This is a genomic window from Aquimarina acroporae (assembly GCF_023195925.1).
GTDB classification, from domain to species: Bacteria; Bacteroidota; Bacteroidia; order Flavobacteriales; family Flavobacteriaceae; genus Aquimarina; species Aquimarina acroporae.
In genome coordinates, this window is record NZ_JALPRE010000013.1 from 1 (window position 1) to 115,343 (window position 115,343).

117 protein-coding genes and 1 tRNA gene (1 of these 118 running past the window's edge) are annotated in these 115,343 nt (G+C 34.9%); 62 read left to right on the forward strand and 56 right to left on the reverse strand.

The window, feature by feature from the left end:
* Positions 1 to 385: 385 nt before the first annotated feature.
* The 3 genes from M0D21_RS18350 to M0D21_RS18360 all read left to right on the forward strand — a co-directional run bounded on the left by M0D21_RS18350 (position 386) and on the right by M0D21_RS18360 (position 2,676).
* Positions 386 to 2,122, forward strand: a complete 1,737-nt coding sequence (locus tag M0D21_RS18350) for a helix-turn-helix domain-containing protein (protein ID WP_248332168.1) — start codon at positions 386 to 388, stop codon at positions 2,120 to 2,122.
* Positions 2,123 to 2,253: 131 nt separating this feature from the next.
* Positions 2,254 to 2,439 carry a class I lanthipeptide gene (locus M0D21_RS18355; RefSeq protein ID WP_248332170.1) on the forward strand — a complete coding sequence of 62 codons (186 nt, stop codon included), beginning with the start codon at positions 2,254 to 2,256 and terminating at the stop codon, positions 2,437 to 2,439.
* Between the two features lie 66 nt (positions 2,440 to 2,505).
* Positions 2,506 to 2,676: a class I lanthipeptide gene (locus M0D21_RS18360; RefSeq protein ID WP_248332172.1), complete on the forward strand. Its 171-nt coding sequence runs from the start codon at positions 2,506 to 2,508 to the stop codon at positions 2,674 to 2,676.
* 87 nt (positions 2,677 to 2,763) lie between these two features.
* Here M0D21_RS18360 and M0D21_RS18365 read toward each other — a convergent pair whose 3' ends face one another.
* The gene (locus M0D21_RS18365) at positions 2,764 to 3,102 is read right to left on the reverse strand and encodes a hypothetical protein (protein WP_248332174.1); all 339 of its coding nucleotides are present in this window, start codon (positions 3,100 to 3,102) and stop codon (positions 2,764 to 2,766) included.
* Between the two features lie 416 nt (positions 3,103 to 3,518).
* Between M0D21_RS18365 and M0D21_RS18370 the strand changes: the two genes are divergently transcribed.
* Positions 3,519 to 3,674 (forward strand): hypothetical protein, encoded by a 156-nt coding sequence (locus M0D21_RS18370; RefSeq protein ID WP_248332176.1) that lies wholly within the window; start codon positions 3,519 to 3,521, stop codon positions 3,672 to 3,674.
* 73 nt (positions 3,675 to 3,747) lie between these two features.
* Positions 3,748 to 4,374, forward strand: coding sequence for a hypothetical protein (locus tag M0D21_RS18375; protein ID WP_248332180.1), 627 nt, complete (start codon positions 3,748 to 3,750; stop codon positions 4,372 to 4,374).
* Positions 4,375 to 4,385: 11 nt separating this feature from the next.
* Here the strand turns inward: M0D21_RS18375 and M0D21_RS18380 are convergent, their stop codons facing one another.
* Positions 4,386 to 5,132 carry a hypothetical protein gene (locus M0D21_RS18380; protein WP_248332182.1) on the reverse strand — a complete coding sequence of 249 codons (747 nt, stop codon included), beginning with the start codon at positions 5,130 to 5,132 and terminating at the stop codon, positions 4,386 to 4,388.
* Entirely contained in the window at positions 5,129 to 5,719 is a 591-nt protein-coding gene (locus M0D21_RS18385) for a riboflavin synthase (RefSeq protein WP_248332184.1), read from the reverse strand. The genes M0D21_RS18380 and M0D21_RS18385 overlap by 4 nt, the downstream gene beginning before the upstream one ends.
* 88 nt (positions 5,720 to 5,807) lie before the next feature.
* On the opposite strand from M0D21_RS18385, the gene pdxA reads away from it, so the two are divergent.
* The 11 genes from pdxA to M0D21_RS18440 all read left to right on the forward strand — a co-directional run bounded on the left by pdxA (position 5,808) and on the right by M0D21_RS18440 (position 14,928).
* Positions 5,808 to 6,875, forward strand: coding sequence for a 4-hydroxythreonine-4-phosphate dehydrogenase PdxA (gene pdxA / locus M0D21_RS18390; protein ID WP_248332186.1), 1,068 nt, complete (start codon positions 5,808 to 5,810; stop codon positions 6,873 to 6,875).
* Positions 6,876 to 7,042: 167 nt separating this feature from the next.
* Entirely contained in the window at positions 7,043 to 7,582 is a 540-nt protein-coding gene (locus M0D21_RS18395; protein WP_248332188.1) for a YceD family protein, read from the forward strand.
* 10 nt (positions 7,583 to 7,592) lie between these two features.
* A complete protein-coding gene (rpmF, locus tag M0D21_RS18400; protein ID WP_025743674.1) occupies positions 7,593 to 7,790 on the forward strand; it encodes a 50S ribosomal protein L32 in 198 nt (65 codons plus the stop codon).
* Between the two features lie 270 nt (positions 7,791 to 8,060).
* Positions 8,061 to 9,056: a beta-ketoacyl-ACP synthase III gene (locus M0D21_RS18405; RefSeq protein WP_248332190.1), complete on the forward strand. Its 996-nt coding sequence runs from the start codon at positions 8,061 to 8,063 to the stop codon at positions 9,054 to 9,056.
* Between the two features lie 28 nt (positions 9,057 to 9,084).
* Positions 9,085 to 9,582 carry an acetyl-CoA carboxylase biotin carboxyl carrier protein gene (gene accB / locus M0D21_RS18410; protein ID WP_248332192.1) on the forward strand — a complete coding sequence of 166 codons (498 nt, stop codon included), beginning with the start codon at positions 9,085 to 9,087 and terminating at the stop codon, positions 9,580 to 9,582.
* 97 nt (positions 9,583 to 9,679) lie between these two features.
* Positions 9,680 to 11,032: an acetyl-CoA carboxylase biotin carboxylase subunit gene (gene accC, locus M0D21_RS18415; protein ID WP_248332194.1), complete on the forward strand. Its 1,353-nt coding sequence runs from the start codon at positions 9,680 to 9,682 to the stop codon at positions 11,030 to 11,032.
* Between the two features lie 35 nt (positions 11,033 to 11,067).
* Positions 11,068 to 12,180, forward strand: a complete 1,113-nt coding sequence (locus tag M0D21_RS18420) for an NAD(P)/FAD-dependent oxidoreductase (protein WP_248332195.1) — start codon at positions 11,068 to 11,070, stop codon at positions 12,178 to 12,180.
* A 14-nt stretch (positions 12,181 to 12,194) separates the two neighbouring features.
* Entirely contained in the window at positions 12,195 to 12,896 is a 702-nt protein-coding gene (gene mtgA, locus M0D21_RS18425; protein ID WP_262922138.1) for a monofunctional biosynthetic peptidoglycan transglycosylase, read from the forward strand.
* Complete coding sequence (locus M0D21_RS18430; protein ID WP_248332200.1) at positions 12,877 to 13,335, forward strand: GreA/GreB family elongation factor; 459 nt, start codon at positions 12,877 to 12,879, stop codon at positions 13,333 to 13,335. The genes mtgA and M0D21_RS18430 overlap by 20 nt, the downstream gene beginning before the upstream one ends.
* Before the next feature lie 94 nt (positions 13,336 to 13,429).
* On the forward strand, positions 13,430 to 13,876 hold the full coding sequence (locus M0D21_RS18435) for a DUF2059 domain-containing protein (RefSeq protein WP_248332202.1): 447 nt from the start codon (positions 13,430 to 13,432) through the stop codon (positions 13,874 to 13,876).
* 98 nt (positions 13,877 to 13,974) lie between these two features.
* On the forward strand, positions 13,975 to 14,928 hold the full coding sequence (locus tag M0D21_RS18440; protein ID WP_248332204.1) for an alpha/beta fold hydrolase: 954 nt from the start codon (positions 13,975 to 13,977) through the stop codon (positions 14,926 to 14,928).
* Between the two features lie 11 nt (positions 14,929 to 14,939).
* On the opposite strand, the gene M0D21_RS18445 is transcribed toward M0D21_RS18440, so the two are convergent.
* On the reverse strand, positions 14,940 to 15,293 hold the full coding sequence (locus tag M0D21_RS18445; RefSeq protein ID WP_248332206.1) for a hypothetical protein: 354 nt from the start codon (positions 15,291 to 15,293) through the stop codon (positions 14,940 to 14,942).
* 61 nt (positions 15,294 to 15,354) lie between these two features.
* Positions 15,355 to 17,040: a single-stranded-DNA-specific exonuclease RecJ gene (gene recJ / locus M0D21_RS18450; RefSeq protein WP_248332208.1), complete on the reverse strand. Its 1,686-nt coding sequence runs from the start codon at positions 17,038 to 17,040 to the stop codon at positions 15,355 to 15,357.
* A 127-nt stretch (positions 17,041 to 17,167) separates the two neighbouring features.
* Between recJ and M0D21_RS18455 the strand changes: the two genes are divergently transcribed.
* The gene (locus M0D21_RS18455) at positions 17,168 to 17,758 is read left to right on the forward strand and encodes a carboxymuconolactone decarboxylase family protein (protein ID WP_248332210.1); all 591 of its coding nucleotides are present in this window, start codon (positions 17,168 to 17,170) and stop codon (positions 17,756 to 17,758) included.
* A 52-nt stretch (positions 17,759 to 17,810) separates the two neighbouring features.
* Here the strand turns inward: M0D21_RS18455 and M0D21_RS18460 are convergent, their stop codons facing one another.
* The 6 genes from M0D21_RS18460 to M0D21_RS18485 all read right to left on the reverse strand — a co-directional run bounded on the left by M0D21_RS18460 (position 17,811) and on the right by M0D21_RS18485 (position 21,349).
* Positions 17,811 to 18,512 carry a M50 family metallopeptidase gene (locus M0D21_RS18460; RefSeq protein ID WP_248332212.1) on the reverse strand — a complete coding sequence of 234 codons (702 nt, stop codon included), beginning with the start codon at positions 18,510 to 18,512 and terminating at the stop codon, positions 17,811 to 17,813.
* A gap of 95 nt (positions 18,513 to 18,607) precedes the next feature.
* A complete protein-coding gene (locus tag M0D21_RS18465) occupies positions 18,608 to 18,949 on the reverse strand; it encodes a HopJ type III effector protein (RefSeq protein WP_248332215.1) in 342 nt (113 codons plus the stop codon).
* 20 nt (positions 18,950 to 18,969) lie between these two features.
* Positions 18,970 to 19,542: a uracil-DNA glycosylase family protein gene (locus M0D21_RS18470; RefSeq protein WP_248332217.1), complete on the reverse strand. Its 573-nt coding sequence runs from the start codon at positions 19,540 to 19,542 to the stop codon at positions 18,970 to 18,972.
* Positions 19,542 to 20,216 (reverse strand): 16S rRNA (cytidine(1402)-2'-O)-methyltransferase, encoded by a 675-nt coding sequence (rsmI, locus tag M0D21_RS18475; RefSeq protein ID WP_248332219.1) that lies wholly within the window; start codon positions 20,214 to 20,216, stop codon positions 19,542 to 19,544. Before rsmI ends, M0D21_RS18470 begins: the two co-directional genes overlap by 1 nt.
* The gene (locus M0D21_RS18480; protein ID WP_248332221.1) at positions 20,216 to 20,560 is read right to left on the reverse strand and encodes a DoxX family protein; all 345 of its coding nucleotides are present in this window, start codon (positions 20,558 to 20,560) and stop codon (positions 20,216 to 20,218) included. The genes rsmI and M0D21_RS18480 overlap by 1 nt, the downstream gene beginning before the upstream one ends.
* Positions 20,561 to 20,575: 15 nt before the next feature.
* Complete coding sequence (locus tag M0D21_RS18485; RefSeq protein WP_248332223.1) at positions 20,576 to 21,349, reverse strand: hypothetical protein; 774 nt, start codon at positions 21,347 to 21,349, stop codon at positions 20,576 to 20,578.
* A 106-nt stretch (positions 21,350 to 21,455) separates the two neighbouring features.
* On the opposite strand from M0D21_RS18485, the gene M0D21_RS18490 reads away from it, so the two are divergent.
* The 8 genes from M0D21_RS18490 (at position 21,456) to M0D21_RS18525 (ending at position 30,591) form a co-directional block, all read left to right on the forward strand.
* The gene (locus M0D21_RS18490; RefSeq protein ID WP_248332225.1) at positions 21,456 to 22,103 is read left to right on the forward strand and encodes a thymidine kinase; all 648 of its coding nucleotides are present in this window, start codon (positions 21,456 to 21,458) and stop codon (positions 22,101 to 22,103) included.
* The gene (gene alr, locus M0D21_RS18495) at positions 22,096 to 23,208 is read left to right on the forward strand and encodes an alanine racemase (protein WP_248332227.1); all 1,113 of its coding nucleotides are present in this window, start codon (positions 22,096 to 22,098) and stop codon (positions 23,206 to 23,208) included. The genes M0D21_RS18490 and alr overlap by 8 nt, the downstream gene beginning before the upstream one ends.
* A 101-nt stretch (positions 23,209 to 23,309) precedes the next feature.
* Positions 23,310 to 23,729: a large conductance mechanosensitive channel protein MscL gene (gene mscL, locus M0D21_RS18500; RefSeq protein ID WP_248332229.1), complete on the forward strand. Its 420-nt coding sequence runs from the start codon at positions 23,310 to 23,312 to the stop codon at positions 23,727 to 23,729.
* 248 nt (positions 23,730 to 23,977) lie between these two features.
* Positions 23,978 to 24,970, forward strand: coding sequence for an aspartate-semialdehyde dehydrogenase (locus tag M0D21_RS18505; protein WP_248332231.1), 993 nt, complete (start codon positions 23,978 to 23,980; stop codon positions 24,968 to 24,970).
* 151 nt (positions 24,971 to 25,121) lie between these two features.
* Complete coding sequence (locus M0D21_RS18510; protein ID WP_248332234.1) at positions 25,122 to 25,490, forward strand: DoxX family membrane protein; 369 nt, start codon at positions 25,122 to 25,124, stop codon at positions 25,488 to 25,490.
* Between the two features lie 202 nt (positions 25,491 to 25,692).
* Positions 25,693 to 27,861, forward strand: coding sequence for a prolyl oligopeptidase family serine peptidase (locus tag M0D21_RS18515; protein WP_248332236.1), 2,169 nt, complete (start codon positions 25,693 to 25,695; stop codon positions 27,859 to 27,861).
* 93 nt (positions 27,862 to 27,954) lie between these two features.
* Entirely contained in the window at positions 27,955 to 28,923 is a 969-nt protein-coding gene (locus M0D21_RS18520; RefSeq protein WP_248332237.1) for an ABC transporter ATP-binding protein, read from the forward strand.
* Between the two features lie 162 nt (positions 28,924 to 29,085).
* Positions 29,086 to 30,591, forward strand: a complete 1,506-nt coding sequence (locus M0D21_RS18525) for a T9SS type A sorting domain-containing protein (RefSeq protein WP_248332239.1) — start codon at positions 29,086 to 29,088, stop codon at positions 30,589 to 30,591.
* Positions 30,592 to 30,654: 63 nt separating this feature from the next.
* Here the strand turns inward: M0D21_RS18525 and M0D21_RS18530 are convergent, their stop codons facing one another.
* The 5 genes from M0D21_RS18530 to M0D21_RS18550 all read right to left on the reverse strand — a co-directional run bounded on the left by M0D21_RS18530 (position 30,655) and on the right by M0D21_RS18550 (position 35,400).
* Positions 30,655 to 31,407 (reverse strand): UDP-2,3-diacylglucosamine diphosphatase, encoded by a 753-nt coding sequence (locus M0D21_RS18530; RefSeq protein WP_248332241.1) that lies wholly within the window; start codon positions 31,405 to 31,407, stop codon positions 30,655 to 30,657.
* Positions 31,408 to 31,451: 44 nt separating this feature from the next.
* Entirely contained in the window at positions 31,452 to 31,904 is a 453-nt protein-coding gene (locus M0D21_RS18535; protein ID WP_248332243.1) for a 6-pyruvoyl trahydropterin synthase family protein, read from the reverse strand.
* A 139-nt stretch (positions 31,905 to 32,043) separates the two neighbouring features.
* Positions 32,044 to 32,814, reverse strand: a complete 771-nt coding sequence (locus M0D21_RS18540; protein ID WP_248332245.1) for an enoyl-CoA hydratase/isomerase family protein — start codon at positions 32,812 to 32,814, stop codon at positions 32,044 to 32,046.
* A gap of 760 nt (positions 32,815 to 33,574) precedes the next feature.
* The gene (locus tag M0D21_RS18545) at positions 33,575 to 34,903 is read right to left on the reverse strand and encodes an MATE family efflux transporter (RefSeq protein WP_248332247.1); all 1,329 of its coding nucleotides are present in this window, start codon (positions 34,901 to 34,903) and stop codon (positions 33,575 to 33,577) included.
* Positions 34,900 to 35,400 (reverse strand): GNAT family N-acetyltransferase, encoded by a 501-nt coding sequence (locus tag M0D21_RS18550; RefSeq protein WP_248332249.1) that lies wholly within the window; start codon positions 35,398 to 35,400, stop codon positions 34,900 to 34,902. The genes M0D21_RS18545 and M0D21_RS18550 overlap by 4 nt, the downstream gene beginning before the upstream one ends.
* Positions 35,401 to 35,578: 178 nt before the next feature.
* Between M0D21_RS18550 and M0D21_RS18555 the strand changes: the two genes are divergently transcribed.
* Together M0D21_RS18555 and M0D21_RS18560 are read left to right on the forward strand one after the other, a co-directional pair.
* A complete protein-coding gene (locus M0D21_RS18555) occupies positions 35,579 to 36,379 on the forward strand; it encodes a universal stress protein (RefSeq protein WP_248332251.1) in 801 nt (266 codons plus the stop codon).
* A 7-nt stretch (positions 36,380 to 36,386) separates the two neighbouring features.
* Positions 36,387 to 36,460, forward strand: a tRNA-Ala gene (locus tag M0D21_RS18560).
* 677 nt (positions 36,461 to 37,137) lie between these two features.
* Here the strand turns inward: M0D21_RS18560 and M0D21_RS18565 are convergent.
* The 7 genes from M0D21_RS18565 to M0D21_RS18595 form a co-directional block, all read right to left on the reverse strand.
* Complete coding sequence (locus tag M0D21_RS18565; RefSeq protein ID WP_317250656.1) at positions 37,138 to 37,740, reverse strand: type 1 periplasmic binding fold superfamily protein; 603 nt, start codon at positions 37,738 to 37,740, stop codon at positions 37,138 to 37,140.
* Between the two features lie 9 nt (positions 37,741 to 37,749).
* A complete protein-coding gene (locus M0D21_RS18570; protein ID WP_248332252.1) occupies positions 37,750 to 40,152 on the reverse strand; it encodes a TonB-dependent receptor in 2,403 nt (800 codons plus the stop codon).
* A gap of 66 nt (positions 40,153 to 40,218) precedes the next feature.
* A complete protein-coding gene (locus tag M0D21_RS18575) occupies positions 40,219 to 40,503 on the reverse strand; it encodes a hypothetical protein (RefSeq protein ID WP_248332255.1) in 285 nt (94 codons plus the stop codon).
* Positions 40,504 to 40,560: 57 nt separating this feature from the next.
* Positions 40,561 to 41,409 carry an alpha/beta hydrolase family protein gene (locus M0D21_RS18580; protein WP_248332256.1) on the reverse strand — a complete coding sequence of 283 codons (849 nt, stop codon included), beginning with the start codon at positions 41,407 to 41,409 and terminating at the stop codon, positions 40,561 to 40,563.
* A 1-nt stretch (position 41,410) separates the two neighbouring features.
* Complete coding sequence (locus tag M0D21_RS18585; protein WP_248332258.1) at positions 41,411 to 44,140, reverse strand: PD-(D/E)XK nuclease family protein; 2,730 nt, start codon at positions 44,138 to 44,140, stop codon at positions 41,411 to 41,413.
* Between the two features lie 140 nt (positions 44,141 to 44,280).
* On the reverse strand, positions 44,281 to 45,675 hold the full coding sequence (locus tag M0D21_RS18590) for an OmpA family protein (RefSeq protein WP_248332260.1): 1,395 nt from the start codon (positions 45,673 to 45,675) through the stop codon (positions 44,281 to 44,283).
* A 285-nt stretch (positions 45,676 to 45,960) separates the two neighbouring features.
* Positions 45,961 to 49,113: a UvrD-helicase domain-containing protein gene (locus M0D21_RS18595; protein WP_248332262.1), complete on the reverse strand. Its 3,153-nt coding sequence runs from the start codon at positions 49,111 to 49,113 to the stop codon at positions 45,961 to 45,963.
* Between the two features lie 162 nt (positions 49,114 to 49,275).
* Between M0D21_RS18595 and M0D21_RS18600 the strand changes: the two genes are divergently transcribed.
* Positions 49,276 to 49,884 carry a superoxide dismutase gene (locus M0D21_RS18600; protein ID WP_248332265.1) on the forward strand — a complete coding sequence of 203 codons (609 nt, stop codon included), beginning with the start codon at positions 49,276 to 49,278 and terminating at the stop codon, positions 49,882 to 49,884.
* 262 nt (positions 49,885 to 50,146) lie between these two features.
* On the opposite strand, the gene M0D21_RS18605 is transcribed toward M0D21_RS18600, so the two are convergent.
* From M0D21_RS18605 to M0D21_RS18615, 3 genes are all read right to left on the reverse strand, one after another.
* A complete protein-coding gene (locus tag M0D21_RS18605; RefSeq protein WP_248332267.1) occupies positions 50,147 to 52,045 on the reverse strand; it encodes an amidophosphoribosyltransferase in 1,899 nt (632 codons plus the stop codon).
* A gap of 88 nt (positions 52,046 to 52,133) precedes the next feature.
* Positions 52,134 to 53,063: a PfkB family carbohydrate kinase gene (locus tag M0D21_RS18610; RefSeq protein ID WP_248332269.1), complete on the reverse strand. Its 930-nt coding sequence runs from the start codon at positions 53,061 to 53,063 to the stop codon at positions 52,134 to 52,136.
* Between the two features lie 83 nt (positions 53,064 to 53,146).
* Entirely contained in the window at positions 53,147 to 53,743 is a 597-nt protein-coding gene (locus M0D21_RS18615; protein WP_248332271.1) for an SRPBCC family protein, read from the reverse strand.
* Positions 53,744 to 54,008: 265 nt separating this feature from the next.
* On the opposite strand from M0D21_RS18615, the gene M0D21_RS18620 reads away from it, so the two are divergent.
* On the forward strand, positions 54,009 to 55,079 hold the full coding sequence (locus M0D21_RS18620; RefSeq protein WP_248332273.1) for a matrixin family metalloprotease: 1,071 nt from the start codon (positions 54,009 to 54,011) through the stop codon (positions 55,077 to 55,079).
* A 78-nt stretch (positions 55,080 to 55,157) separates the two neighbouring features.
* Here M0D21_RS18620 and M0D21_RS18625 read toward each other — a convergent pair whose 3' ends face one another.
* Complete coding sequence (locus M0D21_RS18625; RefSeq protein WP_248332275.1) at positions 55,158 to 55,793, reverse strand: ribonuclease H1 domain-containing protein; 636 nt, start codon at positions 55,791 to 55,793, stop codon at positions 55,158 to 55,160.
* A 75-nt stretch (positions 55,794 to 55,868) separates the two neighbouring features.
* A complete protein-coding gene (gene purN, locus M0D21_RS18630) occupies positions 55,869 to 56,447 on the reverse strand; it encodes a phosphoribosylglycinamide formyltransferase (protein WP_248332277.1) in 579 nt (192 codons plus the stop codon).
* A 183-nt stretch (positions 56,448 to 56,630) separates the two neighbouring features.
* On the opposite strand from purN, the gene M0D21_RS18635 reads away from it, so the two are divergent.
* The 5 genes from M0D21_RS18635 to pyk all read left to right on the forward strand — a co-directional run bounded on the left by M0D21_RS18635 (position 56,631) and on the right by pyk (position 60,980).
* Complete coding sequence (locus M0D21_RS18635) at positions 56,631 to 56,864, forward strand: acyl carrier protein (RefSeq protein ID WP_024768509.1); 234 nt, start codon at positions 56,631 to 56,633, stop codon at positions 56,862 to 56,864.
* Positions 56,865 to 56,881: 17 nt separating this feature from the next.
* Positions 56,882 to 58,135, forward strand: a complete 1,254-nt coding sequence (gene fabF, locus M0D21_RS18640; protein WP_248332279.1) for a beta-ketoacyl-ACP synthase II — start codon at positions 56,882 to 56,884, stop codon at positions 58,133 to 58,135.
* A 4-nt stretch (positions 58,136 to 58,139) separates the two neighbouring features.
* On the forward strand, positions 58,140 to 58,877 hold the full coding sequence (rnc, locus tag M0D21_RS18645; RefSeq protein WP_248332281.1) for a ribonuclease III: 738 nt from the start codon (positions 58,140 to 58,142) through the stop codon (positions 58,875 to 58,877).
* Positions 58,878 to 59,061: 184 nt separating this feature from the next.
* On the forward strand, positions 59,062 to 59,553 hold the full coding sequence (locus tag M0D21_RS18650) for an IPExxxVDY family protein (RefSeq protein WP_248332283.1): 492 nt from the start codon (positions 59,062 to 59,064) through the stop codon (positions 59,551 to 59,553).
* The gene (gene pyk / locus M0D21_RS18655; RefSeq protein WP_248332284.1) at positions 59,553 to 60,980 is read left to right on the forward strand and encodes a pyruvate kinase; all 1,428 of its coding nucleotides are present in this window, start codon (positions 59,553 to 59,555) and stop codon (positions 60,978 to 60,980) included. The genes M0D21_RS18650 and pyk overlap by 1 nt, the downstream gene beginning before the upstream one ends.
* Before the next feature lie 50 nt (positions 60,981 to 61,030).
* Here the strand turns inward: pyk and M0D21_RS18660 are convergent, their stop codons facing one another.
* The 13 genes from M0D21_RS18660 to M0D21_RS18720 form a co-directional block, all read right to left on the reverse strand.
* A complete protein-coding gene (locus M0D21_RS18660) occupies positions 61,031 to 61,441 on the reverse strand; it encodes a response regulator (RefSeq protein ID WP_248332285.1) in 411 nt (136 codons plus the stop codon).
* Between the two features lie 27 nt (positions 61,442 to 61,468).
* Complete coding sequence (locus tag M0D21_RS18665) at positions 61,469 to 62,920, reverse strand: sensor histidine kinase (RefSeq protein WP_248332286.1); 1,452 nt, start codon at positions 62,918 to 62,920, stop codon at positions 61,469 to 61,471.
* A 45-nt stretch (positions 62,921 to 62,965) separates the two neighbouring features.
* Positions 62,966 to 63,361: a DUF2721 domain-containing protein gene (locus M0D21_RS18670; protein WP_248332287.1), complete on the reverse strand. Its 396-nt coding sequence runs from the start codon at positions 63,359 to 63,361 to the stop codon at positions 62,966 to 62,968.
* 60 nt (positions 63,362 to 63,421) lie between these two features.
* Entirely contained in the window at positions 63,422 to 64,126 is a 705-nt protein-coding gene (locus M0D21_RS18675; RefSeq protein ID WP_248332288.1) for a hypothetical protein, read from the reverse strand.
* Between the two features lie 44 nt (positions 64,127 to 64,170).
* Entirely contained in the window at positions 64,171 to 64,557 is a 387-nt protein-coding gene (locus M0D21_RS18680; protein WP_248332291.1) for a zinc-ribbon domain-containing protein, read from the reverse strand.
* Positions 64,558 to 64,654: 97 nt separating this feature from the next.
* Entirely contained in the window at positions 64,655 to 65,293 is a 639-nt protein-coding gene (locus M0D21_RS18685; protein WP_248332293.1) for a hypothetical protein, read from the reverse strand.
* 189 nt (positions 65,294 to 65,482) lie between these two features.
* The gene (locus tag M0D21_RS18690) at positions 65,483 to 65,635 is read right to left on the reverse strand and encodes a ComC/BlpC family leader-containing pheromone/bacteriocin (protein WP_248332295.1); all 153 of its coding nucleotides are present in this window, start codon (positions 65,633 to 65,635) and stop codon (positions 65,483 to 65,485) included.
* 108 nt (positions 65,636 to 65,743) lie between these two features.
* Positions 65,744 to 66,280: a peptidoglycan DD-metalloendopeptidase family protein gene (locus tag M0D21_RS18695; protein WP_248332297.1), complete on the reverse strand. Its 537-nt coding sequence runs from the start codon at positions 66,278 to 66,280 to the stop codon at positions 65,744 to 65,746.
* Positions 66,281 to 66,314: 34 nt separating this feature from the next.
* Positions 66,315 to 67,322, reverse strand: coding sequence for a Kelch repeat-containing protein (locus M0D21_RS18700; RefSeq protein WP_248332299.1), 1,008 nt, complete (start codon positions 67,320 to 67,322; stop codon positions 66,315 to 66,317).
* A gap of 105 nt (positions 67,323 to 67,427) precedes the next feature.
* Entirely contained in the window at positions 67,428 to 68,045 is a 618-nt protein-coding gene (locus tag M0D21_RS18705; protein WP_248332301.1) for a hypothetical protein, read from the reverse strand.
* 35 nt (positions 68,046 to 68,080) lie between these two features.
* Positions 68,081 to 68,683, reverse strand: coding sequence for an SIMPL domain-containing protein (locus M0D21_RS18710; RefSeq protein ID WP_248332303.1), 603 nt, complete (start codon positions 68,681 to 68,683; stop codon positions 68,081 to 68,083).
* A 157-nt stretch (positions 68,684 to 68,840) separates the two neighbouring features.
* On the reverse strand, positions 68,841 to 70,442 hold the full coding sequence (locus tag M0D21_RS18715; protein ID WP_248332305.1) for a fibronectin type III domain-containing protein: 1,602 nt from the start codon (positions 70,440 to 70,442) through the stop codon (positions 68,841 to 68,843).
* Positions 70,443 to 70,600: 158 nt separating this feature from the next.
* The gene (locus M0D21_RS18720) at positions 70,601 to 71,800 is read right to left on the reverse strand and encodes a helix-turn-helix domain-containing protein (protein WP_248332307.1); all 1,200 of its coding nucleotides are present in this window, start codon (positions 71,798 to 71,800) and stop codon (positions 70,601 to 70,603) included.
* 211 nt (positions 71,801 to 72,011) lie between these two features.
* Between M0D21_RS18720 and M0D21_RS18725 the strand changes: the two genes are divergently transcribed.
* Both M0D21_RS18725 and M0D21_RS18730 read left to right on the forward strand, forming a co-directional pair.
* Entirely contained in the window at positions 72,012 to 73,745 is a 1,734-nt protein-coding gene (locus tag M0D21_RS18725) for an AraC family transcriptional regulator (RefSeq protein WP_248332309.1), read from the forward strand.
* A 118-nt stretch (positions 73,746 to 73,863) separates the two neighbouring features.
* Positions 73,864 to 74,070, forward strand: coding sequence for a class I lanthipeptide (locus M0D21_RS18730; RefSeq protein WP_248332311.1), 207 nt, complete (start codon positions 73,864 to 73,866; stop codon positions 74,068 to 74,070).
* 71 nt (positions 74,071 to 74,141) lie between these two features.
* Here the strand turns inward: M0D21_RS18730 and M0D21_RS18735 are convergent, their stop codons facing one another.
* From M0D21_RS18735 to M0D21_RS18750, 4 genes are all read right to left on the reverse strand, one after another.
* Entirely contained in the window at positions 74,142 to 76,994 is a 2,853-nt protein-coding gene (locus M0D21_RS18735; protein ID WP_248332313.1) for a VPS10 domain-containing protein, read from the reverse strand.
* Between the two features lie 125 nt (positions 76,995 to 77,119).
* A complete protein-coding gene (locus tag M0D21_RS18740; protein ID WP_248332315.1) occupies positions 77,120 to 78,667 on the reverse strand; it encodes an ABC transporter permease in 1,548 nt (515 codons plus the stop codon).
* A gap of 10 nt (positions 78,668 to 78,677) precedes the next feature.
* Positions 78,678 to 79,538, reverse strand: coding sequence for an ABC transporter ATP-binding protein (locus tag M0D21_RS18745; RefSeq protein ID WP_248332317.1), 861 nt, complete (start codon positions 79,536 to 79,538; stop codon positions 78,678 to 78,680).
* 11 nt (positions 79,539 to 79,549) lie between these two features.
* Entirely contained in the window at positions 79,550 to 80,875 is a 1,326-nt protein-coding gene (locus tag M0D21_RS18750; protein ID WP_248332319.1) for a serine hydrolase domain-containing protein, read from the reverse strand.
* Positions 80,876 to 81,090: 215 nt separating this feature from the next.
* Between M0D21_RS18750 and M0D21_RS18755 the strand changes: the two genes are divergently transcribed.
* From M0D21_RS18755 to M0D21_RS18775, 5 genes are all read left to right on the forward strand, one after another.
* The gene (locus tag M0D21_RS18755; RefSeq protein ID WP_248332321.1) at positions 81,091 to 82,077 is read left to right on the forward strand and encodes a sensor histidine kinase; all 987 of its coding nucleotides are present in this window, start codon (positions 81,091 to 81,093) and stop codon (positions 82,075 to 82,077) included.
* Entirely contained in the window at positions 82,074 to 82,769 is a 696-nt protein-coding gene (locus M0D21_RS18760) for a LytR/AlgR family response regulator transcription factor (RefSeq protein WP_248332323.1), read from the forward strand. Before M0D21_RS18755 ends, M0D21_RS18760 begins: the two co-directional genes overlap by 4 nt.
* A 95-nt stretch (positions 82,770 to 82,864) precedes the next feature.
* Positions 82,865 to 84,160, forward strand: coding sequence for an aminopeptidase P family protein (locus M0D21_RS18765; RefSeq protein ID WP_248332325.1), 1,296 nt, complete (start codon positions 82,865 to 82,867; stop codon positions 84,158 to 84,160).
* A 181-nt stretch (positions 84,161 to 84,341) separates the two neighbouring features.
* The gene (locus tag M0D21_RS18770) at positions 84,342 to 85,838 is read left to right on the forward strand and encodes a serine hydrolase domain-containing protein (RefSeq protein ID WP_248332327.1); all 1,497 of its coding nucleotides are present in this window, start codon (positions 84,342 to 84,344) and stop codon (positions 85,836 to 85,838) included.
* A gap of 93 nt (positions 85,839 to 85,931) precedes the next feature.
* A complete protein-coding gene (locus tag M0D21_RS18775; protein WP_248332329.1) occupies positions 85,932 to 86,315 on the forward strand; it encodes a VOC family protein in 384 nt (127 codons plus the stop codon).
* Positions 86,316 to 86,330: 15 nt separating this feature from the next.
* Here the strand turns inward: M0D21_RS18775 and M0D21_RS18780 are convergent, their stop codons facing one another.
* Complete coding sequence (locus M0D21_RS18780; RefSeq protein ID WP_248332330.1) at positions 86,331 to 87,668, reverse strand: cytochrome-c peroxidase; 1,338 nt, start codon at positions 87,666 to 87,668, stop codon at positions 86,331 to 86,333.
* A gap of 473 nt (positions 87,669 to 88,141) precedes the next feature.
* On the reverse strand, positions 88,142 to 89,434 hold the full coding sequence (gene brnQ, locus M0D21_RS18785) for a branched-chain amino acid transport system II carrier protein (protein ID WP_248332332.1): 1,293 nt from the start codon (positions 89,432 to 89,434) through the stop codon (positions 88,142 to 88,144).
* Between the two features lie 37 nt (positions 89,435 to 89,471).
* Between brnQ and M0D21_RS18790 the strand changes: the two genes are divergently transcribed.
* Positions 89,472 to 90,257 (forward strand): alpha/beta fold hydrolase, encoded by a 786-nt coding sequence (locus M0D21_RS18790; protein ID WP_248332334.1) that lies wholly within the window; start codon positions 89,472 to 89,474, stop codon positions 90,255 to 90,257.
* A 211-nt stretch (positions 90,258 to 90,468) separates the two neighbouring features.
* Positions 90,469 to 90,738, forward strand: coding sequence for a DUF1660 family phage protein (locus M0D21_RS18795; RefSeq protein ID WP_248332336.1), 270 nt, complete (start codon positions 90,469 to 90,471; stop codon positions 90,736 to 90,738).
* 4 nt (positions 90,739 to 90,742) lie between these two features.
* Here the strand turns inward: M0D21_RS18795 and thiL are convergent, their stop codons facing one another.
* The 3 genes from thiL to M0D21_RS18810 form a co-directional block, all read right to left on the reverse strand.
* Positions 90,743 to 91,789 (reverse strand): thiamine-phosphate kinase, encoded by a 1,047-nt coding sequence (gene thiL / locus M0D21_RS18800; RefSeq protein WP_248332338.1) that lies wholly within the window; start codon positions 91,787 to 91,789, stop codon positions 90,743 to 90,745.
* Positions 91,790 to 91,871: 82 nt separating this feature from the next.
* Positions 91,872 to 92,390, reverse strand: coding sequence for a hypothetical protein (locus M0D21_RS18805; protein WP_248332340.1), 519 nt, complete (start codon positions 92,388 to 92,390; stop codon positions 91,872 to 91,874).
* A 44-nt stretch (positions 92,391 to 92,434) separates the two neighbouring features.
* Positions 92,435 to 93,682, reverse strand: coding sequence for a serine hydrolase domain-containing protein (locus M0D21_RS18810; RefSeq protein WP_248332342.1), 1,248 nt, complete (start codon positions 93,680 to 93,682; stop codon positions 92,435 to 92,437).
* 179 nt (positions 93,683 to 93,861) lie between these two features.
* On the opposite strand from M0D21_RS18810, the gene M0D21_RS18815 reads away from it, so the two are divergent.
* From M0D21_RS18815 to sufD, 7 genes are all read left to right on the forward strand, one after another.
* Positions 93,862 to 95,109, forward strand: a complete 1,248-nt coding sequence (locus M0D21_RS18815; protein WP_248332344.1) for a choice-of-anchor B family protein — start codon at positions 93,862 to 93,864, stop codon at positions 95,107 to 95,109.
* A gap of 3 nt (positions 95,110 to 95,112) precedes the next feature.
* Complete coding sequence (locus tag M0D21_RS18820) at positions 95,113 to 96,444, forward strand: hypothetical protein (RefSeq protein ID WP_248332345.1); 1,332 nt, start codon at positions 95,113 to 95,115, stop codon at positions 96,442 to 96,444.
* 157 nt (positions 96,445 to 96,601) lie between these two features.
* Positions 96,602 to 96,931: a HesB/IscA family protein gene (locus M0D21_RS18825; RefSeq protein WP_248332347.1), complete on the forward strand. Its 330-nt coding sequence runs from the start codon at positions 96,602 to 96,604 to the stop codon at positions 96,929 to 96,931.
* Between the two features lie 47 nt (positions 96,932 to 96,978).
* Positions 96,979 to 98,424, forward strand: a complete 1,446-nt coding sequence (gene sufB, locus M0D21_RS18830) for a Fe-S cluster assembly protein SufB (protein WP_248332349.1) — start codon at positions 96,979 to 96,981, stop codon at positions 98,422 to 98,424.
* 25 nt (positions 98,425 to 98,449) lie between these two features.
* Complete coding sequence (locus M0D21_RS18835; protein WP_248332350.1) at positions 98,450 to 98,860, forward strand: hypothetical protein; 411 nt, start codon at positions 98,450 to 98,452, stop codon at positions 98,858 to 98,860.
* A 44-nt stretch (positions 98,861 to 98,904) separates the two neighbouring features.
* Entirely contained in the window at positions 98,905 to 99,657 is a 753-nt protein-coding gene (gene sufC / locus M0D21_RS18840) for a Fe-S cluster assembly ATPase SufC (protein WP_248332352.1), read from the forward strand.
* 3 nt (positions 99,658 to 99,660) lie between these two features.
* Positions 99,661 to 100,974 carry a Fe-S cluster assembly protein SufD gene (gene sufD / locus M0D21_RS18845; RefSeq protein WP_248332355.1) on the forward strand — a complete coding sequence of 438 codons (1,314 nt, stop codon included), beginning with the start codon at positions 99,661 to 99,663 and terminating at the stop codon, positions 100,972 to 100,974.
* Positions 100,975 to 101,028: 54 nt separating this feature from the next.
* Here sufD and M0D21_RS18850 read toward each other — a convergent pair whose 3' ends face one another.
* Positions 101,029 to 102,381, reverse strand: a complete 1,353-nt coding sequence (locus tag M0D21_RS18850; RefSeq protein ID WP_248332357.1) for a serine hydrolase domain-containing protein — start codon at positions 102,379 to 102,381, stop codon at positions 101,029 to 101,031.
* Positions 102,382 to 102,459: 78 nt separating this feature from the next.
* Between M0D21_RS18850 and M0D21_RS18855 the strand changes: the two genes are divergently transcribed.
* The 9 genes from M0D21_RS18855 (at position 102,460) to M0D21_RS18895 (ending at position 109,787) form a co-directional block, all read left to right on the forward strand.
* Positions 102,460 to 103,674 carry an aminotransferase class V-fold PLP-dependent enzyme gene (locus M0D21_RS18855; protein WP_248332475.1) on the forward strand — a complete coding sequence of 405 codons (1,215 nt, stop codon included), beginning with the start codon at positions 102,460 to 102,462 and terminating at the stop codon, positions 103,672 to 103,674.
* Positions 103,675 to 103,990: 316 nt separating this feature from the next.
* Positions 103,991 to 105,127 (forward strand): poly(ethylene terephthalate) hydrolase family protein, encoded by a 1,137-nt coding sequence (locus tag M0D21_RS18860; RefSeq protein WP_248332359.1) that lies wholly within the window; start codon positions 103,991 to 103,993, stop codon positions 105,125 to 105,127.
* Between the two features lie 209 nt (positions 105,128 to 105,336).
* The gene (locus M0D21_RS18865; protein ID WP_248332361.1) at positions 105,337 to 106,359 is read left to right on the forward strand and encodes a zinc metalloprotease; all 1,023 of its coding nucleotides are present in this window, start codon (positions 105,337 to 105,339) and stop codon (positions 106,357 to 106,359) included.
* Position 106,360: 1 nt separating this feature from the next.
* The gene (locus M0D21_RS18870) at positions 106,361 to 106,810 is read left to right on the forward strand and encodes a hypothetical protein (protein ID WP_248332363.1); all 450 of its coding nucleotides are present in this window, start codon (positions 106,361 to 106,363) and stop codon (positions 106,808 to 106,810) included.
* 40 nt (positions 106,811 to 106,850) lie between these two features.
* On the forward strand, positions 106,851 to 107,273 hold the full coding sequence (locus M0D21_RS18875) for a SufE family protein (RefSeq protein WP_248332365.1): 423 nt from the start codon (positions 106,851 to 106,853) through the stop codon (positions 107,271 to 107,273).
* Between the two features lie 44 nt (positions 107,274 to 107,317).
* Positions 107,318 to 107,644 carry an SUF system Fe-S cluster assembly protein gene (locus tag M0D21_RS18880; protein ID WP_248332367.1) on the forward strand — a complete coding sequence of 109 codons (327 nt, stop codon included), beginning with the start codon at positions 107,318 to 107,320 and terminating at the stop codon, positions 107,642 to 107,644.
* Between the two features lie 44 nt (positions 107,645 to 107,688).
* Entirely contained in the window at positions 107,689 to 108,129 is a 441-nt protein-coding gene (locus tag M0D21_RS18885; protein ID WP_248332369.1) for a PaaI family thioesterase, read from the forward strand.
* A complete protein-coding gene (locus M0D21_RS18890; protein ID WP_248332372.1) occupies positions 108,129 to 108,638 on the forward strand; it encodes a DUF2480 family protein in 510 nt (169 codons plus the stop codon). Before M0D21_RS18885 ends, M0D21_RS18890 begins: the two co-directional genes overlap by 1 nt.
* A gap of 225 nt (positions 108,639 to 108,863) precedes the next feature.
* Positions 108,864 to 109,787, forward strand: a complete 924-nt coding sequence (locus M0D21_RS18895; RefSeq protein ID WP_248332374.1) for a DUF3078 domain-containing protein — start codon at positions 108,864 to 108,866, stop codon at positions 109,785 to 109,787.
* Between the two features lie 52 nt (positions 109,788 to 109,839).
* Here the strand turns inward: M0D21_RS18895 and M0D21_RS18900 are convergent, their stop codons facing one another.
* Entirely contained in the window at positions 109,840 to 110,286 is a 447-nt protein-coding gene (locus tag M0D21_RS18900; RefSeq protein WP_248332376.1) for a GNAT family N-acetyltransferase, read from the reverse strand.
* Between the two features lie 116 nt (positions 110,287 to 110,402).
* Between M0D21_RS18900 and M0D21_RS18905 the strand changes: the two genes are divergently transcribed.
* Positions 110,403 to 111,458, forward strand: coding sequence for a DUF3078 domain-containing protein (locus M0D21_RS18905; RefSeq protein WP_248332378.1), 1,056 nt, complete (start codon positions 110,403 to 110,405; stop codon positions 111,456 to 111,458).
* 21 nt (positions 111,459 to 111,479) lie between these two features.
* Here M0D21_RS18905 and M0D21_RS18910 read toward each other — a convergent pair whose 3' ends face one another.
* The 3 genes from M0D21_RS18910 to hflX form a co-directional block, all read right to left on the reverse strand.
* Entirely contained in the window at positions 111,480 to 111,686 is a 207-nt protein-coding gene (locus M0D21_RS18910) for a PLDc N-terminal domain-containing protein (protein ID WP_248332379.1), read from the reverse strand.
* A 59-nt stretch (positions 111,687 to 111,745) separates the two neighbouring features.
* Positions 111,746 to 112,237 carry a hypothetical protein gene (locus M0D21_RS18915; protein WP_248332381.1) on the reverse strand — a complete coding sequence of 164 codons (492 nt, stop codon included), beginning with the start codon at positions 112,235 to 112,237 and terminating at the stop codon, positions 111,746 to 111,748.
* 108 nt (positions 112,238 to 112,345) lie between these two features.
* Positions 112,346 to 113,554 carry a GTPase HflX gene (hflX, locus tag M0D21_RS18920; protein WP_248332383.1) on the reverse strand — a complete coding sequence of 403 codons (1,209 nt, stop codon included), beginning with the start codon at positions 113,552 to 113,554 and terminating at the stop codon, positions 112,346 to 112,348.
* 148 nt (positions 113,555 to 113,702) lie between these two features.
* Here hflX and M0D21_RS18925 point away from each other — a divergent pair, with 148 nt between their 5' ends.
* A complete protein-coding gene (locus M0D21_RS18925; protein ID WP_248332385.1) occupies positions 113,703 to 114,674 on the forward strand; it encodes an endonuclease/exonuclease/phosphatase family protein in 972 nt (323 codons plus the stop codon).
* Between the two features lie 84 nt (positions 114,675 to 114,758).
* On the opposite strand, the gene M0D21_RS18930 is transcribed toward M0D21_RS18925, so the two are convergent.
* Positions 114,759 to 114,974, reverse strand: coding sequence for a hypothetical protein (locus M0D21_RS18930; protein ID WP_248332388.1), 216 nt, complete (start codon positions 114,972 to 114,974; stop codon positions 114,759 to 114,761).
* Positions 114,975 to 115,229: 255 nt separating this feature from the next.
* Here M0D21_RS18930 and M0D21_RS18935 point away from each other — a divergent pair, with 255 nt between their 5' ends.
* Positions 115,230 to 115,343, forward strand: the 5' portion of a protein-coding gene (locus M0D21_RS18935; protein ID WP_248332390.1) for a hypothetical protein. It continues 363 nt past the right edge of the window; the window shows 114 of its 477 coding nt (coding positions 1-114); its start codon is at positions 115,230 to 115,232; its stop codon lies beyond the right edge, outside the window.

Genomic DNA, 115,343 nt, shown 5'->3' on the forward strand with positions numbered 1-115,343 from the left:
AATGAATTGATAAAGAGCAACCGTCATATCAACTACAAAATGTGATAATTTCACAATCAGCATTATCAATACTTTCAACATATTTGTGATTTTTACTTTATCAAAAGTATGGGGCAACATAGGGTGTAAACAAGGAGAGTGTCTTTCGATTTATAAATTTTAATCTTTAAATTTGTAAATTAAGTGTAGTAAAAAATCAAGACTAAAGCATTAATAACTAGATACGCTAAACCCTTATCTAATTTTTGAATTGTATCTTAGCAATTATTTTAGAAGCTTGAATAAAACTTGCTCTAAAAGATATAATTAACCTAACTGAATAAGAATATTTTACCCACTTATTCGTTAAAATATGTTAATGCAAGATTGCGCTAGGAACCGGAACATGAATAGAATTGCACCCAAAATAGTTATTCTCTTAACCTTTTATATTTTCATTACTTCAAACACTTCTGTTATTTCTCAGACTGATCAAAACGTATCCGATAGATTTAAAGAAACTTCTATACACATAGAAAAATCAATCGATACTTTACTTAGAAAAACATATGAAGAACTTGAAAAGGAGTATAATACAAACGAAAAAGATTCTATACTTGCAAAACTGTATGCTAGTGCCTATTTAGAAAAAGCAAAAAAAGAAAATAACAAACTTCAAATAGCTAACGGATACCACTTTTTTTGCTGGCTTTCAGCAAATGATTTTGAAAAGTCCTTAAAATATGCTGATTCTATTATTGAACTTACTAAGAACGATAAATTTAAGAAATACCCAACCAGGGGATATCTCTTTAGAGGGTTCAACCTTTTTGAACTAAACAAATACAACCCAGCTTTACAATCGTATATATCAGGACTTAAGCATGCAGAAATAATGAACGACACTGCAAATGTAATTGCATTAAAACATAATATTGCCCTTTTACGAAACACGTTAGGTGAAAGTAGAGAAGCTTTGAAGGAATATTTTGAGAATTTAAAATTTATCATTAAACAAGATACCTTAGACAAATTTCGACCTCATTATGTTACCACATTATATAAAATTTCTAGTACCTATAATGAGTTGGGAGTAGCAGATTCTGGATACATCTATATAAAAAAAATGATTCGTTCTACCCTGGCCAGTAAAAAACGATATTATTATCCTGAAGCATTACTAATTTCAGGGATGAATAGCTACCTAAGAAAAGATTTTCAGGCCGCAATAGATAGTTTACACAAAGCTGAAGGTATTTTAAATACCAATGGCGTACATTCTAGTAAAGTGATGACTAATTTATGGATTGGCAAAAGTTTATTACAATTAAACAAAAAGGAAAATGCTTTTAACTACCTTAAAAAGGTAGATTCTATGATAGATAAATCGAATTATACCTATAGTTATCGGGACGCCTTCACCTTATTGATTGATCACTACAAAGATGTAGACAACAAAGACAAGCAATTGGAGTTGATGCAAAAACTGATACAATTTGACAGTATTACAAGTGCCAAACACCAAAAATTGAATGTAAATCTGGTCAAAAATTATGACACCGCGAAGTTAATTAAGGAAAAGGATCTTTTAATTCAGGATATTCAAAACCAAAGTCAAAAAACAAAATTCCAATATATTATTATTGGTATTTTGATTCTTCTGATAACATCAATTATTTATTATTCTTTCTACAAAAAGAAGAAACTTGCTTATCTCAGAGAATTCGACGAAAAGCTAAAGCACATTGAAACTAAAAAGATAAAAAAAGCAAAAGACTTAGAAATAGACCCAAAAGTCACCAAAGATATTATTAAAAAATTAGAGCGTTTTGAACAGAATCTAGTCTTTTTAAATACAAACCTTACCCAAACCAAGGTTGCTAAAAGTTTTAAAACCAATTCTACCTATTTATCGAAAATCATTAACACCCACAAAAAGAAAAATTTTGCGAATTATCTAAATGATCTTAGAATAGAATATTGCATCAAACAAATAGAAACCAATCCTAAATTTAGATTGTATTCTGTAAAATCTATAGCTAATGAAGTCGGTTTTAATAGTGTACAATCTTTCTCAAGCGCTTTTCATAAAAAAACAGGCAAACATCCTTCAGAATACATAAAAAACAGGCCTTTACAGTAGTTTATGTATGGTTATGAAGTAAAAAATACGCTTTAAATTTATAAATTTATACATACTGTTACGGTTGTATAGACTACAAATCCTATGATATTATGTACTTTAGCCCCGGTCAAACTAAAAAGTTAATAACAATGAAAAGAAAAAAGCTTACTAAAATTTCACTTCACAAAAGTACTATTACAAAATTGAATGACTTAGAAAAAGCAAAAGTTAAAGCCGGGTCCCAAGAAACAGCAGTGCTATGTGAATTAGAATGGACTAGCAGTATTTTATCTATGAACCCAGATTGTCAGAACGGAACCTCTATTACATGTTAATTCAAAATTATTTATGATTTAGCAAGACGTTTAAAATATGGTATCAACAAATGAAAAGTAAAGAAAATGAAAAGAAAAAATCTAAATAAAATATCACTTAATAAAACCACTATTACAAAGCTTAACGATATTGAAAAAACAAAGATCAAAGGAGGCTTAGGCCCCAATAATACACAAATCTGTATTTGGACCTCAGGTATATTATCTGGTGATGGTTGTACAGAAGCCATTCAATAATAGGTATGCTATTTAGTATATATCTTAAAAAAGTCCCTTCTTTTGTCAGAAGGGACTTTTTTTATGCTTCCAAAGTTCCAAACATTACTAAACCAATTTAATATCTTCTTTAAACAACATATGAATATATTCGGCATGAATTTCTGCACTGTGCTCACTTTCTAAACAGTGAAACAGCAAGTGTATTAAACCATAATCACCCAATGCATCGCGATATTCATGTTTTTCTTTGTTTTTTACCCATAAGATAAACGAACATAAATGTCCAATCTCTCCCAACTTTTGAGGGTCCTTTAAACATTTACGAAAATCTTTCAGCGACATCCTGGCATACTCGTTATATTTTCGTTTACAAAAGTTGTAATCGAAAGTATGTTTATAGGATTGTAACTTCCTGTTCTGTATTTCATAATTAATACCACTCATAGCATAAACATCTTTTTCATTAGGTACTTCTATTTCATAGTCATACGATTTGGTTACTATTAATTTTACAAATGGTATGCCACGACTTTAAAAAAATAACTTAATAAAAAGTAAAAAAGTCTTAAAAATGTTACTGAAAGATTTTTGGAATAATTCCACATCAAAGATACAAAATTTGGAAATATTCCAAAAATGAATTTTAGTGTTTTTTTGCATAAAAACCCATAATCACATGATTAACAATTATTTAATTCGACATCTTGTGAATTGCTGTTAATAAAACCTGATAAGTTTATTTTCAAAAACAAAAATTGCCTTTTACATTTACCACATGAATTTGATCTATTCTGGTATGTTTTTTGGGGAAAGAACTACTGGTATATAAAAATTGGGAAATACAAATCAAATCGTAAATTATGCAGTATAAAGTAATTGATACAAAAAGCCAGTATTTTGGTAAAGTATTGGATTTCCAGTCCTGCTCTAATTTGAATGATCTGGGAGGAGTCCTCTTAAAGATTGGAAGAGACAGAGTTTCACTTTTTAAATTTAACGAAGTAGAATTGATGTAGCATTTATTCTACTTCTTCTTACCCCTATTTTCTCTTTCTTTTTTAAAACCAAAATACCAATATATGTGATTACATGTTAAAAAGATGGTACATATGGGCGTGTCTGTTATTCTGGATAAATAGTAGTTGCCAGAACGATATCGCTATTGATAATATTCAAGATGTTCCTTCGTTCCAGGAAAAAGATAACCGCTACAAAGATGTTTTCGTCATTCTTGATGGCACTTGGAAAGGTGAGTTTTTAATTTATGAAGATTTAAACCCAATCTCAAAAGATGCAATAGACCTTAACAACATCTCTTTATCCCTTTTTAAAGCAAGAAAACTCAAGCAAGTGAACCAAATTGAAGTAACTCAGGTATACACATCAGAAACTCCTTATTTTCAAAGGGTAGAGATTATTGATTTTTACCCAGACACAAAACAAAAAGTGGTGAGTAAAGGAGTTAACAAAATTCAAGATGGTAATATGTGGTGTGTTGTTAAAAAACCCGATGAAACTGTTATTCATAAAGGCACCACCGAGGGAGAAAACACCATTATTTGGCAGCGAAACGAAAGAAACCCTCAGAAAATAGAATATTTCAAAGAAACCGTTTCTCCAAAATTTTATGAAATTATAGGTTGGGGATATTATGAAGGAGATGACACTAATCTTTCTCCTAAACTATGGTTTTATGCCAAATATGAACGACAATAAAGTAGTGTTCATTATTCCTGAATTAGGTCAGACGAGATTACTACATCATCAATCCAAATAGAACGTTTACCTCCTCCAGTTTGATAATCAACCCATCCTATTAATACATTTTCAAAAACTGGAAATTTCCATTTTCCGTTCGTGCCATTATCTACACATCCCTCCCCCTTATCTATTACTGATATAGAAGTTATTTCTTCTTCATTTAACCATAATTTCATAGTATTTTTAGATCCATCAAAATACCATTGTAAAGTGAACCACTCTTGTTCAGGGATCTCAATTTCTGAATGTTGCCAACAATCACTTTTTACTCCATTTGTATCATAATTGGCCATTAATCTCTTGTGGTGTTGCCCCCCATATCTTACTTCAGCATTAAATTCTCCATCATTCACCTTGCCTGAACTTTGAATCATTGTCCAATGAATTCCGTCTGGAGACGCTTCTTCTACATACATCTTCAGTTTTCCGTAATACTTATTTTGAAGAATCGGAAAAATATGATCTATTCCTATAATAGCACGGTTTGTATACCCTTCTCCAGAAACCAAATGAACCGACTGACCCCCACTAAATGACTTTGTATCATCTATCAGAACAGTACCTTCTCCGGTCTTTTCCCAGGGAGCACCTGGAACTTGTCCTACTTTATGATTTTCAAAATCATCTTTGAATAAAATAGTTTCATTTTTACTACATCCACCCAAGAAAAAAACTAAAATATAAAGTATGGTAAGCTCCCTCATTATCTTCATACGCCAAGTTCGGTAATTCGCTTTACATATTTGCCAATGACATCAAACTCCAAATTCACCACAGTACCTACTTCAAAGGCATTAAAATTGGTGTGCTCGTAGGTAAACGGGATTATCGCTACACTAAATTCATTTTTCTTAGAATTTACCACAGTAAGACTTACTCCGTTCACAGTTATCGAACCTTTTTCTATGGTGATATTGCTTAGTTCAGGATCATATTCAAAAGTGAAATACCAGCTACCATCTGCCTCAGAAATACTTTTACAAATAGCAGTTTGATCTACATGACCCTGAACGATATGACCATCAAGACGATCTCCCAACTTCATCCCTCGTTCAAGGTTTACAATAGTGCCTTCTTTCAAATCGTTAAGATTGGTTTTATCCAAAGTTTCTTTTATCGCAGTTACTGTATACTGGTCTCCTTCTATTGACACCACGGTAAGACAAACGCCATTATGTGCTACACTTTGGTCTATTTTTAATTCTGAAGTAAAATTCGCACGTACAGTGATATCCAAATTTTCCTTATCTGCTCTTAAAGATGTTATTGTTCCTAATTCTTCAATGATTCCTGTGAACATAAATGCGAATTATTTAGTTAAATTTGTGACCTTAAAGTTTAAGGTCTCATTTTTAGACCTCAAAAATACTGATTAAGTACTTTATATAATGAAGAAAGAACAAAAAATAAGATTAGGAATTTCAATAGGTGATTTAAACGGAATAGGAAGTGAAGTGATATTTAAAACTTTTGAAGATTCCCGCATGCTTGACTTTTGCACTCCTGTCATTTTTGCATCGGTTAAAGTTCTTTCATTTCTTAAAAAACAATACAAAGTAAATGTAAATCTCCACGGAATTGACAAAGCTTCTCAAATTCTGGATGGTAAAATAAATGTCCTTAATGTATGGAAAGAACCTCTTGATATCAGTTTTGGGAAAGAAGATGAGAAAGTAGGAAGTTACGCTATTAAATCTCTCAAAGCAGCCACTCAAGCGCTAAAGAATAGTGAAATTGATGTTTTGGTTACCGCACCTATAAACAAACACAGTATACAATCTAACGAGTTCAAGTTTCCTGGACATACCGATTATTTAAATCAGGAACTACAAGGCAACAGCCTAATGTTTATGATTACCGATGACCTTAAAGTAGGTTTGCTCACAGATCATGTCGCAGTAAAAGATATTGCCAATACCATTACTCCAGAACTTATTCAGCAAAAAGTAAATACTATACATCTTGCCTTACAACAGGATTTTGGCATTTCTAAACCTAAAATCGCGGTATTGGGCATTAATCCTCATAGTGGAGACAATGGAGTTATAGGAAAAGAGGATGAAGAAATATTAAAACCTACCATTAAAACCATACAAGATACAGGTAAGCTGGTATACGGACCCTATTCTGCTGATAGCTTTTTTGGTTCAGATGCCTACAAAACTTTTGATGCCATTGTGGCTTCTTATCATGATCAGGGATTAATACCATTTAAGACCTTATCTTTTGGAAAGGGAGTAAACTATACAGCTGGTTTGAATAAAGTAAGAACCTCACCAGATCATGGTACCGCTTTTGAAATTGCCGGTAAAAACAAGGCAGATCATAGCTCATTTAAGGAAGCCGTGTTTGCAGCATTGAAAATTTTTAAGAACAGAAATGAATATTCAGAACTCACTAAAAACCCTTTGAAAAAGCAGCCTCGAAAGCCGCAAAACAAGGGAAATTCTCAGTAACAGAAACATGTAAAAAACGACCTACATAGAATGTTCCAAAAGTATGTAGGTATAAAAACACTAACTTTCTGATATAATTTTGTTTACAAAAACACTTTCATATTGAATTTTTATTATCTTTGCACCCGCCTTTACCAGATTGGTGGGCACTCGAAACTGATGATAGAATGAAACAACTAAAAGAGTATACTATTCCTTTTGTTGGACTAAAGCAAGAATTGCACCAGTTTGAGTATCAAATTGACAATACGTTCTTTGAGCATTTTGAGTATGACGAATTTAATGCATCTGCAGTTAATGTCGACCTAGAATTTGACAAAAAATCCACCATGTTGGAGTTACATTTCAAAGCGACAGGAACTGTAAATGTAAATTGTGACCTTACTAATGAACCTTTTGATCTTCCTATAGAAGACGAGTTGTTTTTGGTAATAAAATTTGGTCAAGAATATAATGATGAAAATGAAGAGCTTCTTATTTTACCTCACGGTGAATACGAAGTGAATATTCAACAATATATTTATGAGCTTATTGTTCTTGGAGTTCCTTCAAAAAGAGTACATCCAGGAGTTGAAGATGGCACATTACAATCAGACATACTTGAAAAGCTGGATGAACTAAGTCCAAAGGAAAAAAGTATAGAAAAGGACAATGAGGAAACAGATCCTCGTTGGGATAAATTAAAAAACTTATTAAACGATAAATAATAGCTAAGCAATGGCACATCCTAAGAGAAAAATATCGAAAACTAGAAGAGATAAGAGAAGAACTCATTACAAAGCTACTGTACCTCAAATTGCTACAGATCCAACTACTGGTGAAGCACATTTATACCACAGAGCTCACTGGCATGAAGGTAAATTATATTACCGAGGACAGATAGTTATCGACAATACTGAAGAAGAAGTAGCATAAGGTTACTGTTAAAATTTTATATAAAGCTCTCACTTTTGTGAGAGTTTTTTTGTTTTTAGTTGAATATGTGTCAAAATCAAGTTATTTTGTGCCATATTTGTATAGAATTTAGTAATTTCGACGACTTTTTAGGCATTTTTTATACGATGTCAAGTGAAAAGAACTAAGTAGTTTATTGATGTTAATCCCTGCATTTCAGGACAGTAAAGCAGTAATTAACGAATTGCATTTGAACATAATGTTATGTTCAAATGAAACTAAAATCAAGATATGAGTAAAATCACAGCCGCTATCACAGCTGTAGGCGCCTATGTGCCAGACTATGTGTTAACCAATCAGATTTTGGAGACAATGGTTGATACCAACGATGAATGGATCACCACTCGTACAGGTATTAAAGAACGACGATTATTAAAAGATAAAGATAAAGGAAGTTCCTATTTAGGAATAAAAGCTGCAGAAGATCTTATTGCCAAAAAAAATCTAGATCCAAAAGAGATAGATATGGTAATTTTTGCAACTGCAACTCCTGATCTTCCGGTAGCCGCTACTGCAGCTTATGCCGCTTCAAAAATTGGAGCTGTAAATGCTTTTTCTTACGACTTGCAAGCCGCTTGTTCTAGTTTTTTATATGGAATGTCTACTGCCTCCAGTTATATAGAATCTGGACGATATAAAAAGATTTTACTTATCGGAGCAGATAAAATGTCTTCTATCATAGATTATACAGATAGAGCTACATGTATCATTTTTGGTGATGGTGGAGGAGCTGTTCTTTTTGAACCTAATGAAGAAGGTTTAGGGTTTCAAGATGAGTTTTTGAGAACAGATGGTATTGGTAGAGAGTTCTTAAAAATCGAAGCTGGAGGATCTATTTTACCTCCGTCAGAAGAAACTGTAGCCAAAAGACAGCATTTTGTTCAACAAGACGGAAAAACAGTATTTAAATATGCTGTTTCAAATATGGCCGATGCCAGTACCAAAATCTTAGAAAGAAATAATCTAACAGGTGATGATGTTGACTGGTTGGTTGCTCATCAGGCTAATAAAAGGATTATCGACGCTACCGCCAATAGAATGGGGTTAGACGAGAAAAAAGTTCTTATGAACATTCAGCGATACGGTAATACCACTTCGGCAACTTTACCGTTATTACTACACGATTACGAAAAACAACTCAAAAAAGGAGATAATATAGTATTTGCCTCATTTGGTGGAGGCTTTACTTGGGGTTCTATTTACTTAAAATGGGCCTATAATTCCTAAAACAACTAAACACACAATACCCAATATTATGGATTTAAAAGAAATTCAGAATTTAATTAAGTTCGTAGCCAAATCAGGAGCAAGCGAAGTAAAATTAGAGATGGATGACGTTAAAATCACCATTAGAACAGCTTCAGATGACAGCAAAGAAACAACTATTGTACAGCAAATCCCAGTAGGAAGTGCTGTTGCACAGCCTGCTGTACCCGTACAAGCCGCTCCACCGGCAGCCGCACCTGCGGCAGCTGCTCCAGCTTCAGAAAGCGCTTCTGAAGACAATTCAAAATATATAACTATAAAATCTCCTATTATAGGAACTTTATATAGAAAACCTTCACCAGATAAACCAACATTTGTAGAAGTAGGAGACTCTGTAAAAGAAGGAGATGTACTTTGTATTATTGAAGCAATGAAACTTTTCAATGAGATTGAAAGTGAAGTTTCTGGTACCATAGTAAAAGTTCTTGTTGATGATTCTTCTCCTGTAGAGTTTGATCAACCTCTTTTCTTAATTGACCCATCATAACCTAATTTTAAAATTCCTGCCTAAAAAGTTCCAACTTCAAAACATTGATTTTGGAGACTAGGGTTTGGGATTTGAAATTTCTAATTTCTAAGTAGTTATGTTTAAAAAAATTCTAATTGCAAATAGAGGTGAGATTGCAATGCGTGTAATCAGAACCTGCAAAGAAATGGGTATCAAAACAGTGGCGGTTTATTCTACTGCAGACGCCGAAAGTTTACACGTGCGATTTGCAGATGAAGCAGTTTGTATAGGACCCGCACCCAGTACTGAATCATACCTAAAAATGGCAAATATTATTGCCGCTGCAGAAATTACCAATGCAGATGCCATACACCCAGGATACGGATTCTTATCTGAAAATGCTAAATTTTCAAAAATATGTGAGGAACACCAGATTAAATTTATTGGTGCCAGCGCAGAGATGATTGATAGAATGGGAGACAAAGCCTCTGCCAAATCTACAATGATTGAAGCTGGAGTACCATGTGTTCCAGGAAGTGAAGGGGTTATTCCAGATTTTGAAACTTGCCTTAAAGTAGCCAAGGAAACAGGTTACCCAGTAATGCTAAAAGCTAGTGCCGGAGGTGGAGGAAAAGGAATGCGCGCCGTATGGAAAGAAGAAGACTTACAAGCCGCATGGGAATCTGCACGACAAGAAAGTAAAGCTGCCTTTGGTAACGACGATATGTATATGGAAAAGCTTATCGAAGAGCCAAGACATATCGAGATACAAGTTGTAGGTGATAGTAACGGACGTGCATGTCACTTATCAGAAAGAGATTGTTCTGTACAGCGAAGACACCAAAAACTAACTGAAGAAACACCTTCTCCATTTATGACCGACGAATTGCGTGATAAAATGGGTGCTGCTGCCGTAAAAGCTGCAGAGTTTATTAAATATGAAGGTGCAGGAACAGTGGAGTTTCTTGTAGATAAGCATCGTAACTTCTACTTCATGGAGATGAATACACGTATTCAGGTAGAGCATCCTATTACAGAACAAGTAGTAGATTATGATCTAATACGTGAACAAATATTGGTAGCTGCCGGAGTACCTATTTCTGGTAAGAATTACTACCCGCAATTACATTCTATAGAATGTAGAATTAATGCAGAAGATCCATATAAAGATTTTAGACCTTCTCCTGGTAAAATTACCAATTTACATATCCCAGGGGGGCACGGAGTGCGAGTAGATACACACGTATATAGCGGTTATATTATTCCACCAAACTATGACTCTATGATTGCTAAATTAATTACCACTGCTCAAACCAGAGAAGAGGCAATTAATAAAATGAAAAGAGCATTAGATGAGTTTATCATAGAAGGTATCAAAACAACCGTACCTTTCCATAGACAACTTATGGATGAGCCAGATTATGTTTCTGGTAATTATACCACTAAGTTCATGGAGACTTTTTCAATGAAAGAACCCGAAGAAGATTAATATAAATATAAAGCCTCCTCACAGAGGCTTTTTTTATGAGTTTAAGTTATTGGGAACATAAAACATGGTTAGCAAATATCGATTTCACCGTTGTTGGTAGTGGAATCGTTGGACTTTCTTGCGCCCTCAGGTTACGAGAAAAATTTCCAACCGCCAAAATTCTTATCCTTGAACGAGGAATACTCCCTAATGGTGCCAGTACCAAAAATGCTGGTTTTGCCTGTTTCGGAAGTTTATCAGAAATACTTGACGATCTTAAATCACATTCTGAAGAAGAAGTGCTACAACTAGTACAAAAAAGATATAGTGGTCTACAAGTATTAAGAAGAACTTTAGGAGATCGTAGTATCGATTATAAACCTTATTCAGGATATGAGCTTTTTACAAAGCATGATGTTACATTATTTGAGGAATGTATCTCCAAAAAGGAAGAAATAAATCAACTTCTACATCCTTTGTTTGGGAAAGATGTTTTTACGATTGATGATAACAAATTTAAGTTCAAAAATATTCTTCCGCACTATATTGTAAATCAATTTGAAGGACAGATCGACACCGGAAAAATGATGGAAGCTTTACTAGACAAAGTACAAAATAGCCAGATAAAGATTCTAAATAACTGTGAAGTAACTCATATTGAAGACCTTAACACTTCTGCAAAAATAAAAACCAAACATTTTACGTTTACTACTAACAAAGTGCTTATCGCTACCAATGGTTTTGCATCTCAATTAGGAATAAAAGAAGTAAAACCAGCCAGAGCACAAGTCTTAATTACCAAACCAATCAAAAATTTACATATTAAAGGAACCTTCCATTTGGATAGAGGTTATTATTATTTCAGAAATATAAATGACCGTATTTTATTTGGCGGAGGGAGAAATTTAGATTTCAAAGCCGAAGAAACTACTCGATTGGAACAAACACCTTTGGTACAAAATACATTGGAGCAAATCTTGCAAGATGTTATTTTACCAGATACCGCCATAGAGATCGATCATCGTTGGAGTGGCATTATGGGCGTTGGAGCAAAGAAAAAAGCCATCGTTACACCTCTTTCAGATTCGATATATTGCGGTGTTCGTCTTGGAGGAATGGGGGTTGCCATAGGAAGTGTAATTGGCACAGAATTGGCAGATCTTTTATAAGAATGTGTTGACAGATGAAAAAATTGGTTCGGTTTATAGTAAAAAATATGCTTCTATTTATAGTGATGAGTATACTATGGGTATTGGCATATAAATGGATAGATGTACCCGCTACTCCCTTAATGGGTATTCGCAAGTTACAGTCTGAACAAAATCATACGGTTCGACATAACTGGGTACCCCTGGAGCAAATATCAAAAGATTTACAATTGGCTGTGATTTGCAGTGAGGACCAACACTTCATGCAACATAATGGATTTGATAAAGAAGCTATTGAAAAAGCCATTGCAGAACATAAAGCTGGCAAAAGACTTCGTGGCGCCAGTACTATCTCACAGCAAACAGCCAAAAACGTATTTCTATGGCCTCATCGAAGTTGGATCCGAAAAGGGCTAGAAGTTTATTTTACATACTTAATTGAAACGTTTTGGACCAAAGAACGCATTCTCGAAATTTACCTCAACAGCATTGAAATGGGAAATGGAATATATGGAGCAGAAGCTGCAGCAAAATTTTGGTTCGATACAACAGCCAAAAATTTGAATAAAAGTGAGGCTGCGGCTATTGCAGCAATTTTACCTAATCCTAGAAAATATCTTGCTAATCCGCCCTCTTCCTATACCGAAAAAAGAGCGGCTTGGATTTTTATACAAATGCGTAATTATGGTACCTTAGTGTTTGATAAGCCGCAGCAAAATGAATACCGAGAACATTAAAGAATCATTACATCAATATTGCGTTACCTATGTGAATGAACGATTGCAACGCATTCAAAATACCATTGCCAATATTCAGGAATCTTTAACCTCAGAAACCAAAAGTACTGCCGGTGACAAACATGAAACAGGTCGCGCCATGTTACAACTTGAACGTGAAAAAGCTGGAAAACAGCTTGCCGAAGTGCAAAAACTGCAGCAAATCATAAATAAAATAGAGATTGCCACATCTTCAGATCGTATTAGACTAGGGAGCCTTGTGAAAACTTCAAACGGGAATTACTTCATTAGTATTTCTGTAGGTCAAATAATCATTGAGAATGTTACCTATTTTGCCATTGCCGCCAATACCCCTATTGGCACATTATTATTAGGCAAAAGCGTTGGAGATACCATAAATTTTAATGGAAATGAGATTACCATTCAAAAGATTCATTAATCGAATTTCGTTTTTGCCTCAAAACTATTTTATTGTACTCCATTAGATATAAAGAAATTATAGTTATATCTTATTCTCAATAAAACTAAAAACCATGAAAAAGCTGATACTCCTTTTCGCTATCTCTTTGTTTTACGCTTCCGCATCTTTCGGACAAGTTGATGAAGATTATACAAAAACATTAAGAACCATGTTTGAAATAGCAGGTACTGAAGACACCTACAAAACAGTAATAAACCAAATGTTCATGATGTATAAATCTCAATATCCGAATGTGGAAGAAGAAATTTGGGATGAATTTGAAGATGAATTCATGCAAACCTCTATGAACGATCTTGTTCAAATGCTAGCTCCAGTCTACAGTAAACATCTCACCAAGGAGGAATTATTACAAATTATACAATTTTATAACTCTTCTGTTGGAAAGAAATTAGCGAAAAGCACACCTCTTATTACTCAGGAGTCTATGCAAATTGGACAAGAATGGGGAATCAAAATAGGTGAAAGATTCTCAGAAAAACTAAAACAGAAAGGATATTAAGGTATACCACATACTTTTTTATCGGTATTAAAATTTCATTCCGTTTGGTATACCAAAATGATTTTAAGTAAATTGCCAATCCATAAATCATCATTATCATGCCGAAGTTTTTTGTATTAACCCTTTTGGGGCTATTGCTATTTTCATGTAAACCTTACGAGACTACCAAAACCAGAAAAAATCAGATCACTTATGAAGATTTCAGAGCAGATCAAAGATTATATCCTACAGATGATGGTTTGATAAAATATATAGACAAAGGCAAAGGTCCTTCTACGATTCTATTATTACATGGTGTACCAACTTCGGGCTGGTTATACCGAAAAATGATCGATCCTTTGGTAAAACAGGGGTATCGGGTAATCGTTCCTGATATGTTAGGGTATGGATCTAGTGATTCGCCAGATGGATTTGAAATTTATAACAACGAAAATCACGCAAAACGCCTGCTTGAACTTATGGAATCTCTGGGTATAGAAAGCTGGACGCACGTAATGCACGATGCTGGAGGATTATGGACCTGGGAACTTATAAAACAAGACCCGAACAAAATCGAAAAGCTTATTGTACTCAACACCATCATCTATGAAGAAGGTTTTTATCCTCCGGTTCGTATGAAGCCTGGTGGATTGGCAAAAACGGCAATGTGGGCCTATCGAAACGGAGTTACTACAAACACTCTACTTAAGAAATTATTTAAGGAAGGACTAAAAGAAAATACTTTAAACCCATTGGATATTGAAGGGTATAAAACACCTTTACTAGAAGGAAAAACCAAAGCGATGTACTATTTCTTCAGTCAAACCTGTAATGATTTACCCGACTATTCTGAAGTTTTCGAAAATATAAATGTACCTGTTTCTGTAATTTGGGGGATTCATGATACCATGCTTCAATGGCCTCCTCAACAAACAAGAGCAGCAAATGCTCTTGGCGTTAAAAATGAAGATATTCATTTCGTAGATGAGAAACATTTTGTACAAGAAACCAAAGGGAAAGAAATTGCCTATAAAATCTTAGATTTTCTTAGAAATACTGCAGAAGAAGAATAGTTAACGATTATCTAGTTACGACTTGTAGTGCTGATCCAGTGTCTGAGTTCAACTCTAAAGATAGTACCGTTAATTAACTCCAATATTTGGTGTATTTCTTCTCGACTTACTGCAATATCTATTTTTTCTGAAGGTGTTCTAAGCAATAAAGATCTACAATGCAGAGGATCTTTACACTCACTACAACATTGTGATTCAATGGTATTGATGCATGATTCTGAGAAATCTTTAAGTTCGTTTAGGGTAAGCAAAAACCCAATATCTCTAAATATGAGTTGAACTTTGGGTGTTATCGTACGAATCTCCTTTTTCCAAAAAAAAGAAATTCCTATATCATTATTATAAATTTTATGAATTGGGTCCATTTTGAATCGCAATTTGATTCAAAAATACACATTATTTATAATCAATCTAAATAAAAATAAGTTAATTTATATCTTTCAGCTTCAATTGCAATGACACCGTACCGTTCCATTCATTTTCATCAATTGTAAAAGCCGCTTTAAACCTATTTTGATTTGAGATCATCACCTGTTTAGCTCCCAAGCCAAAACCTATGGCTCCCACGGTAATTCCATTTTTTTGAACAGCACATTTAAGATGTTTGTCGTCTGCTCCAACACATTTTCCGTATCCTGTATCTGCAAGACCTTCTGTCATAAAAACCGGAGTCATATTTCCCGGACCAAAGGGTGCAAACTGCTTCAAAATACGATAAAACTTAGGGGTAATTTCTTCGAGTTCAATTGGTACATCTATAGTAATTTCTGGAGTCAATAATTTTTTATCAATGGTACCTGCTACTACTTCTTCAAATTTTTGCTTAAACGTCTCATATTGCTCTTCGAGCAAGGTAAGACCCGCCGCATATTTATGCCCTCCGAACTGCTCGATATGGTCTGAGCAAGCATCTAAAGCATTGTACACATCAAATCCCTTAACCGATCTTGCAGAGGCAGCAAGCTTCTCACCGCTTTTCGTAAAAACTAATGTTGGGCGGTAATAGGTTTCTGTTAATCTTGAGGCGACTATACCAATCACCCCTTTGTGCCAGTTTTCATCATATACCACCGTAGTAAATTGTTCTTCTTCCTCATTTTTTTTGATTTGCTGCAAAGCCTCTTCAGTAATACTCTTATCTGCGTCTTTGCGATCGCTATTATACACTTCAATTTCAGAAGCAAACTGTAAAGCAGTTTCCAAATTTTCTTCAACCAACAAATTCACAGCATGCAACCCATGCTTCATTCTTCCGGCAGCATTAATTCTTGGTGCGATAATAAATACCACATCGGTTATGGTCAAGGTTGCCTTTTTTACTTGCGAAAGCATTGCCCTAAACCCTACTCTTGGGTTGGCATTAATCACCTTCAATCCATAATAGGCCAATACTCTGTTTTCACCTGTAATGGGTACAATATCTGCTCCAATTGCCGTTGCTACCAGGTCCAAATACGGAAATAATTCTTCTATCGATTGATTACGTACCAAAGCCAAGGCTTGAATCAATTTAAATCCTACTCCACAACCACATAATTCTTTATAAGGGTATGCACAATCTTCTCTTTTCGGATCTAACACCGCAACAGCATCGGGTATTTGATCTCCAGGCCTATGGTGGTCACAAATAATAAAATCTATCCCTTTGTCTTTTGCATAAGCCACCTTTTCGATAGCTTTTACTCCACAATCCAACGCAATAATGAGCGATATATCATTATCATGGGCATAATCGATACCTTTATAAGAGACTCCATATCCTTCATTATATCGATCGGGAATATATGTAGCTATTTGCGACGATAGGGTTTTAAGGTAAGACGACATTAAAGCTACCGAAGTTGTTCCATCTACATCATAGTCCCCATACACCAATACATTCTCACCATTTTGCAATGCAGTATTAATTCTTTCTACCGCAAGCTCCATATCTTTCATTAAAAAAGGATCATGAAGATCATCGATAGAAGGCCTAAAAAACTTTTTAGCTTCTTCAAAAGATGTAATCCCCCTTTGCACCAAAAGAGAAGCTATAATTTCATCTACATTTAGCTGTTCTGATAAGGTTTGTACTGTCGAAAAATCGGGTACTGGTTTAAGTGTCCATCTCATCTATGTGTTATATTCCAAATGATTAAAAAATCCAAAGTACAAAAAACATCTTCACCATGATAGATTTGCCATTAGTTTTGTATTTTGGGGTATTAAAATTTCAAACTTAAACTCAAAAAATACACATATGCCATTAGTAACTCCATTATCTGCAGATCACGATCCAGAAACTAGGGAATTAGCAGAATTTTTTAATGAAACCCTGGGGTTTTGCCCAAATTCGGTATTAACAATGCAAAGAAGGCCAGCCATCTCAAAAGCATTTATTAATCTGAACAAAGCAGTTATGGCCAATGAAGGGCGAGTAACTTCGGCTTTAAAACGAATGATCGCCTGGGTAAGTAGTAATGCCACCGGTTGTAGATATTGTCAGGCTCATGCTATACGTGCTGCAGAGCGATATGGTGCAGAGCAAGAGCAACTAGATAATATTTGGGAATATAAAACACATCCCGCTTTTAGTGATGCAGAGCGTGCCGCACTAGATTTTTCTTTGGCAGCTTCAATGGTTCCAAATGCTGTAGATGCTAAAATTAAAGAAGAATTATATAAACACTGGGACGAAGGAGAGATTGTAGAAATGCTAGGTGTAATCTCTTTATTTGGGTACCTAAACCGATGGAATGATTCTATGGGAACTACGGTTGAAGAAGGTGCTATTGAGTCTGGAGAAAAATACCTCGGCAAACATGGTTGGGAAAAAGGAAAGCATGTTTAGACCAAAATAGAACGATATAAAATCACCCCTGAAATTAGAAAATCTTCGGGGGTTATTTTTTCTTCAAATAGTAAGCATAGCTTTTATACAATAGTAGCAGGGTAAGAATCAGAATAAAAATGGCCCACATCCAATAGGTGCCTGGCAGGTATTCTGCGATCATTTGTGTATCTGAATAAAGTGTTTTCCCATTTCTTTGAAACTGCTTGGTAAACAAATATCCCGTTTGCAGGTAGGTACTCAAAACACATTGCGTCCCTAAAAACAATACTGTAAAAACTTCGAGGTTTCTTACCCTAAGTATTGCTATAAAAAACAGTATCGCAGCAAAAACACTTAGAATCACTAAGGCTAGTAAATCATGAATCCATATACAAAGTGAAAGCACCATTACCGACAATAATATCCAAAGTGCGATTCGAGCTGTTGTGCGATTTCTTGCCGCAGCGATAAGTAATGCTCCAGATATTGCAGGCCCAAACAATCCGCCCGCAGAAGTAAGAGCTCTTGCAATCGAGTAATTAAGATAACTGCCTGTAACACTAGAATATGCAACACCACCACCATTTTCATAAATCTCAAGATAATAGAACTTCCCACCAAGAAATAAGGCCGTAAGCCCATGCCCCATTTCATGAAACCAAGTACCTAATAACAATAATGGATATTGAATAAACCCAAAATAAGGAAGTTGCCAAATCAAAAAGACCAGCAAACTAATCAAAATCACGGTTAATAACGGTTTATAATTCAACACTTTACTCTTTTAGACTACTTCTCTCATAACAACATTAATGCCTATTTAGTATTTCTAGGCTATATAAATAGCAGCGTATCAGAAGTAAAGATCTACTTTGCCACCAAAGGATTTTGATCAAAAGAAACACCGCTCCATCCTGTTTTTATAAAGTTTCTAATGTTTTGATGATCGGTACCTTCTGGAGTACTCAAAACATCTTTATAATACTGCCCAAAACAATGCAAAGTTTCCTCTTTATTTAGTTGTTGGAGATGTGCAAAATATAGGAGTTTACAAGACCCGGAGTTTTCTCCTTCTTTATTCAATACTTCTCCATTTTTGAAAGCACTTGGTGTAAAATCGTAGTTATCATCGATTACACTCATCGTATTTTGGAAAGTTATTTGGTTTGAATCTTCTTTGAGTTTAGATATAAATTGAGCGGTAGTCATTTATTAGGATTAAAAAGTTTTTATGTAATGATTTTCTTTACCATGCTTTGAAGCACCGGCACAACATCGATAGTAAACCAGGGATTTTTGGTAAGCCAAAATCGATTTCTGGGTGATGGATGTGGTAATGTGAAAAACCTTGGAAGATATTCATCAAAAGATCTTACAGTATCTGTAAGTGTGCGCTTAGCAGTGTCTTTTAGATAGTATTTCTGTGCGTATTGCCCAATAAGAATTATGAATTCTAAATTAGGCATATGGTTAAACAGAGATTCGTGCCATAATGGAGCACATTCTGGTCTTGGTGGTAAGTCACCACTTTTCCCTTTTCCCGGATAACAAAACCCCATAGGTACAATCGCAATCTTGGTTTCGTCATAAAATACCTCATCAGAGATATCGAGCCATTTCCTAAGTTGTTTTCCGCTGGCATCATCCCACGGAATACCTGATGCATGCACTTTGGTTCCTGGTGCCTGCCCAATAATTACAATTTTAGCATCTGGGTGGCCTGTTACTACGGGTCTTGGCCCCAAAGGAAGATGCTCTTTACATACATCGCAGGCTTTTATATCAGAAAGCAGCTCGTTCATTATTTCTTTTTTCCTTCAACGATAACCACAATTTCTCCTTTAGGAGGTTTGCCTTCAAAATGTGTAAGCACTTCTTGTGCTGTTCCTCTTATGGTCTCTTCGTGTAGTTTGCTTAATTCTCTAGATACAGAAACCTGACGATCTTCACCAAAATATTCGGTGAAATTACCGAGGGTTTTAATTAATTTATGCGGAGATTCATAAAAAATCATGGTTCTGGTTTCTTCAGCCAGTAATTTTAGTCGGGTTTGTCGCCCTTTCTTTACAGGCAAAAAACCTTCAAAAACAAATTTGTCATTGGGTAAACCACTATTTACCAGGGCAGGCACAAAGGCTGTCGCTCCAGGAAGACATTCTACCGGTATATCATTCTCGACACAAGCTCTGGTAAGTAAAAATCCGGGGTCACTTATCGCTGGAGTTCCCGCATCGCTAATTAATGCAACCTGCTCTCCACTTTTTAACCTCTGCACAATTCTATCTACCGTTTTATGTTCATTATGCATATGATGGCTCTGCATGGGAGTAGCAATTTCAAAATGCTTTAGTAGTTTTCCACTGGTACGAGTATCTTCAGCAAGTATAACATCTACCTCTTGGAGCACTTTTATCGCTCTAAAAGTCATGTCTTCTAGATTACCAATGGGTGTTGGGACAATATATAATTTTGACATTAAGGTCTTACTTTTTTACCTAGTGTATATGATACTATTAAAATGATGATGGCATATACAGATAATCCAACCGGATGATCGGCATAATGATGCGCTAAGCTTGCTAACACCAAGTCGAAAAAGAATCCAGCATAGGCCCATTCTTTTAACCACTTTACTTTATTGGTAAGAATAACAACTACTCCCAATATTTTTGCAATAGCTAATGGAATTACGATATAGGTAGGATAATTAAAACTTTCAAAAAAACCTTTAATCATTTCGGTTTTAAAGAAATACATCTGGGCAGAGTACACCATTATTGCGCAAAGCAAAATGGTTGCAATCCAATAGGCAATTTTCATAATCTAGTATTTTATTTAGTGCTCGTATTTGCTAAGAACAACATCAAAAAATCGTTCTTCATATTCGTCTTTACCTTCCCAGTTATTATAATCTGGCTTTACCATAGAAACTATAAAGTCTTGAGCTTCTTTTTTATCAGAAATAGTATTCAGTTGCGAAAGTACTCTATTATAGTCGGTAGTACTACCTTCGAAAAGGTGTTTTATAAAGGCCAATCGATCATTTAAACCAATATGAATATCTTTTCGCAATTGTTCGTTTAGCGATTTTGGTTTTTCCTCTGTAACGGTACTCTGAAATAATGGAGTTACTTCTTCCATATCATTCTTTTCATACGAAGATTGTACTCCTTCAGAAAAGGAAGGTTGCTCGGTTGTAGTCTCTGAAGCCGGTACAAAAAGATCTTCACTCACTCGAGCATTAATCTCTTCAATAATCAATTCGGGTTTATCATTTACCTCAGTTTTTTCCTCCTTTTTTTCTTCTACCGGAACAGAAGTCGTTGGCACATCTTCGTCTTTGGGTAATTCAGGTTTGGGAGCTATAATGGCTTGTATTTTTTCTTTTACCTTTTTTAGTTCATCAGACTCTTCTTCTTGTAAAGCTTTTTCAACTTGCCCTATAGTAGGTTGCGGTCCTTCAAAATGTGCTTCGGCAAAACTTAAGATTGTTAATTTTTCATATAGCAATCTGGCTTCTTCCTGTAATTGTGGTAATGTAGAGGTGTCTTTGAGTTTTAATATTCTATGAGCAATACTTATCAGTTCCGCTTCCAATTTCTTCTTCATAACTTTCTTATTCGTTTCTAATACTGCTTTTTGTTTTTTAATAAATTTGCCTCATCTTTAAACGTGAGGTAAAGGGGTTTTCTTAATTGATTCTGAAAAATACAAAATGTTTCTCGAAAATACAGTAAATCATAAAGAGCAATTTGGGTGGATAGAGGTAATCTGCGGTTCGATGTTTTCGGGTAAAACAGAAGAATTGATACGCAGATTAAAGCGTGCACAATTTGCAAAGCAAAAAGTCGAAATATTTAAACCGGCAATCGATGTACGGTATGATGATGAGATGGTCGTCTCTCATGATGCCAATGAGATTCGGTCTACTCCGGTTCCGGCGGCAGCTAATATTAGAATTTTAGCCGACACCTGTGATGTTGTAGGTATTGATGAAGCTCAGTTTTTTGACGATGAAATTGTTGCTGTTTGTAATGACCTGGCAAACAAAGGAATTCGGGTGATCGTAGCAGGATTAGATATGGATTTTAAAGGTAATCCGTTTGGTCCAATGCCAGCCCTTATGGCAACAGCAGAGTATGTAACCAAAGTACATGCGGTATGCACTCGTACTGGGAACCTTGCTCAATTTAGTTATAGAAAATCTAGAAAAGACGACTTGGTACTTTTGGGAGAGACCGATGAATATGAACCGCTAAGTCGAGCTGCTTATTATAAAGCGATGCTCAAAGAAAAAGTAAAAAAAATAGACGTTACAGATCCTAAAGAGGTGTCTGAAAATACTAGGAAAACCGATGAGTAGTACAAAAGAAACGGTTTTAGAAATTAATCTCGCTCATCTTGCTCATAATTTTAAGTATCTAAAAAGTAAGGTTGCTCCCCATGTAAAAATGCTAGCTGTAGTAAAAGCCTCGGGATATGGCAGTGATGCAGCTGTTATTGCCAAACACCTTGAAAAATCTGGAGCCAATTATTTTGCGGTAGCCTATGTTTCTGAAGGTGTAGCATTGCGTGAGGCTGGAATCAAAACTCCCATTTTGGTATTGCACCCGCAACCAGTGAATTTTGAAAAACTTATCGCGCATACCTTAGAGCCTAGTATTTATAGCCCAAGAACACTTCAAGAATTTATCAAAGTAGCAGAAGATAAAAACCAAAAAGAATATCCTATACATATTAAGTTTAACACCGGTCTTAACCGTATCGGCTTTTGGGAAAATGATATTGACTTTATTCTGGAGCACTTAAACAAGACCCAAGCTATTAAGATTAAGGCATTACTTTCGCATCTGGCAGCAAGCGAAGATCATGAAGAAAGAGATTTTACACTTGGGCAAATCAATACATTCAAAAATATTGCTCAACGCTTGGGTAAACAATTGGGATATCAACCTATACTGCACCAATCAAATACTTCAGGGATCTTAAATTATCCTGAAGCACATTTTGATATGGTACGAACAGGTATTGGTTTATATGGATATGGGAACGAAGCCAAATTCGACAACCAATTGAAACCTGTAGCTTCTTTAAAATCTATCATTTCTCAAATTCATAAATTAGAACCTGGCGAAAGCGTAGGATATAATCGTGCTTATAAAGCTCCTGGATTTGTAAAAACTGCTACCATTCCTATTGGTCATGCCGATGGTATAAGCAGACAGTACGGAAATCAAAAAGGGTTTGTCACCATCAATGGTGAAAAGGCCTACATCATAGGTAACGTATGTATGGATATGATTATGGTAGACATTACTGCCATAGATTGTAAAGAAGGCGATGAGGTTATCATTTTTGATGCATCATCAAACGCAGCGCAGATAGCCGAACATTCTGGAACGATATCATATGAGCTTCTTACCGCTATCTCGCCACGGGTAAAACGTATTGTTATCGACAAAATGTGATTTTGATCGAAAATCCTGGTTTTTTCCATATTCAACCTATGTAAATTGTAAGCCTTTTTTTGTTAAATTAGACCAATACTAACTACATAAATCTAACAAATATGGGATTTTTCAAAGATTTTAAGTCTTTCTTAATGAAAGGTGATATCGTTAATCTTGCCACTGCTGTTGTAATTGGTGGAGCATTTAATAAAATTGTAGGTTCTGCTGTAGCAGACATTATTATGCCAATTGTAGGTATCATTACAGGAGGAACCGACTTTACTCAAAAATTTATTGCGCTCGACGGTAAAGAGTACGAAACATTAGCTGCTGCGCAAGAAGCGGGAGCTGCAGTAATGACATATGGTAACTTAATTCAAGCTATTATCAATTTTGTAATCGTAGGTTTGTTTATATTTATCGTGCTTAAGGCATACGAGAAGTCTCAGAAAAAAGAAGAGGAAGCTCCTGCACCGCCAGCTGGACCGACTCAAGAAGAGTTATTGGCTGAAATTAGAGATTTACTAAAGAAGGACTAATCTCTATGTAGAATGATCTATCTATAGCTACCGCTATACTACATATTCTAACTAAACCGCTCTGAAAATGGGCGGTTCTTTTTTTACATATTGTTATATATTTAACATTTTATACGAATATTTATATTTTAGATTCAAAGACTTGCCATATTAGAAATAATCTGCACATTTGCTGAAATTTAAAAGAGTTTATACGATTTTTGTATAAGCAAATAAGTATCGAATAATAAAAAAGAAATTATTTTCTTATGAAAGTAGCTGTTGTAGGTGCTACCGGATTGGTAGGAACCGTAATGTTAAAAGTACTGGCGGAAAGAAATTTTCCGGTGACCGAATTAATACCTGTAGCCTCAGAACGATCTGTAGGTAAAAAAGTATCTTATAAAGGAGAGGAATATACCGTGGTAGGTCTTGCTACAGCAATCGATATGAAACCCGATGTAGCATTATTCTCTGCTGGAGGGAGTACCTCATTAGAGTGGGCACCAAAATTTGCAGAAGCCGGTATTACCGTGATCGATAATTCGTCGGCCTGGAGGATGGATCCTACCAAAAAACTTGTAGTTCCAGAAATTAACGCAAAAGCACTTACTGCAGAAGATAAAATTATTGCGAACCCTAACTGCTCTACCATACAAATGGTTATGGCATTAGGTCCTTTGCATGATGCCTATAAAATTAAGCGTGTTGTAGTTTCTACATATCAGTCTATTACTGGTACTGGAGTAAAAGCGGTACAGCAATTAGAAAACGAATACGCTGGTGATAAAGGAGAAATGGCATATCCATATCCAATTCACCGCAACGCGATACCACATTGTGATGTATTTCAGGAAAATGGCTACACCAAAGAAGAAATGAAACTGGTAAATGAAACGCAAAAGATACTTGATGACCGCACCATTGCAGTTACTGCCACTGCTATTCGTATTCCTGTTGTTGGAGGACATAGCGAAAGTGTAAACCTTGAGTTTGACAAAGAATATATAGAAGGTGATGTAAGAACTCTACTAAATGATACTCCTGGAGTTACAGTGCAAGACAACCCAGATACCAACACCTATCCAATGCCTATTTATGCCGAAGGAAAAAATGATGTATTTGTAGGTAGAATACGAAGAGATCACTCACGAGAAAATGCATTGAATATGTGGATCGTTTCTGATAACCTTCGAAAAGGAGCGGCAACCAACGCAGTACAAATTGCAGAGTATCTGTCTGAAAATGAATTAATCGGCTAAATAACCAACCAACACCATTATAAAACCCTTGTTATCCCTTTGATAGCAAGGGTTTTTTGTTTTTTATTGTACTTCATTGATATTGAAGCCTGTAAGGTTTTTAACATTTCTCCCTCTAACTAACCATTATAATCACTAAAAAATAAAAACAATGAACAAGTTAATTATACTATTAAGAATCGTACTGGGAGCAATGTTAATCGTTTTCGGACTTAATAAATTTATAGGCTTTTTACCCGATTTTGAATTTGCCAATCCTGAAGCTGGAATCTTTTTTGGTGCCCTGGCCAGTAGTTATGTTTTAAAAACAGTTGGCCTAGTAGAGGTAATTGTCGGTCTTCTTCTCGTTATAAACAAAGCTGTACCCTTTGCTTTGGTTCTTATGGCTCCAATTTCTGTGAATATTATTTTATTTCATGCTACCCTGGACCCTGCAAACATAGGCCCCGGAGCATTTGTATTTCTTGTGAACAGTTTTTTAATATTTAAATACTGGAACTCCTATAAAACACTTTTCTAAAAGCAAAATTTTTCGTTTCTTACAGAAATTTCTGACTGCTCTCATTCGATTAATCCTACAGGTTACTAAACCCCAAAGTAACGTGGAAGAATTCCCATTTTCTTCATAGATTATTCTTTAGAGCAGTCTTTTTTTATATTTTATTTAGCATATAAAGTCACTCCTTTTGATAGATTTGTGTATTATTCTAACACAATTAGATATGAAAAACACACTCTTTGCGCTATCGTTGCTTACACTCATGGTAGCTTGTAAAAAAGAAACAAAAGAAGAAAACAGTAAAACCAGCATTGCATTGAATTATCCTGAAACCAAAAAAGTAGATACTGTAGATACTTATTTTGGTACCGAAGTAAAAGATCCTTACCGATGGTTAGAAGACGATCGTAGTGAAGAAACCGAAAACTGGGTTGCTACCCAAAACAAAACTACTTTTGGGTATCTAGAAAACATTCCTTTTCGAAAAGACCTAAAAGATAGATTATCTGATTTATGGAACTACGAAAAAGTAGGCTCTCCATTTAAAGAGGGAGAATACACCTATTTTTACAAAAATGATGGATTACAAAATCAATATGTATTGTATCGATTTAAGAATGAAGGTGACGAACCAGAGGTTTTCTTAGATCCTAATACGTTTAGTACTGACGGCACAACTTCTTTAGGAGGTCTAAACTTCTCTAAAAACGGGAAAATCGCAGCCTATTCTATTTCTGAAGGAGGAAGTGATTGGAGAAAAATTATCGTTAAAGATGTAGAAACCAAAGAAATTATTGAAGATACACTTATCGATGTAAAATTTTCGGGTATCTCCTGGAAAGGAAATGAAGGGTTCTACTATTCTAGCTATGACAAACCTGAAGGTAGTGAGCTTTCTGCTAAGACAGATCAACACAAAGTATATTATCATAAGTTAGGCACTAAGCAAAAAGAAGATGCACTTATTTTTGGTGGTACTCCCGAAGAAAAACATAGATATATTGGCGCATCAGTAACCGAAGATGATAAATATTTAATTATTTCAGCAAGTATCTCTACTTCAGGAAATAAATTATTCATTAAAGATCTTACAAAACCAAATAGCAAACTAGTGACTATCTTAGATCATACCGATAGTGATACATATGTTATCGAAAATGTAGGTTCAACACTATATTTGGTTACAAATTTAAATGCACCAAATAAAAAAATCGTTTCTGTAGACGCGTCTAATCCTTCTCCAGAAAACTGGAAAGATTTTATTCCTGAAACCGAAAATGTACTAAGTCCAAACACCGGAGGTGGATATTTCTTTACTTCATATATGGTTGATGCCGTATCTAAAGTACTTCAATATGATTATGATGGTAAATTGGTGAGAGAAGTTGAACTTCCTGGTGTGGGAAGCGCTTATGGTTTTGGCTCTAAAAAAGAAGAAAAAGAACTTTATTACTCCTTTACCAATTATAAAACTCCTTCTAGTATTTATAAATATAATATTGCTGAAGGGACTTCAGGGCTGTATCGTAAGCCAAAAATCGATTTTAACCCAGACAATTACGAAAGTAAGCAGGTATTTTATAACTCAAAAAATGGTACCAAAGTACCTATGATTATTACGCATAAAAAAGGAATTGAACTCAATGGTAAAAACCCAACCATACTGTATGGCTATGGTGGTTTTAACATCAGCCTAACGCCAAACTTTAGTATCGCAAACGCAGTATGGATGGAGCAAGGCGGGATTTATGCGGTACCTAACCTAAGAGGTGGTGGTGAATATGGTAAAAAATGGCATATCGCTGGTACCAAAACACAAAAACAAAATGTATTCGACGACTTTATCGCAGCTGCAGAATATCTTATCGAGAATAAGTATACTTCAAAAGATTATCTGGCCATACGTGGTGGGTCTAATGGTGGATTACTAGTAGGAGCTACTATGACACAGCGTCCAGACCTTATGAAAGTTGCTTTACCAGCTGTAGGGGTGCTCGACATGTTACGTTACCATACCTTTACTGCAGGTGCAGGATGGGCCTATGATTATGGTACTGCCGAAGACAACAAAGAAATGTTTGAATACCTAAAAGGATACTCTCCTGTACATAATGTAAAAGAAGGAGTGCAATATCCTGCCACCCTGGTCACTACTGGTGATCATGATGACCGAGTAGTACCCGCACACTCCTTTAAGTTTGCAGCAGAGCTACAAGACAAACAAAGCGGTGTTAACCCAACCCTAATTAGAATTGAAACCAATGCTGGCCATGGGGCAGGAACACCTGTGAGTAAGACGATTGAACAATATGCCGATATTTTTGGGTTCACCCTATATAATATGGGCTATGAAGTGCTTCCTGAAAAAGTAACTAATAAAGTGAAAGGGTAGTTTCATAACCGAAATAAAAAACAAAAATCCGCTTCTTACAAAGAAGCGGATTTTTTTATCCCAAAACCTCATCAAAGTTCAATATATTTGAAGATGCTTACCATAGAGAATGTATCTTTTGCTTACGACAAGCAACTCGTTTTAAAAAATATAAGTTTCAGTATAGAACAAGGGCAACATATTGCGCTTATTGGTGCCAGTGGTTGCGGCAAAAGTACATTGCTCAAAATTATTTACGGTTTACTACATGTAGAGCAAGGCAAATTATTCTGGAACGATACTCAGTTATTGGGGCCTCTCTTTAATTTGGTGCCGGGAGAAGAAAATATGAAATATCTCTCTCAAGGTTTCGAGCTGCAACCGTATCGTTCTGTAGCTGAAAATATTGGGCAGTACCTCTCAAATTTTGAACCCGAAATTAAACAAGGACGTGTTCATGAGCTGCTCGAAATTGTAGAAATGATCGATTTTGCCAATACCAAAGTCGAAAACCTAAGTGGTGGTCAAAAACAACGGGTAGCACTAGCCAAAGCACTGGCCAAAAAACCAGAAATATTGCTGCTCGATGAACCTTTTCATAATATCGATAATTTTAGACGAAGCTCATTACGGCGAAATCTATTTAGGTATCTACATCGTAACAAAATTACAAGTATCACCGCAACTCATGATAAAACCGACATTCTGTCTTTTACCGATGAGACCATCGTGATACAACAAGGAGAAATCATAGCCAAGCAAAATACACAAGAACTTTACCAAAACCCTCCCAATTACTATGTTGCTTCTTTATTTGGCGAAGTAAATACTATTAATCTATCTGCATTCGGATTTGCAGATGATCATGAAATTCTGGTGTATCCAGACGAAATATTACTTACTCCAGATGCTCCTGTAAAAGCCAGAGTAAAGAACTCCTATTTTAACGGAAGTCATTATTTAGTCGAAGCCGTTTTTAATAACACCGTAATATTTTTAAACTCTCCTATTGAGTACAAGGCCCCGCAAATGATTGGTATTCAAATTTCTGAAGAAGCCCTTTCCCGCAGAAACAAAAAATAATTCGTCTATTTTTATAGACATTGATGCTCTTACTAATATAAGGGTATGCTATATGTATTCCTTTTTTCTACTAATGTACCCCTAATGTACTCTTGCCTTATATAATAAACTTCGTTTATATAGGGAGGCTTAACATATTTATTTACTCTAAAACCTAAACTTATGAAACGTAAATTTTACCTTTTTACCGTACTTGCGGTATTCTTAATTTCAAACACCGTAACATCCCAACAATGGAACCCCAGACCAGGATGGAAAGACAGTTTTGAAGCCAACGGATTTTGTTGGTGCGACTCTAACCTAGACCATGGAATTGCCACCAAAACCGTAACGATTAATAACACCGCATACAGTGTTGTAGATATTTGTGATGAACTTAAAAAACACCCCAATTATCGCGCTTACCAAAACGGAGATCCCATTTATAATGATATTCAATGCGGAAATGGTCCTTTTAATGATGCTCCTGACGAACCAGGTTGCCCCGGAAGAGTAGATTTGGGTCCAGATGGGTGTGATCAAATTGGCCCCAAATGGGATATGACATGGCTAGCCAGCAGACCCAGATTTAGCGGCAGTGATGGTGGAAGTGATGGAGGAGACGGAGGTGATGACCTTGGTGAAATCGGAACCGCAGGAAACGGTGGCTCTGGCGCCGGAGAAGGGCCGAAGCTTCGGGTTATTTTTCCTACACTTAACAAACGAATTACCGCTCCGGCTACCTTTACCGTAGAGGCCGAAGCTACAGATGCCGATGGAGTAAAAGAAATTCAATTGATTGTCGATGGACAATTTGTAAGAACTGAACGATTTGCTCCGTATTTATGGAATGATCGAGGGCAAGACAATGCATTAAGCAATCTTCCTGTAAAAAATTACCTTCTAGAAGTAAAAGCCTACGATAACAAAGGTAATGTATCTGTAGTAGATGTATTGGTATATGTTATTGAAGAAAGTACAGGTGGAGGTACCAACAATACCGTAACCATCGAAGGGCAATCGATTGCTAAATATGTAAGTTCTGAAAATGGAACCCGATCGATGCGTGCCAACCGCAATAGTGCTGGTGCCAATGAGACGTTTATTATGGAAGACCTTGGGAACAATATTGTAGCGTTCAAAGGGAATAATGGCAAATATGTAAGCTCTGAAAACGGTAGCAAAGCCATGAACTGTAATCGTAACGCCATTGGTGCTTGGGAGAAATTTACACTAGAACCTCTAGGTAATGATTTGTATGCCCTTAAAGGAAATAACGGGAAGTATGTGAGCCATGAAAACGGAAGAGACATGGGAATATTTTGTAACCGAAACGCTATTGGTTCTTGGGAAAAGTTTATTATTAAAAATGTGAATAGTACAACCGCTTCTCGAGCTCAAGTAGCAATTACACCTGCCCTGGCTAGTACAATAAGCCTTTATCCTAACCCTACAAAACTACAGGATTTGATGCTTCAGGTTACTGTTTCCAAAAACAATATGGGTACTGTTGATGTAATGAATATAAATGGTAAAAAGATTGCTTCAAAAGATTTAGGATCTCTAACAGCCGGAGCTCATAATATTTCCTTACAAGATTTAAAAGGTACAATAAAAACTCAAGGTATCTATTTGGTAAAAGTTACCATTGGTAATGATATCGTGGTAAAACAGATGATCATTAGATAGTATTATAAAAATCAAGAACAAGATTAGGACAAAAGTATATCCTAATCTTGTTTTTTTATACTACTAATATTTTTTAAGTTCAAGTTCATTTCCGTCGAAAACGGCATAGGTATAATGAATAATCCAGTCACCAAGATTGGTATATTTTGATTTTTCATTAAGTTCAATTTCCATAGGAAGATGTCTGTGACCAAACACAAAATGATCTCTATGTTTATCTTCTAGTTTGCGTTTACAATACTGTACCAACCATTCGTTTTCTTCACCTAAAAAAGTTACATCTTCATCTCCAGAAATAAGTTTATTCTTAACTGATAAATATTGTGCTAATCTTACGCCCAAATCTGGATGTAACCATCGGTAAAACCACTTTGCCACGGGATTGGTAAAAACCTTCTTCATTCTTTTGTATCCTTTGTCTCCAGGACCCAAACCGTCTCCATGGCCTATAAAAAAAGTAGTATCGTTGAACGTAAATTCTTTGGGTTTATGATATACGGGAATATTGAGTTCTTCTTCAAAATATCCATTCATCCATAGATCATGATTCCCCACAAAATAATAAATAGGAATTCCTGAATCGGTAATCTCAGCCAATTTCCCCAACGTTCTCGTAAAACCCTTGGGAACAACGGTTTTGTATTCAAACCAAAAATCAAAAAGGTCGCCCAATAAAAAAATAGCCGCCGCATCCTGTTTAACCTCATCTAACCATTGTACAAACTTTTGTTCTCTAGGAAAACTCTGCTCTTTGGTAGGAGCTCCTAAGTGATTGTCACTGGCAAAATAAACTTTTTTCCCTTCAGGAAGGTTCATAGATTTTTGTTTAATGTAAATATAAGAAAAGCATTATAAGGCTTCTATTGGTTGTCTGAAGCATACCACTCTGCATATGCAGTTTCTGTTTCCTGAAGTTTTAAAGAATGTAACTTAATAGTATCGGGAAGTCTCTTTTTTATTCGCTCTGCAAAATCGATTACCATATTCTCACTAGTAGGCTGGTAATCCACCAAAATCACATCATGCCCTCTGGTTTCAAGCTCTCTAGCCAGTTCTATGTGCGGAGTATTTTTATTAAATACAGTAGCATGATCAAAGATATCTTCGATATCTTCTTTTACAATCTTTTTCAGATCTCCAAAATCGATTACCATACCCCACTTTACGTTAGACGAATCTGTAATCGGATTTCCTATCACGGTAACACTTAATTTATAACTATGCCCGTGAATATTTCTACATTTACCATCATAACCATATAAGGCATGTGCCGTCTCAAAAGAAAATTGTTTGGTGATGCGAATCTTACTCATCCTTCTACTTTATAATTTTTTGCAAAGGTACGGAAGATTACCTTCTCTTCCTTCGATTTATAAAGTAAACCACTACCAGGACAATTCCCAAAATTAAAAACAGTCCGTTACCTCCTAAAAAATTTAGTATATCCATCTTTTATTTTTTGAATTTATTTAGTGCTTTTTTGGTGAAGTCTGAAAGTACCAACTCTCCAGATATTTCTGCTCTTTCTAGAAGAAGTTCTCCCCAATGATCAGTGCCTTGCCAAGTAACTTTTTTCATTTGCGCTAAGGCATTTGGGTTATAACTTCCCAGTTTTTCTGCTAATAGTTGTACTTCTTTATCCAGCTCATCTATGGTTTGGAATACTTTTGAATACAATCCTTTTTCTTTGGCCCAATAGGCATTCTTCCATTGAGATGCATCCCATGCCAGCGTTTCAAAAGCTGCCATTCCTATTTTTCGCGAAACTGCAGGTTCTATTACAAATGGTCCTATTCCAACAGTTAACTCACTTAGTTTGATAGAAGCGGCCTCGGTTGCAAGACAATAATTACAAGAAGACGCCAGCCCAACACCTCCACCAACAGTTTTTCCTTGTATTCTTCCTATAATGGGTTTACTACAGGTACGCATCGAATTAATCACATTGGCAAAACCAGAAAAAAACTTTTTACCTTCTTCCAAATTAGAAATAGAAACCAGTTCATCAAAAGAAGCTCCGGCACAAAACGCTCGATCACCTTCAGATTTTAGAATAATAACATGAACAGAGTTATTAACAGACAATTCATCAAACGCTTTTGCTAACCGATCTAATAACTCAGACGGAAATGAATTGCTTGCAGGATGGCCAAACTCTATAGTAGCCACATTACTTTGGGTATGTACATATAAACTTCCGTTTGTTCTTGATGTTGTGCTCATTGTATTATTTTTATCAAAATAGTTAATATCTTAAGGAATGCGTATTTAAATATGTGTATCTGTTCATTTCTTGTTAAAAAGTAATAATAACTACAAAGATAATTCTATGTATTAACTAATGAACTTAATTTATATTTAATGCATGTTAGAACAATTCTTCGAAAAACACAGATTAAAAATAGGGGTAATTCTGATGATTTTCTATACCATTCTTTTTGTATTCGTTTTTGGTATTTAAAACATAATTCTATTCCTTGATTAGTTGCTATAACCATAGATTTCTAGATCTACTGGACAGAGCCTGTATACTCTATTAAAGAATATACTCGCGAAAATATACTTTTCAAACCTGAAAAAAAAAGTGCTGTACACTATTTATACTATGGCAAAAGTATAGTATTCTCTTCTCTATCCTCTTGAGATTCTTTAGCCATAATTCCTTATTCCAATGAGATTTAAAAAAAATCGTCATTTTTCTCAAAAAAAATATGATCAAACTTGGGTAACAAATGTGCTACTTACGACATTAACTTACACATACTATAAATATTTCGAGTATAGTGTAGTTGGGATGCCGGGTAGCCAAGGGGTAGAGCTACCCGGTATTATTCTAAAATACGTAGCTATACGTATTTGAAAATCAACACAATAAGTATATTTTTGATCTATGGTAAGAAAGTATTTTGAAAAATATCGATTAGAAATTTTAATGGGATCTACCTACTTGGTAACACTTTGGATCATTATAAAAGTGCTTACTTCAAACAGATAGTGGAACATATTTCTGTTTAAACTTGATCACCAAGGCAATTCCTCTCACAAACATCCAGACGGAAATAGCTATCCATACACCATGAAGTTGCCATTCAAAATATCTTGCAATTAACAAAGTGGGAATAAAGCCCAGAAAAGTAGATCCTAAAAGCACATTTCTTAAATATCCTGTTTCACCCATTCCTTTAAATAGTCCATCACCAACGAAGGCCAAAGCATTTATAGGCAACATGATTACTACGATATAGAAAAAATCTTTAAAAATCGAAAGCACTGCTTCATCTTTAGAGAATATCATTCCCAATTCTTCTGGAAACAAAAGGGCTATACTTCCGAGCAAACAGGCTACAATAATTCCATAAATAGTTACTTTTTTAGCCATAGCTATCAAGGTTTTATATTCTTTGGCACCAAGTAATCTTCCTCCCAAAATATTTCCTGCTCCTCCATATCCATCAATAAAAAAGGCAAAAAACAACCATAATTGAATTGCTATACTGTGTGCTGCAATATAGTTGGTTCCTAAACGGGTTGCTTCTCTCACCGCAAGCATTAAGGTTATATTTAGAGCGAGAGATCTTATAAAAAGGTTTCCACTCATAATTAAAAAGCGTTTCATCTCCGGATGCCATAATCTTTCTAACCTGAGAGATACATCTGTTTTTTTCAATAGTAGCACCAACGATAATATTGCCATTATAATTTGTGAAACCAAACTTGCCCAGGCAGCTCCGTCGAGATGCATTGGTTCCACAATACCTTTAATACCATATACCAATGCAAAATCAAGCCCTATATTGGCTACCACTCCAATTAAAGCAATGACCATGGGCCAAAACGTATTTTGTAAACCTCTAAAAATCCCAAAAATCGCAAATACAAAAAGAGAAAGTGGAAACCCCCATACCCTTATGCGATAATAAGAAATACAATATTCCAACACTTGACCCTTTGCTTCTAAAACGGTAAATATTTCTTTAATAAAAGGCACTGTAGCAAGAAGAACTATAATACTCAACCCAATATTAAATAGGATTGCCTGAGCCGGTAAAGTTTTTACCTCCTCTAACTTGCCAGCGCCCAGATACTGAGATATAATGGCCGAAATAACCGCTCGGGTTTGTGCCAGCACCCAAATGAGCATCGAGAGAAAGGATCCTACAATGCCTACTGCCGCCAAAGATTCGGTGCCAGTAACCGGAATATTACCTACTACCGCGGTATCGGTGGCAGATAATATAGGTTCTGCAATTCCAGAAATAATTGCAGGAATTGCTAACTTATTTATGTTTTTAAAACTAATAAGTGTACTCATATGATGAGTTCATAACAATAAAAAGGATGTTCACTTTGTTTCGGGAAATAAATGTTTCCTAAACGTTGGTATCCTCGGGTTTCATAAAACTTTTGATTTCGCGAGTTCTGACTAAACGTATCTAATCGAATAGATTGATATTGATGCTCACGCCCATAATTTTCAGCAAAATCCATCAATCGCTGTGCATATCCTTTACCCCAACATTTTGGTGCCGTAGCTAAACGATGAATATAAAGATTGTTGGTATTATTTGTTAACCATTTGACAGGTACATATTCATCATCCATAATTTCGGTTAATACGATCGTCCCAATAATCTCGTCTTCCTCTTCAAAAACATATAGTTCCTCTAGTTCAATATCTTTTTGAAAACGTTCTTTGGTGGGATAATGCTCGTTCCATTGATAAATACCCTTTTCTATCATAGCCTGAGCACATGCTCTTGCCAGGGCTACTATCTTATCTAAATCAGAAATTAATGCCTTACGAATCATACTTTTTTTCAAAGGCCAAAAATACTAACTTTAAGTGGCAGATAATAGCACTGGTAAACTTAACATCTCTTTTTAGTGAAACTTTAAGAAATCAATATGAGTATCTTTCTTTATGAGCACATGCAGATTCGTTTAAAATCGTAATTTTGTTTTCTTAATCACAAATCATTTTTACAAGATGAAAAATATACTTGTTCCTGTAGGCTTATCTGAAAGTTCTGTAACCACTGCTCTACTTCAATATACCATTGATCTGGCCAAAGAGCTTGGTGGGAAAGTCTATGCTGTTCAAGTTTTTAAAGAATTACCGCGTGCCGGAAGTCTTCCTGAAGTAAATAAAACACTTAAGGATATCACTGCTACTGATATTGAAGAAAAATTAGAATCGCTTGATAGAAAAGGAGTTGAGGTAGTGGCATTACCCTTAGAGGGAGATTTACTAGAGTCTATTCCTAAGTTTAATTTAGAACACGCTATAGATCTAATTGTTTTGGGTTCTGAAACAGGTGATTTTAAAGACCCTTATTTTCTTGGAGAAACATCTGGAAGTCTTGTGAAGAAAACCGAAATACCTGTTTTGATTATTCCACCTAGTTACTCTTTCTCTTCTATCAAAAATGTACTTATGGCTGTTAAATCAGGTATTGTAAAAAAGAAAAATGCCTTAGCTCCCATAAAAGAAATTTTAAGTACATTTGATGCTGAAATTAAACTACTTCAAGTAAAAACCGCAGAGTATTTACCTGAAGACTCTGAATTTCAAAATGACCTGGGAGAGATTGTTTCTTCTTATAAGTCTTCAGAAAACGCCACATTATTCCAAGGGGTTTTGGAGCACTTAAATGAGAGTCATCCCGACTTAATTGCAGTATTTAGACGTAAACGAGGCTTTTTTGCCAAATTATGGGAAGAAAATACTGTTCTTAAAAAAGATTTTGAAAGCAGGGTTCCTTTGTTAGTACTTAGAGGAGCCGACTAAAATATATGGGGATGTAGCTCAGCTGGCTAGAGTGCTTGACTGGCAGTCAAGAGGTCGTGGGTTCGAGTCCCATCTTCTCCACTAAAATTCACAAATAGTTTGAATATCAAACAAACACCCAAAGAATTGCTTCTTTGGGTGTTTGTTTTTTATACTTATACCACAGATAAGCTGCAAAAAAGGTTTTATAAAAAAGCAACCCTCAGGTAACTAATCTGAGGGTCTAAATTGAAACGTAGTAGTAGTATTTAACACAAACTCAACTTATACTAATTATGAATGTTTCAATTTTGCTGTTTATACTGTTAGGTTTATATGGCGCGAATATAACTGCAATTCTTCAAATTATATATCAAATTTCAGGTTATAATTAACATTTAACGATGCCGTAATGTCTACATAAAATCATTGCATTTAACATACTGAAAATCAAATTTTACTTCATTATTTCTTTCATTAACATCTGTTTTGTTAGCATATTCTCAAGGGGTTTTAAGCCTTACACCACAATTTTATATTATCATATTGTAAATTCATCAAAATTTATACCATTTTTCTTCCTATTTCACAAAAAAGAACCCTTGTAGTAACTACTCTACAAGGGCTCAAAGATTGAAACAAATCATATGTACTGATTCACAAACTCAACTTATAACATATAATTGCGGTTGTTTCAAATCATATGTGGTAATCTCAACTTACTTAAAGTTTGATAAAACTCTCTCTTCGCTTTGCGGGAGAGAGTCTTTATTATAATGTTATTCTACTGATATATCGAAAGTCCAGTCTACGTCTGGTTCTCCTCCTGCATTGGTAATATCACCATCAGATACTCCTGTTGCGTCTTTATTTGGCTCGTGTCTTAATACTACTCTAAGATTTCCATCTCCAGTTGAAGCAGTAGTTGTTAAAGTGAACGTAATTCCTACAGGGTTCATAGATGTAAATGCATTTCCATTTGCATCCTCATAATTCGATTCATTATCGGTATATGCCGTAGTAATTCCTAAATCATCAGTTACATAAAAGAATTGGTGCTCATCTGCTTCTTCTTCTATCTCTTCATTAACATTTTCTGCCGGATTTTCAGTCTCATTAAGAATACTGATAGATCCATTGTAAGTAGTACTGGCTTTAAAAGCGCCACTAACAGTTGCTGTTGGGGCAGTTGGTCCATCGGCTCCATCTTCATCAAAAAAGCGAAGTGTAACTGTATCTGTACCATCGGTAAGAGTTACCTCCATGGTCGTTATTAATTCTTCATCGTTTACTGGTGTTGAGTCGTCATCATCAGAGCAGGCAGTGAAAACTAGGGTTGCTGCTGCAGAAAACATCGCTAAAAATTTACGTGGGTTCATCATTTTAAAAATTTAATAGTTAATTGATATTCGTAATAAAAAATTTCGCCCTAAATCATCGGCAAAGTATCTTTGCCTATTAAGGTAATTTCTATATGTTGTGTCGGCTATATTGTTAACAGTTAATCCAAGACTCAATTCATTTTTCTTTCCTAACTTAAATTGCATACTTGTATCTAAATTAAGTAGGTGATACGCATCGGGTGGTGTATTTATTTCTAATACCACATCTGCACCAGCATCTGGAGAAAACACTGTGAAATTATTCGGAAACTCATTCTGTTCAAAATAATACTGACTTTCTAAAGAGGCCTTAAAATTGAACCACTCTGGCTTGCTAAATGTAATTTTGTTATTGAAATTGGGAGCTGGTATATTAATAATAGCTTCATCATTATCGATTTCATTTCCTTTTACCAAAGAAAAGCTATGATCTGTTCTCCAGTTATTGTGCCAATTCGAAAACACCTTTGCATCAACTCCCAATAGCCTAGCATCGGTTTGTCTATATTCCCAAACTGGAAAAGCTCCTCGTATCGTTAATTCGGTATCTACAGGTTCGAGAAGGATATAATCATTTATAATGTTAAGGAAAGGTGCTACTTCCCACCCCCATTTCTCTTTGTTCATAGACAAGTTTGCAGATACTTTATGAGAAGTTTCCTGATCGATTCTAAGATCTCCTAATTCTATACGTGCAGCCGAATGGTGCAACCCATCACTAAATAATTCGGCAGGATTAGGTGCTCTTTGTGCTAAAGCATAATTTGCACGTAGTTCATAGTCATCATGAAATGTATATTGAACACCTGCAGTAGCAGAAATATTGTGATATTCAAATACAGGGTTGGTTAAAAACTGAGACCCTATTACATTTCTATCGGTAACAATGTCTGAAAAATCTTGTTCGTAACCTCTTTCTTCCCACCTTGATATCAAATAAAATTTTTGGGCGTCTATTTGATTAAAATCATATCGGATTCCTGCATCAAGTAATACATTTTCGTTAATGTCGTATTCTCCTGTAACAAATATTCCTGCGTCATACTTATCGTAATCGGGAATCAAACGCCTTACTCCCGTTAAAGGGTTAGCAAAATTTTCCTGGTACCTTGCCATGATACCCGTATTAAGTTTGTAGATAGACTTGGCATCGAATTCAAATTCTGAAAGTATCGTATGAGTGGTAAGTTCCAGATCGATACTTGGAATTTTATCTCTTTCTTCGGTTCTTCGAATATCAAATTCTAATCGCTGATTGAGCTGAAAATCGTATTGTGTAGTCCATTTACCCAATTTTTCAAAACGTTTAAAATATCTCAGACGACCCAAGTGATGCGTTACATCTTGTTTTGGGTTATTAATCTCATAGGTAAAATCTCGTATAATGTCTGGTTGACCGCTATTTATAGAACTAATAAGATCGTCTACATTACCGATATGTGACGTTGCCAAAACTCCTATTTCATTATTATAATAGGAGTAAAAGGCATCCCAGCCATATGTAAATTTATTTACACCAAAAGCTATCGATCCTCCTTTTTCAAATACACCAGTGTTTGACAGAACATAGTCTGGCGCTTCAAAATCACCAAAACGTTTTAATGTACCTTGTCCTTTTATAAACCAACCACTTTCATAGCTTTTGATGATTTCTGAACTAACAGAACCTCCTCTACCATTTGATGCCGCTGTTATCGTAGTTTTCCCCATAAGAGTATCCTTTACAGGCGCCTTATTGGGTTCTATAACTACAACTCCTCCAATAGCATCTCCTCCATATTTTAAAGCAGAAGCTCCCTTAATTACCGTAATTTTTCCTGCAGTATTAATATCTATGTTAGGAGCATGTTCATCTCCCCATTCCATATCCTGCATTCTCACACCATTATTCATGATTAGTACCCGGCTTCCGTTAAGTCCTTGAATAACCGGTTTTACAATTGTAGCCCCTGTATTTAAAGATGAAACCCCTGTAATCTCCCGAAGAGCATCTCCCAAAGAAGCACTACCATATTTTTCAATAATATTTTCTCCAATTGTTTCTTCTTGTGCAGAATTGGTTTGATTATCGTTTGCCCCTGAAACTTTGACCTCTTGTAACTCGTTTAAATGATGCTCTAGATAAAAATCCTTTTTAGAAACTCTAGAGATATCAATAGTAACAACCTGAGAATTACAATCCTCATGAGATACCGTAAACGCATACGATATAGGACATAAACCCTTGATCATATAGTTACCTTCCTTATCGGTCATAATAGTTTCGTTGTTAAATGATATTGTAGCTCCTTCTAAAGGTGTGCCGTCATGAAAATCAATTACTTTACCAGTAAGTGTTTTATCACAATCCTGCGCTGATATTACCAATGTGCCTAATGAAAACACCAGAGATAGTAATACTAATTTTTTCATCAATAAAAAATAGAGTGTTCTAGTACTAAATACTAGTTAAATAAGTCAATTAAAAAAAAGTGTAAACTAGGCTGTAGGTGGAGCCTTATTTAAAAGAGAATGATTTACTGTAGAAGTAAAATATTGTTGTTCGTAATTTGATCGAACCACATCGGCTGGAATAATGATAATACTTGGAACCTCAATAATCTCGGTTGGTAGAAAACCATCATCTTGTTTGTCTACAGAAATAAGACAAAGTTGACATTCTGTATCACCATCATCATGACTAAACACATGTAGCTCTGCCAATTGCATAAAACAAAACAGGGCCAAAAAAATAGATGCGACAATGTGTCTATAAGCCTTCATAGTAGCAAATAAACGAAAAAAAATAAGATTTCTTATATATTTTACAGGTTATTGCTGTTAAAGAATTGCAAACTCTATAGACTTTTGCGTAATTATATCAAGATTTTTAGATAATTCTCTACTTTCCCATGGGTGCTTAGCTCCAAAAACATGATCTGCTCCTTCTACCAAAAACAATTCACTATTGGGGTTCCAATTGCTTAACAACTCCGCCTCAAGAGGACTTACTGTAGGATCATTGGTGCCATGAATGATCAAATGTGGTACTTTTATAGTTCTAGTTGCTCTTTCAATAGTAAGTCGTTCTTCATGTTCTATAAAAGAAGTATAAAACTTAAAATAATGTGGCATTTGTTGTTTTGTCCTTCCATTTTCAATGAAGTACACTCCTTTGCTTTTCCATTGATCAAACACTTCCCCTTGTGGAAACCTTGCTTTGTAGTCTGATACCCCTGCCCAACTTATTACTTTTGTCACTCTAGTATCTTCAGCCGCTTTAATAGTTACTATTCCTCCTCCACGCGAATGCCCTATTAATGTAATATTTTCGGCATCTAACTCTTCACTAAAATCAAAATTAGCACTTGTAACCCAATCTAATACCAATTCTAGATCATCTAACTCTATAAGGTAAGTATTATTTCCAAAGGCTTCAAGATCGGGAAAATCTATAGGTTGTTCTATGGTTCCCCCATTATGCGAAAAATTGAATTTTACAAAGAAAAATCCTGCGCTAGCAAAAGCATTTGCAACCAAATCCCAAGCCCCCCAATCCTTAAACCCTTTATACCCATGACAAAAAACAACTATGGGTTTGGGTGATGAATCTTCTTTAAAGAAAACATCGGCCAAAATGGGTTTGTTATGTTTTCCTTCTAAGATGTAATTCTTTTTATTCTTTATCATATTACACTTCCTTTTGTATGAATGGAGTTTCTATCTCAAAGATTTCCAAAATTAACTGCTTCAATTGCATCATAAACTGATCAAAAACATCACTGGTTATTTGATGATCTATTTTACCTCTCACACTTTGTTTTGTCCCAAATTTGAGAAACCCTTCCTGAAGGTTCTTAAATGAAATGATTCCTCCCTCAAAGCTATTAACTACATGCTGTTCTTTATGATACATATAAGCATATGCTAATACCTGTATGGCTTTGCTGTACTTATAATCTTCTGTAATTAACTCCCAATCCATTAAAACAATCTCGTTACGAGTCACTTTTCCTGTTTTATAATCAATGACCCGAACTTGCCCATCTAATTCGTCAATACGATCTACTTTCCCCTTTATATAAATAGGAAAATCTAGTTCTGGGATATCTAATTTTGCCTTTAAAGTGCTTTCAATAGAGAGTATTTTTAGCTTAGCACCATTGTTCAGTAATTTTTCTTCAGATTTTAAAAAATTAAAGATATAGCGCTTTGCTACCTCGAAAATAAGTAGGTTTTTCCCAAAGGTAATATCCAGCTCAGAATACTCTTTCTTAAATTGATATTGTAATTCTGTCTCAATATTCTCAATCATATTTTGAAGCTTCTCTAAAGTAAGAAAAGCACCTTCTAAGGGTTTATAGAAGTTCTCTAAAGCATTGTGAATAACGGTTCCTAGGGTATTTGCAGCAATGGTCTCTTCAACCTGATCCATTTCCTGAACTCCCAATACATATTTATAGTAAAAATCTATAGGGTTTCTAAGATATGACGTGAGTGCAGAAGGAGATAATCCATGAGCCGCAAGAACCTTGAGTTTTGTGATCACATCCTCATTCTTTTTTACTTCAAGAGATGAATCGATATGTTTAGGAATAACTGAAGAAATCAGATAATGTTTCACATTGTGATTCGGTCTTTTATCGATCTCTAACTGTAAGAGAAATCTACTTTTTTCTCCTCCACCAACACCTTCGTCTTCGGTGTTATATAATAAATATACCTTTTTTGCTCTTTGAATTAAGCGATAAAAATGATATGTATAAATCGCATCCTTTTCTTTATATGTAGGTAAATTATACGCTCTTTTTAAATCATAGGGAATAAAAGAATTTGTACTTTTTCCTGAAGGCAAAATACCTTCATTTACCGAAGTTATAATTACTGTATCAAAATCTAAACATCTAGATTCGAGCATTCCCATAAACTGCAGACCTCTAAAAGGTTCTCCAGAAAAATCGAGTGTTTCTGAAGAAAGTATATCCTTATAAAGTGTATGTAAAGATGGTATCGAATTTAAAAATGTATGTTCTTTATAAAGGCCAGATAGCTTATTAAAAATCAAATGAAAATGATAAACGTACTCCAATTCTAATTCGTTTTGCTCATCAACACTATCTTTTAATAATCGAATTATTCTTGAGCAGTTTTCTAACGCAACAGAAACTTCTTTCCAGGGTTCGAAAAACAATGACAAAGCTTCTACTTCTTTACCTATTTCTTTGCTAAGCCAATCTGAAGTTATATATACTATATTTTTACTGGTAATTGATGCTGCTAACTTATGGCCTACCTCTCCCAATATTCTTTTGGCGGGAAGGCTATTAAGAACTTCTAAAACAGATTTAAAATACAAACCCTTCTGACTTGGTTTCTTATGAAGGTTAAACAGTAGTTCAAAAAAACCTGATATAGGAACTGCCCTAAGAGGCAATCCCATAGTAATATTTATCGATGGTATGGTATCGGGTAGAGAATTTAATAACGGTTGTAATAAAGCTTCATCTGCCAATACCAACGCAGTGTTTTCTATATCTGAGGCAGGAATTTTCTTTAACAGCTCTCCTACAGATTTTGCCTGACCAATATTTTTAGGAACGCCGATTAAATCGATCTCTTTATCCTTAGAAAAATTATCATTAATCCATTTAAATGGGTTGTTTTTATAGTACTCCCATTGTTGTTGATAATTTCGCAAAAACAGGGAAGCTTCATGATATTTGTTATCAATAAAAAAACGATCTGCATCCCAATACACTTCTCCCAAACCAGTACTAAGTAGTGTTTGAAAGATAGTTTGCTCTGCGTTATTAAGCGCATTAAAGCCGACCAATATATGTGTTCTGGATTCATTATTTGCATATTCTACAATAGCTTCTGAGGCTTTTCTATATAACAGGCCTTGATACCCAATTTTTTTAGCTGTTAACTGTTCTACATAGGCACTGTAATACTCCTGAAGGCTTTCCCAAAACTTGATATAGTTTTGTACCAAATCGGTCTTTTCTGTTTGTAAATACCAGTGATTGAGGTCTTGTATACCCGACAGATAAGTAAAAAAGCTTTTGTGATCTATACAATACCTATCGATTTCATTGAAATCATAGATTAATGTTTGTGCCCAGTTGCTGAAAGTGTCAAATTCTTCTTTTTCATCATCAGGATTTGTCTTAAGGTATACCTGATAAAATTCGAATAGGGCTTGAATATTATCTATTTGTTGTAAGCCTGATAATCTAGCAATAAATTCTTCTATGCTTATAATTTCTGGAACAAATAGTGTTTGGTCGATTTGTAGTTTTAAAAGCTCTCTTTTAAGAAATAACCCGGCTCTTTTACTAGGGACCAAAAAGATAAGGTCACTTATTTTTTTGTTGGTCTTAATTTGTTCTAGTACTACTTCTTTTAAAAAGCTTTCCAAGTGTGATCTGTTTTGTACAAATTTCTTAATAATAACGCCAACAAAAAAATGAGAATGCCATCTGTGTGTGTTAAACTCTTTAAAATAAAAAACGTCCCGAAATCGGGACGTTTTCTAATATATGATTAAGATATACTTAATTACTTCACTAAGTTAATCTCTACACGTCTGTTTTTAGCTCTACCAGCTCTTGTATTGTTAGTAGCGATAGGTCTGTCTTCTCCGTATCCAACAGCAGATAATCTGAACTGATCAACTCCGTTTTCTACTAAGAAGTTCTTAACAGAATTAGCTCTTGAGTCAGATAATCTTTGGTTACTTTTAGCAGGACCTTGGCTATCTGTGTGTCCTTCTACAGTAAACTTAGCAGTAGGATACTCTTTTAAGATAGCGATGATATCGTTAAGTACTTTAGTAGACTCTTCTTTGATACTAGATTTACCAGAATCAAATAATACTTGAGCAGCATACTCATTAAGAGTTTTCTGAATCTCTTCAGTTACTTCAGGACATCCGTTGTTAGCAACAGTACCTGCAACGTCTGGACAGTTATCATCTTTATCTAATACACCGTCACCGTCTTTATCTTGGTAAGGACATCCGTTGTTAGCAGCTGGACCAGCTTCGTTTGGACAACCGTCTTTAGAGTCAGTGATTCCGTCACCGTCAGCATCAGGACATCCGTTAAGGTTAGCTAAACCAGCAACCGTAGGACACTCATCTTTAGGATCTGCGATTCCGTCACCGTCTGTATCAGGACATCCGTTGAATTCTGCAGTACCAGCAGTATCAGGACACTCATCTTTAGCATCAGTGATTCCGTCACCGTCTGTATCAGGACATCCGTTGAACTCCTCTAAACCAGGAACGTCTGGACACTCATCATCTTTATCGTATACACCGTCACCGTCTGTATCTTTACCTCCAAATGCGAAAGTAAGACCAGCAGCATGTTGGAAATGAGTTGGAGGGTAGTTATTTACTTCGTAATCTTCGAATACGTGCTTGTAAGTTGTTTGAAGGTTGAACGCTAAATTCTCAGTTAACCAGAAGTTAAAACCAAGAGAACCATTTAAAGTTCCAGCACCTACTTCATCAACCCAAGTATATCCACCACCTACACCTAGGTAAGGGTCGAACCAACCAGTGTTCAAAGCGTTTTTAAAACTATAGCTAACTTGAGCGTCTGCAGCATAGTAAGATATGTCATCTACAGAAACATTAGTACCATCAGGAAGTTCTCCAGCGTTTTCTATTTTGTTTACCGATCCCGCTACTGTGAAAGTAAATCCGTCTCCGATATATCTTCCTACAGATAATCTTGAAACAGAAGGTAGGATGTTCCAGTGGTCACTAGCATTAAAAAATTCATCGAAAATTTCTCCCTGAGTAATAAGATCTCCCCCAGTTGGGAAAATGTCAACGGCATTAATACCTATAGAAACCGCCCAAGGATTGTTTTCATCTTGTGCATTCGCCGTACTAAGTCCTAGTACTAATATCGAAGCCACTAAAAATCTGCTAAGATGTTTCATATTCAATAATTTAATTTTTAAGTGTTAATTAGAGCAAATGTAATATGTTAAACATAACTGTCAAAGATAAATCTAATAAATTTTTCTTAACAGGCCAGTAAATATAACCGTTTTCGCGGGTTTATAAGTATTTTCTTACGCCTCTCAGCCCCCAATTTTGGCTTCAATTTTAACCTTTTTAAAGAAAAATTATAGACTCGATCTTTGTAATTATGATACAATTATAAGATAAAAATACCTTTTATCCTTAAATTTCTTTTAGTAATTATGAAAATGCGTTCTTATTTATAGGTATTTTAAAGTAATATTTTCATTAAAATAAATTAGAATTTTACGACCAACATTAAAGCCCATTTTCTGAAGAACATGTGCATACTCTGTTATTTGCTTTGCATGGGTTTCACTGTAAATCCCAGTCTTATAATCTATTATGGTTGCTAAACCATCAGTATCAATAGTTACTCTATCTGGTCGAAACACCTTTCCTTCTGAAATAATATCACGTTCATTGAATACTTTATTATTTGCAGAAAAATATTTCGTTAATTCTGGATGGGTTACAACATTTGTTAACTCATTTAATAGTGTTTTCTTCTGTGAAACTTCAATTTCTCCTCTTATATAAGCCTCTTCGATAACGGTATGGATATCTTCAGAAACATATACTTTTGCCATAAGGTCATGAATTAAGTTTCCTTTGGCAATTGCATCTTCTTGTTTTGTGTCCCAAAGTTTTCCAGAATTGGTTACAATATGAATCTTATATGATTTTGAAGAGTCACTAAAACCAGACAGCTTTATTTTATCAGATTCCTTAGCGATTGGCTTTACAAAGCTACTGGCTCGTTTTGGATACCCAAAGTGATATGTTAATTGGTCCTCATGCCATAGCCCCAACTCCTGAAGATAAGCGATTAACTTTCCAGAGAATTTATTAGGATTACTAACTCCTTTCGCATTTATTTCTTTTTTAGATATTATGTATAATTGCTCCTTGGCTCGTGTAAGCACAACATATAATAAATTAAGGACATCAAGCTCTAGTTGCGCCTGCCGTTTTAACACTATGTTTTCTGCCTCTGTTCCATAATCAATTATTTTTTTACTGTAATCGATAAAAACTTCTTCAAAACCTACATACCGCTCCTTTGGTACCGAAAGCCAGGTCTTTGGCTCTATTTCTCTATAAATGTCTTCGTTGGCATATGGATAAATTACACAAGGAAATTCTAGCCCCTTAGATTTATGAATTGTCATAATCTTTACAGCTTCTTCAGCTTCGGGAGCAACGATACTCAATTTATCTCTTTTATCCTCCCAATACGACAAGAAACCTACTATACCTTCTGTATATTTTTGACTATAATTAAAAACGATATCTAAGAAAAACTGAAGATATGCCGGTGTGTTTGTTGCCAATTGAAAACAACTAATGATGTATTCAACAAGATCATATAGAGGCTTTACATCTAATCGACACATATCAAAATGTATGCCCAGAGATTCTAATTGATTAGAAAAATCCTTTTTCTCTAAAAAGACCATCTTCTGTAAAAAAGAGTGTTTATCCTTAACCTTAGATCGTTCTGCAATAAAGTGCAGTAGATTAATTTTTGCTAATAAATTATTAGGCTCTACATACCACGACATGAGATCGACAACAAAAACTACTTCTGGAGCATTTTGAATTAAAAGTGTTTCTGATGAAATAATAGGAACTTCTTTTTCTGTTAGGTAATCTGCTATAGCGGTTCCTTCTCTAAGCTTTCTAACAATAATACAAACCTCATTTAATGCATATCCTTTTTCCTGTAGTTCCAACACCTGCTCATAGACCCTTTGAGGATAGACCTCATTTTCTTCAGTTACATTTTTAGCTTCAATAAACGATACATTAATAAAACCTTCTTTCTTCGTATTGGTCTCTTGTTTGTTTCCTAGCAGATATAACTCTTCATGTCTTTTATCACTAAAATCTTTTGCCAGAAAACTGAAAAAACTATTATTGAATTTAATTATTTCTTCATGGCTTCGATAATTCTTAGGTAAGTTAAGAACTTGTTTTTCTTTTACTGAAAACGGATTTTCACCTGCCGATAAATCAATAAACTGCTCTGCTTTTCCTCCTCTCCATCTATAAATTGCCTGTTTGGCGTCTCCAACTATTGTAATTTGCCCTCTTTTACCCATAAGGGTTTCGGTAGCCACCGCATTATCTATAAGCGGTATTAAGTTATTCCATTGTAATTCTGAAGTATCCTGAAACTCATCGATAAAATAATCTCGATACCGTTCTCCGAGACGCTCATATATAAAAGGTGCAGGTTGATCCTGAATTGTGGTACTAATAAGCGTATTGAATTCTGATATCAATAAAATTTTTCTTTCTTTTTTGATGGTGTCTAATTCCTTATGAATAGCATTGAGTACTGCAAGAGGGGTTACATTCTTTATCACGTTTTGAAAAAAACTTACTTGAATTACATTGTTTTTGGTTTCCAAAAACGCTTCTTCAATTCTTGAACGTATAGCATCTATTGCTTCTTTTTTTGTCTCCTCAAGTTTTGCTCCATAAAATGAAGCATTTCCAATATCTTGTTTCCAGGCAGCTTTAAAATCTATTCCTTTTTCTTTATTCGCCAATTTCTGAAAGTGAGTTGGTACCGAGCTTCTTGTAAAATCTTCAAATACCAAACCTGACTGTTTAATTAGCTGTAAAATTTCATTCGAGACATGCACTATATCATTCTGAATTTGTGTTATTTCTTTAGAAAGGTAATCTTTTAAGGTTTCGAAATCCTTTAGATCCTTTGTCGATAGCTTTTGCAAATGTTTTCGATCATTTTCGCTAAATAGAAGTCTAGCAGCTTTGCGAAGCTCTATAGTAATATCCCAGCTTTTATCATCTTCTAGTTTCCCAATGGCAAAATCCAAAATCAACTGAGTAAGTTCTTGGTCTACTCCAATTCTTGCAACCAAGGCATCAACAGCCTCTTCTATTAAGACTTCGGTATCCATCTCAATTTCAAAATTGATAGGAATACCTAGATCATGAGCAAAAGTTCGAATTACTCTATGGGTAAATGTATCTATCGTCACTACATCAAATGCAGCATAATTATGAAGAACACTTTTTAATATTCTACTGGCCTTTCTCTTTAGCCGTTCTTCTTCTAGTCCTGTTTCAACTATAAGATCCTTTAGTAACGCTACATATTTTTCTGGTATAGAAGGACCTGATAACGCCACTAGGTTTTCCAGAACCCTGGTTTTCATCTCGGCAACTGCCTTATTGGTAAAAGTAATTGCAAGGATATTCTTATATCCATCTGTATATTCGGCAGTTAGTAAAGTGGTCAAATAGGCCTTGACTAAGGTATAGGTTTTTCCTGCTCCAGCTGCAGCATTATAAACAGTAAAAGCGTGTTGGGAACTCAAGTGTTTTTTTTACTAAAATAATAAATGTAACGTATTAACCTTCCTAATTATCGAAGAACTATTGTGCTTTAATTAATTTATAACAATTATTAATTTTTATTGATCACTCTAATTGTTAAATTTGGTGTCATTTTTCATTTTTATTAATCAAAATAATAACGTATGTCATTCGAATTACCAAAATTAAACTACGCATTTGATGCGTTAGAACCCCATATAGATGCTCGTACCATGGAAATACACCATGATAAACATCATGCCGGATATACGAGCAAATTAAATGCCGCAATCGAAGGTAGCGACCTTGAAGGCAAAACCATTGAAAACATTCTTATTAATCTTGATATGTCTAATACCGCAGTTAGAAATAACGGTGGGGGATATTTTAACCATAATTTGTTCTGGGAAGTAATGTCTCCAAATGGAGGTGGTAAACCTTCTGGAGATTTAGCCGATGCTATAAACGCAGCTTATGGTTCGTTTGAAGCTTTTAAAGATGCATTTGCAAAGGCTGCTGCTACAAGATTTGGTTCTGGATGGGCGTGGTTATGCGTTCAAGAAGGTGGAAAAGTAGAAGTTTGTTCTACAGCAAACCAAGATAATCCTTTAATGCCTGGCGTAGGTTGCGCGGGAACACCTATTCTTGGTTTAGATGTTTGGGAGCATGCCTACTACCTAAATTACCAAAACCGTAGACCAGATTATATTAATGCTTTTTTTAGTGTAATCGATTGGAATGAAGTTTCAAGCAGATATGCTCAAGGAAAATAATTCCTCCTTATAAAAATGTAAAAAGAGTCACAAAAATGTGACTCTTTTTTTATGTAAAATATTACGAATTGTCATAAAATAAAAAAAGGTGGAATATCCACCTTTTTTTGCCCCAAATCTACCATGAACTTAACCTACTTATGCTATGGCTCTGCTAATATAAGACGGAAATTCATTGTGAAAAAATGTTTTAGATGAAAGGTCAAAATACTTGTTGAACTACACAATTTAACCATTTTTAACAAGGAAAATTTTGGATTTTTTAGTAAGCCCTTTCGTTTTTCCCTTCGTAAAAATTTATAAATGCTTTATTTACAACTCTATTCCCTCCAATAGTAGGGTAATCCCCCGTAAAATACCAGTCTCCAAGGTTCTTAGGACAAGCCTTATGAAGGTTATCTACAGTCTGGTATATTATTTTAACCTTAGCATTTACTGTAGTATCACTTAGCAATTCTGCGATCTTATCACTTATTTCTTGATCTGTGAAACCGGCATATATTTCTTTTACAAAATTTTGAACTTCGGCATCAGCTAAATTTTCTTGCGCCTTACATTTATGATATACTTGTTCTACCAAGTCGTAATTACCATTTTCTTTTAAAAGTTCTAGTGAAGCCTGAAATGCAATTAACCCTTCTAGCCTTGCCATATCAATTCCGTAACAATCGGGATATCGAATCTGAGGAGCAGAAGATACAATAACAATCTTTTTAGGCTTCAACCTATCCATCATTTTAATGATACTTTTCTTAAGAGTTGTTCCCCTCACTATACTATCATCAATAATAACAAGATTATCATCAGGCCTTACTACACCATAGGTTACATCATATACGTGCGCCACAAGGTCATCTCTACTACTATCTTCTGTAATAAAGGTTCTAAGTTTTGCATCTTTTATAGCTATCTTCTCTGTTCTAAGTCTGGCCGAAAGAATTTCTGATAAACGTTCGTCGGTTAATGTTTCTTTTTCAGTTAGTATCGTTTCATTCTTTTGCTTATTCAATTCATCCTGAGCAGCCTCCACCATTCCGTAAAAAGATGTTTCTGCCGTATTAGGAATAAAAGAAAACACAGTACTTACTGTATCGTGATCTATTTCTTGTAAGACCTGAGGCATTAGTAATCGGCCTAAGCTCTTTCTTTCTTCATAGATTTCTGCATCACTACCTCTTGAAAAATATATCCTTTCAAAAGAACAGGCTTTACGCTCCAATGGTTCTATTATTTGCTTAACAGAAGTATCCCCATCTTTTTTTACAATAATAGCCTTACCTGGATCAAGCTCAATTACCTTCTCAAAAGGAACGTTGAATACTGTTTGTATTACTGGTCTTTCTGAAGCTACAACAACTACTTCATCATCTTTATAATAATAAGCTGGACGTATTCCTGCTGGATCACGTAATACAAAAGCATCACCGTGACCTAACATTCCAGCCATAGCATACCCTCCATCCCAATCTTTAGAAGACTTTTTAAGGATCTTTGCAATATTAAGACGCTCTACTATTTGTGGAGAGGCATCTATTTTATTAAACCCTTCTTTCTTCAATTTCTTATAGAGTTTCGCCACCTCAGAATCCAGGAAATGACCTATCTTTTCCATTACCGTTACAGTATCTACCTTATCCTTAGGATGCTGACCTAACCTAACCAGATTATCAAACAATACATCATTATTGGTCATGTTGAAGTTTCCTGCTACAATAAGATTACGGTGCATCCAGTTGTTTTGTCTTAAAAACGGATGTACGCTCTCTACACTGTTTTTTCCAAAAGTACCGTATCTTACGTGTCCTAGTAATACTTCTCCTATATAAGGAACATTACTCTTTTGTAATTGCACATCATCTGCATACTCTGGATGTTCTTCAAACTCTTTATTGATCCTTTCATTGATCTGAGAAAAGATATGTTGAATAGGTTGAGATTGACTTGATCGTACTCGACTGATATATCTTTGACCGGGAGGGGTATCAAGTTTTACACTCGCAAATCCGGCTCCATCCTGACCACGATTGTGTTGCTTTTCCATCATTAGGTACATTTTATTTACTCCATAAAATGCACTACCGTATTTTTCTTTATAATACTCTAATGGTTTCAGTAGGCGAATTAATGCTATCCCGCATTCGTGTTTTAATGCATCACTCATTGTATTCCAAAAATTCTAAGTTGTTGTGTTGTTGGGTAAACCATGATTAAAAAGCTCAAAAATTATATCATTTGAAGCTTCATTTATATCAAGATAATTCTATTTCAAATTGAGTTAATTCTTTAAACTGCTGAAGTCTCTTCTGAACTTCTTCTCTACTTAAATTTTCCATTCTTTCTGTTCCAAATTTTTCGACACAGAACGAAGCCAAATTTGAACCATGGATAATCGCATTCTTCATATTCTCAAAAGAGATGTCGTTGGTCTTGGTTAAATATCCTGCAAAACCTCCTGCAAATGTATCGCCAGCTCCTGTTGGATCGAAAACTTCTTCTAGTGGTAGGGCGGGAGCAAAGAAAATCTGACCGTTATGAAATAACAATGCTCCATGCTCTCCTTTTTTAATCACTACATATTTTGGTCCCATTTCCTCTATTACTCGAGCAGCTTTTACCAAAGAATACTCCCCACTAAGCTGTCTGGCCTCCTCATCATTTATAGTGATTACATCAACCTTAGCTATTACTTTACGCAAATCATCGATGAAAGCATCTTCCATCCAAAAATTCATGGTATCTAAAATAGCCAGCTTTGGTTTTACCTCAAATTGCTCTAATACACTAAGTTGTACCGATGGATTTAAATTACCTAACACTACAATTTCTGCGTCTTTATAATTTTCTGGAACTACAGGTTTAAAATCGGCAAGAACATTAAGATGCGTCTCTAGTGTATCTCTGGAGTTTAAATCATTATGATATTTTCCGCTCCAAAAAAATGTCTTCCCTCCTGGAACCACCTCTATTGAAGAAGTATCAACATTTCTTGCTTCCAATGTTTTAAAATAGTCTTGTGGAAAATCCTCACCTACAACAGAAACAATCGCCGAAGGAATATTAAAATTAGATGCGGAAAGTGCAATATAAGGAGCTGCACCCCCCAAAATTTTATCGGTTTTACCAAACGGAGTTTCGATGGCATCAAAGGCTACAGAACCAACGATTAATAATTTGCTCATAAAAATAGCTTATAATTTTTTTGCAAATATACACTTTACTTTTCAAGCAAGTCTATCAAAAATAGAGAGTTCAGAATTATAGATCATGAATCCTGACGTTGAAGCTTGTCTCTAAGCATTAAAAAAGTCTTATACGGCCCTGTTACCAATAAGGAATTGGTAATAAATGGAGGCAATGTTCCTTCGGGATTTATATATAATTGTTGTGTAATTTTAACACCCATAGCATCTTTTTCAAGCAACCAAAATCCTACCAAATCATGGATACGAAGTGTTTTTTCAACCAGCGGGAGTTCGTTGGGAGCAGCTTTTATGAAAAGTTTGATTTTATTACTTGAAATTTTTTCTACACGAATTCTAGAAACTACATCTCTATCCTTGATCGGCCAGGCAAATTCGTTTCTGGCATAAAAAATATGTTCATTATTTTGGTTTACCCCAACCAAATGACTTACTCCCTCTTCGCAATTTTCTACATATTGGGGAGCATGTAATAATTCGTCTACCACTTTATCTATAGACGTAGTAATATAAGTAGTCGCTTTAAATTCTTTGTAGCTACTATTCTGGTAATCTCTTACCCATATCTTGATATCTGCTTTGTCTTTGGCAAGTTTCCAATCTTTCTGGCTAAAACCGATAAATGGAATTACCAGGGTTAATAGATAAACAATTTTCATAGCACTATTGTGTTTGAGGCAATTATAAATTTGACATACTGCTTTAGTGGGCAAAAGAAACCTTATACTTACTTGATTAAAAGTTAAAATATGTTAACTAATGTTTCAACATAAAAAAACCGTTTTAAACCTTAAATTACTGTAAAGGACAAGTTTTCTAATAGCTAAACGACATAATGATCTGTAACATTTTCTCTCAAAAAGTTGAACTTTTATTAAAATTTTGTTAATTTTATGAAAAATTTAACTATAACTCAACATTATTATGAAAAAAAGTAAGTGGGCTAGACTTGGTCTAGCTGTACTAGTTTCGTTTTCTCTAGTAAATTGTGAAAGGGATACAGAAGACGACATTTTTGAAGGGAATCAAATTGATGATGCGAAGAATGCACATGCGTGTATTGCAAAATGGGATGCACCAAATAATGAAAAAGCTACTAGTGTTAAAGCTAAGCAGTGGGAAACAGGGCAAACTATTCGTGTTAAGTTTTTGAATGGAAACAGTTTTGTTCAATCTAAAGTTAGACAATACGCTGTAGAATGGGAGAAATATGCCAATATTAAATTTGAGTGGGTTTCTTCAAGTAGTAGTGCCAATATCAAAATTGGTTTTAGAGAAGGACAATTTGCAGATGTAACAGGTTCATGGTCGTACTTAGGAACAGATTCTAACAGTCATGCTCATAGTATGCATTTTGGATGGTTCAACGACAACACTACAGATACTGAGTTCAGAAGAACTACTATTCATGAGTTCGGACATGCTCTTGGATTAATTCATGAGCACCAGAATCCGGTGGCTGGAATCAATTGGGATAAAGAAGCCGTATATGCTTATTATGCCGGACCACCAAATAACTGGTCAAGAGCACAGGTAGACAATAACCTATTTAGACGTTACGAAGCCAGTATTAGTAATTATAGTGAATATGATCCTTTATCTATCATGCACTATCCTATACCAGCAGAGCACACTTTAGATAGAGTTGCTGTTGGTTCTAATACTCGTTTATCTGACACTGACAAAGCTTTTATCGGTACTATATATCCATTTCCTGACACAGGAGATATATGTGCTGGTGTAGCACCATATAGTGGAAGCAGATCATATGCTGTAGGAGATCAGGTAACTTACCAAGGTTCTTTATACCAAAGAACTTCTAATGGATGGACCAATCTTGGTGAATGTGGCGCTGTAAATAATGACCCTTGTGCTGGTGTAGCAGAATATAATAGTAACAGATCATATTCTGTAGGAGATCAAGTAACTTATAGAGGTACTCTATATCAAAGAACCGCTAGCGGATGGACCAACCTTGGTGCATGTGGAGGTTAAGAAAAATAAACTATCTCATTGACCTTATTGGTCAAAAAAATACCCTGGCGAAAAACCAGGGTATTTTTATTATACTCCTTACTTTCTTCCAAAATCTGCTGGAATTTCACCCCAAGCTTTGGTTTCCCATTTTACGATAGTAGTAGTATATGTGTTTTCTTTAAGCCAAAGTATTGCTCGATCTACCAGATCAAACATTTCCTTATTTTTTGGAGTTCTTTTCAGTTTTGTTTTGCACGTTTTTTGTTTCACCCAGCCAATTGCAATTTTAGAGTCTGAATAAATAATACGATCGCTGTTTTTCTTTTTTAAATATGCCAATCCATGCACCAAAGCCAAAAACTCTCCTATATTATTGGTCCCCTGTTTAAATGGACCTTGATGAAATAATTGCTTTTCGGTTTGTGTATCTACCCCGCGATATTCCATTACCCCAGGATTACCGCTTGATGCTGCATCTACAGCTATAGAATACAAATTAGGCTCCCCTATTTTAGCCAACTGTTCTGCTGTTAATGTTTTTTTAGGTTTGCTTTTTCCTTTATAATCCTCATAATCGCCATTATAAGCTTTCTTGGCAATATCGAAGGATTCAAAAGACTTATATTTGGCGCCTGCATATCCTTTCACTGCAGCTTTACAGTCATCCCACTTCATATAGATACCTGGTCTATGACCTTCCCAAACCACATAAAATTTTTCCTTTTTTGCCATTTCTCTTGAAGATTAGATTGGAGCATTCTTTTTATGAATTGCTATCACAATTACACCAAATTCCTTATCTATAATTTATATTTCGTCTCTTAAACCCAATACTTTTTCTATAACGATAGGAAAGTGTTTATATTCTAACTGATGAATAGCCTGCGCTACATCATTTGCAGTATCTTCAGTATTCACTTTTGTTTTTGCTTGAAAAATAATTGCTCCTTCATCATAATGTTCATTCACATAATGAATGGTAATCCCACTTTCTTTTTCTTTGTTGCGCACTACTGCTTCGTGTACATGGTGCCCATACATACCTTTACCTCCATATTTAGGCAATAAGGCAGGATGAATATTAATGACCTTATCTGGAAAAGCATCTATGATCTTTTTAGGGAATATCCATAAAAACCCAGCCAACACAATAATATCTGGTTGTGCGTCTACTAGAATATTTAGTACTTCATTTGAAGCATAAAATGAATCTCTATCAAAATGTAAGGCTTTTACATCTAGGTCATGAGCACGACGTAAAACTTTGGCACGCTGGTTGTTAGAGAACACATGTGTGACCTCTGCGGTTTGTTGCTTCTGAAAATGCTTAATAATGTTTTCGGCATTGGTACCAGAGCCCGAAGCAAAAATTACTATACGCTTCATAAGTTTCAAAATTGAGGGTTAAATAAAGCACAAAAAAACAATTATTATTAACATAATTGGCGGCAAAAACATAATACTTTCCCTATATTTGATAAAACGCACATACATTTTTACGGGATTATGGGGTTTTAAAATAAAGTTTTTTATTTTTGCCTCCTAAATTAAAAATTAAAATTAAACATTATGTCAGACATTGCATCAAGAGTAAAAGCGATAATCGTTGACAAATTAGGTGTAGACGAAAACGAGGTGGTAAATGAAGCTAGCTTCACAAACGATCTAGGCGCTGATTCGCTAGACACTGTAGAATTGATTATGGAGTTCGAAAAAGAATTCGACATTCAAATTCCAGACGATCAAGCTGAAAACATAGCTACAGTTGGTCAAGCAATATCTTATATTGAAGACGCAAAGTAATAACTTCACAACAAAGTATGAATCTTAAGCGAGTTGTAGTCACAGGATTAGGTGCGTTAACACCTATCGGTAACAATATCGAGGAATATTGGAATGGATTAGTAAACGGAAAGAGCGGTTGCGCTCCTATTACTTATTTCGATACCGAAAACTTCAAGACTAAATTTGCTTGCGAGGTCAAGAATTACAATCCTACGGACTATTTTGACAGAAAAGAAGCACGCAAACTTGATAAATTTGCGCAGTATGCTATTGTTTCTTCAGAAGAAGCGATAAAAGATGCTGCTATTGACCTTGAGAAGGTTGACAAATTTAGAGTTGGTGTAATCTGGGGTGCAGGTATTGGAGGTTTAGAAACATTTCAGGAAGAAGTAATAGGCTATGCTAAAGGCAATGGAACTCCACGTTTTAATCCTTTCTTTATTCCTAAAATGATCGCCGATATTGCTCCTGGTCATATTTCTATTCGAAATGGTTTTATGGGACCCAATTATACTACGGTTTCTGCTTGCGCCTCTTCTGCAAATGCCATGATCGATGCCTTAAACTATATTCGTTTAGGACATTGTGATATCATTGTAACCGGAGGAAGTGAAGCTGCAGTAACCATAGCTGGTATGGGAGGGTTTAATGCAATGCATGCTTTATCTACAAGAAACGAAAGTCCTGAAACGGCTTCAAGACCTTTTGACGCAACCAGAGATGGTTTCGTTCTTGGTGAAGGTGGAGGTGCTTTAATTCTTGAGGAATATGAACACGCAAAAGCACGTGGTGCAAAAATTTATGCCGAAGTAATTGGTGGAGGTATGTCTAGTGATGCTTATCATATGACCGCTCCTCACCCCGATGGAATTGGTGTAGAGCGTGTTATGCTCAATTGTTTAAGAGATGCTGGGGTTACTCCAGAACAGGTAGATGCTATAAACACTCATGGTACTTCCACACCTTTGGGAGATGTCGCAGAATTGAAAGCTATTACCAAAGTATTTGGAGATCATGCCCAGAACATCAATATAAATTCAACAAAATCTATGACAGGACACCTGCTGGGTGCTGCCGGAGCTATTGAAGCGATTGCTTCTATTCTGGCTATGCAAAATAGCATCGTTCCTCCTACCATTAATCACTCGGTGGTTGATGAAAACATAGATGCATCTTTGAATTTAACCTTAAACAAAGCTCAAAAGCGTGATATTACTTATGCAATGAGTAATACTTTTGGTTTCGGAGGTCATAACGCCTGTGTGTTATTCAAAAAATTAGACGAATAATAATATGAATGTTATTCGAAACATATTAAGTTCCCGGTCTGAAAAGAACGGGAATTTTTTTATGAGAATTCAAAAAATTTTGGGGTTTAAGCCCAAAAATATCAGGCCATACGAAAAAGCATTCACCCATAGATCTCTTAATCTAAAAGATAAAAAAGGGAATGCTGTGAATTTTGAAAGGCTTGAATTTCTTGGTGACGCCATGCTTAGTAGCGTCATCGCCGCACATTTATTCAAAGAAGTTCCAGAAGGGAACGAAGGGTATCTTACCAAGATGAGAGCAAAAGTGGTAAGTCGTAAGCATCTTAACGAATTAGGGAAAGATCTAAAGCTTATAGAATTGGTAAGAACCAATATTCCAAAGTCTCAATTTGGTATAAATATTCATGGTAATCTTTTTGAAGCTTTAATAGGCGCTATCTACCTTGATCGAGGGTTTTTATACTGTGAGCGCTTTATAAAAGAAGCCGTTATCGATCCTTATGTTGATATAGAAAGTCTGGAAGGGCAAATTATAAGCTACAAAAGTTTGCTTATCGAATGGTGCCAAAAAGAGAAAAAAGTTTTCAATTATGAAATCTATGAAGATACTGGTCGAGATGAAATGAAACATTTTGCAGTGAAATTATGGATCGATGAAAAGGTAGTTGCAAAAGCTCGAGCAACATCAAAGAAAAAGGCAGAAGAAAAAGCTTCAAAAAGAGCTTATTTTGCCTTCCAAAGTAAAATATCTCCGCAATAAAGGCCAGTACGTTTCTAGTGTAAAACTGCCATTTATTGACTTCTTTGTAAAATAATCGTTATTTTTTTTCATAAAAGATACTAACTCAATCGTTTTCGTATGATATCTTTAAATTGATTTAAAGTTGTTAGGTGAAATTATTTGTATATTTCGCGTTAATTCTGAAAACAAAAAATCAAAAAAATTGGCTATTCAACGGTTAGTATTAGATACCATTACCGACGATGATTATGAACTAATTGCCATTCATTGTTCATTACCTTCGTACCGATTAGCTTTTATACTTAATAAGTATTTGGATTTAAAACTTTTCAGAACCAAAGAGGATATAAATTTCGAATTTGATGATCTTTCAATTGGTTTTCCATTGTACCAGTTTGATGATCAATTTCAATATAACACATACAGTCTTCTGGCCAATAAATTTCGTACGAAAATAGCCTCACAAGACCCCGTTTCGGAAGGGTTGTTTTCGCAAACAGAAGATGCCTATGTGACTAAATATTTGATTCCTGAACTTAAGAATGTAGATTATTTTTTAAAGGTTGAAACCGAATCATCTATGTTTTCAAGTAAAACCTTATTAACCCAATTGCTTACTGTTTCGCAAATTGTAACAGCGTACCAGGTAGAGCATAAAGAACTTAAATCAAAAAACAACTTAATATTTGAATAATGCCAAAACGTAAAAGAACCAAAATAGTTGCTACTCTGGGCCCCGCAACAAGTAGCAAACAGGTATTAAAAGATATGCTCGAAGCTGGTGTAAATGTTTTTAGAATAAACTTTTCTCATGCCGATTATAAAGATGTAAAAGAGCGCATCAAAATTATACGAAAATTAAGCGAAGATCATGGATATAACGCATCAATTTTGGCAGATTTACAGGGTCCAAAATTGAGAGTAGGAGTAATGAAAGGTGATGTAATCGTTAGTGACGGAGATATGATCGATTTTGTCACCGGAAAACCATTTGAAGGCTCCAGACAAAAGGTGTACATGAATTATGAAAGCTTCCCTAAAGATGTAAAGGCTGGAGAAAGAATATTATTGGATGATGGAAAATTAATCTTTGAAGTTGTTTCTTCAAATAGTAAGGATACCGTTACAGCTAAAGTTATTCAAGGTGGACCTCTAAAGTCGAAAAAGGGGGTAAATCTTCCGAATACCAATATTTCTTTACCTGCGTTGACTGAAAAGGATATAAAAGATGCCATTTTTGCCTGCGAGCAAGAGGTAGACTGGATTGCGCTTTCTTTTGTAAGACATGCTCAAGATCTTATAGAGCTTCAAGAGCTTATTAAACAGAATAGTGAGCATAAAATTCCTATTGTTGCCAAAATAGAAAAGCCTGAAGGTGTAGAAAATATCGATAAAATCGTTGCCTATTGTGATGGGTTAATGGTAGCTCGTGGTGATTTGGGTGTTGAAATCCCAGCTCAAGAAGTACCATTAATTCAGAAAAAACTGGTATTAAAAGCTAAAACTGCCAGAATACCAGTTATAATTGCTACTCAAATGATGGAGACTATGATCGATAGTCTTACTCCAACAAGAGCAGAGGTTAACGATGTAGCAAACTCTGTGATGGATGGTGCAGATGCAGTAATGTTATCTGGGGAAACCTCGGTAGGAAAATACCCCGTACAGGTTATTCAAACCATGTCGAAAGTTATACAAAGTGTTGAAAAATCAGATTTAATCTCTGTTCCTCAAAATCCACCACACATACGAACCAATAGATTTATTACTAAATCTATCTGTTATCATGCTGCCCATATGGCAAATGATATTGATGCTAAGGCAATATGCACATTAACCAATAGTGGATATACTGCTTTTCAGATTTCTGCCTGGAGACCAGATGCACATATTTTAGTTTTTACAAGTAACAAAAGAATCCTTTCTCAGCTTAGTCTACTATGGGGAGTAAAAGCCTTTTTTTACGATCGATTTGTAAGCACCGATGAGACTGTAGAGGACATCAATAAAATTGCCGAGGATCGTGGTTTTGTTGTTCAAGGAGATATGCTTATTAATCTTGCGGCTATGCCAATAGCTTCGAAAGGGATGGTAAATACCCTAAGGGTATCGCAAATCTAGAAATCTCATACCAATATATTAAAAAGGACCTCTTTCTAGAGGTCTTTTTTTTATAATACCTGGTTAGAAAAAATAGCTTCTAAATCTTCAATGGTAACAGGTTTTATTAAGTAATCTTTTACCATACTGATTTGTCTTGCCTTTTCAATATCTGTAGGGTTTATAGAAGAGCTAACAATGTATAGTGTAATCGTTTTCCCTAGTTTGTTTTTGATTTTGGTAAAATTATCCAAAAACTCCCACCCGTCCATAATAGGCATATTCAGATCCAAAAAAATAATTTCTGGAATACATTTTTTGTTTAAACTGGTCAATAGTGCTTCAAAATAATCTAAAGCTTCCATACCATTGGGAAAGATCATTAGATTTTTACAAAGTTTCTTGGCTTCAATTATCTTTTTTACAAGATTTACATACATACTATCATCGTCGATGATACAAGCTAATCCTATTTGACTCATTGTGCAAAGGGGGTTATTATACTGTATTTAAAATTCTATTAAAAAAGTTGTCCCTTTATTTACTTCACTATCTACCGAAATAGTACCGTTAAGGGATTCTATCTGATTTTTTGTTAGAAATAAACCTATTCCCACCGCATCTTCGTTATAATGGAACGTTTTATACATCCCAAAAATCTTGTCTTTGAATAGTTTTAAGTCTATACCTACACCATTATCTGAGATTTTTAAAAACTTCTTTCCATCCTTTTCATAAGCCTTAAGTTCAACTGTTGGGTCTCTGTCTGGGTGTTTATACTTTATCGCATTTGTAATTAGATTCAACATAATACTTTCAAGATAGGCAGGTATATAATCTATCTCATCCAAGCCGCTAAAATCTGTTTTAATCTGAGCTTTACTTTGGGCAATCATTTGTCCAATACCATTGGTAACAATCTGTAAGGCATCTTTAAACTTAACGGCTTTCTTCTCCTGATCCTTGTTGGTGTGAATAGCCACTATTTCATTGAGATGTTCAATAGTGGTATTGAGACTATATGAAATTTGTCTGATCTCTTTGATTAACCCTATTTTTTCTTGAGGATCGTCTATATCCTCTATTAACTGAACCAAAAGTGATAAGTTACTTGTATGGGATCTAAGGTTATGAGAAACGATATGAGCAAAATTGAAAAGTCTTGAGTTTTGAGATGCAATAATATCTAGTGACTTCTTTAATCTCAACTCTTTTGTCTTAATTTCATCAATGTCTTGAAAAACCCCTCTAATACCAATAATTTCTTTGTTTTCATTGTAAACAGCTTTTCCTATTGCTCTTACCCAAAAAATTCGATTATTTGCGGTAACCATTTTAATTTCAGTATTAAATGGTGTACCGGCCATGGCACAATTAAAAAAGCAATCTGCTGCTTGTTGTCTACAATCTTCGGCATAGTAGTTTGCCGAATCTTTTAAAGAAGGAATGTAATCATCTGGATATTCCAGAATACGACGTGTTTCGAAATCCCAATAACTCCTTTTCTTTTTAAAATCGACATACCAACTTCCTGTGGCTGTCATTTGAGCCGTTTCCTTGTAGTAAAAGTTGTCTTTTGAGATATCTTGTTCGGGTTCTAATTTGATCTCGAAAAAAAAGACAAGATTAATCTCCGCTTTAATATTTACCGGTAATTCGTCATTGGTAGCACATCTAAATAATTTATACTCCCCGTCTTTGGTTTTAACTTTTATATGTTGCTTGAAGTTTATATTGTTATTACGGTAGTTAAAAAAATTGTCTCTAAAAACTTCAATGTCTTCTTTGTGCAGTAAATCTGTTAGAAAATAATCTAGATTTGGCTCGATCTCATTTTCTTCAAATCCTAAATTTTGGTAGAACTGATCTGACCATACTTCCCGGTCCGGATTGTTATGTAATTCCCAATATCCCGTATTGAAATCTCGTACTACATTGTTAAACAGTTCATTTTTCAGCATCAAAAAGGTTTTATAGAGATATTATACTAACAAGATAAGAATTTATTAGCTATTTTCTTCTATTCTATCCAGCCTGATAGACAGTGCTTTGGTAGAAATCTGAACCTCTATAAAAGATAAAAAAAGCGAAATCATTAGACAGAATAAGCTTATTCCGAATACAATATTAGCCCATGCATTTTTTTCGACATACAACAAAAACATAGTAATAACACTCGTTAGAAAACTTACTATGGCTATGGCTTGCATATTTCTAATAAGCCATAATCGTTTTCTCAGGTTTTTAATTTGAAGCACCGTGTTTTTTGATTGGGTACTCAAATACTCCTTATGTAATTGTCTTATCAAGGCAGCTATTGCTAAATATCTGGCATTATAAGCAAGCATAGTTAACGATATTGCTGGAAATAAAAGAGCCGGGATGCTCATATCTAATGTCATAACCAAATGATTTTAGACACTAAGGTACTTTAATTTGGTTATAGATCACTTAAAAAAACATTAGTCGTTTTCGAAGCCAAATACTCCCATCACATTTTGCACAGTATTATCATGACTCAAACCTGTTCCCCATTGACCACTAAAATCTCCACTAGATGCATACATGTACCCAACCATAACGATTTCCTTTGGAGGGGTATCGTTGGTAGAAAAATTAATCGTTACGATAGGGCCATCGATAGTCCAAGTCCCTAAGCCGTCAAAATCTGAACCATCGGTAGCGATTAGCTCTACATTTCCACCTTCAGATAAGATCAACTGTGTATCATTAATTATTGCTGAATAATCTGGTTCATCGGAAGTATCTGTATTGAATCCTCCAATAAAAAAACCATTCTTAAAAATGTTTCTGAAGGTAATCCTAGCAGTAGCTGTTTCTTCTGTACTCGTAGCGGTGACAACAATTTCATGCGCTCCCAGCGGGACTCTTCTGTCCCAAGAAATGACCCCTGTAGCTTCATCAATAAAAATTACCCTTCCTACCAGATCATCGTCTTCGGGAGAGGTTAAAGTAGTTGCCGAAAAAGCACCTTTTTCTCCCATCCAATTCACCGTTGGCACATTGGTTTGACCTTCTTGTCGGAAAATATTTTCTATCACACTTTGATCATAAGCTACACTTAATGCACCTGAAGAGTCATCATTACTACAACCTAAGGTCATTACTAAAAAAAATAATATTCCCAAATACTTTATTGTCTTCATCCTTTTTCCTTTTTTAAAAATTATTGATGGTTAAATTGTAAATCTTAGCCATTCAACCTAACTGAAATAAATACCCAAATGACCATAACTATAAGTATTGCCAATCCCGTAAATTGCCAAATAGGACCTTTGGCTTTACTTTTTAACATCTCATACTCCCTTTTAATTGGCGTTGGCATTTCTTTGGTATAAAATACCTTTTTACAATGCTCACACTGCGACATTCCTTTTTTACCAATTGGAAATAATGGAATCCAAAAAATATGAGCATGTCTTCTAAATACAAACAGCCGTATTGAACCTTGGGTTCCGCAACTTGGACAAATACAAGTCTTTGATCGTCTAGATGATACATAAACTGCCTTACTACCGTAAATTATCATGATTTCTATTTTTCTTACCCAATCACAAACAGTAAACTTTGTTTCCAAAGCTTACTGTTTTTCATGTGAAAGATCTTAAAACTAATTCTCTAAAATTTATTTGATTCAGCAACATGAATCAGGATCTTTTTTCATTTACATCAAACTACTTGATATTAAAAAGTGTTGCTATTTCTTCGTACGTCATTTTTTCATAATCTAATTTAGATTTACCAAGTCCTATATCATCCGGATTTAAGCTTCCAGATGAAGGAGTTCCTCCTGGTATAACTACATATCGGTATTGCTCTAAAAAACTTCCATCACCTACGCTTGCTCCTGCTTCATTTGCCGATACTGTGATTCTGATTTCGCCTTGAGTAGCCCTGTAATAATATGATTGCTGTCTGGAAGCTCCAAAAGTAATAGGCAATTGATATACAATATTCCCTAAGGTTCCATCTACACGTCTTCCGTATACTAAAACGGTTCCAAAGTTTAAGAGATCAGAATCTAATTCTGGGGCATCTATAGAGAAAGACGAACTTGTCGCAATGATACTATTACTTAATTCGGTATTTACCCAATCTGAATAAATAACATTTGCTGTTCCAGGGTCCCCTTGTTCTCCTTGCTCTCCCTGTTCTCCCTGTTCTCCTTGCTCACCTTGAGCACCCTGTTCCCCTTGTGCTCCTTGTTCCCCCTGAGGCCCAATTGCTCCATCCTCTCCATCAGAACACGAAAAAATTAAACTTGATACAGCTAAGACCATCATGATTTTCATCAAACTTTTTATTGCTTTCATTTTTATAAGATTTAAAAGTTATTTGATGCAAACCTAGTTAGGGTTTCTGTCGAAGATGTCCGAAAAAATTGAAATTCAAAGAATTCGGACATCTTACTTTGTGGAAACATTCCTTTTTTTGGGTTATTCCTATGAACTACCTGATATAAAAAAAGAGAAACCTAAGTTTCTCTTTCTGAAATAATGGTCTTATTGTAACGCTCCTCTTACCATCCACCATGTTATATAACATTGAGGACATAGGCGAAAGGGTATTGGTTCTGGCTGTCTGTTATCTTCTCCTCCTTTGATAACTGACAACTCAGTTCTGTTCAATTTTTTAAACTGTTCTAAATTTTTCATGTATTCTAGTTTTTAATTTTTAGTATAGTCCTAAACTAATTATGTGATCTAAATCGACTGTCCGGAAAGTTTGAATTTCAAAGAAATGGGACATGCAAGCAAAGGGTTTTATGGCACAACAGTTTGTTCAATACACCAACCTGCTGATATGTTATTGTGTTGTGAAATGAAATCGGAAGTGCCAAAGTCTAAAGGGCAATGTGCTATATCTTGATCATTAGCCATAGTATTGATTTGCAACTCAACTCTATGTCCAACACCTGTAGACCCCAGAATTTGACCAGGCATAATCTGATCTCCTATAGCTACTTCTAGTTGTAGTATATGATCATAAATAATTAGCCATTCGGAATTCTCAGAAGTTTTGATCCATACTTCATAATCATCAACATTGGTATTTAATCTTATCTCTGTAATAAATCCTGATGTTACCGAAACAACAGGAGCTTCTTGATTAAGAAAATATTCGATTGCCGGATTTTGTTGAGTCGCACTTAATTCTTCTCCAAATGGAATAAACGAAGATACTTGATCAAGGGGTATTGGTGATTCGGAAAAAATGGGAGGTGTTGGGTCTAAAGAATCATCATCATTACTACAAGCTGTGATTAATAGTAGTAGAAGTATTATTTGGGTAAAGTTCATGTACAGGTTTTCTGTTGTTTTGGTATACCAAACGTTATTCATATGTCCACACATCTTGTAAATAAGGTGTTTCGTTTTCAAGACTAAAGCCATTTATAATCCAAAGTTTATTATCAAAATGTACCGAGCTGTGATATGCTCTTGAAGGAAAACTTTGCTTCTTAATTTTCTGCCAGGCCACCCCATCTTGACTAAACCAGATATCGTCAAAATAATCTTGGTTAGCGTCTACACCAGCTGTTAACCACATCCCTTTTTTGTTTGCAGCAAGCGTGTGATTTCTTCTGGGAGAGAACTGAGCACTAGGTGTAGCGAGAAACCATTGAAATCCATTTGCAGAATACCAAACATCATTAAGGTAGTTTCCATTTTCATCTATACCTCCTATCACCCAAATTCTATTTTTGTAAATAGTGGTTTTATGGCCATATCGTCTTCCAAAAGGGGCGAGGTTTGTGACTAGGTTCCAACTTACCCCATCGGTTACCCAGATATCTCCATTTACTGACCCTGGTGCACTACTTAATCCTCCTATCAAGAACATTCTCCCGTTTAGATTGGTAAATGAGTGAAATCTACGTGGAGAAAAAGGGCCATTTTGTGTAGCTAGCATCCATTCTTTCCCATTTTTACTATACCAAAGATCATTATATAATTGATTGCCTTGCATTCCCCCGGCAATCCACATTTTATCTTTGGTAACTGTCATTGCATGACCGTATCTTTGATTAAAAGAAGCATTTGAGTTTATCTGCGTCCATTTTTCTCCATCCAAACTACACCACACATCATTATAGGTAAACTGATTCTGTACCCCTGCAATCACCCATATTTTATTGTCAAATATACATGAGGTATGACCCGCTCTCCCTCCATAAGGAGTTTCTTTATTCACCAATGCGCTTGAGGAACTTTTATGTTCTTCAATTGAGCTTTCAAAAGTTTTATCTATATCCTGAATATTATCTACCTCACAACTATAGGTGAAAACTAGAAGTGTGATAAGAACTACAATATGTAGTATCCTCAGTTTTGTTTTCATAGCTTACATATTTTTACTATCTCTAACCGAAGATACCTTTAGATATGATGGAAAATGTCCTAGATGTTTGATTTTCAAAGAATTCGGACATATTTTAAGGTTCCTTTACTGCTTCTCTAATATTTCTTTACAGCTTATAATCTGTTTGACATACGATACCAAATCGTATTTCTCCCATAATGCTATGTCTTTTTTTAATACGAATGCATTCTGTTTCGATGCTATATATCTTTTTATGGGCTCGAGTATAGGGTCTTCGTCATTCGTTATTTTCAATACAGATTTAGCTCCAGGAATACTATAATTTCCTTCGTACTCATAACAAAACACGATAACTAGATCTCCTTCTGCAACCTCAATATCTTCAAAGCAATCTGAAACAAAAAAGTGTTGTTTTTCGTATCTATCTTTCTTTATGGCATTTGCAACAAGTACAGAATCAATTTTTATAACACCTTTTTTCGAAATATAATGTAATCTCTCATCCTCTTCTTCAACAGATATGATTGTTCCTAGGAAAACAAAAGCATACCGTTCACCACATTGCCCTATAAAGGGACCCGATTGAGGCCACCAATAGGTATAATTTACCGTTAGTGTATCAGAATGATCTGAAGAAATTTCCACATCACTCTTAATATCTATCTTTTCTTGAGCGCTACCGCGAAAACACATGATCACACATAAATTTAACCCTATAAATACTTGCAATATCGTTTTCATTTTAAATATCTAATTATCAAAGTCTTTTACCTATGTTATTCCAATGCAAAAGTTACTTTTATTTGATGTTTTAGAGGTTCTTTTGCTTTGTTAAAATAGAATCCATTGCGTTTTTGATTTATATCTTCGATATACAAAATTGCTCCTACTCTTTTGTTTATAGTTTTGGCAATTTCTGTGGCTCTATCTTTTGCGTCTGCAATAGCTTTTTGATTTAGCGCTCCAATTTCTGTATTGGTTAGATCTTTTGAGATAATATCTACCCATGTATTTGCCAGTCCTTTCATTTTTTGGGAGATTATTTTTTGAACCTCATCGATAGAACTAGTGGTATAAAAGTAGTATTCTGATTTGTTGTAATAACTAGATGTGATTCTATATAACAAATTTTCCTCAAATTTCTTAAAATCTACACCAATACCTTGCATCATCTCTTGATAAGATTCAACAACTTCTTTTAGACTTCGCGATTCTATATTCTGGTATCCATCGGCTAGAACCTCTTTTAATTCTATATTAATGACATATTCTTTTACTTTTATTTCTTTTACCGTTTCTCCAGCTACTGTTATTGTTGATTCTTTTTGTTGAGCAACGATTGAAGAAATGCACAACAACATGAAAAATAAATGTTTCATAGTTTTATATTTTAGTTATTATTTAAGTCTTAGATACATTTGATATAAGAAAGGATCCCCACTATTTTAGTTTAGATTAGATAATGAGGATCCCTGGGTAATGAAAAGCAATTGGACAAAAAAACTCAATCATTACGTATTACAAACTGTATGCATCCTATTCAAGTTTTATTACCCAATAGTCCCACTGGCCTTTACCCATTCCACTAATATCACCACCGGGTCCTTTTACATAACCTGCGGCTATATACCCATCACTAGACTGTCGAATTGCAGTTGCAAAATCTCCTTCTGGACCTCCGGCACCAAACTCCCAAGAAATTTCTCCAAGAGAATCTAACTTTACGATCCAATAATCTGCAAACCCACCATTATCTGAACTAACATCAAAATCGTCTGTTGCCGAATTACCTGCAATAATATAGCCTTGATCTGAAGTCTGCTGAATAGATTCTGCTATATCACTTTCAGAACTTCCATAATTGCTTTCCCAAACTAATTGCCCCGATGTATTTAGTTTTACTATCCAATAATCTTTTCCTCCATAATTATTACTTACATCGTTGGTTGAAGATTCTGAAAAACCTGCCACAATATAACCGCCATCTGTAGTTTGTTGTATGCCGTTTGCAATTTCATCCTGGTTACCTCCAAAATGTTCTCCCCAAACCAAATTCCCCAATGGATCTAATTTTACTATCCAATAATCTTTTTCTCCATTATTGCCATTGACATCATGATCTGATGACTCAGAATATCCTGCAACTATATACCCGCCATCGGTAGTTTGTTCAACGGCATTTGCAATATCGGTTTCACTTCCTCCAAGGCTAGTTTCCCACTCCAGAACTCCTGATGCATCAATTTTGATAATCCAATAATCAAGTGATCCATTATTTTCACTTACATCATCGCCAGACGCGCCACTAAAACCAGCGACAATATAACCGCCATCGGTGGTTTGTTGTATGTCATTTGCACTGTCGTTTGAACCTCCTCCATAAGTATTTTCCCAAACGATGTTACCAGAAGCATCAAGTTTTATAACCCAAGCATCAAAATTTCCATTTGTATCAAATTGAGAAGAATTAGTAGTTCCTGTAACAATATATCCACCATCTGAAGTTTGTTGTATACTGTCTCCTCTTTCATCTAAAGAACCTCCTAAATTAGTTTCCCACTCTAAATCTCCAGAGCTATTTAATTTAACGACCCAAACATCTCCTCCCAGATAATTATCTGCATCGTTATTACCCCCTACATCACCATCATCAGAATACGATGTTCCTGCTATTATATATCCTCCATCTGTGGTAAGTTCTAACGAATTAGCAATATCAATTCTAGACCCTCCATAAGATTTCTCCCAAACGAGATGTATCTGCGTATCTATTATTTCTTCTCCCGTATCAAACGTAAATGTACTTTCAGAAGTACCATTATTCCCATCGGATGCGATAACCGATCCACTATAACTGGTATTTGGAGCTAGTCCTTCTAAAGCAAATGTTGTACTGATATAGTTGGATACTATTTCATCATTGTCTAAGATAATGGTATATGATAAAGGATCATTGTCTGGGTCGACAGGTGCATCCCATGTAATAGAAGCTGAATTTGTAGTTACTTCATTTACTTCTACAGAGAAATCTCCCGGGTTTTGATTTTCCTCTACCGTTATAATATCGTCGTCATTTTTACAACCTATTACGATTAAACATAAGAGGCCTATAATATTAAGAAAGTGATTGTTTTTCATCGTGTTGCTTTTTATTATGTGATAGTTCGACCCCATATCGGGACATTAGATATCCTTAAATATGGGGCTATCGTAATTGAGGTAATCGTTTGATAAAAGTACGTTGCTGGGTAGGTGTTGGTATCCGGAAAGTTTGAATTTCAAAGAATTCGGACATATTAATTTGTTTTCCGGTAGGTACTGGGAGAAACTCCTGTTACTTTTTTGAAAGCGCTATAAAATGTAGACTTAGAATTGAATCCAGACTCCAACCCAATACTAATAATCGTGTAGTGTATAAAACTTGTGTTTTTCAACTTTTCCTTTGCATCTTCTACTCTAAAGCCATTTATATAATCTGTGAAATTTTTACCCGTTAGTTTATTTACCAATTGTGATAAGTAGTTGCTACTTATTTTAAGTTTTTGAGCCATGCTTTCTAATCCCAGATTAGGGTCTCTATACATTTTGGCTTCTTTCATTAGAAAATCTAGCTCTTTAAAATATATATTATCATTGGTAATGCGTTTCTGGCAGAGATTCTTTGTATAGATATGTTGTAATTTTTTGGATGTTAATTTGGCGATTAAATGGAAAAGAAAAATATGATTTTGTGTAAAAAATCCTTTTTCAGAATGTTCAGAATCTAATACTCCTATCACTTCATTTTCAAGACATATCGGTACCGCCAGCTCAGATCTTCTTGGGAGATCATCTACAATATAATGTAAGTTACCTGAAAGATCATCTACACAATTATAGGTTCCGGTTTCTGCAACATTTCCCACGATACCCGCACCTAATTTTATTTTTATAGGACTTATTACTTTTTTCCCACCATTATTTTTATTCCCAAATGCGGCTTTTTGAAGCAAAGATTTCTCTTTTTTGTCTACCATATAAATTACACAATCTTCCAATTGGAGATGAGCGATGCAATTTTCTACGATATCCCAAAGTACTTCATCTACATTGTTTTTCCCAAATAAAGATGTAGCAAAGTAACTCAATATAGAGATCGTTTCGGTTTGAGCCTCATTAACCATATCTACATCCATTTCTGAAAAAACCTCATCTAACCACGGTTGATTTGAAGTTTTGTCTTTTATGGTTTCCTTTTCAATTTTGGTATTACCTGAATTTTCGTTTCTGTTTAAATAGCTCCATCGAAAACTCTGAAAACTTTTAATTGCAGATTTGTTGAACTCGAAATAGGTTTCAACCTGGGGTAATACTAAAAACATGATATAGCTAATAAGAGCCACAAGAAACGTGATCATCTCAAACTGTAATTTTGTATAAAATACAAGTAAAACTACTAGTGCTATCCCTACCTTAACCCCATCCTTAATATCTGTATTTCTTCTTAAATTTTTCATGATTCGTTTTTTTGTCCAAGTCAAATATATTTTCTAAATCATGTTAAAAACAAAGGGTTTTCATCGAAATTCCCTGAATTTCCAAATACAAAAAACAACTTAAAGATCTGATTTTCAATTATTTAATCTCTTATAAGAAACTTAATCTTTCATTGTAGAAAATACTATCTTTATATGGTCATAAATGCATCAAAAACCCAAATACACTCTTTTGGAACCAAAAGAATTATATCGTTGTATTACTTCCTTTTTGCCAAAGGCAATCTGGGTTTTATTCCTATTTCATGGGAATTTGATCTTTTCTCAAGACCAAAGTTTCGTCGTTCCAGATTCTTTACAACATTTGGGTTATAAAGAACTGTACTCTTCTTATGTTAAAACCTGGCCAGACACTCTGGTTTCAAAAATTTATCTTAATACATATCTAAAAAAAGCGGTTCTAGACAATGACCCCATTAAAAAAGCCAAGGCTTACTGCTTACTTTCTTATTATGCTGTAGAAGAATCAAAAAAAATTGAACTTTTAGATCGTTCTATAGCATTAAGTGCTGGTCTTGGAGATAAAGTTTATCCTATCGAGGCCTATTCTTTTAAGGGGGGATATTATTTAAAAAAAGGAAATATAGCAGCTGCTTTGGATAATTATTTAAAGATTTTACCCATTGCAGAGCAAGTTGACAACCAAGAGTATCTTTATATCACCAGACACAATATTGCTCGTATAAAAACGGAAATAGGAAAACATGATGAGGCACTACCTTTATTTAAAGAAAACTTTATTCATAATAGCTCTAAGCCGAAAATAAACACCACGCGATATTTAAAATCTTCTATTAAACTGGGAGAATCTTATCGATATAACAATAAGCTAGATTCTGCATCTATTATTAACCATAAAGCACTTCAAAAACTAGAAGGATCTGAATATCATTACAACCGGTTTTATGGTAAGATTATGATCAATGAAGGGATTACTCTTTTTTACAAAAAAAATTATATCCAGGCTCAAGATACCATTACCCAAGGTATAAGACAACTTGACAAGCAAAATGATGAAAATAAGAACGTTTATATTCTCGGCGAATTTCATCTTGGAAAACTAGCTCGAATTCAAAATAACTACAAAAAAGCAACGTATCATTTTTTAACTGTAGATTCAATTTTTGAAAAGGAACATAAGGCCCCTTTAGAGGTTAGAGAAGGGTATGAATTTTTACTGAAATTTGCCAAGAATAACAACAATAAAGAAGATCAACTAAAGTATATTAACAAGCTTATCGTTTTTGATAGCATTACTAATAGTGAAGCCTCATTTATATCTTCAAGATTATTTAAAGATTTTGATACTCCCATTCTTTTACAGGAAAAAGAAAAACTTATTAATGAGTTAAAAGGGACCAATAAGAATTTAAATGTTTTGGTGCTTTCTTTGGGTATCATCACTCTTATTATCACTATATTTTTATATAGACAATATCAAAAGAAAAAAACCTACCGAGAAAAGTTTGAGCAATTAATAGCCTCAGAAAATACAAAAGAAACGCAAACCCCTTCGGCTTCTCCACTAGACATTGGCGTTACTGAAGAGATCATATCAGAAATTCTTGATAAGCTCAAATCATTTGAAGAAAAGCAACTTTTCCTTAAAAAAAATATTAGCGTAACTTCTTTGGCCAAAGACATTAAAACCAATACAAAATATTTATCTAAGGTTATTAACCACTACAAACAAAAGAATTTTGCTAATTATATAAATGATCTAAGAATACAATATGCCGTGGAAAAACTCAAAACTGACAAAACTCTTAAACACTATACCATACAGAGTATTGCCGAAGAAATGGGATTTAATACTGCTGAATCTTTTTCATCTGCATTTAAAAAAACTACAGGTATCAAAACCACTTACTTTCTTAAGAAATTAAATGATCTAAACACCGATTAAAATATCGAAATTCCGCGAATTTCGATGAACAACATGTTCATTTTGAGGTTATTTGCTTTTTTTTCGATTATATTTACCCTGGGAAAACAAAAGCATAATTTTTTAATAATCAAACATTATGAAAAAAGCAAAGGGCAAAAAACTGCATCTTAAAAAGGTAGATGTAGCCAAATTAAATGGAAATGATATGCATCTAATCAAGGGAGGTAGAAAAAGTGGAGAACCGACTTGTAATGGTGAAGATGATGTTATTCCTTATTCTAAAGATAGACGTTGTAGAACACAACAAGTAAACTGTACAAGTCCAACTGTTATTGGTTTTTAGAACCTCCTTGTAGATTTAAGTAATAAAAACCTTCAGTGCATAATTGTTCACTGAAGGTTTTTATTTATAATTTATTTTAACTCCAAAACGGTGGTTGCGGTCGTTTTTCCATTCGAAATCTCAACATTATACTGCCCCACTGGAAGATAATATGCTCCGTTTTTTCTTTTAGCTACCCTATCATCAGGAAATTCTTTTTCTAATAAGTCTTTTCCTTTTTCGGTCATCGTAAGGTCATAATCAATATAATTAAGTCCATCGTTTACTTGTGTCGAAAACTCTTGCAGTATTTTACCTCCTATTGATGTAATTTGTATGCGTGCCTTTCCTTCAAATTGTGTGTATATAGGAATGGTAATTGAAGGCTTTTGAGCATCGAACCATTTGCTCCAGGAGACACCCCATCGGTCTGACCATCTCATCTCTGGTAATTCGAACGCATGCAATGGTTTTTTGAGAACATTTTCATCTAGCAGTTGTATAGCACTTACATTGGTTTTATAAATGCTTCTACCATGAGTTCCTAACAACAAATCATTTTCGTCTGGCTGAATGACCATATCATGAATTGCTACATTTGGCAATCCTTTTGAAAAAGCATTCCATGTGGCACCTTGATCCAAAGAAACATATGCTCCGTTATCTGTACCCACATAAAGTACATTTTCATTTTTCGGGTCTTCTATAATAACATTTACCGGCGAGGTCGGTAGATTATCACCAATATTTTTCCAGGTTTGCCCGTAGTTCTCGCTTACAAATACATAAGGTTTAAAATCATCCCAACGATATCCATTTAGTGTAACATATACTCTTTCTTTTTTATGTTCTGATGCTACTACTCGAGATACCCATAAATCTTTGGGGAATGTTGTAGAAACATCTACCCAACTACCTCCAGCGTTTTTGGACACATACACCAAGCCGTCATCGCTTCCGGTATATAATAATCCGAAATGAAATGGTGATTCAGAAACCGTAGTAAGCGTACCATAGGCAACATTTCCTTTCTTCCCACCACCGGTAAGGTCATCAGAAATGGCCGTCCAATCATCCCCTTGATTCATTGATCGCATTAGCTTATTACCTCCCATATATACAATATCTTGATTGTGAGAAGAAAGTAGTATTGGCGTCTGCCAGTTAAATCGATAAGGAGCATCTCCTAACTCATGTTTAGGTTGTATATAGGTCTGCTTATTGTTAGCACGATCCAATCTAAAGTAATTTCCAAACTGAAAACCGGTATACACAATATTTGCATCTCTATTATCTATTTGCACTTGCATACCATCTCCTCCCATAATACTCTCCCATGGGTAATGACCGCTTTGGTGCCATTCAGAATTTTCCTGCGAGGTATTGGCACCAACCCAAACACCATTATCTTGTAAACCTCCGTATACATTGTACGGTGTTTCATGGTCTATATTTATGGCATAAAATTGCCCTACATTGGGTTGATTGGCCTTTATCCAGTGCTCGCCATCATCATAAGAGATATTTATACCTCCGTCATTTCCATTAATTAGATGTTTAGGGTTACTTGGGTTGATCCAAAGTGAATGATGGTCTGCGTGAACATTTTTTCCTTGAATACTTACAAACTCTTTTCCTCCGTCTTTAGATTTCAAAATAGGTACCCCACTGATGTAGATATGTTCTTTGTTTTTTGGGTTTACCTGAATCTGACCAAAGTAATATCCGTAACTATAATATAGATCATCTAGATACTCTTCATGCGTCTTGCGCCATGTTTTACCTCCATCATCACTTCTATATACCTCTGCACCAACTACTGGAGTGTCAAACAGCAAAGAATTGGCATCTTCTAGATACTTTGCAAGATCTTTGGGTTGCGCAGCACCGCTTCTTACCATCTGTTTTACATTGTCGGCTCTATATTTTTCCTGAAAACCATTGGTCTTTAAGAATATGTTTAATTTTTTATTATCAATTTTCAGAAACTCCTCGGCAGACATGGTTTTAAAATCCTCTTTGGTAAGTCTTTTGTCTGTTTTTTCTTTTTGACTCTTTTTTCTTCTGAATTGACTATCATGCACCACATATATCGTATTGGCATCAAAAACTGCAACTCCTATTCTTCCCACTCCATCTCCGGTAGGAAAACCACTGCCTTCTACAGATACTTTGGTCCAAGTAGTACCTGCATCACTACTCTTGTATATGCCAGAGCCAGAACCATTACCTCTAAAGTTCCATGATTTACGATCTTTATCCCAAGCCGAGGCATACATGATATTAAAATTATCTGGGGCATAACTTACATCAATAATTCCCGTTTGATCATTTATAAATAATGTTTTGATCCAGGTAGTACCTCCATCTGTAGTTTTATAAACCCCTCTCTCTTCATTGGCCGAATATAAATGACCAGTCACTCCAACAACGATCTCTTCTGGGTTATTGGGGTTCATTACAATTCTACCTATATGGTGAGAATCTGGCAGCCCTACATTTTTCCAGGTTTTACCTTTATCTGAAGATTTTAAAATTCCAATTCCAGCATAAGATGATCTAGAAGAATTGTTTTCACCTGTTCCTACCCATATGGTCTCATTTTGCCAGTCTACAGCAATATCGCCGATATTAATCGTAGCTGCAGCATCCATTACTGGAGCAAAAGTAGTCCCATTATTATTGGTATACCACAATCCTCCAGAAGCATAGGCAACATAAAATTCTGTCGTATTCTTAGGGTTTACATCTACATCTACGACTCGACCACTCATTACAGAAGGGCCTATATTCTTAAACATTACGTTCTTTACTAACGAGGACGATTCCATTTGTTTTTTCTGGAGCAATCCTTTTAGTACGTCTTCAGGACTTGTTTGTGTTTGCTGAGAAAAAAGAGAGTACGCACTTACAAAAAGAAGTAAGGCAAGAGTTTGTGTTTTCATTTTGGTGGTAATTTATGCTGCTGAAAATAGATATTACCAAAATAAACACAAAATTTTTAGTTCTTGTTTAACTATTCTGGAGCTTAGCACTTAAAAAAGCTTATTTCTCCGTTTTATCAAAACACTTATCTCCTAAGGTCATAATATCTCTTATAAAAACCTGCAATTGCCATCATCACAATAACTGTAAATACGTAAAAAATATGATCTATATTTTGTGATACGCCTCCAAAATAATCAAAAAAAGGAATTTGATTAAGATTCACATATGTTATAAAAAAGAATAGTGCCTCAAATAATTTTTTTTGCTTGGTAAAGATCCCTAAAAATGCAGCTAAAAATAAGACAAATACCCCTCCCACAATAATAAACATAACAACATTAAACTTCATTAGAAAAATGTAGCGAAGCGTTAACGGAAGTGCTAAAAAAAGTACCAATAACAGCCCTGCAAATAATTGAGAAAGAAGAAGTCTGCTTATAGGTCTCAACGATGTAAACGAAAAATAATGAACATCATTTTCTACTTCCTTTGTGGTGAGATCTGACAATCGGTTTACTTGTAAAAACCATAATATCGGTAGTACAAACTTATGGGCAAATTCTATGTTTAGAACCGCAAGCAGTATCATTCCGATGGCATTAAGACCCCATAACCACTTATTGCCTTTTCGCAGCAAAAGGAATACTTCGGTTCGTACCAGAGGCAAAATATTGGTACTCTTCTGGAGTTTTGGTAGTTGAGTTAAATTAATATCTTTTAATTCTGCTTTCGGTAATATCTGTTTTACCGTCTTTTCTGAAGGCAAAATATCTCTCATATTGAACCTGTGAAAAAAAGGTGAAACAAGCCCTACAAGTAAAATACCTATAAACATCCAGGTTAACCTACTTACAAGAAAATACGATGGAAAATCTATCCCTTCAAAACTAAATTTCTTTGCTTTGGTGGTATTTCCTAAAACGTATCCTATGGTCATTTCAGAATCTTCCTCCAGCGGTAAAACCTCTCGAACACTTTGCTCCATGGTATCCAATACAATTTTACTACCAAAAACATCTAGAGCATATCTCATTTCACTTTGGGGAGAAACCGCTAACGAAAATGAAAACATGATGAAAAAAAGTATATTTTGAATAACCGAGTATCTGCCTAGAATCACCTCAAATATCACGGCTATTGCCGAAAGAAAAAACATAGATGGTATTGTAATGATTAGATATGGTTTAATAAATTGAAAAAGCTCAAAACGGAATCCATCATTGTACAAGGTAAAAAGTATTATGCTCATCAAAAAAGTGATAGAAACTATGGTTGTTAATATCAAGAAATTACTAAAAACCTTTGATAGTAAATACGTGGTATTATAAATCCTTGTTGAGGCTATGATCTGGCCAACTTTGGTTTTAATATCCTTTTTAATGCTAGTATTTATAAGATAAAAACCGATTAATGATAAAAAAATACTTGTCATCGTGGCCGTCACATATCCAAACCAGGCAGAATTATAATATCCAACATGATCCCCTATTCTTATGGTAGAATAACTTGCATTTGGTTCTGGTACAAAGGTGTATGAAATGGCCAGTGAAGCACATAGTGTAATCAAAAAAGAATAACTTCTTACACGAGTTAAATAGTCTAGTTTTATAATATTTAAAAATAATCTCATGCGCTATATTTTAGTTGTGAGTTAAGTATAAATAAGCATCTTCGAGGGTCGGTTTTTGTGGTGTCGATTTTTCGATAGGCACTTCAGAAACATATCTAACCGTTGTTTTACCTTGATATCGTGTTGTACTCAAGATTTTTATATGATCACTAAACCTTGGCGACACATCAGTGTCAAATTGGGTTTCAAAGATTTTTCCTTTGACTTGTTCGATAATATTTTGTGTTTTCCCTTTGGTAATTAAAGAGCCTTTTTTCATAATGGCTACCTCATCTGCAATAATGTCGACATCTGAAACGATATGAGACGATAAAATAACAATGCTTTGGGTTGCCAGATCAGAAATTAGATTTCTAAATCGCACCCGCTCTTCTGGATCTAATCCCACTGTTGGTTCATCAAAAATGATAATTCTGGGGTCATTAAGTAACGTTTGAGCGATGCCTATTCTTTGTTTCATTCCACCAGAGTATTTACCAATTGGTTTTGATGCCACATCCAAAAGATTAAGTCCGTCTAGCAGTTTTTCGATTCTTTGTTTTAAACCAACTCCTCCCACTCCTTTTACTGCTGCCATATACTCCAAAAACTCAAATGCATTCAGGTTAGGATAGACTCCAAAATCCTGTGGTAAAAAGCCCATTTGTTGTCGTATATAGTTAACATCTTTAACGATGTTATTTTTATTTAAAAGAATAATACCTTCAGAAGGTTTGTTTACGGTAGCAATCATTTTCATTAGGGTAGATTTACCTGCTCCGTTTGGTCCTAACAGGCCTAAAATTCCTTTTTCTATGGTTAATGAAAAATCTTTCACTCCATATTTCTTTCTCCCGTAACGCTTTGACACGTTTTTGATTTCTAACTTCATGGTTTAAGATATTAGTGATTTGAGCTTATTTTGCTGATCGTAGTTGTAAAACCATTTTGACTAAAAGACAAGCTGTTCGTATCATTCTGAATTTGTGTTAAGATCACTCCAACGGTAGTATCATAAAGAGACTTTTCATTTTGCTGGGTAAGTTCACTCTTTACACCCTGCGCTTCAGAAACTAGGTACATTTTATTGTTTTCCAGCGTTATTTTTAGCGTTAAGTTTGCTTCTTTAAGAAAATAAGTCCCTGTGTATTTTTTGAAATTATCTATATCAATATTTCTAAAACTTTCTATAGGATTATTATTTATGTAAGCTAATACATCATTAGAAATAGAATTTTTAGAAGGAATTGTTCTACTGTTAGAAAACATCAAATACAGGTCTGTGGTGGCTGGATTGTATTGATTTCTAAATGCATATCCTATATTATTTCCCCCATGTCCGTAGTAAGTTGTTCCGTTAATATTAGTTTTAAACAACCCTAAACCATAATGTTGGTTTCCAGATTCCATCATCATTTTCACCGTTTCTTTTTTAAGTAATTGTTCCGTTTCAAAAAGGGAGGTATAGAATATTTCCATATCTGTTAAGGTAGAAGCAATGCTTCCTGCCGCATAGGCAATATTGGCGAAATAACGGTAATCTAAATAGTTAGTTACATCTTTTTCCTCGTAATAAGGTGTTGCTAGGTTTGGTATGTTTTTATGTACATATGGATAGGTATTCCTCATTTTTAAAGGAATAAAAATGCACTCTCTTAGTACATCAAAATAACTTTGACCCGTTACTTTTTCGATAATCCTACCCAAAACAAAATAATTCGTATTACAGTAATCAAAAGAGCCTACCATTTCTGGATTGTTTTTCTCCACTTGATCTAACAAATTGGAATTGTAAATTGCATCGTCCTTTCCATAAAAAATATCCAAAACATTTTTCCCTATTATTTCATCTAAGCCACTTTCATGTGCAAGCAATGTCTCTATGGTTAATGAACTATCTATATTTGGTATAGGAGTCAAAAAGGCGCCTATACTATCGGTTAGTTTTAGGGTTCCTTTTTCATATTCTTGTAAAATGAGTATCGCAGTAAAAGTTTTGGTAGCACTACCAATATTGAAAACACTATTCTGGTCAAGATTAAAATTACCTAAACTTACAGTTTCGGTTTTATCATTTTTTTTGACAAGAATGCTGATTCCTTTATTTTGTTCCTTTAGGATGGAATCATATTTATTAGAGACAGCTGTTAAATCACTTGTTTGCGTATACGCAATGTGTTTTATAAACAGTGCTATAAATAGAAGCAGTAATTGATGTAAAGTTTTCATACGTTTAAGATTTTATACTTGTTCGAATCAAAACTCCATTAATTTATACCGATCCTAAAAAAAGAATGATAAAAGACGCTCAAAACATGATCTTAGAAAAAAAGTCCTTTTATCATTAAAACGAGGTCACTTAGACCAAATATGATATATTACATCATAAAAACATGATCTTTTGACCTTCTAAAGCTACTTTTGAGAGTAATTTTTAAGAAAATATGGTAACCCGATTAGACGCTTTAATTGATAATAAAATTGCACAAAACCTATTTATTTGGTTGTTGTTATTTCTCATTTTATTGGCTACTATACAAGCCGATAACCGTTGGTTGGCAGCATTATTTGTAATTATATTACTAGCTCCTCCCGTATACATCAATAACATATATATTCTTCCGTACATACAGAAAAATCGAAGAATATTTGTCGGGTTATTTCTTGCAAATCTTATTCTTTGGAATACCATTTTGGTATATATTTTAACAAGTGTACTTAAGCAAGAGTATAAATGGACTATGTGGATCAACTTTGTGGGTGTTCTTTTCTTAGCATTGTCTTTTTCATCAACAATTAAACTAGCAAGAGATAGTTTTTATAGAAGGCAACAGGAAAAAGATGCAGAATTAAAACTTCTCAAAGCACAACTCAATCCTCATTTCTTATTTAACACATTGAATAATCTATACGGGTTATCGGTAATAAAATCGAACAAGTTACCTGGACTCATGCTAACACTTTCTGACCTATTGCGCTACAGCCTATATGATACCCAAGAGACTCTTGTTCCGTTAGATAAAGAAATACAGTATATCGAAAATTACGTTTCTTTAGAAAAAATCAGGTTAGAAAGCACTGCCAAAATTCAATTTGATAAAAATGGAGATACTTCTTCTACACAAATTGCTCCCATGCTATTAATTGTGTTTGTTGAAAATGCCTTCAAATACTTAGACTCTTCTACAAATTCAAATAGTAGTGTCTCCATTTCGGTAACAACCACAGAAAATGAAATCAATTTTAAGTGCAGCAACACTTATACCAGTAGCCATTCAAACCTAAAAAAGCTAGAAATAGGAAATAGTGGAATCGGGTTACAAAATGCAAAAAAACGATTAGGTTTGATTTATCCGGATAAGCACAGATTAGAAATTAAATCTAAGGATGAAAAATTTATCGTAGAACTAACCTTACAAGTAAAGTCATGATGAAATGTATACTAGCAGATGATGAACCAATTGCCAGGCAAATTTTGGAAAACTATATCAAAGAGATTCCAAACCTTGAGCTCATCGCCTCTTGCAAAAATGCTTTTGAAGTTATTGAAGTTTTACAAAAACAATCACCAGACATTTTGTTTTTAGACATAAATATGCCCAAATTATCGGGACTAAGTCTTCTTAAAACCTTACAACAAAAGCCTGCGGTTATTATTACCACTGCTTACCCAGAGCATGCCGTTGTGGGATTTGAACTCGCGGTGACAGATTACTTATTAAAACCTTTTTCATTTGAACGTTTTCTTCAGGCAGTATATAAAGTTAATACTAAAAATGAAGCCACTAACACGATCATCAAAGAAGAAAAAGAAACTCCAAAAACAATTTTTGTAAAGAGCGACAAAAAAATTATTAAACTAAATACAGATCATATTTCTCACATCGAAGCATACGGTAATTATATAAAAATCTATACCGACCGCATGATTCTCACCCCGCAAACGCTAACCGAATTTAGTGAAAAGTTACCCGAATGTTTTTTAAGGATTCATAAATCTTTTGTAGTGAACTTCGATAAGCTTAAGTTAATCGACGGCAATCAGTTTGTATTACAAAATGAAGTTAAACTACCTATTGGTAAATCCTATAGAAAACAGGTAATTGATAAAATTGATTACTAATTACAATATCCTTCTTCACAAAATTGTTTGAGTTCCTTTTTTATTAGAACATATAATAACACTATTTTTGAAATACATTTCAAAACAGTCATTTCATGAAATATCACTCTATAAACAAGAATCTATTCATCAAAAACAGAAAAAACTTTGCTGCTAAGATGCAACCTAACAGTATTGCTGTTTTTAATAGTAACGATATCTACCCAATAAGCGCAGATAGTATGATGCCTTTTGAGCAACACCGAGATATTTTTTATCTAAGTGGGGTAGACCAAGAAGAAAGTATATTACTATTGTTTCCTGATGCTCCCAAAGAAAAACATAGAGAAATCTTATTTTTAAGAGAAACCAACGAGCATATTGCTATTTGGGAAGGTGAAAAACTAACAAAAGAAAAAGCCTTTGAAACTTCAGGAATAAAGACCGTGTACTGGTTACAAGATTTTGAAAAAGTTTTTTTTGAAGTGATGACCCAGTGTGATACAGTTTATGTAAACACCAATGAACATTACAGATCTAGTGTAGAGACAGAAACACGAGAGGATCGTTTCATCAAATGGTGGAAAGCCAAATATCCTGCTCATAGTGTGGCCAAAAGCAATCCCATTTTACAAAGATTAAGATCTGTAAAAGACCCTATAGAAATAGATCTTATGCAAACTGCTTGTAATATCACCGAAAAAGGGTTTAGACGACTCCTGAGTTTTGTTAAGCCAGGGGTTTGGGAATACAATATTGAAGCAGAATTGTTACATGAATTCATAAATAACAGATCTAAAGGTTTTGCTTATACTCCAATTGTTGCCAGCGGTAATAATGCCAACGTATTACATTATATAGAGAATAATCAACAATGTAAAGAGGGAGACTTGATCCTTATGGATGTAGCTGCAGAATACGCAAATTACTCTAGTGACTTATCACGTACAATTCCTGTTTCTGGAAAATATACCAAAAGACAACGTGATGTTTATAATGCTGTATTACGAGTTAAAAACGAAGCAACTAAGCTATTGGTACCTGGCGCAATTTGGGCAGATTATCATGTAGAAGTGGGTAAGATTATGACATCAGAATTATTAGGTTTAGGGCTCTTAGATAAAGCCGATGTGCAAAATGAGAATCCAGAATGGCCAGCTTATAAAAAATATTTTATGCATGGTACTTCGCATCATATCGGATTAGATACTCACGACTATGGAATCCTAACCGAACCTATGCAAGCTAATATGGTATTTACGGTAGAACCAGGAATTTATATTCCCGATGAAGGATTCGGAATTCGATTAGAAGATGATGTGGTAATTCAGGAAAAAGGAGAACCTTTTAACTTAATGGGAAATATCCCAATAGAAGCAGAAGAAATTGAAGAGTTAATGAATAAATCATAAAGTTAACCAGAGGTTATTTTTACCTTAATCTATTGGTTTTCAGATTTCATGGAATAATTTTTGATCAACTGTTTTTTACTAACATAGCTTTTCCCTTCTCCAATTACGAGTAAATCATCATGTTTGATAACCTCAGGAAGGTAAGATATGTTCTTATTTCACCTTATCAAAAATTAAACTCATGATGAAATCAAAAAGTGTAATTACCAAACTGAAGGTTGTAACTATATTACTATTATTCACTCTATTCTGCCATTCGCAACAAACTGATAATGTAAAGTTTAAGGATATTACCAATCTCCCTGAAGGAAAACTAGGTCAAGTTGTTAACGAACTTATTGATGTTTTTAATGCGAATGATGCAGACAGGATAGGTGAATTTATATCAAAACATGACGATAAAGAAATCCTTAAAAAATTTTCTTTAGAAGATTTCCGAGGATACCTATTAGATAATGTAAGAAAAACTGGAGGGGTTAATTTCTATGCTACAAGGACATATACCCCTTCTCTTTTGGATAAAACAGTAGTTATTGTTAAAGGTAACAATTTTGATTTTTGGTATGCTTTTACCTTAAGTTTTACCAATAACACAGATTATGTGCTGGATAGTTTATGGTTTTCTTCTGTAGAAGCTCCTTCAGACATAGCAGCACAAACAATTTCTGAGACTGAACTTGTAGAAAAAACCAAGTCATTGTTGGATAAGCTATACAAAAAAGACTTTTTCTCGGGAACAGTGCTGGTGGCTCAAAAGGATAAAGTTTTATTTGAGAATGCCTACGGTGAAGCCTCTAAAAGATTTCATGTGCCAAACACCATAAACACCAAATTCAATCTTGGGTCAATGAACAAAATGTTTACAGCTATAGCAATTATGCAACTTGTAGAAAAAAATAAAATTGCTCTAGACGATGTTGTAAGTAATTATATAGACCAAGATTGGTTACCAAAAGAAATTACCGATAAGATTACAATTCATCACTTGTTATCCCATACTAGTGGATTAGGTAGTTATTTTAATAAAACGTATCGCAATTCATCTCGAGAGTTATTTAGGTCTTTAGAAGATTTTAAACCTTTGGTCAAAGACAATACTCTTGCTTTTCAACCTGGAGAAAAATATAGATATAGTAATACTGGTATGTTACTTTTGGGAGTTATTATCGAAAAATCTACGGGACAGGATTACTTTGAATACATCAGAGAAAATATTTATACCCCCGCAAAAATGACCAATTCTGACGCTTTTGAAATGGACCAACCTGTAGAAAATTTGGCTATAGGATATATCCCTAATTCAAAAAATGCATTGGGTTGGGAAAATAATATTTATAAGCATGTAATCAAAGGAGGGCCTGCTGGAGGGGGATTTTCAACAGTAAAAGACTTACATAATTTTTCTATGGCTCTGATGAATGAAAAATTGGTCTCAAAAGGTTCTTTAGAACTACTTTGGACAGATCATGCAAAAGCAGGATATGGGTATGGTTTTACTGTTAAATCTGGTAACATAGGGAAAGTAGTGGGCCATGGTGGTGGATTTCCTGGTCTCAATTCTCAGCTCGATATATTCTTGGATAATGGATATGTAGTATGCGTAATGTCTAACTACGACAGAGGAGCAGGTCCAGTTGCCAAAAAAATTTATAATTGGATCGAAAAGTTACAAAACTAGTACCTTTTTTGAGTAGAAACTTACATTTTTGAGTTCTGGTAGAATATTTTATCCTATTCATTCGTTACAAACAAAAAAACAACTTTTCGTAGCATGCAACGAATGAAAATTACTGCCGGTCACCAACAAGCTATGCCTTATCTCGTTGTAGAAAAGGCAGAAGATTTTATCGATTTTATTCGAAAAATATTTAATGCTCAGGAAATGATACGAAGTATGGATGGCGAACATCGAATACAACATTCTGAAATTAAAATTGGCGACAGCACTATTCTTCTTGCTGAGGCCTCTAAACATTATCCTGCGCAACCTGGATCAATGTATGTATATGTTCAGGATACCGATCAAACCTACTACGATGCATTAGATTCTGGAGCAACTTCTTTGATGCAACCAATGGATGAAGATAGAGGTGCCAGAGGAGCCGGTTTTAAAGACCCCTTTGGCAACACTTGGTGGATAGCTACTCTAAACTAGTAGCATTATCTTTTCTTAGTTACAGCCTAAATCACTTTGAGATTGTGCGTCATTGTTTGGAAAACAAAATCCAGAATTTACCTGTTCTGGTACATACCTTTGTAAATTAGGATCTCTTAATCCACTTTCGATAAAAGCAGTAATATCATTGATTTCCTGTTCGGTAAGATTCGTTGTTCCAAATTGAGAAGCTAGATTTTCTGAAGGCACTTCGGTAGATTGTGGTACTCCATTGTTTTTATAGGCTACTACCTCTTTTACAGAAGTAAATGTTCCTCCATGACCATAAAACCCATTATCTACAATATTATATAAGGTTGGGGTTTTAAATTTATAATTGTCGTCTGGGTTCTTGGTAAAACCTCCTCTTCCTTTTTTAACACCATCAAAACCTGCATCATCCAAAACAACGGCAGTTTCACTATCATCAAAATCACCCATTCCAAAAGCATGAAATCCTTTATCATTCAAAGCTGGTCCGGTATGACACTCAAAACATTTTCCTTTTCCGAAGAATGCAATAGCTCCTCTCTTTTCTGTGTCACTCATGGCATAAAAATCTCCTTTTAACCATTCTTGCCAAGGAGCTTCATTTGGTAAAAGTACTCTTTCATAAGCTGCCATCGCCAAAGCTGCATTTATAGTAGAGTATCTTTCATTTTCTGCTACATTTCCAAAAGCTTTATCAAATAGTTCTTTGTAGTTGTGGTTGTTTACAAAGTCTTCATCTATCGCCAATCGATGTACACCTTGCCCTTTTATAGCTTGTACCTCGACACCTTGAAAGCCTAAGAAATTCTCTTGAATATTGGTCCAATTGGCTTCGGTACCAGCATTCGTTCCAGTTCCTCCAAATTGACCATTCCAAAGCATTACATCTTGATAGGCCACGTTCAAAATTGTAGGAGAGCGTAGTGGCTGAATATCTACAGAATCTAACGGAACATCTTTTTTGATAATTCTACCATTACCATTAAATCCGAACCCGACTCCGCATTCTCCAATACCTTGTCTTAAACCTGAACTAAATCCTGCTGCTACCTGATGACAAGAAGTACAAGAATACGTGCCTTTAAGGTCTTTCATTTTGGGATTTGTTCCAAATGCCGTTTCGTGAATCAATAATTTACCCAGTTCTACTTTTTCTTTGGTAATAGGATTTAACGGATCCTGAGGAATTCTTGCATAATCATCGCTGCTAGGTAAGGTATAAAAAGATACCCCTACACCGTCTGACGTTTCATTTAAAAGGTTTAATAAATCTCGATCTAGTTGAGTAATTTCTACGTAATCATCATCACTACAAGAAGTAAGAATGGCCAGCGCCATCAACATAATAGTAATTTTTTTCATAACTGAATGGTTTGTTTATTGGTTTTTTGTTGTTTCTAAAGTGGTTGTGCAAAATGCAAGTTGTCGTAAAAAAATTTCAATATATATTCAAGAAGTATGTACCATATGTACTCATGTCTGATACATATAATTACTCTTCTTTACTGTTTTTTTAGATGTTCAGAAGGGATCAGGAGGGAGATGATTTCTTCATAATTATCTTAAGGGGATATACTATTTTAAGAACCTAAAATAATACTTTCGTTTCCTTGAATCACACTTTTATAAATGCTTTTCAAGGTTACAATTTTGTTTACAGATACAACTACTTACTTTTTGTTACCACAAATATAATAATTTTATGAATCCAACATACTTCTATTTCATAGAGTAATTTCAAATATCAAAAATAGTATTTACGAACACATCTTAAAATTCTGATTTTCAGATAGAAATAAACATATTAAGAATAGGTTAAATAGGCTAAAAAAGATCTAATCTAGTATTTGTTTTTTCGGAAGAATTGATTGAATACTATTCATGAGTATAAAAACCAAAACTGCAGGTAATAACCAACCTAAACTATATTCTCCAAAAGGAAGTAGGTCTAAAATAGTAGTCATTTGTTCTTTCATACCTAGAGAAGCTAAAAAGTCTGGTATACTAAATAGTATTACAGATATTACTACAGCCCTAAAAACCAATACAGAGGTGAATTTATCTGGTAATACATTCAATACAATAAGAATAATGGTAATTGGGTAAATGAGCATTAGTGCTGGCACAGCTACATCAATTATATGGTGAACATCAAATTGCCCCATGACTACCCCAAGAACACAACCTATAACGGCGGTAATAACATATGCTCTTTGCGAATCCCCTAAAACTCCTTTTACAAAATCTGCAGTACCTGTTACGATTCCTACAGCAGTTGTAAAGCATGCCAAGGCCACCAAAATACTAAGTAGTGTTTTTCCGATATTACCTAAGGTTTTCAAACTCAACTCAGATAATAAAGCTGTTCGGGTTATTTCTGGTGCTACCTCAGAACTAAATAATGCTCCGTTATATATCATCCCAGAATAAATTATCAATAACCCTAGTCCAGCAACAATACCAGATCTAATAATTAGTCCTCGGTTTTTTTCAAAATTATGCTCTCCTTTGAGCTTAAGGGAAATTATGATTACTCCACCAACAACCACAGCACCTATCGCATCAAAAGTTTGATACCCTTCTAATAATCCACTAATTAATGGGATGTCTAATGATGTTGGTTCAATAGATGGCTCCAGAGTTGCAAAAATTCCTATACAGATTATAGAGAGTATCACTATAAATATTATTGGAGATAAGAACTTCCCTAGTAACCCTAGAATTCTGGATCGATTAAGAACAAATAGAAGAACCAAGGCAAAATAGACACTACTGGTAACCAAAGAGCTTGTTCCAAAAAAAGGTTGTATTGCCATTTCATGTGTTACCGAAGCTGTTCTCGGAGAAGGTAATGCTATCGAAATCAAATACACAACCAAACAATAGACAAGGCTAAAAATGGGAGAAACTTTCTTTGCAAAATCCAACATAGTTCCCTGTAGCCTTGCATGGGCCACTATACCTAGCAAGGGAATAACGACCGCAGAAATAATAAATCCTAACGAAACCATAAACCAGGCATCACCGGCTTTGAGACCTAACAACGGAGGAAGCATAAGATTTCCAGCACCAAAAAACATAGAAAATAATGCAAATCCTGCGACGAAAGTTTCTTTATTAAATCTCATTTAATTAGGTTTAGGCGCCTAAAAATAAAATTTCAAAATGATTTTAACATACAAAGGGATTAAAATAAATTATAATACATGTGGAAACGGCTCTACTTTGGTCTTTTTGCACGGGTTTCTAGAGAATTCAGAGATGTGGAACTCTTCCGTGTCTTTTTTCTCGAAATATTATAATTGTGTCTCTATAGATTTGTTAGGTCATGGCGATTCAGAAAATTTAGGGTATATACACACTATGGAAGACATGGCTACGATGGTTAAAGCTGTCCTAGACAAACTACAAATAACCAAAGCTACATTCATTGGTCATTCTATGGGAGGTTATGTCGCTTTGGCAACTTTAGATCTTTTTCCTGAAATAGTTTCTGGACTTGTATTACTTAATTCTACCTCTTTTCCTGACAGTGAAGAACGAAAAATCACAAGAACACGTGCTATAGAAATTGTCAAAAAAAATCCGAATGCTTATACAAGCATGGCCATTGCCAATCTTTTCGCCCCAGACAACAGAGACAAGTTCAAAGAGGAAATAAGCCTGATTAAAAATCAAGCATCAAGAACTTCTTTACAAGGAATTATATCTGCACTAGAAGGTATGAAAATAAGAAAAGATAGGGTAGATACTTTGACATCTTTTACAGGGCGCAAAATTCTAATGGCAGGAAAATTAGATCCGGTTTTATCCTACAATCAAAGTGAAATTGAAGCTGTTCGATGTCGTATCGATCTGGTCACTTTTTCTGGAGGTCATATGACTCATATTGAGAACGAAAAACGGTTTCTCCATGAGCTAAATAAGTTTTTATCTTATTCACAAAACTGAAAAACCCTACAGCTTTACAATAACATAACATAGACGAAATGCCCATTTATTATGCCTAAAAACCGATAAATGTCGTTTATTTTAGTTAAAATTCAAGTTTGTAGGAACTTTTTTCTTACAAAATTAGGTCTTATATTAAAAAAAATACTATTATTGTATTGATAATGAACCTTTAACATTTGTCTATGCACTAAAAATCCCATATAACCCTATGAAAAAGTCTACCCCTACCCCCAGATTTACTTTCTCAAAACTCTATTGCACTTTATTTGGTCACAACTACGTTCTTACCAAAAACGTTACTCATCATATAAAAGAATATACATGTGCCCATTGCAAAGAACAAGCAACAACAAATAGTAGAGGCCGCTTAGAAGTCATGACTCCTAAATTGAAAGAAATAAATAATGCGTTAGCTTCTGTACATGCAAAGAAAGCTGCAAAACGTAAGATAAGCCCTTCTTTTCAGGCAGCTTCCTAAAGTTTTATTCTTTTATCGGATTCCACCCCTGAGCTTTTAGCTCTATTTTTTCATTTGCTCTTGTAACTAATCCCACACCTGTTTTTTCGTCGGTCATATGACCAACAACTGTTAAATTAGGGTTTGCCTTTATTTTAGGATAATCCTCTTGTTTTATGGTGAATAATAACTCATAGTCCTCACCTCCATTTAAGGCTACTGTTGTACTATTTAATTTAAACTCTTCACAAATAGAAATTACTGCAGGATCTAGAGGTATTTTGTCTTCATATAGATGCACTCCAGTTTTTGATTGGGTACAAAGATGTATAACCTCAGATGATAAACCATCACTAATATCGATCATACTTGTTGGTTTAACATCGAGAGCCTTTAACAATTCTGGCATATCTTTTCTGGCTTCTGGTTTAAGTTGTCTTTCAATAAGGTAAGTATATTGATCCAGGTCGGGCTGCGAATTAGGATTCACTTCAAACACCTGTTTTTCTCTTTCTAACACTTGCAGTCCCATATATGCTGCTCCTAAATCTCCTGTTACCACCAATAGATCATTTTCTTTGGCACCATCTCTATACACCAAAGCATCTTCATTTGTATATCCTACTGCTGTAACACTTATAATCAAACCTGTGGTAGACGAGGTAGTGTCCCCTCCCACTACGTCGACATTATAAATTTTGGCAGCAGTTGCTATACCTGCATATAATTCTTCTAAAGCTTCTAAAGGAAAACGATTCGAAACAGCAATAGATACCGTTATTTGAGTCGCCGTGGCATTCATCGCATAAATATCAGATAAATTTACAACTACCGCTTTATACCCTAAGTGCTTTAATGGAACATAGGTAAGATCAAAATGAACTCCTTCGATCAACAAATCTGTAGAGAGCACACATTTTTGCTCCTTAAAATCGATGACTGCAGCATCATCTCCAATTCCTTTTACAGTAGATTCTTGTTTAATTTCAAGGTTCTTGGTTAAATGTTGTATTAAACCAAATTCTCCTAGTTCTGATAAGGGCGTACGTGAATTATTTTTGTCTTCAATCATAAATGCAAAGGTAATTAACCTTGCGATTTATAAGCATAAAAAAATCCCGAAAAAACGGGATTTTAATATTGAATATCTGCGCTTATAAACACTCTCTTTCGTAATTTTCTGTTTTTACATCTTCTATGGCACTTACTCCTTCGGTAAATGCAGTATCCGATATAATAGTTACTTTATAAGTCCCTTCAACACCAGCACTTAAGCCCCAATCTCTAGCAATAGAAAGATTATAGGTCGACGTTTCGGATATACTTATATTGGTTATGGAAATGTTTTCGTCTTGACCAGAGCAACCGTAGTACGAGAGTTGGCCTTCATTTAATAGATTTGGGCCACCAAACTGCCCAAATTCGGCTGATAAATCTAGAGATACTGCAGACATTCCTGTTACATCCTCTATACTAATTGCAATTTTTGAGCCTTTTTTGAATTCAAACTGATAAATATCTTCACAACTTTCAGAAAGTTCACAGTTCCATTGGCCTTCTTTTTCAAAAGATGTTATTCCTGCTATTTCCAGAGTAGCATCATCATCATTAGAACAACTCGAAAGAAGTATCAATATAGTTAACAAAACGGTTTTTAAAATTTGATTTTTCATGACTTTACTTTTTATGCTTTTACCTAGTTTTTGTTTTTCAATTTTTATTCACATCCCGATTTCCAGGCATTATCAAAACTATTTCTCAAAATACCTCCTAAGCTAGTATTATTGCTGTTGGTTAGTATCACTGCCTCAACACCATTAGGGAAAATCATTATTCGTGATCGCAGCGCTCTTCTTGAAACCGGGCTATCTGCTCCTCTTAGCCCTCCTTTACATAGATATTTACCATAGGTTCCGTCTACTGATTCGGTTAACCCCAATTCGGAATTGATAATACTTTCTCTTTGGGTTTTAGAAATAATAGTTTCACCCTGATCGTACTTAAAAAAAGCTAGGATTTTTGCCAAGTCCATTGATGACAATAACTTGCCTCCAGATCCTCCATTTCTATACGGATTACTGCTGTGTTTCCATCCTAAAGTACCGTCTGAGGCATTTTGAAAATTAGGATCGAATGGCCATTGATACCCCCAAGGGTAAATTCCATCGTAATAACTCTCTACTTCGTTTGGTGAAGATGGAGCATTGATATTTAAAGGATCATAGATGTTTTCTTTCACATACTCAAAATACTTATCGGTACATGCAGTCGAATAATCCCCAGCAGTCTCATCGAGATTATAAACGATTTCTCCGATCAAAACTCTAATTAAGGTGAAGTTCCCATTTTGATATTCTCCTATTCTGCTCATCACAGGAGTAGCAACCAATGCATTTAACATTTGAGTTTCTGTGGGCATGATACCAGGAAAAGGATCGTCTCCAGGAAAATTAATTGCCGTATTCATTTGTAGTAACTTACGAAAGGTTAAATAAGCATCAGAATCTACATCAGAATGTGTTGAATGTACTTGAGATCTCCATGATTCTGGGAGATAGTTAACTACATTAAATTCAAGGCTTACATTATGTTCTTCCATTGCTTTCAGAAGTGCAATAGTTCCTATAAATTTTGAAACAGAAGCAACATTCATTCTTGTATTTACAGTCATTGCAACAGGTCCCTCACTATCATTTTCATGAATAGCAAAACCAGCAGCTTCAGAATGATATAAATTTCCATCTTTATTAATAGCTAATTGATAGCCAACCATTGGTTTGTCTTCATCATTTAATCTTGTTTGTAATTCTTCAACAAATAGATCAATATTAAATTTGGGAGAAGGATCACAAAACTGTTGTGGATCATCTTTTTCACAAGAGCTAAAAACAAGTACATAGATAAATAGACTTAGAGTACTCTTAACTATTGTTTTAAACGCTTTTTTTAAAATTGAGGTTTTCATAATTAAATTTTTTAGTGATTTTTTTTGTTTTACAACCCTATATCAGAACCCTTGAAAAATTGTTACCCTTTTTTTAGTTTTTCTCATTATTTGGTGTTTTACAAAAACAAACTTGCTGGTTTTCCGTTATTTAAGTAATCTCAAAAAAGTTTGGTATTTTTACTTAAATGATAGTTCCTATGAAAAAATGTTTTATTTTCCTGTGCTTTCTTCATATCTGCTTTATGAGTTGTAGCGGAGATGATGATGCAGGAGGGTCGACCGATATGGGGCCAGATCCTAATGCTTCTAACAGCTGTGTAAATGGAATGTCTGCAGGAATATACCCTTGTGACGGACTTGATTTGATCTCAAGAATTTCCTTAAGTGAAATGAGTGCAGGAGAAGGAAATGACAGTTGGGGTTGGACCGACCCTCAAGACAATAAAGAATATGCTATTGTTGGATTAAACAACGGAACCGCGTTTATAGATATTTCTATCCCTGAAACTCCTGTATATTTAGGAAAACTGCCAACCGCTACAGTAAATAGTTCGTGGCGAGATGTTAAAGTATATCAAAACCATGCTTTCATTGTAAGCGAAGCCCCGGGACATGGTATGCAGGTTTTTGATCTTACCCGATTGAGAAGCGTGTCTAACCCACCTCAAACATTTACCGCAGATAATCGGTTTACAGAATTTGGAAGCGCACACAACATTGTTATTAATACAGAATCAGGATATGCATATCCCGTTGGTGCTAGAAATGCTGCAGGATCAGAACTGGTTTTTGGAGGTGGTCCTATATTTATCAATATCCAGGATCCTAAAAACCCTGTTGGTGAAGGTGGATTTACTTCGGTAGGAACAGACCCTTATTCGCATGATGCACAGGTAGTAACCTATAATGGGCCAGATCCCGATTATCAAGGAAGAGAAATTCTTATTGGTAGCAATCAGGTTGAAATTGTAATTGCAGATATTACAGATAAAAACAATCCCATAAATATTTCCAAAATTAGTTATTCTCAGGTAGGATATACACATCAAGGTTGGTTTACCGAAGATATGAGATACTTCTTGCTGGGCGATGAGCTCGACGAAACAGGTGCAGGGTTTAATACTCGTACCATCATTTTTGACTTTGAAGATCTCGATAGCCCACTGTTTCATATGACCTATACCGGCCCAACATCGGCCATTGATCATAATGGATATGTGAAAGGAAATAAATTTTATATAGCAAACTACCAGGCAGGGTTAAGAATCGTTGATCTAACTGATATTGCCAATAGAAATATAACCGAAATTGGTTTTTTTGACACATTTCCATCTGGAGACACGGCCAATTTTAGTGGTGCCTGGAATGTCTACCCCTTTTTTGAAAGTGGAAATATCGTAATAAGTGATATTAATTCAGGGTTTCTATTAGTAAAAGAACAATAAAATATGAAATTGAAAAATTTTAAAAGTCTTATTGTGGTTTGTAGCATAATCATCCTTTTTGGATGCTCAAACGATGATAATAATAATTCCAACCTTATTGCATTTCAGGGAGAAATCGATTGGATGAAAACTTTTGGAGGGTCTGATGAAGAATCTGCAAGATCGGTGATCGAAACATCAGACGGAGGCTACGCAGTGTTTGGGTTTACCAAAAGTACCGATGGTGATATTACAGACAAAACAGTAAACGTTAATGATTATTGGCTATTAAAATTAGATGCTGAAGGCAACCTGCAATGGAATAAAACTATTGGAGGAAGTGGCGATGATCAAGGTCAGGAAGTAATTCAAACACAGGACAACGGTTTTTTAATTACTGGATATAGTATGAGCAGTGATGGTGATGCTAGTAATAACGAAGGTTTTCATGATAACTGGTTTGTAAAGCTCGATAGCTCGGGAAATATTGAATGGGAAAAAAGTTATGGCTTTGCCGGTCATGATCATAGTTATTCTGTAATACAAACACAGGACGGTGGTTATTTTAGTGCAGGATTTTTAGACATTACAGCATCGGGTGGTGAAGGGGGTTTAAGCAAACATGGTGTAGGTGAATTTTGGGGTCAAAAACTAAATGCAAACGGCGAACTGGAGTGGCGCAATTTTTTTGGAGGTTCTAACAACGACAGAAGCTATAGCGTATTGCAAGCCAATGATGGTGGTTTTGTACTCCTTGGCGCTACAGAAAGTACCGACTTTGACATCACCAATAATAATGGTAGTTACGATTTTTGGGTAGTAAAAATAAACGCAGAAGGAGAATTGGTTTGGCAAAAAGCATTTGGCGGAAGTGGAATCGACATTGCCTACGAAGCTGCACATAGTGATAACAATTCTTATGTAATTGTGGGGCAAACCATTAGCTCAGATGGGGATATAACAGACAACCACGGTGATTCTGATTTTTGGGTCATTAAAATTAATGACTCAGGAAATGTACTTTGGAAAAAATCATTTGGTGGCCCTCAATTTGATGTAGCAAGATCGATAGATGTAACCAATGATGGTGGTTTTGTTATCGCCGGAGCATCAAAAAGTAATTCTGGAGATCTAGATAATAATTACGGAGACAACGATTTTTGGGTCATTAAAATTGATAACTCTGGAAATCTTACCTGGCAAAAAAACTTTGGAGGCGATGCATTTGATTTTGCGTATGATATTATTGAAACCTCAAGAGGTGAACTTGTTGTTGTTGGAGAATCTAATAGTACTAATCTCGAAGGCGCCCCTAATAAAGGATTGTTAGATCTTCTAGCCATTAAAATTAAATAAACCTTTACTACATTTCACAACAGATAATCTTAAAAATTAAAGTTTAATAGATTTTGTCAATATCAATATGTGTTAGATAAATGTTAGGTTTTGTGCATAAAACACACTTAAGTAGTATATTTGCATTTCATTTAGAATTAATCTATTTACAGAAAAGATGATTAAGGTATCAGACATAGCGAAAAACAAGGTGGTCGAATTGATGAGTGAAGACGGATTCGATGCAACTACAGACTTCATCCGAGTGGGTGTAAAAAGTGGTGGTTGTTCTGGTTTGTCTTATGATCTTAAATTTGACAAAGCCCAACAAGAAGGCGATAAAGTGTTTGAAGACAACGGTGTGAAAATAATCGTTGACAAAAAGAGTTTCCTCTATTTGGTTGGAACTACTTTGGAGTATTCTGGAGGGTTAAACGGTACTGGTTTTGTTTTCAACAATCCTAATGCCAATAGAACTTGTGGTTGTGGAGAGAGTTTTTCTCTCTAATTGATAAATGATAAAAAAAGTCCTGGACAAAATTTAGGATATAAAAAATGGCGTATACTGAAGACGATTTAAAGAAAGAATTAGAAACGAAAGAATATGAGTATGGATTCTATACCGACATAGAATCTGATACTTTTCCAGTTGGTTTAAATGAAGATATCGTTAGAGCAATTTCTAAAAAGAAAGATGAGCCAGAATGGATGACAGAATGGCGACTTGAAGCCTTTAGAATTTGGGAAAAGATGGAAGAGCCGGAGTGGGCAAATGTGAACTATGAAAAGCCAGATTTTCAAAACATTTCCTATTATTCTGCTCCCAACAAAAAACCAAAATACAATAGCATCGATGAGGTAGATCCTGAGTTATTAGAAACCTTCGAAAAACTAGGAATCTCATTAGAAGAGCAAAAGAAACTTGCAGGAGTTGCTGTAGATATTGTTATGGACTCTGTTTCTGTAGCAACTACTTTCAAAGAAACCCTCGCAGAAAAAGGAATTATATTTTGCTCGATATCTGAAGCTATACAGGAACATCCTGAGCTGGTAAAGAAATATATAGGATCTGTTGTTCCTCAAAAAGATAACTTTTATGCTGCTTTAAATTCTGCAGTTTTTAGCGACGGATCTTTCTGCTATATTCCTAAAGGCGTTAGATGCCCTATGGAATTATCTACATATTTTAGAATTAATCAGGCTGGAACAGGTCAATTTGAGCGTACTCTAGTTATTGCAGATAAAGAAAGTTATGTGAGTTACCTTGAAGGATGTACGGCACCATCAAGAGACGAAAATCAATTACATGCAGCTGTAGTAGAATTAATCGCGCTAGATGACGCCGAAATAAAATATTCTACAGTTCAAAACTGGTATCCTGGTAATGCCGAAGGAAAAGGAGGGGTGTATAATTTCGTAACCAAAAGAGGGATTTGCGAAAAGAACGCCAAAATATCCTGGACGCAAGTAGAAACGGGATCAGCTGTAACTTGGAAATATCCTTCTTGTGTCTTAAAAGGTGATAATTCTGTGGGTGAATTTTATTCTATTGCAGTGACCAATAACTTTCAACAGGCAGATACTGGTACCAAAATGATTCACCTTGGTAAGAACACTAAGAGTACGATTATTTCTAAAGGTATTTCAGCCGGAAAGTCTCAGAACAGTTATCGCGGATTGGTGCAGATTAATAGCAGAGCCACCAACGCTCGTAATTTTTCTCAGTGTGATTCATTATTGATGGGCAATGATTGTGGGGCGCATACGTTTCCATATATAGAAGCGAAAAATAAAACTGCTCAAATAGAACATGAAGCAACAACAAGTAAAATAGGTGAAGACCAAATTTTTTATTGTAACCAAAGAGGTATAGATACTGAAAAGGCTATTGCTCTTATTGTAAACGGTTTCAGTAAAGAAGTATTAAACAAATTGCCTATGGAGTTTGCTGTTGAAGCTCAAAAACTTCTTGAGATATCTCTGGAAGGCTCTGTTGGGTAAATTAACAACCATCAAATCTACATAAATGAAGCCATCACTATTCTTAATTGTACTTAGCCTTGTATGTTTTTCTTGTAAAAAAGATAAATCAGATAGTAATAATGACGACCTGTCTTTGGTAAGAGGAGAGTTTATTCTTATTGATGATGCAGCGGTAATAAAAGGAAGTGACTTTATTTATGGTGTTGTTATCGATGATACTACTCTAGAGCTCGCAAAACAAGTAGCTCCTCTAAAAAGAGAAGAATACGACATGGTGCCTGTAGTAGTAAAAGGTCTTATAAAGCCAAATCCTAAACAGGGGTGGCCAGAAGTAGTAGAAATAAAAGAAATAATCGGAGTAAGTGCTCCTACCTCAGAATTACCAACCAAAATAGAGTCTTCTGAGCAAGGGCAAAATCAAACTCCAAATGTAGAACAAACCGTAGAAAATTAATTCAGTTAATTATATCTCTCAATAGAGAAAAAGAATTGCATACAATGTTAGAAATAAAGGATTTACACGCAAACGTTGAAGGAAAAGAAATTTTAAAAGGTCTTAATTTAAAGGTTAATGCAGGAGAAATACATGCTGTAATGGGACCAAATGGAGCTGGAAAAAGTACACTGGCAAATATCATTGCAGGTAAGGAAGAGTATGAAGTGACAGATGGAGATATCCTTTTAAATGGTGATGATATTGAAGAATTAGGTCCAGAAGAAAGAGCTCATAAAGGTGTTTTTATGTCTTTTCAGTATCCTGTAGAAATACCGGGAGTAACCGTGACCAATTTTATGAAAACAGCGATCAACGAGACAAGAAAAGCGCAAGGACTTGAAGAAATGCCTGCCAAAGATATGCTCAAAAAGATTCGTGAGAAGTCTGAACTACTAGAAATTGATCGTAAATTTTTATCTCGTTCTCTAAACGAGGGGTTCTCGGGAGGTGAGAAAAAAAGAAATGAGATTTTTCAAATGGCAATGATGGAACCTAAATTAGCTATCCTCGATGAAACCGATTCTGGATTAGATATTGATGCACTTCGAATTGTTGCCAATGGAGTAAACAAGTTAAAAAGTCAAGATAACGCTATCATTGTAATCACACATTACCAAAGATTACTAGATTATATCGTTCCAGATTATGTGCACGTGTTATACGATGGGAAAATCGTAAAATCTGGTACCAAAGAGTTGGCTCTTGAACTAGAAGAAAAAGGATACGACTGGATTAAGGAAGAGATAAATGCATAAGTTATGGAATTAAAAGAAAAATTAGTATCCTCTTTTTTAGCTTTTGAAAATACCGTGAATGTAGATGCGCCTATTCACGATATTAGAACTCAAGCTATAAAGATTTTTGAAGAAAAAGGGTTTCCTACCAAAAAGGAAGAAGCCTGGAAATATACTTCTCTTAATGCTGTGCTTAAGCATGATTATAGTATTTTCCCTAAGGAAGAAAATGCATTAGAGTTTAAAGATGTAAAGAAATACTTTCTTTATGATTTAGATACCTATAAAATCGTATTTATAGATGGTAAATACTCTTCGCATTTGTCTGAGACTACTCATGACAAAATAGATGTCTGTCTAATGTCTTCTGCGTTAACTCATGATAAATATAAAGCTGTAATCGATAATTATTTTAATAAGGTTGCACGCCAAGATGGTCTTACTTCTTTAAACACTGCGTTTTCTAAAGAAGGAGCCTATATTTATATCCCAAAAAATAAACTGGCAGATAAACCTATTCAAATTATTCATTTTTCTACCGGTAAAGAGTCTGCACAAATGCTTCAACCACGTAATTTAATTGTGGTAGAAGAGAATTCACACGTTCAAATTATAGAACGTCACCAAAGTTTAACAGATAATCCTGTATTTACGAATTCGGTTACTGAGATATATGTAGATAAACGAGCACATGTTGATTATTACAAGATTCAGAATGATAATGAACAAGCCTCTTTGATAGATAACACGTATATCGAACAACAAGCTCAAAGTGTAGCCTCTGTACACACTTTTGCTTTTGGTGGAAACATCACGAGAAATAACTTGAATTTCTTTCAAAAAGGAGAAGGAATAGACTCTATTCTAAATGGGGTAACAATTCTTGAAGGGAAACAACACGTAGACCATAACACATTAGTACATCATACAGAACCAAACTGTGAAAGTCATCAGGACTACAAAGGTATTTTTGATGAAAAAGCTACAGGGGTTTTCAACGGAAAAATTATTGTAGATAAGATTGCTCAAAAGACCAACGCATTTCAATCGAATAATAATATTTTATTAAGTGATAAAGCGACCATCAATTCTAAACCACAATTAGAGATTTTTGCAGACGATGTAAAATGTTCTCATGGGTGTACTATTGGGCAGCTTGATGAAAATGCATTGTTTTATATGCGTTCTAGAGGTATAGGAGAGAAAGAAGCTAGAGCTTTACTTATGTATGCATTTGCCAATAATGTATTGGAGAGTGTAAAAATACCTCAACTTAAAAATAGAATTAATAAACTTATCGCTAACAAGTTAGGGGTAGATATTGGTTTTGATTTATAAAGACAATAAGGACTATAATTTATATACGAAGCCAAATCATATGATTTGGCTTTTTTATTCTATAGCCTCCACAACATTTTTTAGAAAAGTATTAAAGTCTACACCTGCATCCCCTATTAATCCAAACCGAACAATTACCAAGTCTTTGGAAGGAATAATAAACACTCGTTGTCCCTGGAATCCATTTGCCGAAAACATATCTCTAGGCGCATCTTGATAAAAACCACCAGCATTCAGCCAAAAATGACCTCCATAATCTCCATCTGAAGTCGGACTTGGGGTAGTAACATAATCTACCCACTCTGGATTAAAGATTTGAGTTCCGTTCCAATTTCCTCTATGTAGGTACAAAAGACCAAATTTGGCCCAATCTCTAGCCGTTGCCCAGGCATAAGAAGAACCTACATAATTTCCGGCTATATCGGCCTCAATTAGCATAGAATGCATCCCTATTTTATCTATAAATTCTTTGTAGGGAAAATCTAAATATTCTTGATAGTCTCCTATCTCTTTTCTCAAAATACCCGACAATATATTTGACACTCCAGAAGAATAATACCAATACTCTCCAGGTTTATGAATGGCTTTTTTGTAAATCTGAGGTTTTGTCATATCTGTATCTAAATACAACATCTTGGTGACATCAGAAATAGATCCGTAATCCTCATCCCACTCCAAACCACAATTCATTTGCAGCAAATTATGAATGGTAATCTCCTTTCTTTCATCATTTTGCCATTCGTCTATTGGAGCTTTATCATGAACAGAAATTTTTCCTTGTTTTTCAAGAACCCCAAAAGCTGTAGCCAACACACTTTTAGTCATCGACCAACCTGCAAGCTTTGAATCTTGGTTTAATCCCTCAATATACTTTTCAGCAATTATTTGATCTTTATATAGAACCAATACCGCTCTGGTTTTTTGCACATACTCCGCACCAGAATCGAATATAGAATGTACCGCTTCTTTTACCTGTTCATAGTTCACATTATCAAAAACGGTGTCTTGTTGTGGTAATTCTCCATAGGGATACGGTAAATTAGTGTTTATAACATTTCTATGAGGAACAAAAGCAGGTGAATTGGCATCAAAATCTTCATTAATCAAAACACTTCCCAAACCTTCTCGATAAACCGCTTTTCTTTGTTGTAATCCAAAAACAGAAGCAATTGATGTTTTCTGCTTGAAATCTACCTCATCATCTGCCAAATGAACTGGAGTAAAATTATTATCCTTTGTATCAGTAAATTCAATACTTCTTTCTGCAACAAAAATCGAAGAATTCATATGCTTTGCAGAGTATCCTGTTAAAATGGTTAGTTTAGGGTAATTTAAGGCAGCACCTACACAAATACACAAAAAAAGAAGCAAAAATATAACCTTAATAATTTTTTTAAATCGTCGCATAAGAAAAAAGATTAAACCATTCTAAAAATAAGTAATCCTAATTAGAAATACTTCTTACTTTTGCAAAAAGAAATTGCAATGTTTGATGTACAAAAAGTAAGAGAAGATTTTCCAATTCTAAAAAGAACTGTAAACGGAAAACCTCTTGTTTATTTTGATAATGCGGCCACTTCGCAAACACCTCAAGTGGTTATAGATGCTATTGTTGATTATTACAGTAATTATAACGCCAATATACACAGAGGTGTTCATTCACTATCACAAGAAGCTACAGATGCTTATGAAATAGCACGCAAAAAAGTACAGGAACATTTTAATGCTAAACACCCTTACGAAATTATACTTACCTCCGGCACAACGCATAGTATTAATATCATAGCTACCGGATTTACCAGTTTGCTTACCAAAGGAGATGAAATCATTGTTTCTGCCCTGGAGCATCACTCTAATATTGTGCCTTGGCAAATGCTTTGTGAGCGCACTGGAGCCGTTCTAAAGGTGATTCCCATGAATGAAGAAGGAGAGCTGGTAATGAGCGTTTATGACCAATTACTTTCTGAAAAAACCAAATTGGTATTTACCAATCATATCTCAAATGCATTGGGTACTATAAACCCTATCGAAGAAATCATTGAAAAAGCGCACAATGTCGGTGCAGCAGTGCTTATCGATGGAGCACAATCCTGCCCTCATATTAAACCCGATGTGCAAAATCTAGATGTTGATTTTTATGTAGCATCTGCACATAAATTATGTGGGCCTACAGGAGTGGGTATGTTATACGGAAAAGAAGAATGGCTCAATAAATTACCACCATATCAAGGTGGAGGTGAAATGATAGATCAGGTTACTTTTGAAAAAACAACCTATGCCGGGCTTCCTCACAAATTTGAAGCGGGAACACCTAACATTTGTGGGGGAATAGCATTCGGTGTAGCCCTCGACTATATGAATAGCATTGGTTTTGATGAAATTGCAACTTATGAGAATGAACTACTTGAATATGGGACCAAAAAGTTGCTGGAAATAGAAGGACTTAAAATTTACGGTACTTCAAAACACAAAACATCGGTAATTTCATTCAATATCGCTGATATTCATCCTTATGATATAGGAACTATCGTAGATAAATTAGGAATTGCAGTAAGAACAGGGCACCATTGTGCTCAACCCATTATGGATTTCTATAAAATTCCCGGTACAATAAGAGCTTCTTTTTCATTTTATAATACCAAAGAGGAGATTGATGCCTTGGTCGAAGCTCTTAAAAAAGCAAAAATGATGCTTTCTTAAATAGTATTTCTTGCTATGTAACTTCAAAAAGCAAATATTTAAATAAAATTTAGGGGAAATTTCCTCTTTTAAAACAAAAAAAATCACCGTTTCTTATGCGGTGTTTTTTTTATGTTTTATTCGGCTTAAAAATCTTGCCTATCCCAGCAATAATGTTAAAATTACAAAATAACAACTTATATTTCAACAGTTTACAAATAAGTCATTATTGACTAATTATTTAGATAAAATGTTAAAAAAAATTAGATTATCCTTGCAAAAATATAATTTTCAGAATACCTTGTACCCAACAACATTAACCAAAATTAAATATATTATGAAAAAAGTACTGTTTAGTATTTTGTCAATTCTTTTCGTGGCTTTTAGCGGAATTGCTCAAGACTACGATGTAAGTTCAAGCTCTAAAACCTTCAGAGATGCCAGTCGTAGAAATCGAAGGGTAAATGCAAGAATCTATTACCCTAACATCAGCCGTGAAAACAGATCCGAAATAAACTTTCCTGTTATTATTCTTGGGCATGGGTTTGTAATGGGTTCTGACGCTTACGAAAATTTCTACGATACTTTGGTACCCAGAGGCTATATCGTAGTTTTTGTGAATACCGAGGGTTCATTTTTTGCCAATCATGATGCCTATTCAAAAGATTTAGCATTTATGGTAGCTGCAATTCAAGCTGAAAACAATAACTCAGGTTCTGTGTTGTCGGGTATTGTAGATGATAAAACTGCTCTTATTGGTCATTCTATGGGAGGCGGTGCTGCAACTGTAGCTGCATCTATGGTTGAGGTAGAAACTTTAGTCACTTTTGCACCAGCTTTACTAAGATTCGACACTTTAACCCCCGCTTCCAATGTTTCTGAAGATGCTATTGTGTTTTCTGGAACTGCCGATGGTGTAACTCCTCCAGACGAGCATCATATTCCTATCTATTCCAATTTAGGTTCTTCTTGTAAATACCTAATTAATATCACAGGAGGTGCCCACTGTTATTATGCCAATAGTAATTTTTTCTGTGATTTTGGAGAAAACAGCTCATCTGGGGATATTCAAATTACAAGGGCCCAGCAGCAAGCCACTACTTTTCAATTCTTGAATTCATGGTTAGATTACAAGTTAAAGGGTAACACAAATGCACAACAATCATTTCTAATAGACTTGGCAACATCTGGTGACATCACTTCAGAAAACACATGTGATAATCCTCAGGTAACTTATGAACCCGAAACAGTAGCTATACAAACATTTCCAAACCCTACAAACAAACTTTTAAATATTAAGATTGCAAACGATTATGAGTTGAGTAAAGTTGAGTTTTACAATCAGACCGGTAGACTAGTTCATTCTTCAAGCACTAATCAAGTTGACGTTTCTAAATTACGACCCGGTCACTATTTGACAAAAATATATATTGGTGAAGCAACCATTACCAAGAAAGTGGTTATTCAAAGGTAATTTCATCAAAAATATATTTTTTTCATGCGTAAGAATGAGGGAGTAAACTCCCTCATTTTTATTTGATTTCACCTTATAAATCATTATCTTACAGTATAGATGAACCAATCTTAACAATTTATGAATCAGATTGTTAAATAATGTTTTGTTTCCGTTAAAATACAAAACAAACCCTGCTTTCATTCGTTTATGTTGTAATACTCTTTACCATGAAAAAGTTAGCCGTTCCTTGTATAGTTATTCTCTTGCTTAGTACCTTGGGATGTCCTTCGGGAAAGCCTATTGTAGAAAATCCTGATTGCATGACTCCTGAAGAAGCCAAAACGCTCTACAAAGCAGCAAGTGCTGATCCCGATAAACGATGCAGTACCATGGAAGTATTAAGAAAACATATGACCAAAAACCCTGAATTGGTTTCTAGGATGGAAAACATAGAGAAACAATGTCAAGCTTTTATTCAACTTCGGAAAAGTGGAAAAATTGCCGATTCTGAAACTATTACCATTCCCACCGTGGTTCATGTGGTTTATAACACAGAAGAAGAAAATATTTGCAATGCACAAATTCTTTCGCAGATTAAGGTATTAAATGAAGATTTCACCAAATCTAACACAGATGTTAATCAAATTCCTAATGAATTTTCTGGTTTTGCTTCAAATGCTAACATACGCTTCAATTTAGATACAATTATTCGGATTTCTTCTACAAAAACCGAATGGGGAACCGATGATTTGGTAAAATTCTCCTCTAACGGTGGTTCTGATATCATAGAACCCAATAGAAAACTAAATATTTGGGTGTGTAATATAGGAGGAGGAATTTTAGGATATGCACAATTTCCTGGTGATAATCCAACCACAGATGGGATCGTGGTTTCTCCTCAGTTCTTCGGCACCGAAGGTTCGGCAGTTGCGCCATTTAATAAAGGAAGAACAACAACTCATGAAGTTGGACATTGGTTAAATTTGCGCCATATTTGGGGAGATGGAAATTGTAACCAAGATGATTTTGTAGAGGACACACCACTATCTGATGGTCCTAATTTTGGATGCCCGCAATATCCCACAGTAAGATGTAATTCTAACGATATGACCATGAACTATATGGATTATTCTGATGATGCTTGCATGCACATGTTTACCATTGGGCAAAAAGATAGAATGAGAGCTGTATTTGCCGATGATGGCCCCAGGGCGAGTTTTGTAAAAAATTACTACAACAAATATGAATAAAATGATTGCCATATTAAGTTTCTTTTTCCTTGTTGTCTCCTGTAAAGAAAAAAAATCTTCCTTAGGACAACAAAATAACTCTGCTCAAGAAACTATTTCAGAAGTGGTCTATGAAGCTAGCACCCGTGGTTCTTTTTATAAAGTAATTGTCAATAAAAACCAGGTTCAGAAAACAAAGAACAGAAGCGCTAGTAATTTCTCATCTAAAACCTGTAGTGCCAATGAATGGAAAACCGTTCTTTCATTTACTCATACTATTGATTTAAACAAGATACATGAACTCTCTGCTCCCACAAATCAAAGTGCCAGAGATGTCGCTTTGCATGCCAAATTAAAGATTATAACCTCTTCCCAAACCTATACTTCTGTTGGTTTTGATCACGGTAATCCTCCCGAAGAATTAAAGTCATTGGTTAATACTATACTAACATTGGCAGAAAGTATTGAATAGCAATGAATCTTGTTGTACTTTTACTGAAAATTTGCAGATAATGACGATAAAAGAAATTCAAGAAGAGATTGTCGATGAATTTAGCATGTTTGATGATTGGATGCAGCGGTATGAATATATGATCGAACTAGGAAAATCACTTCCACTTATTGAAGAAAAGTATAAAACAGAAGATAATATCATCAAAGGTTGTCAAAGTAAAGTTTGGGTTCATGCAGAAATGCAAGATGACAAAGTTAATTTTACAGCAGACAGCGATGCGATTATTACTAAAGGGATTATTGCAATTCTTATTCGAGCTTTTTCGGGACAACATCCAAAAGACATTATCGACGCAGATACAGGTTTTATAGATGAGATTGGTTTAAAGGAACATTTATCACCAACTCGCGCCAACGGTTTAGTAAGCATGATTAAGCAATTAAAAATGTACGCTATCGCTTACCAAACACAATTAAATTAATTTTTGTTAGGTATCCCCTTTCAAAATCGACTAAAAAAACAACTATGAGTGACACTGCTATAGATACAAATGAACTAGGAGAAAAGATCGTAAGAGTTTTAAAAACTATTTATGATCCTGAAATTCCTGTAGATATATATGAACTAGGGTTAATTTATGATGTATTTGTAAATGAGGATTATGATGTTAAGATTCTTATGACACTTACTTCTCCCAATTGCCCGGTAGCCGAATCATTACCACAAGAAGTACAGGAAAAAGTAAAATCTCTAGATGCTGTAAACGATGTCGAAATGGAACTTACTTTTGATCCTCCCTGGTCACAAGATCTTATGAGTGAAGAGGCAAAACTTGAATTGGGAATGCTGTAAAAAGTATTTTGTGTTGGTGTTACATACTTTCTTAATTTTAATGCATGAGCGACCAAGAACATTATCATAAACTAGAAAGGATGTATTTAAAAGCAAATATCAATACCGGGATATTTGACACTACTACTGCCAAGATTGGTGAAGGCATAGCAGAAATAGGATTAGACATTACCGATAAATATTTTCATGCTTTGGGAGCAATTCATGGTTCGGTATATTTCAAGTTGTTAGATGATGCAGCCTTTTTTGCGGTAAATTCTTTGGTAAAAGATGTATTTGTGCTTACCACATCTTTTAACATTAACCTTATAAGACCTGCTAATCAGGGAACCCTAAAAGCAGTAGGGAAAATAAAATTTAGATCTAAAAATCTATTCGTTGCTGAGTCAGTATTGTATAACGAACAAGGAAAGGAAATCGCATTTGGTACTGGTAACTTTGCAAAGAGTAAAATAGAATTATCAGAAAAAATAGGATATCGATAATGGCAGAAGAAATTGTAAATAGAGTCGCTAATAATAAAAACCTGATCACTTTTGATCTTGAAGATTATTACCCAAATGGTAAACGAGTTCTTTTCGATATTAAAGATTGGCTTTTTGAAGGGCTATTACTTCGTGAAAAAGAATTTAGACAACATGCAAAAGACCATGATTGGAGCCAATATAAAGATCAATATGTTGCATTAACTTGTTCTTCTGATGCGATTATACCAGGGTGGGCATATCTATTACTAACTAGTGCTCTGGCTCACTATGCCAGAAAAGTGGTAGTTGGTTCTTTAGAGACGATAGAGACCATTCTTTATACCGAAATTATCGCTAATCTGGATGTGAGTGAGTTTCAGGATAAACTTTTGATCATCAAAGGGTGTTCAAACAAACCTGTTCCCGAAGGTGCATATATAGCCTTAATTCAGAAATTACAGCCCGTCGCCAAAAGTATAATGTATGGTGAAGCCTGCTCTTCGGTACCTCTGTACAAACGTAAATAATTCCTTTTATCGGGTAATCTGGTTTTTTGTCGAAAAATTACATTCCAAGACATCCTAACTCAGACAAAAAACGTTTCTTAAAATATATTTGCCAACATAAATTTTTACAGATTATTTATTTTGGTTAGGTATGTCGGATAATGTTAAAATGGGACTCAAAGTAACATGTTTTGACATATACCCCTCTTAACTGGAGTAATAGTCTACTCTAAAACTATCAATTACATGAAAAAAACACTTTTAACCTTAGTGCTGTTAATCAGTTCTACAATTGTATTTGCTCAAGATGAAGCAAAAAAAGACGATGCCCCAAAGGATGGATGGACCAGAGCTGGAAACATTAGCTTTTTGTTTAATCAATCTGCCTTTAATGCTGAATGGCTAGGAGGAGGAACCTCTAATATAGCGGGTAACTTGTCCCTATCATACGATTTTAACTATCGTAAAGGAGCTTTAACCTGGGATAACAAAATTCTTGCAGATTATGGTTTAACAAAACTAAAAGATCAGGAATTCACCAGAAAGACCAATGATAGATTCGAATTTAACTCATTACTTGGTAAACAAATAAAGGACTCTAACTGGTATTATTCTTTCTTTTTGAATTTCAGAACTCAGTTTGCACCAGGATATGTATTTGGTGAAGATGCAGACGGAAATGAAACAAGAACAGAAACCACACATATTTTCTCTCCTGCTTACTTACAAATGGGGCCAGGTATGCTTTGGAAGAAAAGTGATAACCTAAAAGTAAACATTGCACCGGCTACAGCTCGATTCATTTTCGTAGATGGTGATTTTACAGATGTAGGAGATGATCAAGCTGCTATCGATGCATTTAATGATGCTGGTGGATATTTTGGTGTAGAAGCAAACGATTCTTTTAGATTTGAATTTGGTGCGGCAGTAAACGCGTATGCAAAATTCGAATTAATGAAGAATGTTTCTATGGAAAACATCTTAAATCTATATTCAAACTACCTTGAAGATCCACAAAATGTTGATATCGATTACACAGCAAATGTTGTGATGACTATCAACAAATATTTATCGACAAATCTTACTTTCCAGGCCATCTATGATGACAATGCTATAGGTGCATTTCAGATTAGAGAAGTATTTGGACTTGGTGTAAATTACGGATTCTAGAAAAAGAATCTAATAACTCTCATAAAGACGTCTAAGAAGTATGCATTACTTTTTAGACGTTTTTGTTTTTTGGAACCAACTCCATATGGTACTCATAGTCATCTTCATTTACAGTTAGAAAACCCATTCGTTGATAAAGATTTTTGGCCGGGTTCTCTTTTAAAACCTTAAGCCTAATTACTTTTTGTTGTTCTATGAACTGTTCCAACAGCTGTTTCCCTATTCCGTTACCTTGATAATCTGGTAGCACTTGAATCTGTAAAACTTCTATTGCTTTCTCATTTTCGATATACTTTAGCAAACCCACTCGCTCTTGTGAATACCAAATTATAAAAGCGTCAGTATAGTTTTTAGCCACTCTTAATCGGTGCTCTTCATCAGACAAGAAGATACCTGATCGCTCCAAGTGTGCAACCATGGTTTGTTTTCGCAAATCGAACAAAAAGTCTTCGTCTTCGATTTTGGCTTTCGTAATCGCTATAGAATGTGATTTCGTCATTGCAACGAATATAGTTTATTTTCGTTTATGTTTTTGTGGATGAACCTTTTGTATTGGTTTGATAAAATAAGTTCATCTTGTATATTTGTTTATCTACCCCTGCAATTTGTAATTGAATGAAAAGTTTTTGGTTTGCTATTCTTGTTATTTTTTGTGCCCAATGGGGCATGGCTCAGGAAAAAGAAGGGCAACCAACCGACCAACAAAGTGCAGAAAAGAAACAATTAGATTCGATACAGGCCAATCTCAAACGTGCCTTAGACAGCCTGCTTAAAAACACTCCTAATACCCTTAACACCATTGTTCTTAAACAAAAGCTCAAAGAAATTACTCCAAAAAAACCTAAAGAACCCGAACAAGTGGGTTGGAAAAATAAAGGGAAGTTTTCGATATTGTTCAACCAATCTGCTTTTAATTTTGACTGGCAAGGAGGAGGAACCTCAAATGTAGCTGGTAACGCTGTATTAAATTATGAATTTAACTATAAGAAAAATAGCTTGACCTGGGATAACAAAATCCTGGCCGATTATGGTCTTACATTTTTGAAAGACGAAAACTTTGCCCGTAAAACCAATGACAGAATTGAATTTAACTCCAGAATAGGACAGCGCATTGGGCAAGGACATTGGAACTACTCTTTATTTGTGAATTTCAGGTCACAATTTGCCAAAGGATATCGTTTTAGTAAAGACCCCGATACCGATGAGACCATTCGCACCGAAGAAACTCATTTTTTCTCACCTGCATTTATTCAAATTGGTCCTGGATTGTTATGGAAAAAAAGTGACAACCTCAACCTAAACATTGCACCTGTAACCGTGAGAATGATTTTTGTAGATGATCAATTTACAAGTGGTCCCGACTATGTAGATGGAGATTATTTTGGAGTTGATGCTGGTGAAAGCTCACGATTCGAATTTGGTGGCTCTTTGGCAGCTTATGCAAAATTTGAGCTCTTTAAAAATGTAACCATGGAGCAGCTTTTAAACCTATACTCGAACTATATTGAAGATGCTGCCAATGTTGATATCGATTACACCCTTAACCTCAACCTTGTCGTGAATAAATACATTAGTGGCAGTTTTGCTTTTCAGGCTATTTATGATGATAATGCTACCGGTGCATTTCAAATACGAGAGGTCATCGGACTTGGATTAAATTATGAATTTTGAGGACTGCCTTTGATAAAAAAATCATTTCCTTGGCAACCGTTGATTTACGCCAATAATAAAATAGAGCAACCCACCTATCACATTAAAAAATAGTACTACGATTACCCAAACCAGTTTGTTGTTGTCTTTAAAATCACTTCTTAAAATATCGATTAGTGCCACCAGTGGAATTAAAACAATAGTTAAAAGAGCTGCTGCGATTACTATGGTTTGTAAGATACCAGTCATTACTGTTTTATTTTATTATTCATCAATTGTTTTTCTTTTTACTGTTAAACTCTTTTGCTTTAGAATTCAAAGAACCAAGCAGAGTCGTCTTTTACAAAAAGTGTAAAATACCTAATTCTTGTCTTGTCTTTGGTAACCATAAAATATTCTAAAATCTCATCTTCCTCTTTATTTAAAATTGCAAACACACATTCTTCATCAGTTTTTTTAATTGGTAAACGGAGTGTATCCAGATGTTTTACATCACTATATTTATGGATTTTTAGATCTTGAATCTCCCTTATTTTACTATTCGGTATAAACCAATTATTACCTTTTCCTTCTCTAGCATCAAGAATAACCTTAGTTATAAGTTCTTTTCTTTCCTTGTCAAAATCTATGTTTTTAGGGTCTTTAGAAAGTTCAATATATGTATCTATAACTTGTTGAGGATTAATTTTATCATCAAACACATCCTCCACAAAATTAGAAATAAGCTCTTTTTCTGTATGTTTATCACACGAAATACAACAGAAGACAATTGATAAAATTAAAAGGACATTTTTACACATAATGCAGAGGTTCATGCAATATTAAACCTTCTCAGTTTCAAAAAATGAAACTCAGAAAAAAATAATATTGTACTTTATGAGATCAGTCTACATGAATTGAGTTATCTGCTACTCTTCTGCTATTTCAGGATACAAAAAGTTGTTGTATGGGAAACGGGTAACATGAATATCACGCACCTCTTTATAGACACGTTTTCTAAACTCATCTATATTTTCCTTGTTAATGGCAGAAATAAAAAGGGCATTGTCCCCTATTTTACTCATCCAAGTTTGTTTCCATTCGTCTAGGGTATAGTGAGCCTTCGTTTTTTCGGTAGTTAGATCATCTTCCTCAATGGTTTCATGTTGGTATGCATCGATCTTATTAAATACCATAATCGTTGGTTTCTCGGTACAGTCGATCTCTCCCAAAATTCTATTTACAGAGTCTATATGATCCTCAAACTGTGGATGGGAGATATCTACAACATGTAACAACAAATCGGCTTCTCTCACCTCATCGAGTGTGCTTTTAAAACTCTCGACCAATTGCGTAGGCAACTTTCTAATAAACCCTACTGTATCACTTAATAAAAATGGTAAGTTACCAATAACAACTTTTCTTACAGTCGTATCTAGTGTGGCAAACAATTTATTTTCGGCAAACACTTCACTTTTGGCTATTACGTTCATGAGGGTAGATTTTCCTACATTGGTATACCCTACAAGGGCGACACGTACGAGCTTACCTCGGTTCCCTCTCTGGGTTGCCATTTGCTTATCTATCGTTTGTAGTTTTTTCTTTAGTAGTGAAATTCGATCTCTTACAATACGACGGTCGGTTTCGATCTCGGTTTCCCCAGGACCACGCATCCCAATACCCCCTCTTTGTCGCTCTAAGTGTGTCCATAACCCAGTAAGTCGTGGTAGTAAATATTGATATTGTGCAAGCTCTACCTGCGTTCTTGCATAACTGGTTTGTGCGCGTTGAGCAAAAATATCAAGAATCAAATTGGTTCGATCAATGATCTTAGCTTTGAGCGTACGTTCTATATTTCGCAGTTGTGCTGGAGATAATTCATCGTCAAAAACTACGGTACCTATCTCATGCTCTTCAACATAGGCCCTTACCTCTTCCATTTTACCGGTACCAATAAAGGTTTTAGAATGAGGCATATCCATTCGCTGCGTAAATCGCTTCACCACTTCTCCTCCTGCCGTATAGGTAAGAAACTCTAATTCATCCAGAAACTCATTTAGCTTCTCTTCATCTTGATTTCGGGTTACTATTCCTATTAAAACTGTTTTTTCGTATGCAATTTCCTTCCGTTCTAACATTCGCTCTTATCTGTCTTTCTCTTATTTTATTATATTGTGCGTTCTAATCGAATACACAAAAGTACGATAATAAAACATATTTGAGCTTGTATGATACGATTACCAAAATAGGAAATCGATCCAAAGTCTATAGTTTATACTCCAGCACATGGCACATAAAATGTATTTCAGTAAAAGAGAGACCAACCACTATACGGTGGCATTCTATAATCTCGAAAATCTTTTTGATACCAAAGACGATCCTAATGTTCTAGATGAAGATTTCTTACCAGATTCTGAAAAACGATGGAACCGAAAACGATATGAAAAGAAATTATCTAAACTAGGTACTGTTATATCAAATATTGGGTTTTCTAAAACCAGAAAAGCTCCTGCCCTAGTTGGAGTTGCCGAGGTAGAAAATAAAAAAGTGCTTGAAGATCTCACCAATACCAAACACTTAATAAACAAAAACTACGGCATTGTACATTATGATTCTCCAGATGAAAGAGGTATCGATGTGGCGCTACTATACCAAAAAGACCTCTTTGAAGTAATAGATTCTGAAGCTGTTTCCGTTTTGGTAGACAATCCAGATGGTGCTCGAGATTACACTCGCGATATTTTATGGGTCACAGGTCTTTTGAATCATGAAAAAATTCACATCCTTATCAATCATTGGCCTTCTAGACGGGATGGTGCTCATTTAACTTCTTACAAACGAATTGCAGCTGCCGATAAAAATCGTGAAATCATTGATCGAATCAATGCAGAAGAAGCTGATGCCAAAATTATTATCATGGGTGATTTTAACGATGACCCTACCGATGAAAGCGTGAAAGATCATTTAGTGGGCAATGATTTATTTAACCCCATGGAACGCCTTTTAACAAGATACAGTGGTAGTCTTAATTATCGTAGTCAATGGAACCTTTTTGATCAGATTATTTTTAGTCATAATTTCCACAAATATGAAAAAGGGAAGCATTGCTTTTCTGATGCCGCAATTTTTGACAAAGATTTCCTAAAAATATATAAAGGTCGCTACAAAGGGACTCCTTTTAGAACGTATGCTGGTGGTAAATACAGAGGTGGTTATAGTGACCATTTTCCGGTATACATACGTTTAAAGTTAAATTAAAAAAGGCCAATATTTATAAATACGGCCTTTACACAATCACAAAGCCCAAAACTAAATTTTCTGGGCTTAATCAAAAATTAAAGTTTAGTCTTTAGGGTGATCTATGGTATTATCTTCATGTTCAATACTATTTGACAACGTATCATCATCTATAAGTTCTATAGTTGTTTTAATACTCTCTTTTTCTTGATCATTGGTATTTATAAACACCTGTTCTCCATCGGGTTGTTCACAAGATATTGTCCCCAATAACACTCCTACTGTAAGTACTAATTTTATGCTGTTCTTCATTTTCTTCATCTCCTTTCTGTATTAATTATAATTCCCTTAAATCATAGAATGTATGTAATCTTAACTTCATACTACAGTGTAAATATAGAATGTTATCCCGTAAAGAATAAGCTGTAAAACTCCCTTTCAATGCAGGGTCTTATCCGGTATTAAAACAGGGAAATCACCCTAAAAAAGTCCGAAAAGTTTGAATTTCAAATTATTCGGACATAGACCCTTTAATACACACCTACATTCGCATCATAAACCAAACATTAATATATTATGAAAACACAAAAATTTAAACATTTTGCATTAGTATGCGTTACAGTTTTGATGGCGTCGTGCAGTAAAACAGATCTTGCCGATGCAGATGAGACTCAGGCTTTAGAACAAAAA

Bases quoted from the DNA above. Each gene is read 5' to 3' on its own strand.
- M0D21_RS18350 (WP_248332168.1), top strand. From the start codon at position 386: ATGAATAGAATTGCACCCAAAATAGTTATTCTCTTAACCTTTTATATT.
- M0D21_RS18355 (WP_248332170.1), top strand. From the start codon at position 2,254: ATGAAAAGAAAAAAGCTTACTAAAATTTCACTTCACAAAAGTACTATT.
- M0D21_RS18360 (WP_248332172.1), top strand. From the start codon at position 2,506: ATGAAAAGAAAAAATCTAAATAAAATATCACTTAATAAAACCACTATT.
- M0D21_RS18365 (WP_248332174.1), bottom strand. From the start codon at position 3,102: ATGAGTGGTATTAATTATGAAATACAGAACAGGAAGTTACAATCCTAT.
- M0D21_RS18370 (WP_248332176.1), top strand. From the start codon at position 3,519: ATGCAGTATAAAGTAATTGATACAAAAAGCCAGTATTTTGGTAAAGTA.
- M0D21_RS18375 (WP_248332180.1), top strand. From the start codon at position 3,748: ATGTTAAAAAGATGGTACATATGGGCGTGTCTGTTATTCTGGATAAAT.
- M0D21_RS18380 (WP_248332182.1), bottom strand. From the start codon at position 5,132: ATGAAGATAATGAGGGAGCTTACCATACTTTATATTTTAGTTTTTTTC.
- M0D21_RS18385 (WP_248332184.1), bottom strand. From the start codon at position 5,719: ATGTTCACAGGAATCATTGAAGAATTAGGAACAATAACATCTTTAAGA.
- pdxA (WP_248332186.1), top strand. From the start codon at position 5,808: ATGAAGAAAGAACAAAAAATAAGATTAGGAATTTCAATAGGTGATTTA.
- M0D21_RS18395 (WP_248332188.1), top strand. From the start codon at position 7,043: ATGAAACAACTAAAAGAGTATACTATTCCTTTTGTTGGACTAAAGCAA.
- rpmF (WP_025743674.1), top strand. From the start codon at position 7,593: ATGGCACATCCTAAGAGAAAAATATCGAAAACTAGAAGAGATAAGAGA.
- M0D21_RS18405 (WP_248332190.1), top strand. From the start codon at position 8,061: ATGAGTAAAATCACAGCCGCTATCACAGCTGTAGGCGCCTATGTGCCA.
- accB (WP_248332192.1), top strand. From the start codon at position 9,085: ATGGATTTAAAAGAAATTCAGAATTTAATTAAGTTCGTAGCCAAATCA.
- accC (WP_248332194.1), top strand. From the start codon at position 9,680: ATGTTTAAAAAAATTCTAATTGCAAATAGAGGTGAGATTGCAATGCGT.
- M0D21_RS18420 (WP_248332195.1), top strand. From the start codon at position 11,068: ATGAGTTTAAGTTATTGGGAACATAAAACATGGTTAGCAAATATCGAT.
- mtgA (WP_262922138.1), top strand. From the start codon at position 12,195: ATGAAAAAATTGGTTCGGTTTATAGTAAAAAATATGCTTCTATTTATA.
- M0D21_RS18430 (WP_248332200.1), top strand. From the start codon at position 12,877: ATGAATACCGAGAACATTAAAGAATCATTACATCAATATTGCGTTACC.
- M0D21_RS18435 (WP_248332202.1), top strand. From the start codon at position 13,430: ATGAAAAAGCTGATACTCCTTTTCGCTATCTCTTTGTTTTACGCTTCC.
- M0D21_RS18440 (WP_248332204.1), top strand. From the start codon at position 13,975: ATGCCGAAGTTTTTTGTATTAACCCTTTTGGGGCTATTGCTATTTTCA.
- M0D21_RS18445 (WP_248332206.1), bottom strand. From the start codon at position 15,293: ATGGACCCAATTCATAAAATTTATAATAATGATATAGGAATTTCTTTT.
- recJ (WP_248332208.1), bottom strand. From the start codon at position 17,040: ATGAGATGGACACTTAAACCAGTACCCGATTTTTCGACAGTACAAACC.
- M0D21_RS18455 (WP_248332210.1), top strand. From the start codon at position 17,168: ATGCCATTAGTAACTCCATTATCTGCAGATCACGATCCAGAAACTAGG.
- M0D21_RS18465 (WP_248332215.1), bottom strand. From the start codon at position 18,949: ATGACTACCGCTCAATTTATATCTAAACTCAAAGAAGATTCAAACCAA.
- M0D21_RS18470 (WP_248332217.1), bottom strand. From the start codon at position 19,542: ATGAACGAGCTGCTTTCTGATATAAAAGCCTGCGATGTATGTAAAGAG.
- rsmI (WP_248332219.1), bottom strand. From the start codon at position 20,216: ATGTCAAAATTATATATTGTCCCAACACCCATTGGTAATCTAGAAGAC.
- M0D21_RS18480 (WP_248332221.1), bottom strand. From the start codon at position 20,560: ATGAAAATTGCCTATTGGATTGCAACCATTTTGCTTTGCGCAATAATG.
- M0D21_RS18485 (WP_248332223.1), bottom strand. From the start codon at position 21,349: ATGAAGAAGAAATTGGAAGCGGAACTGATAAGTATTGCTCATAGAATA.
- M0D21_RS18490 (WP_248332225.1), top strand. From the start codon at position 21,456: ATGTTTCTCGAAAATACAGTAAATCATAAAGAGCAATTTGGGTGGATA.
- alr (WP_248332227.1), top strand. From the start codon at position 22,096: ATGAGTAGTACAAAAGAAACGGTTTTAGAAATTAATCTCGCTCATCTT.
- mscL (WP_248332229.1), top strand. From the start codon at position 23,310: ATGGGATTTTTCAAAGATTTTAAGTCTTTCTTAATGAAAGGTGATATC.
- M0D21_RS18505 (WP_248332231.1), top strand. From the start codon at position 23,978: ATGAAAGTAGCTGTTGTAGGTGCTACCGGATTGGTAGGAACCGTAATG.
- M0D21_RS18510 (WP_248332234.1), top strand. From the start codon at position 25,122: ATGAACAAGTTAATTATACTATTAAGAATCGTACTGGGAGCAATGTTA.
- M0D21_RS18515 (WP_248332236.1), top strand. From the start codon at position 25,693: ATGAAAAACACACTCTTTGCGCTATCGTTGCTTACACTCATGGTAGCT.
- M0D21_RS18520 (WP_248332237.1), top strand. From the start codon at position 27,955: ATGCTTACCATAGAGAATGTATCTTTTGCTTACGACAAGCAACTCGTT.
- M0D21_RS18525 (WP_248332239.1), top strand. From the start codon at position 29,086: ATGAAACGTAAATTTTACCTTTTTACCGTACTTGCGGTATTCTTAATT.
- M0D21_RS18530 (WP_248332241.1), bottom strand. From the start codon at position 31,407: ATGAACCTTCCTGAAGGGAAAAAAGTTTATTTTGCCAGTGACAATCAC.
- M0D21_RS18535 (WP_248332243.1), bottom strand. From the start codon at position 31,904: ATGAGTAAGATTCGCATCACCAAACAATTTTCTTTTGAGACGGCACAT.
- M0D21_RS18540 (WP_248332245.1), bottom strand. From the start codon at position 32,814: ATGAGCACAACATCAAGAACAAACGGAAGTTTATATGTACATACCCAA.
- M0D21_RS18545 (WP_248332247.1), bottom strand. From the start codon at position 34,903: ATGAGTACACTTATTAGTTTTAAAAACATAAATAAGTTAGCAATTCCT.
- M0D21_RS18550 (WP_248332249.1), bottom strand. From the start codon at position 35,400: ATGATTCGTAAGGCATTAATTTCTGATTTAGATAAGATAGTAGCCCTG.
- M0D21_RS18555 (WP_248332251.1), top strand. From the start codon at position 35,579: ATGAAAAATATACTTGTTCCTGTAGGCTTATCTGAAAGTTCTGTAACC.
- M0D21_RS18565 (WP_317250656.1), bottom strand. From the start codon at position 37,740: ATGATGAACCCACGTAAATTTTTAGCGATGTTTTCTGCAGCAGCAACC.
- M0D21_RS18570 (WP_248332252.1), bottom strand. From the start codon at position 40,152: ATGAAAAAATTAGTATTACTATCTCTGGTGTTTTCATTAGGCACATTG.
- M0D21_RS18575 (WP_248332255.1), bottom strand. From the start codon at position 40,503: ATGAAGGCTTATAGACACATTGTCGCATCTATTTTTTTGGCCCTGTTT.
- M0D21_RS18580 (WP_248332256.1), bottom strand. From the start codon at position 41,409: ATGATAAAGAATAAAAAGAATTACATCTTAGAAGGAAAACATAACAAA.
- M0D21_RS18590 (WP_248332260.1), bottom strand. From the start codon at position 45,675: ATGAAACATCTTAGCAGATTTTTAGTGGCTTCGATATTAGTACTAGGA.
- M0D21_RS18600 (WP_248332265.1), top strand. From the start codon at position 49,276: ATGTCATTCGAATTACCAAAATTAAACTACGCATTTGATGCGTTAGAA.
- M0D21_RS18605 (WP_248332267.1), bottom strand. From the start codon at position 52,045: ATGAGTGATGCATTAAAACACGAATGCGGGATAGCATTAATTCGCCTA.
- M0D21_RS18610 (WP_248332269.1), bottom strand. From the start codon at position 53,063: ATGAGCAAATTATTAATCGTTGGTTCTGTAGCCTTTGATGCCATCGAA.
- M0D21_RS18615 (WP_248332271.1), bottom strand. From the start codon at position 53,743: ATGAAAATTGTTTATCTATTAACCCTGGTAATTCCATTTATCGGTTTT.
- M0D21_RS18620 (WP_248332273.1), top strand. From the start codon at position 54,009: ATGAAAAAAAGTAAGTGGGCTAGACTTGGTCTAGCTGTACTAGTTTCG.
- M0D21_RS18625 (WP_248332275.1), bottom strand. From the start codon at position 55,793: ATGGCAAAAAAGGAAAAATTTTATGTGGTTTGGGAAGGTCATAGACCA.
- purN (WP_248332277.1), bottom strand. From the start codon at position 56,447: ATGAAGCGTATAGTAATTTTTGCTTCGGGCTCTGGTACCAATGCCGAA.
- M0D21_RS18635 (WP_024768509.1), top strand. From the start codon at position 56,631: ATGTCAGACATTGCATCAAGAGTAAAAGCGATAATCGTTGACAAATTA.
- fabF (WP_248332279.1), top strand. From the start codon at position 56,882: ATGAATCTTAAGCGAGTTGTAGTCACAGGATTAGGTGCGTTAACACCT.
- rnc (WP_248332281.1), top strand. From the start codon at position 58,140: ATGAATGTTATTCGAAACATATTAAGTTCCCGGTCTGAAAAGAACGGG.
- pyk (WP_248332284.1), top strand. From the start codon at position 59,553: ATGCCAAAACGTAAAAGAACCAAAATAGTTGCTACTCTGGGCCCCGCA.
- M0D21_RS18660 (WP_248332285.1), bottom strand. From the start codon at position 61,441: ATGAGTCAAATAGGATTAGCTTGTATCATCGACGATGATAGTATGTAT.
- M0D21_RS18665 (WP_248332286.1), bottom strand. From the start codon at position 62,920: ATGCTGAAAAATGAACTGTTTAACAATGTAGTACGAGATTTCAATACG.
- M0D21_RS18670 (WP_248332287.1), bottom strand. From the start codon at position 63,361: ATGACATTAGATATGAGCATCCCGGCTCTTTTATTTCCAGCAATATCG.
- M0D21_RS18675 (WP_248332288.1), bottom strand. From the start codon at position 64,126: ATGAAGACAATAAAGTATTTGGGAATATTATTTTTTTTAGTAATGACC.
- M0D21_RS18685 (WP_248332293.1), bottom strand. From the start codon at position 65,293: ATGAAAGCAATAAAAAGTTTGATGAAAATCATGATGGTCTTAGCTGTA.
- M0D21_RS18690 (WP_248332295.1), bottom strand. From the start codon at position 65,635: ATGAAAAATTTAGAACAGTTTAAAAAATTGAACAGAACTGAGTTGTCA.
- M0D21_RS18695 (WP_248332297.1), bottom strand. From the start codon at position 66,280: ATGAACTTTACCCAAATAATACTTCTACTACTATTAATCACAGCTTGT.
- M0D21_RS18700 (WP_248332299.1), bottom strand. From the start codon at position 67,322: ATGAAAACAAAACTGAGGATACTACATATTGTAGTTCTTATCACACTT.
- M0D21_RS18705 (WP_248332301.1), bottom strand. From the start codon at position 68,045: ATGAAAACGATATTGCAAGTATTTATAGGGTTAAATTTATGTGTGATC.
- M0D21_RS18710 (WP_248332303.1), bottom strand. From the start codon at position 68,683: ATGAAACATTTATTTTTCATGTTGTTGTGCATTTCTTCAATCGTTGCT.
- M0D21_RS18715 (WP_248332305.1), bottom strand. From the start codon at position 70,442: ATGAAAAACAATCACTTTCTTAATATTATAGGCCTCTTATGTTTAATC.
- M0D21_RS18720 (WP_248332307.1), bottom strand. From the start codon at position 71,800: ATGAAAAATTTAAGAAGAAATACAGATATTAAGGATGGGGTTAAGGTA.
- M0D21_RS18730 (WP_248332311.1), top strand. From the start codon at position 73,864: ATGAAAAAAGCAAAGGGCAAAAAACTGCATCTTAAAAAGGTAGATGTA.
- M0D21_RS18735 (WP_248332313.1), bottom strand. From the start codon at position 76,994: ATGAAAACACAAACTCTTGCCTTACTTCTTTTTGTAAGTGCGTACTCT.
- M0D21_RS18740 (WP_248332315.1), bottom strand. From the start codon at position 78,667: ATGAGATTATTTTTAAATATTATAAAACTAGACTATTTAACTCGTGTA.
- M0D21_RS18745 (WP_248332317.1), bottom strand. From the start codon at position 79,538: ATGAAGTTAGAAATCAAAAACGTGTCAAAGCGTTACGGGAGAAAGAAA.
- M0D21_RS18750 (WP_248332319.1), bottom strand. From the start codon at position 80,875: ATGAAAACTTTACATCAATTACTGCTTCTATTTATAGCACTGTTTATA.
- M0D21_RS18755 (WP_248332321.1), top strand. From the start codon at position 81,091: ATGGTAACCCGATTAGACGCTTTAATTGATAATAAAATTGCACAAAAC.
- M0D21_RS18760 (WP_248332323.1), top strand. From the start codon at position 82,074: ATGATGAAATGTATACTAGCAGATGATGAACCAATTGCCAGGCAAATT.
- M0D21_RS18765 (WP_248332325.1), top strand. From the start codon at position 82,865: ATGAAATATCACTCTATAAACAAGAATCTATTCATCAAAAACAGAAAA.
- M0D21_RS18770 (WP_248332327.1), top strand. From the start codon at position 84,342: ATGATGAAATCAAAAAGTGTAATTACCAAACTGAAGGTTGTAACTATA.
- M0D21_RS18775 (WP_248332329.1), top strand. From the start codon at position 85,932: ATGCAACGAATGAAAATTACTGCCGGTCACCAACAAGCTATGCCTTAT.
- M0D21_RS18780 (WP_248332330.1), bottom strand. From the start codon at position 87,668: ATGAAAAAAATTACTATTATGTTGATGGCGCTGGCCATTCTTACTTCT.
- brnQ (WP_248332332.1), bottom strand. From the start codon at position 89,434: ATGAGATTTAATAAAGAAACTTTCGTCGCAGGATTTGCATTATTTTCT.
- M0D21_RS18790 (WP_248332334.1), top strand. From the start codon at position 89,472: ATGATTTTAACATACAAAGGGATTAAAATAAATTATAATACATGTGGA.
- M0D21_RS18795 (WP_248332336.1), top strand. From the start codon at position 90,469: ATGAAAAAGTCTACCCCTACCCCCAGATTTACTTTCTCAAAACTCTAT.
- thiL (WP_248332338.1), bottom strand. From the start codon at position 91,789: ATGATTGAAGACAAAAATAATTCACGTACGCCCTTATCAGAACTAGGA.
- M0D21_RS18805 (WP_248332340.1), bottom strand. From the start codon at position 92,390: ATGAAAAATCAAATTTTAAAAACCGTTTTGTTAACTATATTGATACTT.
- M0D21_RS18810 (WP_248332342.1), bottom strand. From the start codon at position 93,682: ATGAAAACCTCAATTTTAAAAAAAGCGTTTAAAACAATAGTTAAGAGT.
- M0D21_RS18815 (WP_248332344.1), top strand. From the start codon at position 93,862: ATGAAAAAATGTTTTATTTTCCTGTGCTTTCTTCATATCTGCTTTATG.
- M0D21_RS18820 (WP_248332345.1), top strand. From the start codon at position 95,113: ATGAAATTGAAAAATTTTAAAAGTCTTATTGTGGTTTGTAGCATAATC.
- M0D21_RS18825 (WP_248332347.1), top strand. From the start codon at position 96,602: ATGATTAAGGTATCAGACATAGCGAAAAACAAGGTGGTCGAATTGATG.
- sufB (WP_248332349.1), top strand. From the start codon at position 96,979: ATGGCGTATACTGAAGACGATTTAAAGAAAGAATTAGAAACGAAAGAA.
- M0D21_RS18835 (WP_248332350.1), top strand. From the start codon at position 98,450: ATGAAGCCATCACTATTCTTAATTGTACTTAGCCTTGTATGTTTTTCT.
- sufC (WP_248332352.1), top strand. From the start codon at position 98,905: ATGTTAGAAATAAAGGATTTACACGCAAACGTTGAAGGAAAAGAAATT.
- sufD (WP_248332355.1), top strand. From the start codon at position 99,661: ATGGAATTAAAAGAAAAATTAGTATCCTCTTTTTTAGCTTTTGAAAAT.
- M0D21_RS18850 (WP_248332357.1), bottom strand. From the start codon at position 102,381: ATGCGACGATTTAAAAAAATTATTAAGGTTATATTTTTGCTTCTTTTT.
- M0D21_RS18855 (WP_248332475.1), top strand. From the start codon at position 102,460: ATGTTTGATGTACAAAAAGTAAGAGAAGATTTTCCAATTCTAAAAAGA.
- M0D21_RS18860 (WP_248332359.1), top strand. From the start codon at position 103,991: ATGAAAAAAGTACTGTTTAGTATTTTGTCAATTCTTTTCGTGGCTTTT.
- M0D21_RS18865 (WP_248332361.1), top strand. From the start codon at position 105,337: ATGAAAAAGTTAGCCGTTCCTTGTATAGTTATTCTCTTGCTTAGTACC.
- M0D21_RS18870 (WP_248332363.1), top strand. From the start codon at position 106,361: ATGATTGCCATATTAAGTTTCTTTTTCCTTGTTGTCTCCTGTAAAGAA.
- M0D21_RS18875 (WP_248332365.1), top strand. From the start codon at position 106,851: ATGACGATAAAAGAAATTCAAGAAGAGATTGTCGATGAATTTAGCATG.
- M0D21_RS18880 (WP_248332367.1), top strand. From the start codon at position 107,318: ATGAGTGACACTGCTATAGATACAAATGAACTAGGAGAAAAGATCGTA.
- M0D21_RS18885 (WP_248332369.1), top strand. From the start codon at position 107,689: ATGAGCGACCAAGAACATTATCATAAACTAGAAAGGATGTATTTAAAA.
- M0D21_RS18890 (WP_248332372.1), top strand. From the start codon at position 108,129: ATGGCAGAAGAAATTGTAAATAGAGTCGCTAATAATAAAAACCTGATC.
- M0D21_RS18895 (WP_248332374.1), top strand. From the start codon at position 108,864: ATGAAAAAAACACTTTTAACCTTAGTGCTGTTAATCAGTTCTACAATT.
- M0D21_RS18900 (WP_248332376.1), bottom strand. From the start codon at position 110,286: ATGACGAAATCACATTCTATAGCGATTACGAAAGCCAAAATCGAAGAC.
- M0D21_RS18905 (WP_248332378.1), top strand. From the start codon at position 110,403: ATGAAAAGTTTTTGGTTTGCTATTCTTGTTATTTTTTGTGCCCAATGG.
- M0D21_RS18910 (WP_248332379.1), bottom strand. From the start codon at position 111,686: ATGACTGGTATCTTACAAACCATAGTAATCGCAGCAGCTCTTTTAACT.
- M0D21_RS18915 (WP_248332381.1), bottom strand. From the start codon at position 112,237: ATGTGTAAAAATGTCCTTTTAATTTTATCAATTGTCTTCTGTTGTATT.
- hflX (WP_248332383.1), bottom strand. From the start codon at position 113,554: ATGTTAGAACGGAAGGAAATTGCATACGAAAAAACAGTTTTAATAGGA.
- M0D21_RS18925 (WP_248332385.1), top strand. From the start codon at position 113,703: ATGGCACATAAAATGTATTTCAGTAAAAGAGAGACCAACCACTATACG.
- M0D21_RS18930 (WP_248332388.1), bottom strand. From the start codon at position 114,974: ATGAAGAAAATGAAGAACAGCATAAAATTAGTACTTACAGTAGGAGTG.